At 64.0% G+C, this 114,006-nt stretch carries 106 protein-coding genes, 1 tRNA gene, 1 pseudogene and 1 riboswitch (2 of these 109 cut by a window edge); of the genes and pseudogenes, 69 read left to right on the top strand and 39 right to left on the bottom strand.

Going from position 1 to position 114,006, the window contains the following annotated elements; all coding sequences use genetic code 11:
* Positions 1–531, top strand: the 3' portion of a protein-coding gene (locus CAF92_RS17160; RefSeq protein ID WP_085601458.1) for an SDR family oxidoreductase. 156 nt of this gene lie to the left of the window's left edge; the window shows 531 of its 687 coding nt (coding positions 157–687); its start codon lies beyond the left edge, outside the window; it ends in the stop codon at positions 529–531.
* 86 nt (positions 532–617) lie between these two features.
* Complete coding sequence (locus tag CAF92_RS17155; protein ID WP_085601457.1) at positions 618–1,565, top strand: adenosine deaminase; 948 nt, start codon at positions 618–620, stop codon at positions 1,563–1,565.
* 31 nt (positions 1,566–1,596) lie between these two features.
* Here CAF92_RS17155 and CAF92_RS17150 read toward each other — a convergent pair whose 3' ends face one another.
* Positions 1,597–2,310, bottom strand: coding sequence for a helix-turn-helix transcriptional regulator (locus tag CAF92_RS17150; protein WP_085601456.1), 714 nt, complete (start codon positions 2,308–2,310; stop codon positions 1,597–1,599).
* A gap of 487 nt (positions 2,311–2,797) precedes the next feature.
* Between CAF92_RS17150 and CAF92_RS27685 the strand changes: the two genes are divergently transcribed.
* Positions 2,798–2,995, top strand: coding sequence for a hypothetical protein (locus tag CAF92_RS27685; protein WP_085601455.1), 198 nt, complete (start codon positions 2,798–2,800; stop codon positions 2,993–2,995).
* Here CAF92_RS27685 and CAF92_RS17140 read toward each other — a convergent pair.
* Together CAF92_RS17140 and CAF92_RS17135 are read right to left on the bottom strand one after the other, a co-directional pair.
* Positions 2,946–4,127, bottom strand: a complete 1,182-nt coding sequence (locus CAF92_RS17140; RefSeq protein ID WP_085601454.1) for a multidrug effflux MFS transporter — start codon at positions 4,125–4,127, stop codon at positions 2,946–2,948. The two genes, CAF92_RS27685 and CAF92_RS17140, sit on opposite strands and share 50 nt — an antisense overlap.
* 104 nt (positions 4,128–4,231) lie before the next feature.
* Positions 4,232–4,429 carry a heavy-metal-associated domain-containing protein gene (locus tag CAF92_RS17135; protein WP_046616858.1) on the bottom strand — a complete coding sequence of 66 codons (198 nt, stop codon included), beginning with the start codon at positions 4,427–4,429 and terminating at the stop codon, positions 4,232–4,234.
* A 144-nt stretch (positions 4,430–4,573) separates the two neighbouring features.
* Between CAF92_RS17135 and CAF92_RS17130 the strand changes: the two genes are divergently transcribed.
* The 5 genes and pseudogenes from CAF92_RS17130 (at position 4,574) to CAF92_RS27880 (ending at position 9,932) form a co-directional block, all read left to right on the top strand.
* Complete coding sequence (locus CAF92_RS17130; RefSeq protein WP_046616857.1) at positions 4,574–4,960, top strand: hypothetical protein; 387 nt, start codon at positions 4,574–4,576, stop codon at positions 4,958–4,960.
* A gap of 52 nt (positions 4,961–5,012) precedes the next feature.
* On the top strand, positions 5,013–7,412 hold the full coding sequence (locus CAF92_RS17125; RefSeq protein WP_085601453.1) for a heavy metal translocating P-type ATPase: 2,400 nt from the start codon (positions 5,013–5,015) through the stop codon (positions 7,410–7,412).
* A complete protein-coding gene (gene cueR / locus CAF92_RS17120) occupies positions 7,409–7,819 on the top strand; it encodes a Cu(I)-responsive transcriptional regulator (protein ID WP_046616852.1) in 411 nt (136 codons plus the stop codon). The genes CAF92_RS17125 and cueR overlap by 4 nt, the downstream gene beginning before the upstream one ends.
* 169 nt (positions 7,820–7,988) lie before the next feature.
* Positions 7,989–9,074 (top strand): annotated as a pseudogene (locus CAF92_RS27885) (cache domain-containing protein); the annotation flags it as partial.
* A 90-nt stretch (positions 9,075–9,164) separates the two neighbouring features.
* Positions 9,165–9,932 (top strand): methyl-accepting chemotaxis protein, encoded by a 768-nt coding sequence (locus tag CAF92_RS27880; RefSeq protein WP_371033815.1) that lies wholly within the window; start codon positions 9,165–9,167, stop codon positions 9,930–9,932.
* 138 nt (positions 9,933–10,070) lie between these two features.
* Here CAF92_RS27880 and CAF92_RS17110 read toward each other — a convergent pair whose 3' ends face one another.
* Both CAF92_RS17110 and CAF92_RS17105 read right to left on the bottom strand, forming a co-directional pair.
* The gene (locus CAF92_RS17110; protein WP_046616850.1) at positions 10,071–10,850 is read right to left on the bottom strand and encodes a helix-turn-helix transcriptional regulator; all 780 of its coding nucleotides are present in this window, start codon (positions 10,848–10,850) and stop codon (positions 10,071–10,073) included.
* A 39-nt stretch (positions 10,851–10,889) separates the two neighbouring features.
* Positions 10,890–12,167, bottom strand: coding sequence for an acetyl-CoA C-acetyltransferase (locus CAF92_RS17105; RefSeq protein WP_085601451.1), 1,278 nt, complete (start codon positions 12,165–12,167; stop codon positions 10,890–10,892).
* A 118-nt stretch (positions 12,168–12,285) separates the two neighbouring features.
* On the opposite strand from CAF92_RS17105, the gene CAF92_RS17100 reads away from it, so the two are divergent.
* The 8 genes from CAF92_RS17100 (at position 12,286) to CAF92_RS17060 (ending at position 18,646) form a co-directional block, all read left to right on the top strand.
* A complete protein-coding gene (locus CAF92_RS17100) occupies positions 12,286–13,638 on the top strand; it encodes a 3-oxoacyl-ACP reductase (RefSeq protein WP_085601450.1) in 1,353 nt (450 codons plus the stop codon).
* Positions 13,639–13,640: 2 nt separating this feature from the next.
* Positions 13,641–14,492, top strand: coding sequence for a MaoC/PaaZ C-terminal domain-containing protein (locus CAF92_RS17095; RefSeq protein WP_085601464.1), 852 nt, complete (start codon positions 13,641–13,643; stop codon positions 14,490–14,492).
* Between the two features lie 190 nt (positions 14,493–14,682).
* Positions 14,683–14,988 carry a MazG-like family protein gene (locus tag CAF92_RS17090; RefSeq protein ID WP_013970728.1) on the top strand — a complete coding sequence of 102 codons (306 nt, stop codon included), beginning with the start codon at positions 14,683–14,685 and terminating at the stop codon, positions 14,986–14,988.
* A complete protein-coding gene (locus tag CAF92_RS17085; RefSeq protein WP_085601449.1) occupies positions 14,985–15,734 on the top strand; it encodes a methyltransferase domain-containing protein in 750 nt (249 codons plus the stop codon). The genes CAF92_RS17090 and CAF92_RS17085 overlap by 4 nt, the downstream gene beginning before the upstream one ends.
* A 21-nt stretch (positions 15,735–15,755) precedes the next feature.
* Positions 15,756–16,394 (top strand): DUF4136 domain-containing protein, encoded by a 639-nt coding sequence (locus CAF92_RS17080; protein WP_046616846.1) that lies wholly within the window; start codon positions 15,756–15,758, stop codon positions 16,392–16,394.
* 19 nt (positions 16,395–16,413) lie between these two features.
* Positions 16,414–16,983 (top strand): DUF4136 domain-containing protein, encoded by a 570-nt coding sequence (locus CAF92_RS17075; RefSeq protein ID WP_046616845.1) that lies wholly within the window; start codon positions 16,414–16,416, stop codon positions 16,981–16,983.
* A gap of 295 nt (positions 16,984–17,278) precedes the next feature.
* Complete coding sequence (locus CAF92_RS17065; protein WP_046616844.1) at positions 17,279–17,749, top strand: prepilin peptidase; 471 nt, start codon at positions 17,279–17,281, stop codon at positions 17,747–17,749.
* A gap of 120 nt (positions 17,750–17,869) precedes the next feature.
* Positions 17,870–18,646: a response regulator transcription factor gene (locus CAF92_RS17060; RefSeq protein ID WP_085601448.1), complete on the top strand. Its 777-nt coding sequence runs from the start codon at positions 17,870–17,872 to the stop codon at positions 18,644–18,646.
* A 143-nt stretch (positions 18,647–18,789) separates the two neighbouring features.
* Here the strand turns inward: CAF92_RS17060 and CAF92_RS17055 are convergent, their stop codons facing one another.
* Positions 18,790–20,454 carry a ShlB/FhaC/HecB family hemolysin secretion/activation protein gene (locus CAF92_RS17055; protein WP_085601447.1) on the bottom strand — a complete coding sequence of 555 codons (1,665 nt, stop codon included), beginning with the start codon at positions 20,452–20,454 and terminating at the stop codon, positions 18,790–18,792.
* A gap of 92 nt (positions 20,455–20,546) precedes the next feature.
* The gene (gene pbpC / locus CAF92_RS17050) at positions 20,547–22,901 is read right to left on the bottom strand and encodes a peptidoglycan glycosyltransferase PbpC (protein WP_085601446.1); all 2,355 of its coding nucleotides are present in this window, start codon (positions 22,899–22,901) and stop codon (positions 20,547–20,549) included.
* Positions 22,902–22,978: 77 nt separating this feature from the next.
* Between pbpC and CAF92_RS17045 the strand changes: the two genes are divergently transcribed.
* A complete protein-coding gene (locus CAF92_RS17045) occupies positions 22,979–23,272 on the top strand; it encodes a hypothetical protein (protein ID WP_085601445.1) in 294 nt (97 codons plus the stop codon).
* Between the two features lie 161 nt (positions 23,273–23,433).
* Here CAF92_RS17045 and CAF92_RS17040 read toward each other — a convergent pair whose 3' ends face one another.
* The gene (locus CAF92_RS17040) at positions 23,434–28,332 is read right to left on the bottom strand and encodes an alpha-2-macroglobulin (RefSeq protein WP_085601444.1); all 4,899 of its coding nucleotides are present in this window, start codon (positions 28,330–28,332) and stop codon (positions 23,434–23,436) included.
* Between the two features lie 281 nt (positions 28,333–28,613).
* Between CAF92_RS17040 and CAF92_RS17035 the strand changes: the two genes are divergently transcribed.
* Complete coding sequence (locus CAF92_RS17035) at positions 28,614–29,951, top strand: MATE family efflux transporter (protein WP_085601443.1); 1,338 nt, start codon at positions 28,614–28,616, stop codon at positions 29,949–29,951.
* A gap of 121 nt (positions 29,952–30,072) precedes the next feature.
* Here CAF92_RS17035 and CAF92_RS17030 read toward each other — a convergent pair whose 3' ends face one another.
* From CAF92_RS17030 to CAF92_RS17010, 5 genes are all read right to left on the bottom strand, one after another.
* Positions 30,073–30,528 (bottom strand): transposase, encoded by a 456-nt coding sequence (locus CAF92_RS17030; protein WP_085601442.1) that lies wholly within the window; start codon positions 30,526–30,528, stop codon positions 30,073–30,075.
* Between the two features lie 150 nt (positions 30,529–30,678).
* Positions 30,679–32,592 (bottom strand): arginine decarboxylase, encoded by a 1,914-nt coding sequence (gene speA, locus CAF92_RS17025; protein ID WP_046616837.1) that lies wholly within the window; start codon positions 32,590–32,592, stop codon positions 30,679–30,681.
* Between the two features lie 152 nt (positions 32,593–32,744).
* A complete protein-coding gene (locus tag CAF92_RS17020) occupies positions 32,745–33,116 on the bottom strand; it encodes a translation initiation factor Sui1 (RefSeq protein ID WP_046616836.1) in 372 nt (123 codons plus the stop codon).
* A gap of 298 nt (positions 33,117–33,414) precedes the next feature.
* On the bottom strand, positions 33,415–33,951 hold the full coding sequence (locus tag CAF92_RS17015; protein ID WP_046615997.1) for an NUDIX hydrolase: 537 nt from the start codon (positions 33,949–33,951) through the stop codon (positions 33,415–33,417).
* 2 nt (positions 33,952–33,953) lie between these two features.
* On the bottom strand, positions 33,954–35,021 hold the full coding sequence (locus tag CAF92_RS17010) for a DUF2333 family protein (protein WP_046615996.1): 1,068 nt from the start codon (positions 35,019–35,021) through the stop codon (positions 33,954–33,956).
* A 248-nt stretch (positions 35,022–35,269) separates the two neighbouring features.
* Here CAF92_RS17010 and CAF92_RS17005 point away from each other — a divergent pair, with 248 nt between their 5' ends.
* The 6 genes from CAF92_RS17005 (at position 35,270) to accC (ending at position 43,341) form a co-directional block, all read left to right on the top strand.
* Positions 35,270–36,628, top strand: coding sequence for a diguanylate cyclase (locus tag CAF92_RS17005; RefSeq protein WP_085601441.1), 1,359 nt, complete (start codon positions 35,270–35,272; stop codon positions 36,626–36,628).
* Between the two features lie 246 nt (positions 36,629–36,874).
* Positions 36,875–38,836 (top strand): methyl-accepting chemotaxis protein, encoded by a 1,962-nt coding sequence (locus CAF92_RS17000; RefSeq protein WP_085601440.1) that lies wholly within the window; start codon positions 36,875–36,877, stop codon positions 38,834–38,836.
* A 162-nt stretch (positions 38,837–38,998) separates the two neighbouring features.
* Complete coding sequence (locus tag CAF92_RS16995) at positions 38,999–40,771, top strand: protein-disulfide reductase DsbD (protein WP_085601439.1); 1,773 nt, start codon at positions 38,999–39,001, stop codon at positions 40,769–40,771.
* 179 nt (positions 40,772–40,950) lie between these two features.
* A complete protein-coding gene (aroQ, locus tag CAF92_RS16990; RefSeq protein ID WP_003255330.1) occupies positions 40,951–41,406 on the top strand; it encodes a type II 3-dehydroquinate dehydratase in 456 nt (151 codons plus the stop codon).
* A 100-nt stretch (positions 41,407–41,506) separates the two neighbouring features.
* Positions 41,507–41,968, top strand: a complete 462-nt coding sequence (gene accB, locus CAF92_RS16985) for an acetyl-CoA carboxylase biotin carboxyl carrier protein (RefSeq protein ID WP_015268813.1) — start codon at positions 41,507–41,509, stop codon at positions 41,966–41,968.
* A gap of 17 nt (positions 41,969–41,985) precedes the next feature.
* Positions 41,986–43,341, top strand: coding sequence for an acetyl-CoA carboxylase biotin carboxylase subunit (accC, locus tag CAF92_RS16980; protein ID WP_046615992.1), 1,356 nt, complete (start codon positions 41,986–41,988; stop codon positions 43,339–43,341).
* 193 nt (positions 43,342–43,534) lie between these two features.
* On the opposite strand, the gene CAF92_RS16975 is transcribed toward accC, so the two are convergent.
* Positions 43,535–45,388 (bottom strand): sigma-54-dependent Fis family transcriptional regulator, encoded by a 1,854-nt coding sequence (locus CAF92_RS16975; protein ID WP_085601438.1) that lies wholly within the window; start codon positions 45,386–45,388, stop codon positions 43,535–43,537.
* A 283-nt stretch (positions 45,389–45,671) separates the two neighbouring features.
* Between CAF92_RS16975 and CAF92_RS16970 the strand changes: the two genes are divergently transcribed.
* The 7 genes from CAF92_RS16970 (at position 45,672) to CAF92_RS16935 (ending at position 53,638) form a co-directional block, all read left to right on the top strand.
* Positions 45,672–46,727, top strand: a complete 1,056-nt coding sequence (locus CAF92_RS16970) for an ATP-NAD kinase family protein (protein WP_085601437.1) — start codon at positions 45,672–45,674, stop codon at positions 46,725–46,727.
* A 22-nt stretch (positions 46,728–46,749) separates the two neighbouring features.
* Positions 46,750–47,727, top strand: a complete 978-nt coding sequence (locus tag CAF92_RS16965; protein ID WP_085601463.1) for a thiamine pyrophosphate-dependent dehydrogenase E1 component subunit alpha — start codon at positions 46,750–46,752, stop codon at positions 47,725–47,727.
* Between the two features lie 33 nt (positions 47,728–47,760).
* A complete protein-coding gene (locus CAF92_RS16960; RefSeq protein ID WP_085601436.1) occupies positions 47,761–48,783 on the top strand; it encodes an alpha-ketoacid dehydrogenase subunit beta in 1,023 nt (340 codons plus the stop codon).
* The gene (locus CAF92_RS16955; protein WP_085601435.1) at positions 48,780–49,886 is read left to right on the top strand and encodes an acetoin dehydrogenase dihydrolipoyllysine-residue acetyltransferase subunit; all 1,107 of its coding nucleotides are present in this window, start codon (positions 48,780–48,782) and stop codon (positions 49,884–49,886) included. Before CAF92_RS16960 ends, CAF92_RS16955 begins: the two co-directional genes overlap by 4 nt.
* A 52-nt stretch (positions 49,887–49,938) precedes the next feature.
* Complete coding sequence (locus CAF92_RS16950; protein ID WP_256573762.1) at positions 49,939–51,003, top strand: 2,3-butanediol dehydrogenase; 1,065 nt, start codon at positions 49,939–49,941, stop codon at positions 51,001–51,003.
* A 229-nt stretch (positions 51,004–51,232) separates the two neighbouring features.
* Positions 51,233–52,966: a C13 family peptidase gene (locus CAF92_RS16940; RefSeq protein WP_046616000.1), complete on the top strand. Its 1,734-nt coding sequence runs from the start codon at positions 51,233–51,235 to the stop codon at positions 52,964–52,966.
* Between the two features lie 27 nt (positions 52,967–52,993).
* Positions 52,994–53,638, top strand: a complete 645-nt coding sequence (locus CAF92_RS16935; RefSeq protein WP_085601432.1) for an oxidoreductase — start codon at positions 52,994–52,996, stop codon at positions 53,636–53,638.
* 108 nt (positions 53,639–53,746) lie between these two features.
* Here the strand turns inward: CAF92_RS16935 and CAF92_RS16930 are convergent, their stop codons facing one another.
* The 4 genes from CAF92_RS16930 to CAF92_RS16915 all read right to left on the bottom strand — a co-directional run bounded on the left by CAF92_RS16930 (position 53,747) and on the right by CAF92_RS16915 (position 58,061).
* Positions 53,747–54,034 carry a YceK/YidQ family lipoprotein gene (locus CAF92_RS16930; protein ID WP_085601431.1) on the bottom strand — a complete coding sequence of 96 codons (288 nt, stop codon included), beginning with the start codon at positions 54,032–54,034 and terminating at the stop codon, positions 53,747–53,749.
* Positions 54,031–54,660, bottom strand: a complete 630-nt coding sequence (gene ubiX, locus CAF92_RS16925) for a flavin prenyltransferase UbiX (RefSeq protein WP_013970698.1) — start codon at positions 54,658–54,660, stop codon at positions 54,031–54,033. Before ubiX ends, CAF92_RS16930 begins: the two co-directional genes overlap by 4 nt.
* Positions 54,657–56,006 (bottom strand): UDP-N-acetylmuramate:L-alanyl-gamma-D-glutamyl-meso-diaminopimelate ligase, encoded by a 1,350-nt coding sequence (mpl, locus tag CAF92_RS16920; RefSeq protein WP_046615985.1) that lies wholly within the window; start codon positions 56,004–56,006, stop codon positions 54,657–54,659. Before mpl ends, ubiX begins: the two co-directional genes overlap by 4 nt.
* A gap of 66 nt (positions 56,007–56,072) precedes the next feature.
* Positions 56,073–58,061 (bottom strand): sigma-54-dependent Fis family transcriptional regulator, encoded by a 1,989-nt coding sequence (locus tag CAF92_RS16915; RefSeq protein ID WP_085601430.1) that lies wholly within the window; start codon positions 58,059–58,061, stop codon positions 56,073–56,075.
* 255 nt (positions 58,062–58,316) lie between these two features.
* On the opposite strand from CAF92_RS16915, the gene CAF92_RS16910 reads away from it, so the two are divergent.
* The 17 genes from CAF92_RS16910 to CAF92_RS16830 all read left to right on the top strand — a co-directional run bounded on the left by CAF92_RS16910 (position 58,317) and on the right by CAF92_RS16830 (position 76,350).
* The gene (locus tag CAF92_RS16910) at positions 58,317–59,837 is read left to right on the top strand and encodes an aldehyde dehydrogenase family protein (protein ID WP_046615983.1); all 1,521 of its coding nucleotides are present in this window, start codon (positions 58,317–58,319) and stop codon (positions 59,835–59,837) included.
* A gap of 197 nt (positions 59,838–60,034) precedes the next feature.
* Positions 60,035–61,483, top strand: a complete 1,449-nt coding sequence (eat, locus tag CAF92_RS16905) for an ethanolamine permease (RefSeq protein ID WP_025337550.1) — start codon at positions 60,035–60,037, stop codon at positions 61,481–61,483.
* A 46-nt stretch (positions 61,484–61,529) separates the two neighbouring features.
* Positions 61,530–62,924 carry an ethanolamine ammonia-lyase subunit EutB gene (locus CAF92_RS16900; RefSeq protein WP_046615982.1) on the top strand — a complete coding sequence of 465 codons (1,395 nt, stop codon included), beginning with the start codon at positions 61,530–61,532 and terminating at the stop codon, positions 62,922–62,924.
* Between the two features lie 8 nt (positions 62,925–62,932).
* Positions 62,933–63,751 carry an ethanolamine ammonia-lyase subunit EutC gene (gene eutC / locus CAF92_RS16895; RefSeq protein ID WP_085601462.1) on the top strand — a complete coding sequence of 273 codons (819 nt, stop codon included), beginning with the start codon at positions 62,933–62,935 and terminating at the stop codon, positions 63,749–63,751.
* A gap of 108 nt (positions 63,752–63,859) precedes the next feature.
* A complete protein-coding gene (locus CAF92_RS16890) occupies positions 63,860–64,318 on the top strand; it encodes a GNAT family N-acetyltransferase (RefSeq protein ID WP_003257044.1) in 459 nt (152 codons plus the stop codon).
* Positions 64,319–64,568: 250 nt separating this feature from the next.
* Complete coding sequence (locus CAF92_RS16885; protein WP_046615981.1) at positions 64,569–65,216, top strand: DedA family protein; 648 nt, start codon at positions 64,569–64,571, stop codon at positions 65,214–65,216.
* A gap of 9 nt (positions 65,217–65,225) precedes the next feature.
* Complete coding sequence (locus CAF92_RS16880) at positions 65,226–66,041, top strand: zinc-dependent peptidase (RefSeq protein ID WP_085601429.1); 816 nt, start codon at positions 65,226–65,228, stop codon at positions 66,039–66,041.
* Positions 66,042–66,135: 94 nt separating this feature from the next.
* Positions 66,136–66,663, top strand: coding sequence for an inorganic diphosphatase (gene ppa, locus CAF92_RS16875; protein ID WP_003255365.1), 528 nt, complete (start codon positions 66,136–66,138; stop codon positions 66,661–66,663).
* Positions 66,664–67,020: 357 nt separating this feature from the next.
* Complete coding sequence (locus CAF92_RS16870) at positions 67,021–67,722, top strand: XRE family transcriptional regulator (RefSeq protein WP_085601428.1); 702 nt, start codon at positions 67,021–67,023, stop codon at positions 67,720–67,722.
* A gap of 432 nt (positions 67,723–68,154) precedes the next feature.
* Complete coding sequence (locus tag CAF92_RS16865) at positions 68,155–69,306, top strand: efflux RND transporter periplasmic adaptor subunit (RefSeq protein WP_085601427.1); 1,152 nt, start codon at positions 68,155–68,157, stop codon at positions 69,304–69,306.
* Positions 69,303–69,989, top strand: a complete 687-nt coding sequence (locus CAF92_RS16860) for an ABC transporter ATP-binding protein (protein ID WP_085601426.1) — start codon at positions 69,303–69,305, stop codon at positions 69,987–69,989. The genes CAF92_RS16865 and CAF92_RS16860 overlap by 4 nt, the downstream gene beginning before the upstream one ends.
* A complete protein-coding gene (locus tag CAF92_RS16855) occupies positions 69,989–71,200 on the top strand; it encodes an ABC transporter permease (RefSeq protein WP_085601425.1) in 1,212 nt (403 codons plus the stop codon). The genes CAF92_RS16860 and CAF92_RS16855 overlap by 1 nt, the downstream gene beginning before the upstream one ends.
* Positions 71,200–72,396 carry an ABC transporter permease gene (locus tag CAF92_RS16850; protein ID WP_046615974.1) on the top strand — a complete coding sequence of 399 codons (1,197 nt, stop codon included), beginning with the start codon at positions 71,200–71,202 and terminating at the stop codon, positions 72,394–72,396. Before CAF92_RS16855 ends, CAF92_RS16850 begins: the two co-directional genes overlap by 1 nt.
* 231 nt (positions 72,397–72,627) lie before the next feature.
* A complete protein-coding gene (locus tag CAF92_RS16845; protein ID WP_085601424.1) occupies positions 72,628–74,340 on the top strand; it encodes a copper resistance system multicopper oxidase in 1,713 nt (570 codons plus the stop codon).
* Positions 74,337–74,681 (top strand): hypothetical protein, encoded by a 345-nt coding sequence (locus CAF92_RS16840; protein WP_046615972.1) that lies wholly within the window; start codon positions 74,337–74,339, stop codon positions 74,679–74,681. Before CAF92_RS16845 ends, CAF92_RS16840 begins: the two co-directional genes overlap by 4 nt.
* Positions 74,671–75,663 carry a copper resistance protein B gene (locus CAF92_RS16835; protein WP_085601423.1) on the top strand — a complete coding sequence of 331 codons (993 nt, stop codon included), beginning with the start codon at positions 74,671–74,673 and terminating at the stop codon, positions 75,661–75,663. The genes CAF92_RS16840 and CAF92_RS16835 overlap by 11 nt, the downstream gene beginning before the upstream one ends.
* 9 nt (positions 75,664–75,672) lie before the next feature.
* On the top strand, positions 75,673–76,350 hold the full coding sequence (locus CAF92_RS16830) for a cytochrome c (RefSeq protein WP_085601422.1): 678 nt from the start codon (positions 75,673–75,675) through the stop codon (positions 76,348–76,350).
* Between the two features lie 10 nt (positions 76,351–76,360).
* On the opposite strand, the gene CAF92_RS16825 is transcribed toward CAF92_RS16830, so the two are convergent.
* Positions 76,361–76,624 carry a DUF3077 domain-containing protein gene (locus tag CAF92_RS16825; protein WP_085601421.1) on the bottom strand — a complete coding sequence of 88 codons (264 nt, stop codon included), beginning with the start codon at positions 76,622–76,624 and terminating at the stop codon, positions 76,361–76,363.
* 401 nt (positions 76,625–77,025) lie between these two features.
* The gene (locus tag CAF92_RS16820; RefSeq protein ID WP_085601420.1) at positions 77,026–79,203 is read right to left on the bottom strand and encodes a TonB-dependent siderophore receptor; all 2,178 of its coding nucleotides are present in this window, start codon (positions 79,201–79,203) and stop codon (positions 77,026–77,028) included.
* A gap of 181 nt (positions 79,204–79,384) precedes the next feature.
* Between CAF92_RS16820 and CAF92_RS16815 the strand changes: the two genes are divergently transcribed.
* The 8 genes from CAF92_RS16815 to dxs all read left to right on the top strand — a co-directional run bounded on the left by CAF92_RS16815 (position 79,385) and on the right by dxs (position 88,055).
* Entirely contained in the window at positions 79,385–80,077 is a 693-nt protein-coding gene (locus tag CAF92_RS16815; protein WP_085601419.1) for a response regulator transcription factor, read from the top strand.
* Positions 80,077–81,423: a sensor histidine kinase gene (locus CAF92_RS16810; RefSeq protein ID WP_046615965.1), complete on the top strand. Its 1,347-nt coding sequence runs from the start codon at positions 80,077–80,079 to the stop codon at positions 81,421–81,423. Before CAF92_RS16815 ends, CAF92_RS16810 begins: the two co-directional genes overlap by 1 nt.
* Positions 81,424–81,505: 82 nt before the next feature.
* Positions 81,506–82,396, top strand: a complete 891-nt coding sequence (locus tag CAF92_RS16805; protein ID WP_085601418.1) for an alpha/beta hydrolase — start codon at positions 81,506–81,508, stop codon at positions 82,394–82,396.
* Positions 82,397–82,543: 147 nt separating this feature from the next.
* The gene (locus CAF92_RS16800; RefSeq protein ID WP_085601417.1) at positions 82,544–83,605 is read left to right on the top strand and encodes a hypothetical protein; all 1,062 of its coding nucleotides are present in this window, start codon (positions 82,544–82,546) and stop codon (positions 83,603–83,605) included.
* Positions 83,606–83,745: 140 nt separating this feature from the next.
* Positions 83,746–83,887, top strand: a riboswitch (FMN riboswitch).
* Between the two features lie 80 nt (positions 83,888–83,967).
* Positions 83,968–84,618, top strand: a complete 651-nt coding sequence (gene ribB, locus CAF92_RS16795; RefSeq protein WP_046615962.1) for a 3,4-dihydroxy-2-butanone-4-phosphate synthase — start codon at positions 83,968–83,970, stop codon at positions 84,616–84,618.
* 207 nt (positions 84,619–84,825) lie between these two features.
* Positions 84,826–85,068, top strand: a complete 243-nt coding sequence (locus CAF92_RS16790) for an exodeoxyribonuclease VII small subunit (RefSeq protein WP_003255380.1) — start codon at positions 84,826–84,828, stop codon at positions 85,066–85,068.
* On the top strand, positions 85,065–85,952 hold the full coding sequence (gene ispA / locus CAF92_RS16785; RefSeq protein WP_085601416.1) for a (2E,6E)-farnesyl diphosphate synthase: 888 nt from the start codon (positions 85,065–85,067) through the stop codon (positions 85,950–85,952). Before CAF92_RS16790 ends, ispA begins: the two co-directional genes overlap by 4 nt.
* A gap of 207 nt (positions 85,953–86,159) precedes the next feature.
* Positions 86,160–88,055, top strand: a complete 1,896-nt coding sequence (gene dxs / locus CAF92_RS16780; protein WP_085601415.1) for a 1-deoxy-D-xylulose-5-phosphate synthase — start codon at positions 86,160–86,162, stop codon at positions 88,053–88,055.
* Between the two features lie 132 nt (positions 88,056–88,187).
* On the opposite strand, the gene CAF92_RS16775 is transcribed toward dxs, so the two are convergent.
* From CAF92_RS16775 to nrdR, 12 genes are all read right to left on the bottom strand, one after another.
* On the bottom strand, positions 88,188–89,000 hold the full coding sequence (locus CAF92_RS16775; protein WP_085601414.1) for a cobalamin-binding protein: 813 nt from the start codon (positions 88,998–89,000) through the stop codon (positions 88,188–88,190).
* A complete protein-coding gene (locus tag CAF92_RS16770) occupies positions 89,000–89,419 on the bottom strand; it encodes a hypothetical protein (RefSeq protein ID WP_046615958.1) in 420 nt (139 codons plus the stop codon). Before CAF92_RS16770 ends, CAF92_RS16775 begins: the two co-directional genes overlap by 1 nt.
* Positions 89,416–90,033, bottom strand: coding sequence for a GTP cyclohydrolase II (ribA, locus tag CAF92_RS16765; protein WP_046615957.1), 618 nt, complete (start codon positions 90,031–90,033; stop codon positions 89,416–89,418). Before ribA ends, CAF92_RS16770 begins: the two co-directional genes overlap by 4 nt.
* A 235-nt stretch (positions 90,034–90,268) precedes the next feature.
* The gene (locus CAF92_RS16760) at positions 90,269–91,012 is read right to left on the bottom strand and encodes an ABC transporter substrate-binding protein (RefSeq protein WP_046615956.1); all 744 of its coding nucleotides are present in this window, start codon (positions 91,010–91,012) and stop codon (positions 90,269–90,271) included.
* A gap of 16 nt (positions 91,013–91,028) precedes the next feature.
* Complete coding sequence (locus tag CAF92_RS16755; RefSeq protein ID WP_004376077.1) at positions 91,029–91,532, bottom strand: phosphatidylglycerophosphatase A; 504 nt, start codon at positions 91,530–91,532, stop codon at positions 91,029–91,031.
* Positions 91,529–92,497 carry a thiamine-phosphate kinase gene (gene thiL, locus CAF92_RS16750; protein WP_085601413.1) on the bottom strand — a complete coding sequence of 323 codons (969 nt, stop codon included), beginning with the start codon at positions 92,495–92,497 and terminating at the stop codon, positions 91,529–91,531. The genes CAF92_RS16755 and thiL overlap by 4 nt, the downstream gene beginning before the upstream one ends.
* 18 nt (positions 92,498–92,515) lie before the next feature.
* Positions 92,516–93,016, bottom strand: a complete 501-nt coding sequence (gene nusB, locus CAF92_RS16745) for a transcription antitermination factor NusB (RefSeq protein ID WP_003255393.1) — start codon at positions 93,014–93,016, stop codon at positions 92,516–92,518.
* Entirely contained in the window at positions 93,013–93,489 is a 477-nt protein-coding gene (gene ribE / locus CAF92_RS16740) for a 6,7-dimethyl-8-ribityllumazine synthase (RefSeq protein ID WP_003255395.1), read from the bottom strand. The genes nusB and ribE overlap by 4 nt, the downstream gene beginning before the upstream one ends.
* Before the next feature lie 92 nt (positions 93,490–93,581).
* Complete coding sequence (gene ribBA, locus CAF92_RS16735) at positions 93,582–94,673, bottom strand: bifunctional 3,4-dihydroxy-2-butanone-4-phosphate synthase/GTP cyclohydrolase II (RefSeq protein WP_016484697.1); 1,092 nt, start codon at positions 94,671–94,673, stop codon at positions 93,582–93,584.
* Between the two features lie 18 nt (positions 94,674–94,691).
* Entirely contained in the window at positions 94,692–95,357 is a 666-nt protein-coding gene (locus CAF92_RS16730; protein ID WP_003255399.1) for a riboflavin synthase, read from the bottom strand.
* A gap of 42 nt (positions 95,358–95,399) precedes the next feature.
* Entirely contained in the window at positions 95,400–96,530 is a 1,131-nt protein-coding gene (gene ribD, locus CAF92_RS16725) for a bifunctional diaminohydroxyphosphoribosylaminopyrimidine deaminase/5-amino-6-(5-phosphoribosylamino)uracil reductase RibD (protein WP_085601412.1), read from the bottom strand.
* A 2-nt stretch (positions 96,531–96,532) separates the two neighbouring features.
* Positions 96,533–96,997, bottom strand: coding sequence for a transcriptional regulator NrdR (gene nrdR, locus CAF92_RS16720; protein ID WP_003255402.1), 465 nt, complete (start codon positions 96,995–96,997; stop codon positions 96,533–96,535).
* A 106-nt stretch (positions 96,998–97,103) separates the two neighbouring features.
* Here nrdR and CAF92_RS16715 point away from each other — a divergent pair, with 106 nt between their 5' ends.
* Genes CAF92_RS16715 through trxA form a run of 3 tightly spaced genes read left to right on the top strand, consistent with a single transcriptional unit; the run spans position 97,104 to position 99,120 of the window.
* Positions 97,104–97,556, top strand: a complete 453-nt coding sequence (locus tag CAF92_RS16715) for a YbaY family lipoprotein (RefSeq protein ID WP_085601411.1) — start codon at positions 97,104–97,106, stop codon at positions 97,554–97,556.
* Complete coding sequence (locus tag CAF92_RS16710) at positions 97,557–98,216, top strand: methyltransferase (protein ID WP_085601410.1); 660 nt, start codon at positions 97,557–97,559, stop codon at positions 98,214–98,216.
* A 31-nt stretch (positions 98,217–98,247) separates the two neighbouring features.
* Entirely contained in the window at positions 98,248–99,120 is an 873-nt protein-coding gene (gene trxA, locus CAF92_RS16705; protein WP_085601409.1) for a thioredoxin, read from the top strand.
* A gap of 145 nt (positions 99,121–99,265) precedes the next feature.
* Here trxA and CAF92_RS16700 read toward each other — a convergent pair whose 3' ends face one another.
* A complete protein-coding gene (locus CAF92_RS16700) occupies positions 99,266–99,610 on the bottom strand; it encodes a hypothetical protein (protein ID WP_046615948.1) in 345 nt (114 codons plus the stop codon).
* Positions 99,611–99,740: 130 nt separating this feature from the next.
* Between CAF92_RS16700 and CAF92_RS16695 the strand changes: the two genes are divergently transcribed.
* The 5 genes from CAF92_RS16695 (at position 99,741) to CAF92_RS16675 (ending at position 103,745) form a co-directional block, all read left to right on the top strand.
* Complete coding sequence (locus tag CAF92_RS16695) at positions 99,741–100,316, top strand: DUF2796 domain-containing protein (protein WP_085601408.1); 576 nt, start codon at positions 99,741–99,743, stop codon at positions 100,314–100,316.
* The gene (locus CAF92_RS16690; protein ID WP_046615946.1) at positions 100,317–101,027 is read left to right on the top strand and encodes an ABC transporter ATP-binding protein; all 711 of its coding nucleotides are present in this window, start codon (positions 100,317–100,319) and stop codon (positions 101,025–101,027) included. It begins immediately after the preceding gene.
* Positions 101,027–102,292 (top strand): ABC transporter permease, encoded by a 1,266-nt coding sequence (locus CAF92_RS16685; RefSeq protein ID WP_085601407.1) that lies wholly within the window; start codon positions 101,027–101,029, stop codon positions 102,290–102,292. The genes CAF92_RS16690 and CAF92_RS16685 overlap by 1 nt, the downstream gene beginning before the upstream one ends.
* Before the next feature lie 165 nt (positions 102,293–102,457).
* A complete protein-coding gene (locus CAF92_RS16680; RefSeq protein WP_075044449.1) occupies positions 102,458–102,952 on the top strand; it encodes a DUF3299 domain-containing protein in 495 nt (164 codons plus the stop codon).
* Positions 102,953–103,061: 109 nt separating this feature from the next.
* Entirely contained in the window at positions 103,062–103,745 is a 684-nt protein-coding gene (locus tag CAF92_RS16675; protein ID WP_046615944.1) for an OmpW family protein, read from the top strand.
* Here CAF92_RS16675 and CAF92_RS16670 read toward each other — a convergent pair.
* Positions 103,733–104,938, bottom strand: a complete 1,206-nt coding sequence (locus tag CAF92_RS16670; protein ID WP_085601406.1) for an MFS transporter — start codon at positions 104,936–104,938, stop codon at positions 103,733–103,735. The two genes, CAF92_RS16675 and CAF92_RS16670, sit on opposite strands and share 13 nt — an antisense overlap.
* 102 nt (positions 104,939–105,040) lie before the next feature.
* Here CAF92_RS16670 and CAF92_RS16665 point away from each other — a divergent pair, with 102 nt between their 5' ends.
* Positions 105,041–105,484, top strand: a complete 444-nt coding sequence (locus CAF92_RS16665; RefSeq protein ID WP_085601405.1) for a helix-turn-helix domain-containing protein — start codon at positions 105,041–105,043, stop codon at positions 105,482–105,484.
* A 112-nt stretch (positions 105,485–105,596) separates the two neighbouring features.
* Here CAF92_RS16665 and CAF92_RS16660 read toward each other — a convergent pair whose 3' ends face one another.
* Both CAF92_RS16660 and CAF92_RS16655 read right to left on the bottom strand, forming a co-directional pair.
* The gene (locus tag CAF92_RS16660) at positions 105,597–106,529 is read right to left on the bottom strand and encodes an NAD-dependent epimerase/dehydratase family protein (RefSeq protein WP_046615941.1); all 933 of its coding nucleotides are present in this window, start codon (positions 106,527–106,529) and stop codon (positions 105,597–105,599) included.
* Positions 106,522–107,406: a sugar nucleotide-binding protein gene (locus tag CAF92_RS16655; protein WP_046615940.1), complete on the bottom strand. Its 885-nt coding sequence runs from the start codon at positions 107,404–107,406 to the stop codon at positions 106,522–106,524. Before CAF92_RS16655 ends, CAF92_RS16660 begins: the two co-directional genes overlap by 8 nt.
* A 264-nt stretch (positions 107,407–107,670) precedes the next feature.
* Between CAF92_RS16655 and CAF92_RS16650 the strand changes: the two genes are divergently transcribed.
* Together CAF92_RS16650 and CAF92_RS16645 are read left to right on the top strand one after the other, a co-directional pair.
* A complete protein-coding gene (locus CAF92_RS16650) occupies positions 107,671–108,711 on the top strand; it encodes a hypothetical protein (protein WP_085601404.1) in 1,041 nt (346 codons plus the stop codon).
* 17 nt (positions 108,712–108,728) lie between these two features.
* Positions 108,729–109,523 carry a TSUP family transporter gene (locus CAF92_RS16645; protein ID WP_085601403.1) on the top strand — a complete coding sequence of 265 codons (795 nt, stop codon included), beginning with the start codon at positions 108,729–108,731 and terminating at the stop codon, positions 109,521–109,523.
* An 8-nt stretch (positions 109,524–109,531) separates the two neighbouring features.
* Here the strand turns inward: CAF92_RS16645 and CAF92_RS16640 are convergent, their stop codons facing one another.
* Positions 109,532–110,341: a helix-turn-helix transcriptional regulator gene (locus CAF92_RS16640; RefSeq protein ID WP_085601402.1), complete on the bottom strand. Its 810-nt coding sequence runs from the start codon at positions 110,339–110,341 to the stop codon at positions 109,532–109,534.
* Between the two features lie 179 nt (positions 110,342–110,520).
* Between CAF92_RS16640 and CAF92_RS16635 the strand changes: the two genes are divergently transcribed.
* Both CAF92_RS16635 and CAF92_RS16630 read left to right on the top strand, forming a co-directional pair.
* The gene (locus CAF92_RS16635) at positions 110,521–111,963 is read left to right on the top strand and encodes a sodium:alanine symporter family protein (protein WP_046615936.1); all 1,443 of its coding nucleotides are present in this window, start codon (positions 110,521–110,523) and stop codon (positions 111,961–111,963) included.
* A 72-nt stretch (positions 111,964–112,035) separates the two neighbouring features.
* On the top strand, positions 112,036–113,025 hold the full coding sequence (locus tag CAF92_RS16630; protein WP_085601401.1) for an asparaginase: 990 nt from the start codon (positions 112,036–112,038) through the stop codon (positions 113,023–113,025).
* Positions 113,026–113,151: 126 nt separating this feature from the next.
* Here CAF92_RS16630 and CAF92_RS16625 read toward each other — a convergent pair.
* Positions 113,152–113,247 (bottom strand) — tRNA-Sec (locus CAF92_RS16625).
* Positions 113,248–113,253: 6 nt separating this feature from the next.
* Positions 113,254–114,006, bottom strand: the final stretch of a protein-coding gene (selB, locus tag CAF92_RS16620) for a selenocysteine-specific translation elongation factor (RefSeq protein WP_085601400.1). It continues 1,170 nt past the right edge of the window; only the last 753 of its 1,923 coding nucleotides appear in the window; its start codon lies off the right edge, out of view; it ends in the stop codon at positions 113,254–113,256.

Raw genomic sequence — 114,006 nt, 5'->3', positions numbered from 1 at the left:
GAACAGCTGGAAATGAACGACACGGCTCAGCTGGATGCCCTGAAGCAGCGCTTGCAAGGCCAAGTGTTCGACTTGGTGTTCGTCAACGCCGGGGTCATGGGCCCCTTGCCGCAAAACCTGGAGACGGTGCAGAACAAGGACATCGGCGATCTGTTCATGACCAACGCCGTGGCGCCAATTCGCGTGGCCCGTCGCTTGGTCGGCCAGATACGTGAAGGTAGCGGCGTGCTGGCCTTCATGAGCTCGATACTAGGCAGCGTGACTATTCCTGACAGCGGCGAAGTCTGCCTTTACAAGGCCAGCAAGGCGGCGCTGAACTCGATGATCAACAGCTTCGTCGTCGAGCAACAACGCCCTGATCTGTGCGTGCTGGCCATGCACCCGGGCTGGGTGAAAACCGACATGGGCGGCGAAAACGCCGATATCGACGTGCTGACCAGTACCCGCGGCATGATTGATCAGATCAATGCGCAAAGCGGCAAGGGTGGTCTGCGCTTCATCAACTACAAGGGCGAACCTTTGATCTGGTGATTCACCGGGTCGCAGCCTGGCCGGGCGCAATGCCCGGCCAGGCTCTGTAGAATGGCGGCAACCGTATTTGATCGAGATGACCCACTATGTATGACTGGTTGAACGCCCTGCCCAAGGCCGAACTGCACCTGCACCTGGAAGGCTCGCTGGAGCCCGAGCTGCTGTTCGCCCTGGCCGAGCGCAACAAGATCGCCCTGCCCTGGGCAGATGTGGAAACCTTGCGCGGTGCCTACGCCTTCAACAACCTGCAGGAGTTCCTGGACTTGTATTACCAGGGCGCCGACGTGCTGCGTACCGAGCAGGACTTCTACGACCTGACCTGGGCCTACCTGCAACGCTGCAAGGCTCAGAACGTTATCCACACCGAACCGTTCTTCGACCCGCAGACCCATACCGACCGCGGTATCCCCTTCGAAGTGGTGCTCAACGGTATCAACCAGGCGCTCAGGGACGGTCGCGAACAATTGGGCATCAGCAGCGGCCTGATCCTCAGCTTCCTGCGCCACCTCAGCGAAGATGAGGCGCAGAAAACCCTCGACCAGGCCCTGCCGTTCCGCGATGCGTTCATCGCCGTTGGCCTGGACAGCTCGGAAATGGGCCACCCGCCGAGCAAGTTCCAGCGCGTGTTCGACCGTGCCCGCAGTGAAGGCCTGGTCGCCGTTGCCCATGCTGGCGAGGAAGGCCCGCCCGAGTACATCTGGGAAGCCCTGGACCTGCTGAAGGTCAAGCGTATCGACCACGGTGTGCGCGCCATCGAGGACGAGCGCCTGATGCAGCGCATCATCGACGAGCAGATCCCGCTCACGGTGTGCCCGCTGTCGAACACCAAGCTGTGCGTGTTCGACCACATGAACCAGCACAACATCCTCGACATGCTCGAGCGCGGCGTGAAGGTAACGGTCAACTCTGACGACCCGGCCTACTTCGGTGGCTATGTCACCGAAAACTTCCACGCCCTGTACACGCACCTGGGCATGACCGAAGACCAGGCCCGTCGCCTGGCCCAGAACAGCCTGGATGCCCGGCTGGCCTGAGTGACCTGACGCCGGCATGACGGTGTCGCGGTCAACCGACCTGCAACGTCGGCACGCGGGCAATGCGATTGATTTGCTGGATACCCAGCGCAGAGATATGCAATGCCCGCGAGTCCTCGGCTTCGCGCATCCAGCCAGACTGCAGGAACAGCCGGAACAAGGCCTGCCCCAGCACGCCCCCCAGGTGCGGCCCCTGGTCGTTCCACTCGGTGCAGCGGCAGATCACACAGCCACGTTGCTGATTTGGCGCCAAGGCATCGATGTAGACCCCGACCAAAGCCAACTGCGTCCGCCCCTCCTCGCTTACCATCAGCTGTCGACCACTACCCTCCAACCAGCCGGCCACCACCAGACGGTGATACAGCTCACCGGCCAGTTCCCCGCCCAAGTGATCGCCACAGCGACGCGCCCTGCGTATCGACATGGGCAGCGGTGATACCGGCGCCTTGGCCCGCTCCCCCCTGGCGTTCTCCAGCTGGACACTGGCCAGGGCCTCCACCGCTGCCCCGACTTGTGGGGTGGCCAGCCGGAAGTAACGCTTGCGGCCCCGTGCTTCATGCCGGAGCAAACCGGCCGACGACAACAATGAAAGGTGTGCGCAGGCAGATGACGAGGTCAGGCCTGTCATTACCGCGAGCTCGTTGGCCAGCCGCGGCGTGCCGTCGATCAGTGCCCACAGCATGGCACTGCGCTTGGGGTCGGCCATCAGGCTGGCAATCTGGCTGATACTGCTGGCTGCGTTCATGTCCCTGTAACTCCCTGCAAGTTCACTGTGTGGATGCGATGGCCACCCCTGGCAGGGAAGCGCCTCTCGCTGGCACTGGCCTGGTTCGCCAGTATAAGCCGCAAAAAACGCCATTCAGGCAGCACAGCGCGGAGGCACCACCGGCAAAAAAACACTGGGTATGCCTACCCATGGCAAGCAGTGAAACAGTGCGTGAAACCTGTCCGGACCGCGCGGGCAAGCAGCCAGGCCCACATGGCGGGAACAAGGGAGCGACAGGCGGAAAAAACACCGGATGCATCTTCGGACGCGGCCGACAACCAATTTCCACAAATAATGCAAGCCAAAGCGAAGGTTCCACCTGCTTGCGGGCATTGCGCCCCAAGCAGGAAAAACAGGTAGAAAACGTTCTTGGCGACCGTCAGTCAGGACACTGATTCAGGTCATGGCAGGCCGAAGGTGCAGCGCTACACTTCATCCGCTCTCCCCCCTTTGGAGGTATGCCGCGATGAAAATTGTCGTCAGTGCGTCGAGCCGAAACCCCGCCTGCCCCTGGCAGGTCCAGCTCGATCAACACGTGGTCAGTTTCCGCAGCGAGGCCGAAGCGCGCGCCTTCGTCGCCACGCTGGAAACCCGGTTGCAGGCACCTCACCCGCTTATGCGGGAGCCTTGGCCGGCAACCGTCGGGTCAGCAGCGCGACACTGACCACCAGCGCCCCACACAGGCTGATCACCAGCGCCATCGGCACCGCACTGCCATCATGCAGCAGCCCGACCAGCGCTGCGGCACCGGCAGCGACGCTGAACTGCAGGCAGCCCATCAGCGCCGAGGCACTACCGGCCCGTGCGCCCTGCCCGCTCATGGCACAGGCAGCGGCATTGGGGATGATACAGCCGAGGCTGGAAATGCAGACGAACAGCGGAACCAACAATGGCCACAGCTGAGTTGGCCGCATTGCCGCCACACCCAGCAACGCCAGGCCCGCAGCCAGGTAAAGCCACACAGCACGCGCCAGCAGGAACGCTGGCCCGCGCTTGGCCAGCAAGCGTGCATTAACCTGTGCCACCAGGATAAAGCCGGCGGCATTGGTACCGAACAACCAGCCGTAATGCTCGGCTGGCACGCCGTAGAGCTTGATGAACACGAAAGGTGAGCCGGCGATGTAGGCAAACATGCCGGCGATGGCGATACCACCGGTCAGGGCATGGCCGACGAATACCCGGTCAGCGAAGAGGCGCAGGTACTGGCGCAAGGCGCCAGACAGCGGTTGCCGCGGTATGTGCTCGGGCAAGCTTTCCGGCAGGCCCAGGCTGACCGCCAGCAGGCAGCCGGCACTGAACAGGCTCAGGGCGAGGAAGATGGATTGCCAGCCGGCCACGTTCACCAGCACCCCGCCCAGCATTGGTGCCAGGATTGGCGCCAGGCCCATGACCAGCATCAACTGCGAGAACACCTTGGCCGAGGCCACCGGGTCGCACTTGTCACTGACGATGGCCCGCGACAACACCATCCCGGCGCAACCGCCCAATGCCTGGACGAAACGCGCCAGCACCAAGGTGTCGAGGTTGGGAGCATAGGCACAGGCCAGTGACGCAAGGGTGAACAGGGTCACCCCGAACATCAGCGGCTTGCGCCGGCCAAAGCGGTCAGCCACCGGCCCGTAGGCCAGTTGCCCGATGGACAGGCCGAGAAAGTAGGCGGCCAAGGTGGCCTGAACGTGTTTTTCATCGGTGGCGAACGCCTGTGCCATGGCCGGGAAGGCGGGCAGGTAAAAGTCGATCGCCAAGGGCCCGAACGCACTGAGTGCGCCCAGGATGAGCACCATTCGCAGGTTCATCAGGAATCCATAGCAGGCTAAGCAAGTGCTCGATTCTACCTGCTGTGGGCCCTATCGACATGAAAACATTTGCAACAACTTCAAGGGCTCCCACAGGCAAGTGTTCAGGCTACTTCGGCCTGATAACCTTCATCGCGAATGGCCGTGAGGATCTGCTCCTGAGCCAACTCGCTCTGCACCCGTACCTGCCTGGCCGCCAGGTCGACCTCCACCTTGGCCGCGGCATCCTGCTCCTGCACCGCCCGGGTCACGGCTTTCACGCAATGGCCGCAGGTCATGCCTTGTACATTGAACACTTGCATGGGGTTACCTCCTTCAGGTTTTGCACGAGTCTCAAGCTTGCCATCGGGGCAAGGTCAAGACCTGTCGACAACAGCCGGGGTGGAAATCCGCGCGCGCGTCGGCCAAGCTGCGCCTTTGATGATCACGCAAGCAGGAGATTTTTCATGTTCAGGGCAGCATTGGGCGTTGTCGGGCTATTGAGCACGCTGGCTGCAGTGCCACCGGCCAGTGCCGAGGGCAATTCGGACTACAGCGTGCTGATCATTTCCCGGGAGCGCCTGGAAGTGGCCACCAGTTGCGAAATCGGCATCTACCTCAACGACCAGCTCTCCGGGCGCGTGTTCCAGGAGCAATCCACCTCATTCAACCTGCCGCCCGGCCCGGTGGACGTGCGTCTGCGCCTGCTGCCCGGGCAAATGCCCGGCTGCGCTGCGGGCGTCGAGGACCAACGCAGCACACGACTGAACCTGCAGGCGGGCCAGATCAACAAATACCGCATCGCCATGGGGCAATATGGGCTGGAGTTGAAGCGAGCCGGCCTGGGCTATTGACCTTACCTGCGTGGCAAGGTTGATGCTGGAGGCCTGTCCAAGGAGGAGAGCCATGCCCGCATCCACCACATACGACCTGCCGATCTCCGGCATGACCTGCGCCAGCTGTGCCGGCCGGGTCGAGCGCGCCCTGCGCAAAGTCACCGGCGCTGAACAGGTCAGCGTCAACCTCGCCACCGAACAGGCCCGGGTCCAGGCCCCGGCCAATAGCTTGCCCGCCCTGGTCGACGCCGTACGCGAAGCCGGCTATGGCGTACCTACCCGCACCGTCGAACTGCAGATTGGCGGCATGACCTGCGCCAGTTGCGTCGGCCGCGTAGAGCGCGCCCTCGGCAAGCTGCCGGGTGTTGAACAGGTCAGCGTCAACCTGGCCAGCGAACGCGCGCACCTCGAAGTGCTGGCGGCCCTCGACGACAACCTGCTGATCGACGCCGTGCAAAAGGCCGGCTACAGCGCCAGCCTGCCGCAAACCGCAAGGGACGACCAGAACGCTGCACAACGCCGCCTGCGTAACGAACGCCTGGCGGTCGGCGCAGCCTTGCTGCTAGCCCTGCCGTTGGTGGTGCCCATGCTGGTGCAGCCGTTTGGCGTGCACTGGATGTTGCCAGCGTGGGTGCAGTTCCTGCTGGCCACACCGGTGCAGTTCATTCTTGGCGCGCGGTTCTACGTGGCTGCCTGGAAGGCCGTGCGCGCCGGTACCGGCAACATGGACCTGCTGGTGGCCCTGGGCACCAGCGCCGGCTATGGCCTGAGCCTGTACCAGTGGGCGCAGGCCCCCGCCGGCATGGCCCCTCACCTGTACTTCGAAGCCTCGGCCGTGGTGATTGCCCTGGTGCTGCTGGGCAAGTACCTGGAAAGCCGTGCCAAACGCCAGACCGCCAGCGCCATCCGTGCCCTCGAAGCCCTGCGCCCGGAACGGGCCGTGCGTCTGGTCGATGGCCGGGAAGAAGACGTGGCCATTGCCCTGCTGCGCCTCGGCGATCTGGTACTGGTCAAACCCGGCGAGCGCTTCCCGGTCGATGGTGTGGTGGAAGAGGGCAGCAGCCATGCCGATGAAGCCCTGATCAGCGGCGAGAGCCTGCCGGTGCCCAAGCAGCCCGGCGACAGCGTCACCGGTGGCGCCATCAACGGCGAAGGCCGGCTGCTGGTACGCACCCAGGCACTGGGTACCGAAACCGTGCTGGCACGCATCATCCGCCTGGTAGAAGACGCGCAGGCGGCCAAGGCACCGATCCAGAAGCTGGTCGACCGGGTCAGCCAGGTATTCGTCCCGGCCGTGCTGGTACTGGCGCTGATCACCCTGTTCGGCTGGTGGCTGGCCGGCGCGCCACTGGAAACCGCGTTGATCAACGCCGTCGCCGTACTGGTCATCGCCTGCCCCTGCGCCCTCGGCCTGGCCACACCTGCAGCGATCATGGCTGGCACCGGGGTCGCCGCCCGCCATGGCATCCTGATCAAGGACGCCGAAGCCCTGGAGCGCGCCCATGCGGTCAACCGCGTAGTGTTCGACAAGACCGGCACCCTCACTTCCGGCAGCCCGCGCGTTGTCCACAGCCAGGCGCAGGTGGGCAGCAACGCCGACCTGCATCGACTTGCCGGTGCCCTGCAGCGCGGCAGCGAACACCCGCTGGCCAAGGCGGTACTGGATGCCTGCGCCGAGCAGGGCTTGGACGTGCCTGGCGTTGTCGACAGCCAGTCGCTGACCGGGCGTGGTATCGCCGGGCGCGTGGAAGGCCGCGAGCTGGCCTTGGGCAACCGCCGCCTGCTCGACGAAAGCGCCCTGCCACCCGGCGACCTGGCCACCAAGGCCCAGGCCTGGGAAGCCGAGGGGCGCACCCTGTCATGGCTGATCGAACGTGGCGCACAGCCGCGGGTGCTGGGCCTGTTCGCCTTTGGTGACAGCCTCAAGCCCGGCGCCGCGCAGGCGATCGATACCCTGCACGCGCAACACATCAGCAGCCACCTGCTGACCGGCGACAACCGCGGCAGCGCCAAAGTGGTGGCCGATGCCCTGGGCATCGACGACGTGCATGCCGAAGTGCTGCCGGCCGACAAGGCCGCGACCGTGGCAGCACTCAAGCAGGATGGCGTGGTCGCCATGGTCGGTGATGGCATCAATGATGCGCCGGCGCTGGCGGCCGCCGATATCGGCATTGCCATGGGTGGCGGTACCGATGTGGCCATGCAGGCCGCCGGCATCACCCTTATGCGCGGCGACCCACGCCTGGTACCGGCCGCCCTGGAGATCAGCCGCAAGACCTATGCGAAAATCCGCCAAAACCTGTTCTGGGCGTTCATCTATAACCTGATCGGCATCCCGCTGGCCGCATTGGGTTATCTCAACCCGGTGCTGGCCGGCGCTGCCATGGCCCTGTCCAGCGTCAGCGTGGTGAGCAACGCGCTTTGGCTCAAGGCGTGGAAACCCACCAGCAACACCCAGGAGGCTCCATGAACATCGGCCAGGCCGCCCGCCGCAGCGGGCTCAGCACCAAGATGATCCGTTACTACGAGTCCATCGGCTTGCTCAAGCCCGCCACGCGTAGCGACAGCGGCTACCGCCTGTACCAGGCGGAAGACTTGCACAGCCTGGCCTTCATCAAGCGCTCACGCGACCTTGGCTTTTCCCTCGAGGAGGTCGGCAAGTTGCTGACCCTTTGGCAGGACCGCCAGCGTGCCAGCGCCGATGTGAAAGCGCTGGCCATGCAACACATCGATGAGCTGAACCGACGCATCGAAGAGTTGGTCAGCCTTCGTGACACCCTCGGTGAGCTGGTTTCCCACTGTCAGGGAGACGACCGCCCGGACTGCCCGATTCTCAAGGACCTGGCCAACGGCGCTGCGGATGGCTGCTGCCACTGAACTGCCCGCAGCCCTTTGGTATGCCATATACGTCCAAACACGACCGAATAGTCACCAAAGACGACTTTACCTAGTAATTACGGGCTTTTTTCCTACATAAAACCCGGATCATGCCGATGCAATAGCTACCTGCCTCGTGTGTCGATAATTAAAAAATCCGGGAGCGTCGATGAACATCAAACAGAAACTGACCTGGGCATTCGCGGTCATCGCCGGCTTGCCAATCGTCCTCGTGGCCACGCTGGTGGTCCTCAACCTGCGCGGCGAAGCCCGCGACGGATTCCTCGAAGGCAGCAGCCGGGAAATCCGCCAGGTCAGCAACGCGATGAACATCTTCTTCCAGGGCATCAACCAGAACGTCGAGTACATGGCTGCGCAACCGCTGGTCGCCGCCACGGGCAGCGAGCTGAACAAATACATGAGCGCTACCCCGTCCTACGAACTGGGTGACCAGGCCAGCAAGCTGCTCGACTTCATGACCCGCCTGGCCAATGCGCATCCCAGCTATGCGTACATGTCCTATGGGGTGAGTGACGGCGGTTACGTTGGCTGGCCGGCCGGGCAAAAATTCGTCAATTACGACCCACGCACCCGCCCCTGGTACCAGCTGGCCATGGCCAACCCTGGCAAGACCTTGCGTACCGGCGCCTACTACTGGGCTGCCGACGACGCCGTGCTGGTCAGCACCGTGCGCACCGTCGCCAACCAATTGGGCAACCCCGGCGGCGTAGTCAACGTCGACGTCTCGCTCAAAGGCCTCACCGAAATCGTCCAGCAGATCAAGCTGGGCGAAAGCGGTTACGTGCTACTGGTGGAAAACAACGGCAACGTACTGGTCGACCCTCGTGACGCCAAGCATAACTTCAAGCAACTGGCGAGCTTTGGCGAGGGGTACGCCGAGCTGGCCAAGCACGGCAAGGGGCTGGCCGAAGTGGAGCTGAATGGCGTGCGCTACATGGCCAACATCTACCCGGACGAACAGCTGGGCTGGACCCTGATCGGCCTGATCGAACAAAGCGAAGTGATGCAGACCACCACCCGCCTGACCTGGTTGATCGGCGTGGTGGCCCTGGTACTGGCTGCGTTGTTCGCTGTGGTCGGTGCCACCTTCGCCAAGCTGATCGTGCGCCCGATCAATAGCGTAACCAGCGGCCTGGAAGATATCGCCCAGGGCGAGGGCGACCTGACCCGCAACCTGGAAATCCGTGGCCGCGACGAAACCGCGCAACTGGCCAGTTGGTTCAACCAGTTCCTCGGTGCCATTCGCAGCCTGATCCAGCACATCAGTGCTGCCGCCAGCAAGATCCTCAGCACTTCCAGCAGCTCGACCCGCGTTTCCAGCGATATGGCCGAAGCCGCAGGCCGCCAGCGCGAAGCGGTAGACATGGTCTCCACCGCCTTCCACGAAATGGTCGCCACCGCCAACGAAGTGGCACGTTCCTGCAGCCAGGCGGCGCAGTCGGCCGACAGCGGCCAGCAACAGGCCCGCGAAGGCCAGCAGCAGATCGATGCCGCGGTACATAGCGTCGACCGCCTGAGCCAGGAGATCGAGCAATCGGCGCAGTCGATCCAGCAGCTGGAGCGTGACAGCAACGCCATCCAGTCGATCCTCGGCACCATTCGGTCGATTGCCGAACAGACCAACCTGCTGGCGCTCAACGCCGCCATCGAAGCGGCCCGTGCCGGCGAGCAGGGGCGTGGCTTTGCCGTGGTCGCCGACGAGGTGCGGGCGCTGGCCAAACGTACTGCCGACTCCACGGCCGAGATCGACGGCCTGCTTGGCAACCTGGCCAGCCGCACTGCCGAAGTAGCCGCACAGATGCACGCCAGCCTGGAGGTTTCGCAGCAGTCGGTGAGCCGCATCGGCCTGGCCCGTGACAGCTTCGGGCAGATCCGCGAGTCGGTGGATGTGATCCGTGACATGAACACCCAGATCGCCACGGCGGCCGAAGAGCAGCACCAGGTGGCCGAGGACATCAACCGTCATATCAGCCAGATTCATGGCGATGCGCAGTTGGTGGCGGAACTGGCCCAGGCGGCGCGGATGGATTCGGAGAGCCTGGCCGGGTTGTCCAATGAGCTGGATGCGCTGGTGCGCAGGTTCCGTACCTGATTGATACATTGCCTGTACCGGCCCTATCGCCGGCAAGCCGGCTCCCACAGGTACTGCACAGGCCCTGAGTGCAGTGGGATCCTGTGGGAGCTGGCTTGCCGGCGATAGGGCCGGTGCAGGCAAACAATGCCTGATTGCCTAAAGCTTCAATTCCCCTGGCGTCGCGCCGAACAATTGCTTGAACGCCGCAATGTAAGCCGAGGTGGAGTCATACCCACACCCCAACGCCGCCTCGGTCACACTCTCCCCCGACTCCAGCAACGCCAGCGACGACAACAGCCGCATACGCTGCCGCCAGTTGCGAAAACTCAAGCCCGTCTCCCGCTGGAACAGCCGCATCAGCGTCTTTTCCGAGCACCCCAACTCTCGCGCCCACTGCTGCAAGGTCTGCGACTGATCCGGGGCAGCGATCAGACCATTGCACAGCGCCAGCAACCCCGGGTGCCGTGGTAGTGGCAACGAAAAACCGACTTCGGGCAGCATGCGCAACTGGTCGAGCAGCACCGCCACCAGCCGCGACTCGGCACTGTCCCCCTCCGGGTAGTCTGCCGGGAACAGGCAGAACTGCTTGATCAGTTCGCGCGCCAGCGGAGTCACTTCCAGTACCCGGCATTGCTCCGGTGCCCACGGGCAGGCATCCCGGCGCACGTAAAGGCTGCGCATTTCGGCCTGCATGGAGGTGACCACTTCGTGTTCGGCATCGGCTGGGATCCACACGCCCCACTGGGGCGGGGCGAAGTAGCTGCCTTCGTGGGTATATACCCCGAGGACGCCGCTGATGGCGTAGGAAAACTGCACCCAGTCGTGCTGGTGGCGGGTGGTCCAGGAGCCGGCGCCAAGGCTTTCGGCTCGTGCATAGAGCGGTCTGGGCAGATGATCCAGCGCCGGAATGGGGCGGGGGTGTCCGATGATGGGCATGGCGGTTTCTTGTAGTTCTGACCAGACAAGCCTAACAGCTCAGCGCTCGACGATGACGGTCACCCCCTGCCCACCCGCTGCACAGATCGAAATCAACCCCCGCCCCTTCCCCGCCCTCGCCAGCAACTTGGCCAGGTTGGCCAATATCCGCCCCCCGGTCGCGGCAAACGGGTGCCCGGCCGCCAGCGAACTGCCCTTGACGTTGAGCTTGCTGCGGTCGATCGCCCCGAGCGGCGCATCCAGCCCCAACCGCTCACGGCAATAATCGGCATCTTCCCAAGCCTTGAGCGTGCACAGCACCTGGGCAGCAAAGGCTTCGTGAATCTCGTAATAGTCAAAGTCCTGCAGCGTCAGGCCATTGCGCGCCAGCAGCCGCGGCACCGCATACACCGGCGCCATCAACAGCCCTTCGCGACCAGTAACGAAATCCACCGCAGCGGTTTCACCATCGACCAGATAGGCCAGCACCGGCAGCCCCTGCTGCTCGGCCCATTCCTCGCTGCCCAGCAACACCAGCGAAGCACCATCGGTCAGCGGTGTGGAGTTGCCGGCCGTCAGCGTGCCCTGCCCGCTGCGGTCGAAGGCTGGCTTGAGCTTGGACAATTGTTCCAGGGTCAGGTCGGGGCGCAGGTTGTTGTCACGGGTCAAAGACAGAAACGGCGTCAGCAGGTCATCCTCCCACCCTTCGGCGTACGCGGCAGCCAGCGCCTGGTGGCTGAGCAATGCCAGCTCGTCCTGTTCGGCACGGCCAATGCGCCAGGCCTGGGCCATGCGTTCGCAATGTTCGCCCATCGACAACCCTGTGCGCGGCTCGCCGTTGCGCGGCAATTCAGGTTTCAGGTGGTGAGGACGCAGCTTGAGGAATGGCTTGAGCCGCTCGCCCAGGTTTTTGCCACGGTTGGCCTGCAGCAGGATATGGCGCAGGCCTTCGTTGACTGCAATCGGCGCATCGGAGGTTGTGTCCACGCCGCCGGCAATGCCGCAGTCGATCTGCCCCAAGGCAATCTTGTTGGCCACCAGCAACGCCGCCTCCAGCCCGGTGCCGCAGGCTTGCTGGATATCGTAGGCCGGCGTCTGCGGCGACAGCCGCGAGCCCAGCACGCACTCACGGGTCAGGTTCATGTCACGCGAGTGCTTGAGCACCGCACCGGCAACCACTTCCCCAATGCACAACCCATGCAGGCGGTAGCGTTCGATCAGCCCTTCGAGGGCGACGGTTAGCATCGCCTGGTTGCTGACCGTGGCGTAGGCGCCATTGGAGCGGGCGAAGGGAATTCGGTTGCCGCCCAGGATCGCGACCCGGCGAAATGAACGCATGCGCTTGTTCCTCCTGAAACAATTTGATCCGTACAGCCTAGGTGTTTTTACCGCATTCGAACGACCTTGCCACAAAGTTGGTCCACACTTTCAAGCTTGCCTTCCGGGAGACCCACTCATGAGCGATCGCTACCTCGGCTTTGCCAACTCCAACCTCGGCCGCCGTCTTGTGGATGCCCTTGGCCTGCCACGCCCTGCGCCGCTGGAGCGCTGGCAGGCCGGCCGCCTGCGCCCGGTCGAAGGTGCCCTGGTACTGGGTGGCGGGCCACTGGCTAGCCAGGTCGAACCCATTGCCCCGCGGCTGACCGACACGCTTTACAGCTTCAATACCGACAACCTCCGGGCCGAGGCGTGGGTGGCAGGCCTGGGGCCGAAGATCAAGGCCGTGGTATTCGATGCCAGCAACCTGTCCGACAGCGATGCGTTGAAGCAGTTGCGCGAATTTTTTCAGCCTCTGCTGCGCAGCCTGGCACCGTGCGCCCATGTAGTGTTGCTGGGCCGCGCACCAGAAGGCCTCGACGACCCGTTGGCCAGCATTGCCCAACGGGCCCTGGAAGGCTTCAGCCGCTCGCTGGCCAAGGAATTGCGCAACGGTGCGACCGCGCAGTTGCTGTATGTCGGCCCCGGCGCGGAAAACCAGTTGGAAGGCGCCCTGCGCTTCTTCCTCTCGCCCAAAAGCGCCTTCATCTCCGGCCAGGTGCTGCGCCTGCATGCCTGCACCAGCCAGGTCGAGGACTGGACTCGGCCGCTGGCTGGGCGCCGCGCCCTGGTGACCGGTGCCGCGCGCGGCATCGGCGCCGCCATTGCCGAAACCCTGGCCCGGGACGGTGCCGACGTACTGCTGCTGGATGTGCCGCAAGCCAGCCAGGACCTCGACGCCCTGGCCGCGCGCCTGGGTGGCAAGGCGCTGCCCCTGGACATCTGCGCCGGCGACGCGGCAACGCAACTGCTTGCGGCCCTGCCCGACGGCATCGACATCGTGGTGCACAACGCCGGTATCACCCGCGACAAGACCCTGGCCAACATGACCCCGGAATACTGGGACGCGGTGCTGGCGGTCAATCTCAAGGCACCGCAGGTGCTGACCCAGGCGCTGTACGACAACGGCGCCCTGGGTGAAAACGCGCGTATCACCCTGCTGGCCTCGGTCAGCGGCATCGCCGGCAACCGTGGGCAGGCCAACTATGCCGCAAGCAAGGCTGGGTTGATCGGCCTGGCACAGGCATGGGCGCCCCGGCTCGCCGAGCGCGGCGGCAGCATCAATGCCGTGGCCCCCGGTTTCATCGAAACCCACATGACCGCCGCCATGCCGATGGGCCTGCGCGAAGCAGGGCGACGCTTGAGTTCGCTTGGCCAGGGCGGCCGCCCGCAGGATGTCGCCGAAGCCATCGCCTGGCTCAGCCAGCCGGGCTCCGGTGCAGTCAACGGCCAGGTGCTGCGGGTATGCGGCCAGGCCTTGATGGGGGCCTGAACATGAGCCGACACTGGCACGATCTGCACAGCCCTGCTTCGCGCGCCAGCCTTTACCTGCGCGCGGCCAGCAAGCGCACCATCAGCGGCGACCAGTTGCCGGATGACGGCCTGCGCTGTTTCATCCGCGTCCAGCCGGGCAACCTGGCCGCCTATCGACGGCTGTGCCACTTCACCGACGATGGCCGCCTGCCGGGTACTTATCCACATGTCATGGCGTTCGCGCTGCAGTTGCAGTTGATGACCGCGCCCAACTTCCCCTTCCCGCTGCTCGGCCTGGTGCACCTGCACAACCGCATCGAAGTGCTTCGCCCTCTGGGCGGTGTCGAAGGGCTGCGCTTTGCGGTGCATGCAGGCAATCTGCAAGCGCATGCCAAGGGCGGCACCTTCGATCTGGTCACCGAAGCCGAAGACGGCATCGGCCTGCTCTGGCGCGAGACCAGCCGCATGCTGGTGCGCGGGCTGAAGCTTGAAAGCGAGGCAGGTGAGCCTGCCAAGGACGAACCGCAAGCGCTGCCGGAGGCGACCCGCTGGTACGCCGACAGCGATATTGGCCGGCGTTATGCCAAGGTCTGCGGGGACTACAACCCGATCCACCTCAGCGCAGCCAGTGCGCGGCTGTTCGGCTTCCCCACGGCCATTGCCCATGGCATGTGGAGCAAGGCCATGGCCCTGGCGGCACTGCGCGGGCACCTGCCGCACAGTGGCTATGCCTTCGAGGTGGATTTCCGCAAACCGGTGCGATTGCCATCGGAGGTGGTGCTGGGTGCCAGTGAGGCGGGGACCATGGGAGAGCTGCGGCTGGATGGGCATGGAGGGGTGCTGCATATGGTCGGGCGCTGGGCCCCTCTGTAGGAGCGACCTTGTGTCGCGATGGGCCGCAAAGCAGCCCCGGCGATGCCAGCGGCGCAGCTGATAATTTGGGGCCGCTTAGCGCCCCATCGCGACACAAGGCCGCTCCTACAGGAACCATGCCTCTCCTGGCGGTATACGCTTGCTTTGCATCGGGCCTGCGCAGAAGCTATGCAGCATTAGGAGATCCCCGATGAACCTGCAAGAACTCACCCAACGCCTGCACCAGATCCGCGACAACAACGACTGGCGTGGCTTCCACAGCCCGAAGAACCTGGCCATGGCCGCCAGCGTCGAAATGGCCGAACTGGTGGAAATCTTCCAGTGGCTGAGCGAAGACCAATCACGCCAGCTGCCCGCCGACAAGCTAGCCCACGCAGGCCAGGAAATCGGCGATGTGGTGCTCTACCTGTTGCTGCTGTGCAGCGAACTGGGCCTGGACATGGACCAGGTGGTGCGCGCCAAGCTGGCCGACAGCGAGAGGCGCTTCGCCCGATGAACGACCGTCACTTCGATGAGCTGGCCACCCGCTTTGCCGAAAAAATCTACGGCGGCGCCAAAGGCGCCATCCGCCTGGCCGTGCTGCAAGCCGACCTGGCCGAAGTATTGCCCGACCGCCCGCTGCGCATCCTCGACATCGGAGCCGGGTTGGGTCACATGGCCTTGTGGCTGGCCCAGCGCGGCCATCAGCTGACCCTGGCCGAACCCGCCGCGCCCATGCTAGACGGCGCACGGGCGCGCTTTGCCGAAGCCGGCCAACCGGCCACCTTCATCCAGGCCCCCTGGCAAGACCTGCTCGGCCAGCTGACCGAACCCTATGACCTGGTGTTATGCCACGCAGTACTCGAATGGCTGGCCGAGCCCGAAAGCATCCTGCCGGTGCTGCATCAGCTCACAGCCCCCTCCGGGTGGCTGTCGCTGGCGTTCTACAACCGCGACGCCCTGGTCTACCGCAACCTGCTCAAAGGCCATTTCCGAAAGTTGCGCAGCAACCGGCTGGAAGGTGAAAAGCAGAGCCTGACCCCGCAAAAACCGCTTGATCCACGCGAGCTCAGGGCGCAACTTGAACCTATGTGGCAGGTTGAAAGCGAAAGTGGCGTGCGGGTGTTCCACGACTACATGCCCAAGGAATTCCAAGGCAAGGCCGAGCTGCTGGACTTGCTGGAAATGGAACTGGCCTACCGTCGACACCCCAGCTTCGCCGGGCTCGGCCGCTACCTGCACTGGGTCTGCCGCCCCCGCTGACCTGCCCACCGGGAGGAATACATGCCGTACCGTCTGTTGTGCCTGGCCGTGCTGCCGCTTGCCCTGGCTGGCTGCCAGGGCAGCAACCCCTATGTGGCCAGCAGCCGCCCGTTACCACCGGCGCCTGCCCAGGCGGCCAGCACCTTCGATGCCAGTGCCTACCCGACACCAGCCCGTGATTACGGGCACTACCGTAGCTGGAGTTGGCGCAACGGCCAGTTGCCCAGTGGCTCGGTCGATACCGACCCGGGGCAACTGGCAGATGCCGTCAGCGGCGCGCTGGACCAGCATGGCCTGCGTCCCGCCCGGGGCGGCGGCCCCGGCGACTTGCTGGTCAGCGCCGACATACGCCTGGAAAAGCGCTTGCGTCAGGTACGTGACTACGATGCCTACGACCCTTACTACGGCCCGTACCCCTACGGTGGAGTCGGTTATGGCGGCTACCGCCATGGTTATGGTGGCTATGCCAGCGTGCCCATCGTGCGCACCTACGAGGTGCAGGTGATGGTGGTGCGTATCGACCTGTACGACGCCCGCAGCGGCCAGCCGGTATGGAGTGCCAGCGCCGAAAGCGGCAGCGACAAGGACTCGCCGCGTGAACGCGAAAGCGCCCTGCGCGATTCTGTGCACAAGGCGCTCAACGGCTATCCTCCCAGTTGATATCCAACGGAGAACCATCATGTTGCGCCGTCTCGTTCTACTGTCATTCGCGTTATTGCTCGCCGCCTGCTCCAGCAATAACGTCCAGCAGGATTTCGATGCCAGCCGTGACTTTGCCGCCTACCGCAGCTGGGCCTGGCAGGAACCGGGCCTGCAGTACCGCCCGGACGACCCACGAATCAAGAGTGACCTGACCGAGCAGCGCATTCGCCAGGCGGTCGCCGACCAGCTCGACCAGCGAGGCCTGCGCCCGGTACAAGGTGGCGCACGGCCCGACCTGACAGTGCGCGCTTACCTGATCGTCGAGCAGCGCCAGCAACAGATCACCACCAACTACGGCGGTGGCTGGGGGGGCTATTGGGGCGGCTACTGGGGTGGCCCGATGTACAACGAAACCCGCAGCGTCGATTACAAGGTCGCCACCATCCAGATCGACCTGTTCGATGGGCGTGACAGCAAGCTTGTGTGGCGCGGCAGTGCCGAGCAGATCATGAACAACTACCCGCCAAGCCCCGAGGAACGCAACAGCGCGATCCAGAACACCGTGACCAAGGTGCTGGCCAACTACCCGCCGGGGAGCAAGAAGTAACGCTCAAACACAAACTCCATGGGCGCCCCGGACCTGTGGGAGCGGGCATGCCCGCGAAGCAGGCACCGCGGTGGATGGCACGGGCTTCGCCCGTGTTCGCGGGCTCGCCCGCTCCCACAGGGGTCGCGCAAGATTTTCAACGGCAAGTACCTGTGCCAGCTACGACAAAATCCATCCCGGCCACGCCTTTTTCCCTTGCCCGCCCCACTCCCACGCAGGTTCCCGTCTATCTTCACTTAAGGAAACCTGACTGACCGGGTAGATGTGTTCAACATTTGGGAAGGGCGACCTGCCAATGCAAAGCATTGTTCTCCTGCTGTGGCTTGCCTTGTGCTCCGAACAGGATGTGCGTCAACGCCAGATATCCAACATGCTCACCCTTGGCGTGGCTGCCTGCGCCCTGGCCTGGCTTTTCGCCACCGGTCGCAGCTGGATCGGCGCCGATGCCAGCGATGCCGGCTGGGCACTGGCCATCGTCATGCTGCTGACCCTGCCCGGCTACATGCTTGGCCGTTTCGGTGCCGATGACGTCAAGCTGATGGGCGCACTGGCCCTGGCCACCAGCCCGCAATACGTACTTGGCACCTTCATAGGCGCCGGTGTCAGCGTGCTGCTTTGGCTGCTCACCCGCCGGCGCCTATGGACTTTGCTCAACCCAAAGGTGAAAAAGCGACTGCAGGCCCTGACCGAGGAAATGGGTGACAAGCAGGCGTTCGTCCCCTATGTGCTGGCCGGCTTTCTTCTGACAGCGGTATGGGTCCAATGAGACAGCCTGTGCTCCGTCGCCTTGTACAAAACTTGTACATATTCACTGGGTGCGACTATTTTTAAACTGCCAGAGCGTTTGGCCCCGGGAGCAGGGCCGTATACGAACAGGGAGTGGATCGTGTCCAGACAAGTGAGTGCATTGAAGGTTTTAGTGGTGGATGACCAACCGGTCATTGTCGAACAACTCTGTGAATTCCTCGAAACCAAGGGCTATGTCTGCGTACCGGCCCATTCTGCTGACGAAGCCATCGAGCGTTATATGGCAGACCCAGCCATCAGTCTGCTCATCTGTGATCTGCACATGCCGGAAAGGGATGGCATCGAACTGATGCGCACCTTGAAGCAGGTCAACGGCAGCCATCGCATGTTCGAAGCCATCATGTTGACCGGACGTGCCGAGAAACAGGATGTGATCCGCGCGCTACGCGAAGGCTTTGCCGACTACTACCAGAAGCCGGTGGAGCTCGATGAACTGCTCGAAGGCGTACGTCGACAGGAAGAGGCGTTGCTGGAACGCCAGCGCAACGTCCACGACCTCGGCGGATTGAATCAGCGACTGCAGGATCTGGCCGAATCGATTGACGAGCTCTACCAGGATTTGGAAAAAGCCCGGGGCCAAGGTACTCATCGACGTGCCACGGATGTGGAAGAAAGTGAAAGCGAGCTGCCAGCGGCGTTCGAGAAGCTGTCGCCACGCCAGCTGGAGGTGGCCCGCCTGGTGAGCAAGGGCAAGACCAACTACCAGATCGCCTGCGAACTGGGCATTACCGAGAACACCGTGAAGCTGTATGTGTCGCAGGTGCTGCGCCTGACCCACATGCACAACCGCACCCAGCTGGCACTGGCACTGACACCCAGTTCGTCGCCGGTGCATCAGCGGTTTACTACCCACTAAACAGGTAGCTTCAAGATTTTGGCGGCTGCGTTGCAGCCCATCGCGACACCTGTGGGAGCGGGCGCGCCCGCGAACACCGGCGCAGCCGGTGCCATGCACCGCGTTGGATTCTTCGCGAGCGCGCCCACTCCCACAGCGCCCCCTTACATTTGAACGCCAAGCGTCAAAGTCAGCCGAGGCCCGCGGCCCAGGCTGTCCAATGCCACATCCGCCAAAGGCTTGGCCAGCTCCAGCGCCACATTGAACAAGCGCCCATCGCCCAACCGTACACCAAGCGCCGCCGAAGCCAGGTGGGCATCCTCCACAGGCCCCCGGTTATGCCAGGCCTGCGCCGTATCCAACACCACATATGGCTGCACCAACGCCAGCCAGTTGGCGTGCATGCTGTAGTTCAACTCGTAAGCCACACCCCAGCCCTTGTCCCCGTCTGCCTGGTCGCGCGGGTAGCCACGGCCGAAACTCTGCCCGCCAAACCCCGCACGCTCGCTGTCGGGCAAGCGGTCATCACTCCAGTACAACACCCCGGACACCACACCCTGCCAGCTACCGAGCAACGTGTCGCTCTGCAAACCGGAAAGCCGCAACCGCAGAAAATCCAGATCGTAGTCGACATCGCTGCGCGCCCCGAGGTAATCCAGGCCCTGATAGACCCCGGCGCTGACGATACGCAAACGGCCCTCTTCCACCTTGCGCCAGTCGCCCTCGAATGACACAGCACGCACGTAGGTGTCGTAGTTCCGTGCCGATGGCAACCCATCCAATCGGTCCTCGAGGTGCTCACTGACCGAATACACCTGCCCCTGAACCACCATCCATTCATCCGGCCTGACGATCACTGGCTGGCGCAGGCCGATCGCATAGCGATCGCTGTCGATCTTGCGGGTGATGTCACGGCCATCGTCCAGACGAATCCGCGTGCCGGGCTCACTTCGGTAGCGCGAAGCTGACAGCAGCAGCTGGCTGCCGCCCGCGTCCAGGTACTGGCTGTAGGCCAGGCGCTGGTAATGCACCTGGTCATTCCCCGGCGGCAGCGCCAGGCTGGCCTCGATCTGTTCGGCAAAGCGGGTCTGGGCGTGGCTGGTTGCCGTCAGCAGCGCCTGCGCATCGTCGCGGTTGCCATCAGCCACGGCAACAGCAGCGCCGAATGGCTTGCGCCGCGCACGCACGGTCAACCGAGCGGCACCAGCAGTGGTTTGCGCCACGGCCAGTTGCGGCTCTATCGTTACCCCCGGCAGGCGCTCGGCCAGGCCCATGTAGCGCTCCAGCGTTTCTCGGGTCAGCGGGCGCTCGGTGGCAAGCCGCCCCAGCAGCTGGTGCAGATAGGCGCCGGCCGGGCCGATATCGCCGTCTACGCGGTAATCACGGATATAACCTTCGACCAACACCACGTTGACCCGGCCATCGGCCAACTCCTGCGGCGGCAGGTAAGCGTACGACAACAGGTAGCCTTCCTGCCGATAGCGCTGGGTCAGGCGCGCGGTGTACTGCTGCAGCTCGCCCAACGTGGTCTGGTGCCCGATCAGCGGTTGGTAGTGTTCGCGCAGGTCGCTCAAGGGGAACACAGTGCCGCCTTCGAAGCGCACTTTATGCAGCACCAGCGGGGTATTCGCGGGCGCCCACGCGAGGCTGTCGCCATCCGCCGCGGCCAGCTGCACGTGAGCGCTGACCGGGCGGTAGGCGTCTATCGGCAGGTGGGCGCCGGGCAGGCGACGTTCGTACTCATGGCTGTCGAGAAAACCCGGCAAAGGCTCGGCATGGGCCGCAAGCGCCCAAGGCAGCAACAACAGGGGCACGGCCATAGGACGCATAGGGCGCTCCATGTTCCCTTGGGTTGCGGGGCGCCAGCCGGTCACACCCGTTACCTGCAAGCGTAGGTGCTGCCTCGGCCCTCGTCGAACAGCTACTCGCTGACCTGGAACGCCACGCGCGCCGTCTCGCCGCTTTCATCCAGCGCGCTGATTTCAGCCTGGCCTACCTGCTGGAAACGCACCAGCAGGCTGTCCTGACCTTGGGTTTCGCCCAATGGCTGGCCGTTGAGGAACCACCAGCGCCGCCCGCCACCGCCCAGGGCCGACACATACAACTGCAACGGTTCGCTGCTGGTGGCCGGGCGGCGCAGGTTGTCGCCCGCGCGAACGCCCACGATCGAAAGCGGTGGCGCGCTGGCCGGCACCTGCGGCGGGCAGGCCGGGTCGATGGCCGGCAGGCGCGCCGCACGCCGCTCCACGCGTGGCAGCCAAGGCTCCAGCGGGGCGGGCCATAAGGCGATGTCGCGTGTCCTGGCGCCCGGGCAACTGCCATCAACTCGCAGCCCCTGGTCGTTGACCCATACGCTTTCGCGCAGGCCCAGGCCTAGTGGCTGGTCGGCGGCCTGCAGGGTTGGCGGCGTAGTACCGTCCAGGGTCCAGGCGAAACGCTGACGCCGGCAGTTTGGGTCCTTTCTGTTCATCGGCTGGCCCAGCGGCCAACAGATCGCCGCAACGCCGACATTGGCCGGCACCCGCTCCACCGGCACGCTGATGCCACGCTGGCTGTCACGGTTGCTCAGCAGGTCGTGCACCTGCAGCATCAGCGGTGCTGCCGAAGCCAGCCCGAATTGCCCGGGTACCGGCGTGCCATCGGGGCGGCCGATCCATACGCCGATCAGGTAGCGGGGGCCCACGCCGATCGACCAGGCATCGCGAAAGCCATAGCTGGTGCCGGTTTTCCAGGCCAGTTGCGGGCGTTGCACCAGCTCGGCATGCGGGTCGCGGTCGGGGCGTGCCTGGCCGCTGAGGATGCGCCGAATGATCCACGCAGCCCCAGGTGACAGCAGGCGCCGTTCCAGCAAGGGATCCTGCGGTTGCAGGCGCACCCGCGCACTGTTGCCACCCCGCGCCAACGCAGCGTAGCCAGCCACCAGGTCCTCCAGGCGGCTTCCCGCGCCACCCAGGATCAACGACAGGTTGGGCTCGGCCAGGGGTGGCAGTACCAGCGGCATGCCCGCCATGCGCAGCTGCGCGGCAAAGCGTTTCGGACCATAGGCCTCCAGTAGCTGTACCGCCGGCAGGTTGAGCGAAAGCGCCAGCGCCGAACTGGCCGACACCGGCCCGCTGAAACCCATCGAGAAGTTGCCGGGGCGATAGTCGCCATAGCGTCGCGGCACATCCTGCAGCAACGACTCGGAATGGATCAGGCCGTCATCCAGTGCCATGCCGTAGAGGAACGGCTTGAGCGTGGAACCCGGCGAACGCAACGAACGCACCATATCGACATGCCCGAAGCGGCGCTCGTCGGCCAGGTCTATCGAGCCCAGGTAGGCACGCACCGCCATGGTCTGAGCCTCGACCACCAGGATGGCGGCGGAGGTGCGCTCCGGTAGCCGTGCGCGCCAGCCCAGCAGCAGGTCCTCTAGGCGCCGCTGCAGCGCGGCGTCGAGCGTGGTGCGGATCAGCGGAGGGCTGTTGGCGCTGTTCAGGCGCCTGGCCAGCAGCGGCGCCAGGGCCGGCTCCTGACGTGGCGCCAGTACCAGCGGCTCTTCGCCTGCCTCACGGATTTGCTGGGCCGGCCACACCTGATATTCGGCCAGGCGTTGCAGCACCTTGTCCCGGGCGCGCTGGGCACGTTCGGGGTGGCGGTCCGGGCGCAGGCGGCTGGGCGCCTGGGGCAGCACGGCAAGCAGCGCCGCTTCGGCCGGGGTCAGGTGCATGGGCGACTTGCCCAGGTATGCCCAACTGGCGGCCGCCACGCCCTGCAGGGTGCCGCCGAAGGGCGCACGGTCCAGGTAGATCTGCAGGATTTCGCGCTTGGACAAATGCCATTCCAGCTGCGCCGTACGCCACAGCTGGCGCAGTTTGCCGGCCAGGGTGCGCTCGTGCGGGTCGAGCAGGCGCGCCACCTGCATCGACAGCGTGCTGCCGCCCGACACCACTCGCCCGCCGCGCAGGTTCAGCCAGGCAGCACGGGCCAGGGCCAATGGGTTGACCCCGGGGTGGCTGTAGAACCAGCGGTCTTCGTAGGTCAGCAACGCCTGCAGATACAGCGGCGAAACCTCGTCGGGGCTGACCGGGTAGCGCCACACGCCGTCGGCATCGGCAAAGCGCCACAGCGGCGTGCCGTCCTCGGCCAGCACCACCCGGGCCAGGTCGTCGCCGGGCAGGGGCAGCGGCCAGAGGCGGTCGGCCAGCCACAACAGGCCGAACAGCACCAGCAGGCCGATCACCGTGGCGCGCAACAGCCTGCCCGCACGGGTACGCGGCCGCGTTAAGCTTGGCATCGGGAACCGACCTGGCCAGGTAATGGCCAAAGGCTTGGGAACGGCAACATCGCCGATTCGTTCATCAGGAAGCAACTATGCATGTAGAAGGTTTTTTCGAGTGGCTGGGCCAGGCGCTGGGGTCGTTGATCCGCTTCATCGTCGATGCATTGAGCGGGCTGTTCAACCTGCTGGCCAGTGCCGGTGGCAATTTCATCGATGGCCTGGCGCGCACCTTGGGCATGGAGGCCTCGCTGCTCAGCATCCTCGCCCTGATCATCGGGCTGGTGCTGCTGTACTCGGCAATCCGCGCGTTCATGCGCGCCTCGATCATCCTCGGGATCATCTGGCTGCTGCTGGGGTTGTGGGTGATGAGCTGGGTGATTCACTGACATTGAACTGCCCGGCGCAGACCTGTGGGAGCGGCCTCGTGTCGCGAAAGGGCTGCGCAGCAGCCCCAGGATCTCAGCTCCGCCGCTTGAAATGCCGGGGCCGCTTTGCGGCCCTTTCGCGACACAAGGCCGCTCCCACATAGTGCGCGCAAGGCAGGTGCCTAGCGGGCTTTGACGGTCATCTCCCCTTGCCCATCCCCCACGGCCTGCAGGTTTGGCCGGTACATCGATTCGACCTGCGGCGGCGGTACTCGGTAGGTACCCGGGGTCACTGCCCGTGCCAGGTACAGCAGGTGGGTGGTGCCGTAGCTGTCCAGCTTGAGCGCCGCGACGTAGCGGTCATCGCGATACTCCTGGTGCACCACGCTGGCATTCTGCATCGACTCGCGCCATTCCTTCACCGCACTGCTGGCGTTGTCCAGGCTGGCGGCACTCTGCGCCAGGTTCTGGTTTTCCAGCTCCAGGCCTGCCGGCAACAAGTCCACCACCAGCGCATCCGGCACCCGGTCTTCAGCCTTGAGCGCCAGGTGCACCAGCACCAGGTCGCCGCTGCGCAGGTTGTGCAGGTCCAACGGCTGGCCATTCATGCCAAGGTACTCACGGCGGATCTGCATGCCGTTGCCACCGGCCGCAGGCGCCTGGCGTGGGTAGCCCGACAAGGTCAGTTGCTGGTACAGCGTTTCGCTGCCTTGGTTCTGCACACTAAATGGCGAAGCCAGCAACGGGCCTTCGAGCTTCATGCCCGACTCGGCATTGTTGAACTCGCGCACTTCGCCCGCGCTGTCCAGGCGCGCCTGCCACTGGCCTTCCGGTTTGCCCAGCAGGCCACGGCCGGCCAGGAACAGCGCATTGCGCTCCTGGGTCGACAGCCAGCGGTTGGCCGCCAGCTCATCCGACAGGGCGAACAGGCGCTGGTCGACCTGGCGGCTGGCCAGGTTGCTTTCCTGCAGCAGCGCCAGGATCAGTGCCTGGTCGCGCAGGGCGCTACCATAGTCGGCCATCCAGCCTTTACCGCGGCTGATGCCCAGCCCTGCCTGCAGCGCCTGCTCGGCACGCGGCTTGTCGCCCATCTTGTCCAGCGCCACCGCCAGTTGCACCAGCGGCAGGCCAGAACGGGCGTCGGCGCGGCGTTCGAACAGGCCACGCAGGGCACCCAGCGGCGCCTGCTGGCTGCGCGACAGCACCAATGCCGCATAGGCCTGCACGGCGAATCGGGTGTGTTCGGCGTTCTCGCTGTAGTCGACTTCGATCAGGTTGCGCTCCTGCAGGTAACGCAGCAGGCGCTCGCTGGCCTTCTTCAGCGCTTCGGCCGGCACACCATAGCCTTGGTCACGGGCGCGCAGCAGGAAGTCGGTGACATAGGCGGTCAGCCAGTATTCTTCTTCGCTGTCCGAGCTCCACAGGCCGAAGCTGCCGTTGTAGCGCTGCATGCCCAGCAGGTGCTCGATACCCATCTCGATCTTGCGCTTGCGCACATCGGCTGGCTCGCCCTTGATACCCAGGCGCTTGAGGCTGTCGGCATCGGCGTACAGCGACGGGTACAGGCCGCTGGTGGTCTGCTCCAGGCAACCGTAGGGGTAGGCTTCGAGGGCACGGATCTGCTCGGCCAGGTTCAGCGGTGGCCGGCTCGACAAGGCCAGGCTGGCTTCAAGCCCGGCGGGTTCGAAGGCGGCCAGGTCTGCTTCAGGCAGGGTCCATGGCTGGTCCTTCAAAGCCACGCGGTAGTGCTTGAGCATCGCCGGGTAGGCCGGGCGCACGCCCAGCGTCCACTCGCGCTCGAACGCACCGGTCGGCTCGTTCGGCAGCTGCAGGCCTGTAACCCGCACATGCACCTTGCCCTGCCCCAGGCCACCTTGGGCCTGTACCGGCACCATCAGCGTCGAGCGCTGGCCTTCAGCCAGGGCTACGTTCTGCACGGCGTTGGCCGCCAGGCTCAGCTGCCCTTCGGTGCTGATTTCAACGTTCAGTTGCTGGGCACGGCCCGACAGGTTGGCCAGGTCCAGCGCAAGGCTGGTGCGGTCGCCACCGGCAAGGAAGCGCGGCGCGGAGAGCTCGGCAATCAGCGGCGCGGCGACCACGGTCTTGCCTTCGGCCATGCCGAAGTGTTCCTCGGTCCAGGCCTGGGCCATCAGCCGCAGTTCGCCATTGAAGTCGGGGATATCGACCGTGGCCTGGCCCTCGCCCTTGTCGTCCAGGGTCACCGGCAGGCTCTGTTGGGCGACGATGGTCACCGTGGTGTTGGGGCGCTTGCCACCCTTGGCCATCGCCGCGTCACCACCGAACGCCAGGCTGGCCAGGCGGCCCTGGCCCGCTTCGATCAACTGGCCGTAGATATCCAGCTGGTCAGCCCCGTAGGCCTTGCGCCCGAACAGGCTGGCGAAGGGGTCGGGGGTCTTGAAGTCGGTGATGTTGAGAATGCCCACGTCCACCGCCGACAACAGCACATGCACCTGCCTGGGCACGCTGCCATCGGCATTTGCAGCCTTGACCTTAACGGTCAGCGGCTGTTTCGGGCGCATTTTCTCCGGCGCCTGCAGGCTCACCGCCAGCTTGCGATCGGCCCGGTTCAGCGGCAGGTGCAGCACACCTACCGCGCGTTTCGGCGTAGCGTTGGCCTTGCGTTCACCCGGGCGGATGACCAGCGCGCTGATGTACAGGTCATGGCGAGCCCACTGTTTGTCCAGCTGCACATCGAACGTCTTGCCCTCGGCGGGCACGTCGATCTCCTGCCACCACAGCGGGCCATCACTGGACTCGATCATCAGGTAGCCACTGCCGGCTGCGGGCGGGGTTACGGTGACCTTGGCGGTAGCGCCGTCGGCGTAGGCCGGTTTGTCCAGCGCCAGCTTGACCTGGTCCGGCCGCACCGCGCCGCCTTCGGCGTTGTCCTGGGCGCGGTAGCCGGCCCAGAAGCGCGCGCTGGACACCAGCCCGGTCTGCGGGTCTTCCACCTCGACACGGTACGGGCCCCATTCCACCTGGAAGCTCAGCTTGGCGGTGGAGCCGGCCTTGACGCTGACGGTCTCTTCGCTCTGGGTGAGGAATTTCTCGTTGTAGGCGTAGCTCCAGCCATCACTCTGCGAGTAGTTCCAGTAGTAGTCGCGGCGCTCTCGTACCAGCCGCACCTTGAGGTCGTTGGCCGCCAGCTTCTTGCCGTTGCGGTCGGCCACCAGGAACTCGAACTCCACCGGCCCGTCACTGTCGGTTTCCTCGCCGTCGAACAGGCCACGCAGGCCTGGCAGGCGCTCGGCCGGCCAGATAGGTTGTTCCAGGCGCCGGGTGATCGGCCGGCCACCGGACTCCTGCAAGCTGGCCTGCACGGTCAGTTGCAGCGGCGAGCGGGCTTCGGCCCAGCGGCTTTCGATGTCGACCACGGCCTTGCCGGCCTGGTCGAGGGTGACTTCGTCCAGCTCCAGGTCCTGGTTCAGCTCGGTTTCGGTGACCGAGCCGAACTGGTAGCCAGGCAGCGCCGGTACCGCCTCGCGCAGCGGGCGAACATAGGCCTGGCCGCTCAGGCGGTTGCCGGCAGCCGGGGCGCCGTAGAGGTAGCGGCCATTGACCTGGATACGTGCATCCTGATCCGGAGACAACGGTTTGCTGCTGCCTTTGAGTTCCAGCGCCAGGCGCTCGGGCAGGAAGTCTTCGACGAGGAATTCGTACACCTGCTTGCGCCCGCCGCCCAGGTCGAGCAGCAGTTGCCAGCGGCCGGTCGGGGCCTCGCTGGCCAGCTGCAGCTGGTACTGGTACAGGCCGTTGCTGTCGGCTTCCCAGACGAACTTGCGGCTGACCTGTTCATCCGGACGGCGCACTTCCACGCTCACCGGCTGAGCCTTGACCGGCTTGCCGTCCTGGTCGCGCAGCAGGCCGTTGAGCAACACCGTTTCGCCAGGGCGATACAGGTCACGCGGGCCGAAGATGAAGAACTGCAGAGGGTTGGCCTGCGGGCCGGTGATGTCGAACTCGGCCAGATCCAGTGCCGCGCTACTCAGGCGCAGCAAGGTGGTGTGCACACCCTGGGTGGCGATCAGGGTGTCGGCCTTGGGCGTGATCGGCAGCTGGGCGTGGCCATCGCTATCGGTGGTGGCCTGGGCCAGCAGCTTGCCCTTGTCGTCATGGATTTCCAGGTTTACGCCGTTCATCGCCTTGCCACCTTCCAGGGCCTGGGCGAACACATCGAGGCGGTCGCGGTAACGGTGCGCAGACACGCCGATGTCGCTGAGGGTGAACAGCGTCGCGGGTTGCGAGTAGTCGTAGGTGCCCGAGGCACGCATCACCGCCAGGTACACGCCTGGCTCCTGCAGCGGCTTGATGCCAGCGATCGGCAGCAGCACGGTCTCGCGGGTGTTGCGTGCGGGGTTGAGGTCGAAGCGGCCGCTGTAAACCAGATCGGCCATGTCCAGGGTTTCCTTGGACTGGTAGTAGTACAGGCTGCTGTTGCGCCCCCAGTTGACCAGGAAGGTCGAGAGCATGTCCGGCTTCACGCGGAAGAACTCGACATCGACCTTGTCGACGTTGAGCGCGATCACCGGCAGGCCCTCGGCCAGGCGCGTGGGCAGCAGCGAACCGCGGCTGGCGAAGCCGATGGTCGGCTGCATGTCGCGGGTTTCCAGGCGGGTGATCGATTCCTCTTCCAGCTGCTTGCCGTTGACGGCCAGTAGGCCCTTGTCGACGGTCAGTACCAGTTTGCGCTGCGGCTCCAGGTGGCGCAGGCGCAGCTCCATCTGGTTGTCGGAGAGTTCCCAGGCGCCATCGAGCTTGCCTTTGACGGTGTCGACCAGGTGCACTTTGCTGGCGAACTCCTGCTTGGCATCCAGCGGCGCGGAAAAACTGATCGACAGCGTTGCAGCGCCATCGAGCTGCACTTCGGAAACATCCAGCACCGTCAGCTCGCGGCCCTCGTAGCGTTTGGCGAGTACAGCCGGGTCTTCGCGCTGGGGGGCAGGGGCGGCGGGCGCTGTGGCCGCCGGCTTTTCGGATGGCGCCGGCTTGTCCGGCGTCGAAGAGTCACAGGCACTGAGCAGAGCCAGCGCGCAGGCCAGCAACAATCCTTTGTTGAACATGGAGTAGAACTCTTAGGCAGCGTGTACGTGAGGGCAGCAACTATAGCGCAATGGCGAGTGCAGTACCCGGGGTTACGCGTCAGGTGTGACTGTGGTCGCGCGAATTGCTGGCCCGGCCGTTACACTGTGGCCATTCGTTGAATGGGGCCGCTTTGCGCCCAATCGCCGGCAAGCCAGCTCCCAGAGGTACTGCACTCGACTTGAATTCGATGCGATCGGTGTGGGAGCTGGCTTGCCGGCGATTGGGCCGCAAAGCGGCCCCTGATAGATCAAGGATTCCAATGTCGCAACTGACTACCGACTGGCAGCACCGCCCAACCCACCACAAGGTCTGGGCCCTGGCCGCGCCGATGATCCTGTCCAACATCTCCGTGCCGCTGGTAGCTCTGGTCGACAGCACGGTCATCGGCCACCTTCCCCACGCCCACCAGCTGGGTGCCGTAGCCGTGGGCGCCACGCTGTTCACCTTCATGGTCGGCCTGATGGGCTTCCTGCGCATGGGCTCCACCGGCTTCGCCGCACAGGCTGCCGGCCGTGGCGACGGTGCAGCGCTGCGCCAGGTGCTGGTACAAGGGCTGCTGCTGGCGGTCGGCTTCGCCCTGATGATCGGCCTGCTGGCCCTGCCCTTCAGCCAGCTGGCGCTGCATGCGATGCAACCCAGCGCGGCCCTGCAGCAAGCCACCGAAGACTTCTTCCATACCCGCCTGCTCGGCCTGCCCGCGGCACTGGCCAGCTACGCCCTGGTCGGCTGGTTCCTCGGCACCCAGAACGCCCGGGCACCGCTGGCCATCCTGCTGACCACGAACCTGCTCAACATCGCCTTGAACCTGTGGTTCGTGCTTGGCCTGGGTTGGGGCGTACTGGGTTCGGCGCGGGCGTCGGTGATTGCAGAATGGAGCGCCGCCCTGCTCGGCCTGGCCCTGACCCGCCCGGCCCTGCGCGCCTACCCGGGGCAGATCGTGTGGGCGGCGCTCAAGCACTGGCAGGCCTGGCGGCCGCTGCTGGCGATGAACCGCGACATCTTCCTGCGCAGCCTGGCGTTGCAACTGGTGTTCCTGCTGATAACCGTGCAAGGCGCACGCCTGGGCGAGGCCACCGTGGCGGCCAATGCCCTGCTGCTCAACGGCCTGCTGTTGACTGCCTATGCGCTCGACGGGTTGGCGCATGCGGTGGAGGCCCTGTGCGGCCATGCCATTGGTGCTCGCGACCGCGACACCCTGCGCCGCTCGCTGGTGGTGGCCGGTGGCTGGTCGCTGACCACCAGCCTGGGTTTTGCCGGGTTGTTCCTGCTGGGCGGGCACCTGTTCATCGATTTGCAGACCGACATCGAGAGTGTGCGGGCAGCGGCCTATCCGTACCTGCCGTACCTGGCATTGCTGCCGTTGATTGCGGTGTGGAGCTATTTGCTGGATGGCTTGTTCATTGGCGCGACACGGGCGCGGGAGATGCGTAATGCAATGCTGGTGTCGGTGGTGATTGCGCTGCCCTTGGGAGTGCTCATGGGTGGGTTTGGCAACCATGGGTTGTGGTTGGCGTTTCTCGGGTTCATGGCGTTGCGGGCGGTGACGTTGGGGTGGGTGGGGTGGCGGTTGCAGGAAAAAGGTGGGTGGATTCAGTAATGCCGGGGCCGCTTTGCAGCCCATCGCGACGCAAGGCCGCTCCAACATTGATCGGCGTACGCAGGACTTTGTGGGAGCGGCCTTGTGTCGCGAAATGAGGGCGAAGCCCTCACCTGCGGACTCACAGCCACACATAATCCCAATGTGGATAATCACCAGCCCGCCGCACCAGACCAGCCCGAATGGGATTGGCGATGATGTAGCGCGCCACTGCCCTCACATCCTCCTCGCGGCGCAACGCCCGGTCATGAAAGCTGGTCTGCCATATATGCCGCCTGTCAGCCCCCACCTTGTACAGCGCACAACTGCTTCTGGACTTGAACTCGCACATCAGCCTACCCAGGCTCAACGGCCCAAGTTCAATAAGCCAATGAAGATGATCCGGCATCAAGACCCACGCCAGAGATCGACACGCCTTGCGCTCTTCGCTGAGCCGCAATTGCTGGATAACTGTTCTGGCGAACAAGAAGTTCTTGAACAACGGTGTTCGGTTGCGAGTGGTTGTGGTGAGCAGGTAGAGACGCCCTGGTTCGGACACTCGGCCACTACGTAAACGATGGGAGCCGGGACTTTCCATGTCATCCTCCTTTGAACATTGCATTCAAAGGTAGCGGCGCTGATGCGATAGCCGAGGACTGGACCATTACCAGGTATGACGCGGTGAGGGCTTCGCCCTCATATCGCGACGCTAGGCCGCTCCCACAAAAAAGCGGGAGCGGCCTGGCGGTTAAGACGACAGGTACGAAGACCGCGTCAACCCAAGGCGCAAGGCATCCAGGAACTGGGTCCGCTCCCGCGCAGTGATCTTGGCGCTGGCGACCTTGTCACGGTAGTGGGTCATCAACTCCTCCGGCGACAGGTGCACATAGCGCAGCATGTCTTCGATGGTGTCGTGGGTCTCGATACCGGCGTGGTACACGCTACCGTCGGCGTTCTGATAGATGTTCACCGAGTCGGTGTCACCGAACAGGTTGTGCATGTCACCGAGGATTTCCTGATAGGCACCGACCAGGAACACACCCAGCAGATAGTCCTCGCCCTCCTTCACCGCATGCACCGGCATGCTGGTCTCGATGCTCTGCTCGTCAACGTACTGGTTGATCTTGCCGTCGGAGTCGCAGGTAAGGTCCTGCAGCACGGCACGACGCATCGGCTCTTCGTCCAGGCGGTGAAGCGGGATGATCGGCAGTACCTGGCCGATGGCCCAGGTGTCCGGCAGGCTCTGGAACACCGAGAAGTTGCAGATGTACTTGTCGGCCAGCTTGTCGTTCAGCTCGTCCAGCACCTGGCGGTGCGAGCGCTGGCGGGCTTTCAGCGAGTTGTGCAGGCGGCGGCACACGGCAAAGTAGCACTGCTCGGCCAAGGCCTTTTCGGCCAGGCTGATCTTGCCATCGGCATACTGCGCGGCCACGTCACCCATGTAGTGGGTGGCGCGCCAGTAGGTCTCGGTCACCATTTCGATATCGGTCGGGCCGAGCAGGTCGACCAGCCACTGCACGGTCTCGGGCAGGGCTTCCTTGTTCTCGATGGTCGGCACCTCGTCGTTGTGCTTCTCGACGTCGGTCACCTGGATCACCAGCATGGCGTGGTGCGCGGTCAGCGAACGGCCGCTTTCGGAGAAGATGTGCGGGTGCGGCAGGCCCTGCGCGTCGCAGAACTCCTTGAGCATGCCCACCACCACGCCGGCGTAGTCGTCCATGTCGTAGTTGATCGAGCTGGCATTGCGCGAGTGGGTGCCGTCGTAGTCCACACCCAAACCACCGCCAACGTCGATATGGTCGACCGGCAGGCCCAGCGCACGCAGCTCACCGTAGTACCGGATGGCTTCCTTGAAGCCGTGCTGGTAGTCGGCCAGGTTGGCGATCTGCGAACCCATGTGGAAGTGCAGCAGGCGGATGCCCTGGTCCAGGCCGGCATCGCGGAAGCGCTGTACCACCGAGATCAGCTGAGCGGCGGACAAACCGAACTTGGACTTCTCGCCACCGGTGTCGGCCCACTTGCTCGAAGCCAGCGACGAAAGGCGCACGCGCAGGCCGACCTGCGGCTTGACCTTGAGCTCGGCGGCCTCGTCGATCACCAGGGCCACTTCCGACTCTTTCTCGATGACGATGAACACGTTGTGGCCAAGCTTCTGGCCCATCAGCGCCAGGCGAATGAACTCGCGGTCCTTGTAGCCGTTGCAGACGATGGTGCCGCCCTTCGGCGCCAGCGCCAGCACGGCCAGCAGCTCAGGCTTGGAGCCGGCTTCCAGGCCGATGGAGACGTTCTGCGTGGCGATAATGTTTTCCACCACCGCTTCCTGCTGGTTGACCTTGATCGGGTACAGCGCGGTGTACTTGCTCTGGTACTCCAGGCGCGCGATGTTGGCGTCGAAGGCGCCGGTCAGCTGGCGCACGCGGTCCTGCAGAATGTCGGGGAAGCGCACCAGCAATGGCAGCGACAGGCCGCTCTGGCGCAGTTCGTCGACCTGTTCGAACAGGTCGATCGGCGCGCTTTTCGGGCCGTTGGGGCGTACTTCGACGCGCCCGGCTTCATTGATGGCGAAATAACCAGCGCCCCAATGACGGATGCCATAAACACTGCGGCTGTCGGCCACGGTCCATTGGCTACCATCGTCTTTGCGTGTGCGTCGTACGGACATTCAAGTCCCCTATAGATAAGTCGAAGACACTGCCCCGCAAGGAGGCGGGCGCAGTGTAGAAGCCAAAAATGACGATTCGTCCGCGCCCTGGGGTAGACCCTGGTCACGGCAACGAGTTTAGAAAGCACTGGGCAAAAAATCGCGTGGCCGTATCAGCCGCCGGACTTTTTCGCCTTGAAGCCCTGCCTGGTCAGCTCACCGATCAGCAGTTCGACATGGTCGCCCTGGATTTCGATGACCCCGTCCTTCAGGGCGCCACCAGTACCGCAGCGGCGCTTGAGGGCAGAGGCCAGCTCCTTGAGCTGATCGAGCGGCAACGGCACACCAGTGACGGTGGTCACGGTCTTGCCGCCGCGGCCCTTGCTTTCGCGGCGCACACGGGCAATGCCATCGCCTTCGGGGATGACCTGCTGCTTGCAGGTACAGGCATCTACCGGCTGGCCACAGTCGGGGCAGTGCCGACCGGCGTCGGTGGAGTAAACGAGACCGCCAAGGGCGGCGAAGGAAGAAGCTTTCTTGGCCACTTTTGTTCCTCTGTGCTGAGGACAAAAACTGGTCGGCCCCAGGGGGTTGAGCCCGACCGCGAAGCCCCACTCTGGCAGGGGCGGCGCTACCACCGCAAGACCTGCGGCAGCCCGAAAAGGGCGCGCAGTTTAACGATAAATCCGGCTGTTGCTAAGTACTGGATTGCGGCATTTTGCGAATGTTTTGCGACCCCTTCGCGGGTGAACCCGCTCCCACAGGTACCGCGCAGGTTTCACGACCTGTGAAATCCCTGTGGGAGCGGGTTTACCCGCGAAGGGGCCGGCATGGGCCACGCATCTATTTGAGGCTTGCTTTATAGCGCTGCAAGGCCGCCAACGAGTCCGGGCAATACGGCTTGGTCAGGCTTTCTTGCTCAGCCTGCTCCAGGCCAATGAAGCGCGCCTCGATCACCTCTTCCGGCTGTAACCGCAACGGAGCATCCGACACCGCCGAATACACCGCACACCACAAGTGGTTATCCGGCTGGTCAAAGTAGAACCGCTCATGAAAACGCAGCTCCACACCGTCGATCCCCAGCTCCTCGGCCAACTCCCGCGCCGCCGACTCGGCATACGCCTCCCCGGCCGTCACCATGCCGCCTGCCGCCACATCCCAGTACCCCGGGTACAGCGCCTTGCTCAGGGTCCGCCGGTGCACGCACAGCTCACCGGCACTGTTGAACAGCAGAATGAACGTGCAACGCCCTATCAGGCCGCGCTCGCGCAGCTCGGCGCGGGGCAAGGCCCCCAGCACCTGGTCGGCTTCGTCCACCCAGGTGACCAATTCTCGGTCGGAGGCCGCCCGATGTGCGGCCTCGGTCGGGCTGATAGCCATCATCAACCTTGCGACAGCAGCTGACGCAGGTCGATGACCGCCGCGTTGGCCCGGGAAATGTAGTTGGCCATGACCAGCGAGTGGTTGGCCCACATGCCGAAGCCGCTGCCGTTGAGCACCATCGGGCTCCACAGGGCTTCCTGCGAGGCTTCCAGCTCACGGATTATCTGGCGCACGCTGACCGTGGCGTTCTTCTTCGCCAGCACGTCGGCAAAGTCCACCTCGATGGCGCGCAGCAGGTGCGACAACGCCCAGGCCTGGCCACGGGCTTCGTAGAACACGTTGTCGATCTGCAGCCATGGGGTTTCCACCAACTCCTCGTCCACCTGCGGCGCCTGGCCGGCGACCACCGACTCGGTCTTGAGCGTGGTGTTGAGCTTGACTCGGCCAACGCTGGCCGAAAGACGCTGCGACAGCGAACCCAGGCGGGTGGCCACGTCACCCAGCCAGTTGTTCAGGTTGTCGGCACGGGTGTAGAAGATCGCGCCCTTGTCGCCGGCAGCCAGACGGGTCTGGTAGCGGGTCAGCGACTTGATGCCCTCTTCGAACTCCGACTCGCTCGACGGCAGGATCCAGCTCTTGTTGTCGAAGTTGAAACGCGGTTCGGCCTTGGCCAGGTCGGCGTCTTCGGTCGACTGCGACTGCGAACGGGCGAAGTCCTTGCGCAGGGCACGGGATAGGTCGCGCACCTGGACCAGCACGCCATATTCCCAGCTCGGCATGTTGTCCATCCACAGCCCTGGCGGGAAGCGGTCGTTGGAAATGTAGCCGCCGGGCTTGTTCAGCAAGGTGCCGGCCACGGTCTTGAGGGTTTCGATGGTGGTGTAGCCCACCACCATCTGCTGGCCGGTACGCTCGGCGGCGGCCTGGGCGTTCTGCTGCACCGGGAACAGCTCCGGCTCCTGGCTCCAGTACCAGCCCAGGCCGATACACACCAGCAGGTACAACCCGATCAGAGTCCCCAGGGCACGGCTCCAGAGGCCGCCAAGGTAGCTACGGGCCGCGGCGCCACGGCCGTCGACACGCTCGCGGGGCTCGGCTTTGGCCTCGCGGTTTTTCCAGTCCAGCATGGCTTTGTCCTTAATCAGTCACGACGGTTCAGGGGCTTTGACCACAGGCCTGCGCCAGGGTGCCACGGCAAGCCCGCGTGGCAGCACTATAAAGCAGACACCGCCTTACGCATAAGCGACCAATCGGTCAGCAACTGAATATTCGTTCCGGCAGCTTTGTTGATGCAGGGCACTCACGCACCTGAAAAGAACTGCTAGCATAGAGCCATCATTGCCCCTGCACACCCCAACCTACAAGTAGCCAGGACATGAGCCAAGCAGCCGAGCCGAGCCCGCTGTGCCCCGCCCAACAGCTGTCGCGTAGCGGCCTGCGCAAGGACGACCCGCTCGATCAGGTGCTGCTGCCGCCCCTGCGAAAGCCGGTGTACATCCTGCTGCAGGACCACGAGCGTGCGCAGCGGCTGGCCCAGCAACTGGAATTCTTTGGCCTGGTGGTTCAGGCGCTGGCCAATGCCGCGGCGTTTCAGGCCTCGATCGGCGAATACCCGCCCTCGGCCATCATCATGGATGTCGATTTCAACGGTGCCGGCCAAGGCCTGCTGCTGGCTGCCCAGGTGCAGCAGGGGCTGGCCCGGCATATACCGCTGCTGTTCTTCAGCCACCACGAAACCGACACCCCGACCCGCCTGGCCGCAGTGCGCGCCGGTGGCCAGGACTTCCTCACTGGCACCCTGGAAGCCTCCAGCCTGCTGGAGAAGATCGAACTGCTGACCAATGCCACCCAGCATGACCCGTTGCGCGTGCTGATCATCGACGACTCGCGCACCCAGGCCTTGTATACCGAGCGCGTGCTGGCCAGCGCCGGCATGATTACCCGCAGCCTGACCGACCCGATCCGCACCATGGCCGAGCTGGCCGACTTCCAGCCCGACCTGATCATCCTCGACCTGTACATGCCAGCCTGCACCGGCCCTGAGCTGGCCAAGGTGATCCGCCACAGCGACCGTTATGTGAGCGTGCCGATCATCTACCTGTCTGCCGAGGACGACCTGGACAAACAGCTGGATGCCATGAGCGAAGGCGGTGATGACTTCCTGACCAAACCGTTTCGCTCACGCCACCTGATCACCACCGTACGCAACCGCGCCGCACGCGCCCGGCACCTGAAGGCGCGCATGGTGCGCGACAGCCTGACGGGGTTGTATAACCACACCCACATTCTGCAACTGCTGGAAGACTGCAGCTTCCGCGCCCGTCGCGAGCAGCAGCCGTTGAGCTTTGCCATGCTCGACATCGACCACTTCAAGAAGATCAACGACCGCCACGGCCACCCCATGGGCGACCGGGTGATCAAGAGCCTGGCGCTGTTTCTCAAGCAGCGCTTGCGCAAGACCGATTTTATTGGCCGTTACGGTGGTGAAGAGTTCGCCATTGTCATGCCCAATACCGCGCTGGACGCAGCGCACAAGGTGCTGGACGAAATCCGCCGGCGCTTTGCCGAGATTCTCTACCCGGCGCAGCCGCGGGACTTGCAGTGCACCTTCAGTGCAGGGGTGGTGCAAATGGATGAGGGGCTGGATGCGCTGACCATGGCCAGTGCGGCGGACGAGGCGCTGTACCGGGCCAAGCATGCCGGGCGTAATTGCGTGGTGCGTGTGGAGCCCTGAGTTCTTCATCGCCTGTACCGGCCTCTTCGCGGGCTTGCCCGCTCCCACAGGGATTACGCTGCATTCAGGTCTGGTAGATATCTGTGGGAGCGGGCGAGCCCGCGAAGAGGCCAGTACAGACAATACCGATACAGGCACTGTGCCACTTTTTTTATGGTGCCAACCCCCTGCCGTCATCACCCCGTCACAAGATCGCAATAACTTCAGCCACCGACCTCCCCTCCTCCCCGCAGGAAGCTCGCGGCTATGCGCCTGAAGTGGCTGACCAATTTCAACACCTTGTTGCTGGTAACCGTGTGTATCGCCCTGGGCGCCACCCTTTGGTGGTCGCAGCGGGCCCTTGAGCGCCCCTACCAGTTGATGGAGCGTTACCTGGGCCTGTCACAGCAGTTTCAGAACCAGGCGGCGCGCAATATCCAGGCGTACCTGGGCAGCGGTGATGCCCTGCGCCACGCCGCAGCGATGGAGGCCAACCAGCACCTGCAGGCCGCGCTGGCCGAATGGCCCAGCGAACTGGCCGACAAACTGCGCCCCAGCCTGGGCAGCCTGCAGACCTTTACCGCCGAGGAGCTGCTGGCCGCCGGCAAACTGGCCGGCGACCCGCAAGCCCTGCTGCTGCAGGCCGAGCGGGAACTGGGCGCCAACTTCGAACAACTGGCCGGCTACGCCCGCGACAGCGGCAGCGCCGACGCCAACCGCTACCTGGTGCCACTGCTCGACGCCACCGTGCACCTCGGTCGCCTGTCGCTGGCCCGGGACAAGCTGGTCAGCAGCGGCCGCCCGGAGCTGGCCGACGAAGTGGAGCGCGAGCTGCAACTGATCCGTGCCCAGGCCCAGGCGATCGACGCCTTGCCCTTGCTGGGCGTAACCCGTAGCGCCGAATCCGGTGCCGACGACTTCGCCGCGATGATGGGCCTGGAAACCCAGGCCAGCGCCCAGCAGGAAGACATTGCCGTCGGCCTCAAGCGAGAACTGCAGAGCCTGCTCGGCCGTTACCCGGCCGAACTGCAGCGCACCCGCGAACAGATCGAGCGCCGCGTCGCCCTGGCTGCCAGCACCGGCCAGCGCCTGGAGGCCGTGCAGCAGGCCATTGCGGCGCTGGAACCCGAGGTACGCGGCCAGCATGCGAAAATTGCCGCCGAAGTGCGCATCATCCAGGGCCTGATGATCGGCCTGATCCTGCTTATCGCCTTGCTCATCGACACTTTGCAACGCCGCTTGGCGCGCACCTTGACCGGCCTGGCCCCGGCCCTGTCGCGCTGGGCCGAGGGTGACTTCGCCGAGGCCATCGCCCTGGGCAGGACCAACCGTGAACTGCGCGACATCCAGGAATCGCTCAACCGCCTGCGCCAGTATCTGGTGGAACTGGTCGGCACCATCCGGCACAACGCCGAGCAGGTGGCAGGTAGCAGCCACGCCCTGGCCGGCATGAGCGCCGCCCTGCATGACGGCGCCGAACGCCAGGCCGGCGACACCGGGCAGATCCGCGATGCCCTGGGTGAACTGGAAGCGACCATCCAGCAAGTGGCCGGCGATGCCAGCGCCGCAGCCGACGCCAGTCGCGATGCCGGGCGTGCAGTGGAGCAGGGTCAGGCGGTGATCGGCCAGAGCCTGACGGGCCTGCGTGAGTTGGTCGACGAGGTGCAGGGCAACGCTCGCATGATCGAACAACTGGCGGAGGAGTCGGCCACCATCGGCGGCGTGCTGACGGTGATCCGCTCTATTGCCGAGCAGACCAACCTGCTGGCGCTCAATGCCGCGATCGAAGCGGCCCGCGCCGGTGAGATGGGCCGTGGTTTTGCCGTGGTGGCCGATGAGGTGCGTTCGCTGGCACAACGCACTACCGGGGCGACTGGTGAGATTCAGGCACTGATCGACCGCTTGCAGCAGGCAGCCAGAAGTTCGGTGACCGGCATGCGTGCGCAGCTTGAGCATGCCGAGGCCACGGCCAACCAGGCCCAGGCGGCGGATGGGGCGCTGGACGAGATTGTCTGTGCCATTCGCACCATTTCGGATACAGCGGTGCGGATTGCCGATGTCACGGCGCAACAGAGTGGTGCCGTGAGTGAGATTCGCGACCACAGCGAGCGGATTCACGAGCTGGGTGAGGACAACCTGCAGCGCATTGGCGAGGGGCGCGAGCAAGGCGAGCAGTTGCTGAGCCTGGGCGGTGAACTGAACCGGGCGGTGCGGGCCTTCAGAGTCTGAAAAGGCATACGCTGTACCTTTGTGGGAGCGGGTTTACCCGCGAAGAGGCCGGCACAGGCAGCACATCAGCCAGCGGCCATGTGTCGCCCCCGCCACCAGCATGGCCCCAACCTGCACCAACTCCGCTATCATGCCCAGCACGTTCCACCTCGCGAGTCCGCCATGCGCCGCCTGTTTTTCCTGCTGTTCCTGCTGCTGGCCAGCCCTGCCTTCGCCACAGGCCTGCTCGACAACCGCCCCAGCGCCACCCTCGGCGCAGCTTCGCTGACCAATAATGCCGACTTCCTGCCGGTACACGAGGCCTTCAAGCTCAGCCTGGTCCAGGCCGATGCGCAAACCATCAAGCTGCGCTTCGTCGCTACCGACGGCTACTACCTCTACCGCCACCGCTTCCAGTTCCGCACCGAACCGGCCGACATTGCCCTGGGCACACCAAGCATCCCCAAGGGCGAGGCCAAGCACGATGAGTTCTTCGGTGATGTCGAGGTGTACCACGACGTGCTCGATATCGAGCTGCCGCGCAACGACCCGCGTGCCTTCACCCTGTTGGTGGGCTACCAGGGCTGCGCCGACAAAGGCCTGTGCTACCCGCCGGAAACCGCACGCCTGAGCATCGATGGCGAAGGCGGCGCAAGCACCCCGGCCAGCGGTGAACACGCCTGGACCTGGAAGTCGCTGGCGCTGTTCTTCCTCGCCGGAGTAGGCCTGACGTTCACCCCCTGCGTGCTGCCGATGCTGCCGATCCTTTCCGGCGTGGTGCTGCGTGGCCAGGCCGGCGGCCTGCGCGGGCTGGCGCTGTCGCTGGCCTACGTGCTGCCGATGGCAGCCAGCTTCGCTGTACTCGGTGCCCTGATGGGGCTGTTCGGCGCCGGCCTGAACCTGCAGGCGAGCCTGCAATCGGCCTGGGTGCTGGTGCCCTTCGCGCTGTTCTTCGTGGTGTTCGCCCTGGCCATGTTCGGCCTGTTCGAACTGAAACTGCCGCAAGCCCTGAGCAACCGCCTGAACAATGTCGCCAACCACACCCGGGGCGGCTCGCTGCTGGGCGCGGCAATACTGGGCGTACTCTCCAGCCTGCTGGTTTCGCCCTGTGTGTCGGCGCCGCTGGCCGGTGCGTTGCTGTACATCAGCGCCAGCGGCGATGCCCTGGGCGGTGCACTCAAGCTGTTCGCCCTTGGCCTGGGCATGGGCGCACCATTGCTGCTGGTGGCCACCGGTGGCGCGGCCTGGCTACCGAAAAGCGGCCCTTGGCTGAACACGGTGAAGAACGCCATCGGCGTTCTGCTGCTGGGCTTGGCCATCGGTTTGCTCAGCCGTGTGCTGCCAGGCCCGCTGACCTTGCTGCTGGTCGGTTTCCTTGCCGCTGGCGTGGCGCTGTTCCTCGGTGCTCTCGAATTTGTCGTCAAGACCGCACGCCAGCGCCTGGCCCAACTGCTCGGCCTGGCCTTGCTGGTGTATGCCCTGGCCTGCTGGTATGGCGCCCTCAGCGGCCAAGGCGACCCGCTACGCCCGCTACCGCCGGCAACCCTTGTCGCCACCGGCAACGGGCCGGCGGTGCAGGCGCAGAGCTGGCAGACCATCACTACACCCGCCGCACTGGACGCAGCACTGGACCAGGCCAAGGAGGCCGGCCAGCCGGTACTGCTGGACTGGTACGCCGACTGGTGCATCAGCTGCAAGGTGATCGAGCGCGAGGTGCTCACCGCCCCGCAGGTGCAAGCACAACTGGCTGGCTTCAAGCTGCTGCGTTTCGACATCACCGAAAGCAATGCCGAACAACGCAGCCTGCTGGACCGCTACCAGCTGTTCGGCCCTCCCGCCTTGTTGTTCTTTGCCGCGAACGGTAGCGAAATAACCGCTGATCGGGTCATTGGCGAGATAAATGCCGGTGAATTTGCACAAATTCTGACACGCGTGCGCGGCAAAGTCGGTCTATAACTTCCCGCGAGCTGTGAAAAATCCTGAAATCAGTGACCGAATTTAATTATCCGGTCACATACTTCGCGCGAACCTCGGACATCGTGCTGGCTATTGCCGGGAACTGGACACTTGCAGTCGCTTTACGGCACACTCGCCGCGCTGTGTCGAATTGCCCTACAAATCCAAGGAATCCGCAGATGGCAACGCTACTGGTGCTCCACGGCCCCAACCTCAACCTGCTCGGTACCCGCGAGCCTGGCCATTACGGCGCCGTGACCCTGGCCCAGATCAACCAGGACCTGGAGCAACGTGCCCGCGCCGCAGGCCACCATCTGCAGTACCTGCAGAGCAACGCCGAATACGAACTGATCGACCGCATTCACGCCGCACGCAACGAGGGTGTGGACTTCATCCTGATCAATCCGGCTGCTTTCACCCACACAAGCGTCGCATTACGTGACGCATTGCTTGCGGTGAGCATCCCATTCATCGAAGTGCACCTGTCCAACGTGCACAAACGCGAACCGTTCCGCCACCACTCCTACTTTTCCGATGTTGCCGTAGGGGTGATTTGCGGCCTGGGCGCCAGCGGTTATCGCCTGGCCCTGGAGTCTGCGCTGGAACAACTGGCTGCCAACGCACAGCCCAAATGATGAAAACCCTGGCCTCGGTGGGCCAGGGTTCGAGAGAAACGTTTCAGATACGTTTTTTTGTATTTCGCCCCCTGACCGAACCTTTGGGAGTTGATGATTAATGGATATCCGTAAAGTCAAGAAACTGATCGAGCTGCTGGAAGAGTCTGGCATCGACGAACTGGAGATCAAGGAAGGCGAAGAGTCGGTCCGTATCAGCCGTCACAGCAAGACCCCAGCTGCCCAGCAGTACTTCGCACCGGCTCCGGTAGCCGCTGCCCCTGTTGCTGCCCCAGTCGCCGCTGCCGCTCCGGCCGCCGAAGCCGCTGCCGCTGCCCCGGCCCTGAAAGGCACCGTGATCCGCTCGCCGATGGTAGGCACCTTCTACCGCAAGCCTTCGCCGACCTCGCCGAACTTCGCTGAAGTTGGCCAGACCGTGAAGAAAGGCGACACCCTGTGCATCGTCGAAGCCATGAAGATGATGAACCACATCGAAGCCGATGTTGGCGGTGTCATCGATGCCATCCTGGTAGAAGACGGCCAGCCGGTTGAGTTCGACCAGCCGCTGTTCACCGTCGTTTGAATCGCGGAGAGCCAACGATGTCTGGGAAGCTCGAAAAAGTCCTGATCGCCAACCGCGGGGAAATTGCCCTGCGGATCCTGCGTGCCTGCAAAGAGCTGGGCATCAAGACCGTCGCAGTGCACTCCACTGCCGACCGTGAACTGATGCACCTGGGCCTGGCAGACGAGTCGGTCTGCATCGGCCCTGCATCGTCCAAGGATTCCTACCTGCATATCCCGGCGATCATCGCTGCCGCCGAAGTGACCGGCGCCACCGCGATCCACCCGGGCTACGGCTTCCTGGCGGAAAACGCCGATTTCGCCGAGCAGGTGGAAAAATCCGGTTTCGCCTTCATCGGCCCGAAAGCCGACACCATTCGCCTGATGGGCGACAAGGTTTCGGCCAAGGACGCGATGATCAAGTCGGGCGTACCGACCGTGCCGGGCTCCGATGGCCCGCTGCCGGAAGATGAAGAAGTCGCCCTGGCGATTGCTCGTGACGTCGGCTACCCAGTGATCATCAAGGCCGCCGGTGGCGGTGGTGGTCGCGGCATGCGCGTGGTGCACAAGGAAGAGGACCTTATCGCCTCGGCCAAGCTCACCCGTACCGAAGCCGGTGCAGCCTTCGGCAACCCGATGGTCTACCTGGAGAAGTTCCTGACCAACCCACGCCACGTGGAAGTACAGGTACTGTCCGACGGCCAAGGCAACGCCATCCACCTGGGTGACCGTGACTGCTCGCTGCAGCGCCGTCACCAGAAGGTCCTGGAAGAAGCGCCAGCCCCGGGCATCGATGAAAAAGCCCGTCAGGAAGTGTTCAAGCGCTGCGTCGATGCGTGCATCGAGATCGGCTACCGTGGTGCGGGTACTTTCGAGTTCCTGTACGAGAACGGCCGCTTCTACTTCATCGAGATGAACACCCGCGTGCAGGTTGAGCACCCGGTGTCGGAGATGGTGACCGGTATCGACATCGTCAAGGAGATGCTGAGCATCGCCGCTGGCAACAAGCTGTCGTTCCGCCAGGAAGACGTGGTCATTCGTGGCCATGCGCTGGAATGCCGTATCAACGCCGAAGACCCGAAGAAGTTCATCCCGAGCCCAGGCAAGGTGAAGCACTTCCACGCCCCGGGCGGCAACGGCGTGCGTGTGGATTCGCACCTGTACAGCGGTTACTCGGTTCCGCCGAACTACGACTCTCTGATTGGCAAGCTGATCACCTACGGCAAGGACCGCGACGAAGCCATGGCGCGCATGCGCAATGCCCTGGACGAGATCGTCGTCGACGGCATCAAGACCAACATCCCGCTGCACCGCGACCTGGTGCGTGATGAAGGTTTCTGCAAAGGCGGCGTCAACATTCACTACCTCGAGCACAAACTGGCCAGCCAGGAGTGATCGTGTAGTGTGATGTACCGAAAACCCCGGACTTGTTCCGGGGTTTTTTATTGCCTGGGGGATCCTGGGGCCGCTTTGCGGCCCATCGCGACACAAGGCCGCTCCCACAGGGTTTTGCAAGGCCTCGAGGTTGACGCTGTACCTGTGGGAGCGGCCTTGTGTCGCGAAAGGGGCGCAACGCGCCCCCTGGGCCCTACCCCTTCATCCGCGGCATCTCGATGTGATGCTCATGCACCCGCCGGTACAAGGTCGCCCGCGATATCCCCAGAGCCCGCGCCGCATCGGCCGGCTTCCAGCGATGGCGGATCAGCGCATCCAGCAGCAACTGCCGGGCAGGACAAGACATGCTGCTTTCAGCCGACGCGACTACCTCGCCGCGCACTTCCTGCGGCAGGTCCTGCACCTGCACCCGCCCGCCCTCGCTCACCGCACAGGCATAGCGCAGCACCTGCCGCAGCTGGCGCAAGTTCCCAGGCCAGCGGTAAACCAGCAGCGCCTGCAGCGCATCATCCGCCAACACCACCTCGACCCCGCAGGCCTCGGCCTCCTCGGCCAGCAACTGGTGAATCAACCCCAAGCGGTCCTCACGCTCGCGCAGTGGCGGCAACTCGAAGCGGGCATTGGCCAGGCGGAAGTACAGGTCCTCACGAAAACGCCCATCCTCCACCATCGCTGCCAAATCGCGGTGGGTCGCGCAAATCACCTGGATATCCACCCGCTCCCGCCGCGCCGCGCCCAGCGGCGCCACTTCACCTTCGGCCAGCACGCGCAGCAACCGGGTTTGCAGGTTCAGCGGCATGTCACCGATTTCGTCGAGGAACAGCGTGCCGCCATCGGCCTGCTGCAACAGCCCCTGCATGCCTTTGCTGGAAGCCCCGGTGAAGGCCCCGGCCACATAACCGAACAGCTCGCTCTCGATCAGGCTCTCCGGAATGGCCGCGCAGTTCAGGGTGACGAACGGGCCATCGCGACGCTGGCTTTGCTGATGCAGCTGGCGGGCGAACACCTCTTTGCCAGCCCCCGTCTCGCCTTGCACAAGCACCGCCAGGTTGCAGTCCTTGACCCGCGTGGCCAGGCGCAGATGCTGCTCGATGCGGGCGTCCTGGGCCTGGCGCAACGGCTGCGCACGCTGGCGCTGGCGGGGTGCGCTGACCCGGCCGTACAGCCCACCCAGGCCCGGCAGCCGTTGAGCGGACGATGCATTCACGCGGCGCAGCTGGTCCATGTCGAACAGCTCGCCAATGTGCTCGGGCAAACGCCCCAGTTGCTCCACCAGCCGCTGGCGCGCCAGGCTGTTGATCGCCTGCAGGCGGCCATCGCCATCCCAGGCCAGCAGGTAGTCGGGCTGGCTTTCCACATAGCCCGGCGTGCCATGGGCACGCATCACCCAATGGCCCTGGGCACTGTGCATGAAGAAGGCGTTCTCGATCTCGCGGGCGGTCTGCTCGACCAATTGGCGGATCAGGTGCTGGCTGCGGCGGTCATCCGGCGACTGCAAGGCCGAGACATCCACCACGCCCAGCAACTCGCCCAACGGGTCGAACACCGGAGCCGCCGTACAGGTCAGGCCAATGAACGCAGCGCGGAAGTGGTCGCGCTTGTGCACCGTGACCGGGGCCTTGCTGGTCAACACTGCCGCCACGCCGCAGGTGCCCTCCTCGCCCTCCGACCAGCAGGTGCCCAGATACAGCCCGGCCTTGCGGCAGTCGTTGCGGATGGCCGACTCGACCCGGTAATCGATGGTGCGCCCCAAGGCATCGGTGAGCAGCACGCAGTAGTCGGCACCGCGCACCCGCTCATGCAGGCGGGCCACTGCATCGCTGGCGATACGCAGGAACAGTTCGGCGCGCTCGCGGCATTCGTTGAGCAGGCTTTGGGACAGGATGCGCGGCCCCTGCTGGGACCCGGGGTCGAGGCGGTACAGCTCCATGGAGCGGCGCCATGAATCGAGGATCAGCGTTGGCACCGGCGCCTGCGGCAGGCGGTCGGCATTCTTCAGCACCCTGCTGACGCAGTCGACATGGGCTCGGGAGTTCGCGGCAAGCATTCAGGCCCTCCGGTTCTCGTTGCTGTTTTTATCGTTGTCCGGCCATTAAGCGCTTCCGGGCAGGCCCCGACAAGCACTGCGTGATTACCGGCCGGCTTGAGACGCAGCGTCTCAGCGTCTCGCCAGCGTCGACCCCAGGCTGGCACCGGGCGTCTCGTCAGCCCAACCATCAGCCTCCGCCGAAGCGCAAGAAAACCTCTCTATTGCGGGTACTTCAGCCAATTCAGAAGAAGCTGGCACCGCGCTTGCTCCTGCCTTGGCAAACAAGAATACGAGGTGCGCCATGCCGCTACCCGCCCCGACCGTCGGGATCATTGCCAACCCTGCCTCTGGCCGCGACCTCCGCCGCCTGACTGCCAACGCCGGGCTCTATTCGAGCACCGACAAGGCCTCGGCGATCCAGCGCTTGCTCGCTGCCTTTGGTGCCACCGGCATCGGCCAGGTGCTGCTGCCCAGTGACATGACCGGCATTGCCGCCGCCGTGCTCAAGGCCAGCCAGGGCCCAGTAGCCCGTGACCAGCACTGGCCGGCCATCGAAATAATCGACCTGCCGCTGACCCAGACCGTTGCCGATACCCGCCTGGCCACATGCCGCATGGTCGAACGCGGTGTGGCGATGATCGCCGTGCTCGGCGGCGACGGCACCCACAAGGCAGTTGCCGCCGAGGCCGGTGACGTACCGCTGCTGACGTTGTCCACCGGCACCAACAATGCCTTCCCCGAACTGCGCGAGGCCACCAGCGCCGGCCTGGCCGGCGGCCTGCTTTCCAGCGGCCGGGTACCGGCCAGCATCGGCCTGCGCCGCAACAAGCGCCTGCTTGTGAAGGTGCCCGAACAACAGCTTGCCGAATGGGCCCTGGTGGAGGTGGCGGTGTCGCCCCAGCGTTTCATCGGCGCTCGGGCACTGAGCCGCAGCGAGGACCTTTGTGAAGTCTTCGCCTGTTTCGCCGAACCCCATGCCATTGGCCTGTCGGCCCTGTGCGGCCTGTGGTGCCCGGTCTCGCGCCAGGACCCGCACGGCGCCTGGGTACGCCTGAACCCCGGGGCCGAACAAGCCCTGCTCGCACCACTGGCACCCGGCCTGCTACAAGGCTGCGGCATCACCGCCAGTGGCCCGCTGACGCCCGGCGTAGCCCATCGCCTGAGCCTGGCCAGCGGCACCCTGGCGCTGGACGGCGAGCGCGAAATCGAATTCGCCGAACACGACACCCCCACCATCACCCTCGATCACCAAGGCCCGTTGAGCGTGGATGTCGAGGCCGTGCTGGCGCATGCCGCCCGCCATCACCTGCTGGCCGTACCGCGCGGCCACCGGTTGCACCCTGCAAACCCGTGTTGAGACAACCCTGGAGAACAACAAGATGTCCAATCAACTCAGTAACGAACAATTGCTGCATGCCTATGAAGTGATGCGCACCATCCGCGCCTTCGAAGAACGCCTGCACGTGGAGTTCGCCACCGGCGAGATCCCCGGTTTCGTCCACCTGTATGCCGGCGAAGAAGCGTCCGCCGCCGGGGTCATGGCCCACCTGCGCGACAGCGACTGCATCGCCTCGACCCACCGTGGTCATGGCCACTGCATCGCCAAGGGCGTGGATGTGTACGGCATGATGGCCGAAATCTATGGCAAGAAGACCGGCGTGTGCGGCGGCAAAGGCGGCTCGATGCATATCGCCGACCTGGAAAAAGGCATGCTCGGCGCCAACGGCATCGTCGGTGCCGGTGCACCGCTGGTGGCCGGGGCCGGGCTGGCGGCCAAGATCAAGGGCAGCGACGATGTGTCGGTGGCCTTCTTCGGCGATGGCGCTTCCAACGAAGGCGCCGTGTTCGAAGCCATGAACATGGCCTCGATCATGAACCTGCCATGCATCTTCGTGGCCGAAAACAACGGCTACGCCGAAGCTACCGCCTCGACCTGGTCGGTTGCCTGCGACCATATCGCCGACCGCGCGGCCGGGTTCGGCATGCCCGGTGTCACCATCGACGGTTTCGACTTCTTTGCCGTGTACGAGGCCGCCGGTGCTGCCATCGAGCGCGCACGTTCCGGGCAAGGCCCGTCGCTGATCGAGGTCAAGCTCAGCCGCTATTACGGCCATTTCGAAGGCGATGCACAAACCTACCGCGCCCCCGATGAAGTGAAGAACCTGCGCGAGTCCCGCGACTGCCTCATGCAGTTCCGCAACAAGACCACCCGCGCCGGCCTGCTCACGGCTGCGCAACTGGATGCCATCGACGCCCGCGTCGAAGACCTGATCGAAGACGCCGTGCGCCGCGCCAAGTCCGATCCCAAGCCACAGCCCGCCGACCTGCTCACCGACGTCTACGTCGCCTACCCCTGAGCCGCGGATTACAAGAACAACAGGAGAATCACCATGGCAAGAAAGATCAGCTACCAGCAGGCCATCAACGAAGCCCTGGCCCAGGAAATGCGCCGCGACAACACGGTGTTCATCATTGGCGAAGACGTTGCCGGCGGCGCCGGTGCCCCCGGCGAGGATGACGCCTGGGGTGGCGTGCTGGGCGTAACCAAGGGCCTTTATCACCAGTTCCCGGGGCGCGTGCTCGACGCTCCGCTGTCGGAAATCGGCTACGTCGGCGCCGCCGTTGGTGCTGCCACCCAGGGCCTGCGCCCGGTGTGCGAGCTGATGTTCGTCGACTTCGCCGGCTGCTGTCTGGACCAGATCCTCAACCAGGCCGCCAAGTTCCGCTACATGTTCGGCGGCAAGGCGGTCACCCCGTTGGTGATGCGCACCATGTACGGCGCTGGCCTGCGTGCGGCGGCCCAGCACTCGCAGATGCTCACCTCGCTGTGGACACACATTCCTGGCCTGAAGGTGGTCTGCCCGTCCTCGCCGTACGATGCCAAGGGCCTGTTGATACAGGCGATTCGCGACAACGACCCGGTGATCTTCTGCGAGCACAAGCTGCTGTACAGCATGCAAGGCGAGGTGCCGGAAGAGGTCTACACCGTGCCGTTCGGCGAAGCCAACTTCCTGCGTGATGGTGACGACGTGACTCTGGTCACCTATGGCCGCATGGTGCATGTGGCGCTGGAAGCAGCCAACAACCTGGCCCGCCAGGGTATCGACTGCGAGGTGCTGGACCTGCGCACCACCAGCCCGCTGGACGAGGACAGCATCCTGGAAAGCGTGGAAAAGACCGGCCGCCTGGTGGTTATCGACGAAGCCAACCCGCGTTGCTCCATCGCCACCGACATCAGCGCGCTGGTGGCACAGAAGGCCTTCGGCGCGCTCAAGGGCCCGATAGAAATGGTCACCGCCCCGCATACTCCTGTGCCGTTCTCCGATGCCTTGGAAGACCTGTACATCCCTGACGCGGCGAAGATCGAGGCTGCGGTACGCAAAGTGATCGAAGCCGCAAGGAGTGCCGCATGAGCCAGATCCATACCCTGACCATGCCCAAGTGGGGCCTGTCGATGACCGAGGGCCGGGTGGATACCTGGCTGAAACAGGAAGGTGACGAAATCAACAAGGGTGACGAGGTGCTGGATGTCGAGACCGACAAGATCAGCAGCAGTGTCGAAGCCCCGTTCAGCGGTGTGTTGCGCCGCCAGGTGGCCAGGCCTGATGAAACCCTGCCGGTCGGTGCCCTGCTGGCAGTAGTGGTGGAAGGCGAAGCCGAAGAGGCAGAAATCGATGCCGTGGTGCAGCGCTTCCAGGCCGAGTTCGTCGCCGAGGGTGGCGCCGACCAGGCTCAGGGGCCGGCCCCTCAGAAGGCGCAAGTGGGGGGCCGTCTGCTGCGCTGGTTCGAGCTGGGCGAAGGTGGTACGCCACTGGTTTTGGTGCACGGCTTTGGTGGCGATCTCAACAACTGGCTGTTCAACCACCCGGCGCTGGCTGCCGAGCGACGTGTGATCGCCCTCGACCTGCCTGGCCATGGCGAGTCGGCCAAGACCCTGCAACAGGGCGACCTGGACGAGTTGAGCGAAACAGTGCTGGCCCTGCTCGACCACCTGGACATCGCCAAGGCCCACCTGGCCGGCCACTCCATGGGCGGCGCGGTCAGCCTGAACGTGGCGCGCCTGGCGCCGCAGCGGGTTGCCAGCCTGAGCCTGGTGGCCAGTGCCGGGCTGGGCGAGGCAATCAACGGGCAGTACCTGCAAGGCTTCGTCGCTGCCGCCAATCGCAATGCCCTCAAGCCGCAGATGGTCCAGCTGTTTGCCGACCCGGCACTTGTCACCCGGCAGATGCTGGAGGACATGCTCAAGTTCAAGCGCCTGGAAGGTGTGGACGAGGCGCTGCGCCTGTTGGCATCGGCCATCGCCGACGGCGACCGACAGCGCCATGACCTGCGCGGGGTGCTGGGGCAGCACCCGGCACTGGTGGTGTGGGGTGGCAAGGACGCGATCATTCCGGCCAGCCATGCCGAAGGGCTGGAGGCTGAAGTGCTGGTGCTGCCTGAGGCCGGCCACATGGTGCAGATGGAGGCGGCCGAACAGGTCAACCAGCAACTGCTCGCGTTCCTGCGCAAGCACTAAGCCCTTTCCGTGAGCCTGGAGAAAAGCAATGAACGACCTGAGCCACACCCACATGCGTGCTGCCGTCTGGCATGGCCGCAATGATATTCGCGTCGAACAGGTGCCCCTGCCGGCCGACCCTGCGCCAGGATGGGTGCAGATCAAGGTGGACTGGTGCGGTATCTGCGGCTCCGACCTGCACGAATACGTCGCCGGTCCGGTATTCATCCCCGTGGAAGCACCACACCCGCTGACCGGCATACAGGGTCAGTGCATCCTCGGCCACGAATTCTGCGGCCAGATCGCCAAGCTGGGTGAAGGCGTGGAAGGTTTTGCCGTCGGTGACCCGGTGGCTGCGGACGCCTGCCAGCATTGCGGCACCTGCTACTACTGCACCCACGGTCTGTACAACATCTGCGAGCGCCTGGCCTTCACCGGCCTGATGAACAACGGCGCCTTTGCCGAACTGGTCAACGTGCCCGCCAACCTGCTGTACCGGCTGCCGCAGGGTTTCCCGGCAGAGGCCGGGGCACTGATCGAGCCGCTGGCGGTGGGCATGCATGCGGTAAAGAAGGCCGCTAGCCTGCTTGGCCAGACAGTGGTGGTGGTCGGCGCCGGCACAATCGGCTTGTGCACCATCATGTGTGCCAAGGCGGCTGGCGCGGCGCAAGTGATCGCACTGGAGATGTCCTCGGCACGCAAGGCCAAGGCCAAGGAAGTTGGCGCCAGCGTGGTGCTGGACCCCAGCCAGTGCGACCCCCTGGCGGAAATCCGCAAGCTGACTGCTGGGCTGGGGGCGGACGTGAGCTTTGAATGCATCGGCAACAAGCACACGGCCAAGCTGGCCATCGACACCATCCGCAAGGCGGGCAAGTGCGTACTGGTGGGCATTTTCGAAGAACCCAGCGAGTTCAACTTCTTCGAACTGGTGTCCACCGAAAAGCAGGTGCTGGGGGCGTTGGCCTACAACGGCGAGTTTGCCGATGTCATTGCTTTCATCGCTGACGGCAGGCTGGATATTCGCCCGCTGGTGACCGGGCGGATCGGGCTGGAGCAGATTGTCGAGCTGGGCTTCGAGGAGCTGGTCAACAACAAGGAGGAGAACGTGAAGATCATCGTTTCGCCGGGCGTGCGCTGATTGCACCTCAAAGGCGACACTGAACCTGTGGGAGCGGGCGTGCCCGCGAATCAGGCGACGCGGTGCCTGGCACCGGCTTCGCCGGTGTTCGCGGGCACGCCCGCTCCCACAGGTTCCGTGCCAGCTTTTGGATGCAGTGCAGGCTCGCGAGCTGCGCCAGCACCTGCGTTCGCTGTTTCAGGATCCCATTCTGCGTCATACTCGGCAGACCTATTGCCCGGTTCTCGCCATGCGTTCACTGCTCCCCATCACCCTGGTCCTGCTGCTCGCCGCCTGCGGCGATGGCGAATCGCTGCTCCCGCCGGACGCGCGCCTGCCTGACGGTGGGCGGTACCGGGGGCAGGTGGTCGATGGCCTGCTGCAAGGCGAGGGCCGGATCGACTATCCCAACGGCAGCTGGTACGCCGGTACCTTCAAGGACGGTCAATGGCACGGCCAGGGCGAATGGCACGGCCGCAACGGCGAGGTGTATCGCGGCCAGTTCGCCGCAGGGCTGTTCCAGGGGCTGGGTGAGCTGACCACCCCGGGCAGCCACTATGCCGGCACCTTCAGCCACGGCCGCCGCGACGGCGAAGGCACCCTCAAGCAAGCCGACCAGACTTACCGCGGCCAATTCAAGGACGACCTGTACGAAGGCGCCGGCGAGCTGGAACTGGCCGACGGCAGCCGTTACCAGGGCCTGTTCGCCAAGGGCAAGCCCAACGGTGCCGGGGTGCGCAGCGATGCCAGCGGCAACCAGTTCAGCGGCCACTTCATCAACGGCCAACTGGAAGGCAGCGGCACCTATGACAGCGTCGACGGCGAGCAGTACATCGGCGAGTTCAAGGACAACCGCCTGGAAGGCCGTGGCCGCTACGAAAATGCCGATGGTGATGTGTGGATCGGCGAATTCAAGGACGGCTCACTGGTCGGCGAAGGCGAACTGCTGGGCAGCGATGGCAGCCACTACAAGGGTACCTTCGCCGACTGGCGCCTGTCGGGCCAGGGCAGCCTGCAACTGGCCGACGGCAGCAAGTACATCGGCGGCTTCCTCAACGATGCCTACCACGGCCAGGGCCGGCTGATCCTGGCCAACGGCAAGGTCGAAAGCGGTACCTGGAGCAACGGCGTGCGCGTACGCGACCAGAACGGCAAACTGTTGCCCGACCCGCTGGACCTGGCTTTGCTCAACCAGGGCCGTTTGCTGGACGAAGCGCTGGCCCGGGTACCGCGTTCGGCGCCATCAGTCCAGTTGTACAGCCTGGTGGTGGGCGGCGATGGCCAGCAGAGCGTGTTCATGCGCGAAGCCGACTACGTCAGCAACATGCTCAAGGTGCGCTTTGGTGCCCGTGGCCAGGTGACCTTGGTCAACCACCGCGACCACATGACCACCCGCCCCATGGCCACGCGTGAAAACCTGACCCGCGCCGCCCGCACCCTGGCCGAGCGCAGCGGCCCCGAAGACCTGGTGTTCATCTACCTCACCAGCCATGGCAGCCACGACCACCAGCTGGTGTTCGACCAGCCGCGCCTGCAGCTGGCCGACCTGTCCGCCGACGAACTGGCCAGCGCCCTGGCACCGCTGAAGAACCGCGACAAGGTCATTGTCATATCCGCGTGCTATTCAGGGGGCTACATAGCCCCGCTCAAGGATGAGCGCACGCTGATCATGACCGCTGCCCGGGCCGACCGCGTGTCCTTCGGTTGCTCGGAAGAAGCCGATTTCACCTACTTCGGCGATGCCCTGTTCGCCGAAGCGCTGAACCAGACCGACGACCTGAAACAGGCGTTTGAACTGGCGCGCGCCAGCGTTGCCGAAAGAGAACAAAGGGAAGGTTTCGAGGCCTCCGAACCGCAGCTGTGGGCGCCGCCGAGCGTGCTTGAGCACTGGCAGCACCTGCGCCGGCAACAGGCCGAAGAAGCATTGCGTAACGCCGCACAGGCCAATGTGGGGGAACAGGCGCAAACGCCCCGCAGCCACTAAGCTTGTGTGTAACAAGGGAGAGACATCATGTATTTGACGCCTCAGCATGTCCTGCTTGCCGGTGCCACGGGTCTGACAGGTGAACACCTGCTCGACCGCCTGCTCAACGAGCCCACCATCACCCGCGTACTGGCGCCTACCCGTCGGCCACTGGCCGAGCACCCGCACCTGGAAAACCCGGTGGGCGACCCGGCGGTGTTCCTCCCACAGCTGGCAGGGCGTGTCGATATCGCCTACTGCTGCCTGGGTACCACGCTGAAGCAGGCCGGTTCCGAATCGGCCTTCCGTGCGGTGGACCTGGACATGGTGGTGGCATTCAGCAAGCGTGCCCGGGAGTTGGGCGCGCGTCATTTGCTGGTAGTCAGTGCATTGGGCGCCGACCCGAAATCGTCGATCTTCTACAACCGGGTCAAGGGCGAAATGGAGGAGGCACTAAAGGCCCAGGATTGGCCGCAGCTGACCATCGTGCGGCCGTCGTTGCTGCTGGGCGAGCGGGTCGAGCCGCGGTTCGGCGAACAGTTGGCTTCGCCGTTTGCCAAGCTGATACCCGGGAAGTATCGGGGGATCGAGGCTTGTACATTGGCCCGGGCGCTGTGGCGGCTGGCGCTGGAGGAGGAAGACGGGGTGCGGATTGTGGAATCGGATGAATTGCGCAGGTTGGGCAAGAAATAGGCTTCACTTGTGATGGCCTCTTCGCGGGCACGCCCGCTCCCACAGGTACAGTGATCACATGAAGATTACACAGATCCTGTAGGAGCGGGCGTGCCCGCGAAAGGGCCCTTACAGGCCGCCGGTGGCCTGAAAACCAATACCGGCCGCAGTAAGCAACGACAACGGCAGCAACAGGGTATCGAGCAACATGCTCCCGGGCAGGTCCAGCCCCGGATACGCCGGCGCATCAGCCCCGTAACGATCCAGCGGGCAGCACCCGCCATTGATCACATACAAGTCCAACCGGGTACCGGCGTACACCACCGGTGCCCCGGGCTTGTTGGCATCCAGCGTGCGCACCGTGGCACAGCCACCGAGCAGCACCAGCGCCAGCAAACCTGCCAGCGCTCGCTTCAATCATCCACCCCGAAATGGTGCTCACCCCAGCGCGGCAACATGTCCTGGGGAATGTTCAGCAGGTTGAGAATACGCGCCACCACGAAGTCGACCAGGTCGTCGATGGTCTGCGGCTGGTGATAAAAGCCCGGCGCCGCCGGCAGGATCACCGCGCCCATCTGGGACAGCTTGAGCATGTTCTCCAGGTGTATGGTGGAGAACGGCGCCTCGCGCGGCACCAGGATCAGCTGGCGACGCTCCTTGAGGGTAACGTCGGCAGCGCGTTCGATCAGGTTGTTGCAGGCACCGGTGGCAATCGCCGACAAGGTGCCGGTGGAACAGGGCACCACGACCATTGCCGCCGGGGCACCGGAGCCGGAGGCCACCGGCGACATCCAGTCTTCCTTGCCATACACGCGGATCTGACCGTCGGCAGCGCCGGTATATTCGGTGAGGAAGGCCTGCATCGCCTGTGGCTTGGCCGGCAGCACCACGTCTGTCTCGGTGGCCATCACCAGTTGCGCGGCCTTGGAGATCAGGAAGTGCACCTCGCGGTCCTCCCGCACCAGGCAATCAAGCAGGCGCAGGCCGTACTGGGCGCCAGAGGCCCCCGTCATGGCCAGGGTGATGCGTTCCGGCCCGCTCACTTCAGTGCCTCGGCCAGCTTGCCGTGCAGGCCGCCGAAGCCGCCGTTGCTCATGATCACTACATGGGTACCTGGGCGGGCCTGGCCCTTGACCCGCTCGATGATCGCTTCGAGGCTGTCGGCCACCACGCTGGGCACTTTGCATTGCGCGGCGGTTGCAGCCAGGTCCCAGCCAAGGTTGGCCGGAGCGTACCAGATCACCTGGTCGGCGTCGTTGACGCTTTCCGGCAGGCCATCACGGTGGGCACCAAGCTTCATCGAGTTGGAGCGTGGCTCGATCACGGCGATCACCGGGGCCTCGCCAACGCGCTTGCGCAGGCCGTCGAGTGTGGTGGCGATGGCGGTCGGGTGGTGAGCGAAGTCATCGTAGATGGTAACGCCCTGCACTTCGGCAACCTTTTCCATGCGCCGCTTGACGCTCTTGAAGGCGCTCAGGCCTTCGATACCCATGGCTGGCACCACCCCTACATGGCGCGCCGCTGCCAGGGTGGCCAGGGCGTTGGCGACGTTGTGCTGGCCAGTCAGCGCCCAGTCCACCACGCCCTGCGCTTCGCCGTCGAACAGCACTTCGAAGCGCGAGCCGTCGGGGCTGAGCAGGCGGGCTTGCCACTGGCCACCTTCGCCGGTGGTCTGCACCGGGGTCCAGCAACCCATGCCGATCACCCGCTCCAGCGCCTGCTCTGTGGTGGGGTGGATGACCAGGCCTTCGCTGGGGATGGTGCGCACCAGGTGGTGGAACTGTCGCTCGATCGAGGCCAGGTCGGGGAAGATGTCCGCATGGTCGAACTCGAGGTTGTTGAGGATTGCCGTGCGCGGGTGGTAGTGGACGAACTTCGAGCGCTTGTCGAAGAAGGCGCTGTCGTATTCGTCGGCTTCGACCACGAAGAACGGCGTAGCGCCCAGGCGCGCCGACACCGAGAAGTTCTGCGGCACACCGCCGATCAAAAAGCCCGGGCTCATGCCGGCGTGCTCCAGCACCCAGGCCAGCATGCTGCTGGTCGTGGTCTTGCCGTGGGTACCGGCAACGGCCAGCACCCAGCGGCCCTGCAACACGTGGTCGGCCAGCCACTGCGGGCCGGAGACATAGGGCAGGCCCTTGTTCAGCACGTACTCCACCGCCGGGTTGCCACGCGACATGGCGTTGCCGATGACCACCAGGTCTGGCGCCGGGTCCAGCTGGGCCGGGTCATAGCCTTGGGTCAGTTCGATGCCCTGGGCTTCGAGCTGGGTGCTCATCGGGGGATAGACGTTGGCGTCCGAGCCGGTGACGCGGTGGCCAAGTTCCTTGGCCAGCACCGCCAGCGAGCCCATGAAAGTGCCGCAAATACCGAGAATGTGAATATGCATGGTCGACCTCGCAAAACATCGAGGCAGGGTAGCCCAGGGCGCGACAAATCGCACCAGATGTTTCGCTCAGCCGGCCCGGGTGATGCCGTGTTTGCGCAGTTTTCGATACAAGGTATTGCGGCTGATGCCCAAGTGCTCGGCGACACGGGTGAGGTGCCAGTGTTTTGCCTCTAGCGTCTCCAACAATGCTTGCCGCTCCGCATCCTGTAGGAGCGGCCTTGTGTCGCGATCGGGCTGCGACGCAGCCCCTGCAGATTGGTCGGCGCTGCTGAGACCCTGGGGCCGCTCTGCGACCCTTTCGCGACACAAGGCCGCTCCTACAGGGACGGTGCTGTTGCGGAGAATGGCGGGGAGATCCGGGAACACGATGCGGGAGTCTTCGCAAAGCGCCACCAAGGTACGCAGCACATTGCGCATCTGCCGCACGTTGCCCGGCCAGGCAAAGTCGAGCAGTGCCTGTCGCGCCCTGGGCTCGATATCGATCGGTTCTCCACGTGCCTCCTGACGCAGCAGAAAGTCCAGCAACTGCGCCTTGTCACTGCGCTCGCGCACCGCAGGCAATGCCACTTCCAGGCCATTGAGCCGGTAATACAGGTCCTCGCGGAAACTGCCCTGCTCCACCCGCTCCAGCAGGTCACGGTGGGTAGCGCTGACGATGCGCACGTCGACCGCCTGCGGTTCGCCACCGATCGGCACCACCTGGCGCTCCTCCAGCACACGCAGCAGGCGGGTTTGCAGTGCCAGCGGCATGTCGCCAATCTCGTCCAGCAGCAAGGTGCCGCCGTCGGCCTGCAGCAGCTTGCCGCGCATGCCTTCCTTGCGCGCACCGGTAAAGCTGCCGCCACGGTAGCCGAACAGTTCGCTCTCGATCAGGCTCTCCGGAATAGAGGCACAGTTGATGGCAACGAACGGCTTGCCGCGCCGCTCGCTGGCCTGGTGCACGGCCTGGGCGAAGGCCTCCTTGCCGCAGCCGGTCTCGCCGCGCAGCAACAGCGGCACATCGCGCTCGAACACCCGCACACTGCGGCGGAAGTCGTTCTGCAAGGCCGGGTCGAGCAGGCAGATAAGCGGCTCCGCTTCCCGCGTGGGTCGCGGCTGGGCGGCTGGCACCGACCACACCGGTGCACGCGCCTGGCCACGCAGGCTGGCGAACACCTGGCGCCCGTCCAGGGTATGCAGCGGCCAAGCCGTGCTGCCGCCGGGCGTGGCGCGGCTGAACAGTTCGTCGTGGCTGCAAGCGAAAAAGCGTTCCAGCGGCTTGCCCAGCACACCACCACGCACCGTGCCCAGCAGGTTCAACGCGCTCTGGTTGGCGGCGCAGATCCGCCCGTCACCGTCGAACGCCAGCAGGCCTTCGCTGAACAGGCCGACCGACTCGGCCTGCAGGTGAAAACGCAGCAGCCATTGCTGTTCGAAATGACGCAGGAAGTAGCAGCTTTCGATCATCTTCGCCGACAGGTTGACCAGGGCCATGGTGTGGAACTGGCTCTGCCGGGAAACGTCGGGCCGCGCCGAAGATACATCCAGCACTGCCAGCAACTCGCCATGCGGGTCGAACACCGGGCTGGCCGAGCATGTCAGCCCCGTGTGGCGACCACGGAAGTGCTCGTTCTGGTGAATGGTCAGCGCCTGGCGCTCGACCAGGCAGGTGCCGATGCCGTTGGTGCCCTCGCGCGCCTCGCTCCAGTCAGCGCCCAGCCACAAGCCGGCGCGCTCGAAGCTGCGCCGCTCGGTCGGCGCGCTGACGCAATTGAGGATCACCCCACGGGCATCGGTCAGCAGCACCGCATGGCCGGCCCCGGAAAGCTGCTGGTGCAGGCTGTTCATTTCATGGTCGGCAATCTGCAGCACCTGGCGCAGGCGCTCGCGGCTTTCCAGCAGGCGCCCGTGCTCGAGCACCACCGGGGCCTCGATCACCGACGGGTCGAGGTGGTAGTCCTCCAGGCAGCGCAGCCAGGAGCGGGCGATGGACGGGTCACTGCCGCCCTCCCCGGCCCCACCATGGGCGACGGTATGGACTTGCTGGGCATGGCGACTGAAATGATTGCTCTGCATTGTTGTAGTTCTCCGCAGATAGAGAGTCCCGCCAGCATCCTCCACCCGGGAAGGCTTTGCAATGCACCCTCCGGTTACGTGTCGCAAATGGCACAAAGTGTCACCCCCGCGCGTACCGGCGGTGGTACAGCTACCGTGAATCAGGCCCAAAGAACCGAGCCAAGTCATTGATTTGCCTGGTGCTCGAAACGCTGGCCCAACCTTTGCTCTACGCTTTCCAACTCCCTAACAAACACAATAGCCAGGAGACACACCATGCGTTACGCACATCCCGGTACCGAAGGCGCGAAGGTTTCCTTCAAGAGCCGCTACGGCAACTACATCGGTGGTGAGTTCGTTCCTCCGGTAAAGGGGCAGTACTTCGAAAATACCTCCCCGGTGAATGGCAAGCTGATCGCTGAATTCCCCCGGTCCACTGCCGAAGACATCGAGAAAGCCCTGGATGCCGCCCACGCTGCGGCCGACGCCTGGGGTCGCACCTCAGTTCAGGACCGCTCCAATGTCCTGCTCAAGATCGCCGACCGTATCGAGCAGAACCTCGAACTGCTGGCCATTACCGAAACCTGGGATAACGGCAAGCCGATCCGCGAAACCCTCAATGCCGACATTCCGCTGGCGGTCGACCACTTCCGCTATTTCGCTGGCTGCATCCGCGCCCAGGAAGGCGGCGCCGCGGAAATCAACGAAGGCACAGTGGCCTATCACATCCACGAGCCGCTGGGCGTGGTCGGGCAGATCATCCCGTGGAACTTCCCGATCCTGATGGCGGCCTGGAAGCTCGCCCCAGCCCTGGCCGCCGGCAACTGCGTGGTGCTCAAGCCGGCCGAGCAGACCCCGCTGGGCATCACCGTGCTGCTGGAAGTGATCGGTGACCTGCTGCCAAAAGGCGTGCTCAACGTGGTGCAAGGCTATGGCCGCGAAGCCGGTGAAGCATTGGCCACCAGCAAGCGCATCGCCAAGATCGCCTTCACCGGCTCGACTCCGGTGGGCTCGCACATCATGAAGTGCGCGGCCGAGAACATCATCCCGTCCACCGTCGAACTGGGCGGCAAATCGCCGAACGTGTATTTCGAAGACATCATGCAAGCCGAGCCAAGCTTCATCGAGAAGGCGGCCGAAGGCATGGTGCTGGCGTTCTTCAACCAGGGCGAGGTATGCACCTGCCCGTCACGGGCACTGGTACAGGAATCGATCTACCCGCAGTTCATGGAAGTGGTGATGAAGAAGGTGCTGCAGATCAAGCGCGGCGACCCGCTGGACACCGACACCATGGTCGGCGCCCAGGCCTCGCAACAGCAGTTCGAGAAGATCCTGTCGTACCTCGACATCGCCCAGAAGGAAGGCGCCGAGTTGCTGACCGGCGGCAAGGTCGAGAAACTGGAAGGCTCGCTGGCCACCGGTTACTACATCCAGCCGACCCTGCTCAAGGGCAACAACAAGATGCGCGTGTTCCAGGAGGAGATCTTCGGCCCGGTGGTCAGCGTCACCACCTTCAAGGACGAAGCCGAAGCGCTGGCAATCGCCAACGACACCGAGTTCGGCCTGGGTGCCGGCGTGTGGACCCGCGATATCAACCGTGCCTACCGCATGGGCCGTGGGATCAAGGCCGGGCGCGTGTGGACCAACTGCTACCACCTTTACCCGGCGCATGCCGCGTTCGGTGGCTACAAGAAGTCGGGTGTCGGGCGTGAGACCCACAAGATGATGCTCGACCACTATCAGCAGACCAAGAACCTGCTGGTGAGCTACGACATCAATCCGTTGGGCTTCTTCTAAACCGGCGCATTTGGGGCTGCTGCGCAGCCCATCGCGACACAAGGCCGCTCCTACAGGAACCGCGTCCCCTTGTAGGAGCGGCCTTGTGTCGCGCTGGGCCGCAAAGCGGCCCCAAAGCCACTGGCTCGCTTCCTGCAGTACCCATCACCATCGGCCCGGAACCCGTCCGGCCACCAAGAAAAACAACAGGTGAATCTATGCCAAGCGATCATTCCGCCGGCTCGCCGGCAGGCTCTTCCGTAGACTTCGAAAAAGTCGGCTCGGACTATTTCCAGCAACGTGAACTGAAAAAAGGTGCCGCCGGCTGGGTCCTGCTGGTCGGTCTGGGCGTGGCCTACGTCATCTCCGGCGACTATGCCGGCTGGAACTTCGGCCTGGCCCAGGGCGGCTGGGGCGGCATGTTCCTCGCCACCCTGCTGATGGCCACCATGTACCTGTGCATGTGCTTCTCGCTGGCCGAGTTGTCGTCGATGATCCCCACCGCAGGCGGCGGCTACGGCTTTGCCCGCAGCGCCTTCGGCCCCTGGGGCGGTTTCCTCACCGGGACGGCGATCCTCATCGAGTACGCCATCGCCCCCGCCGCCATCGCGGTATTCATCGGCGCCTACTGCCAGTCACTGTTCGGCATCGGCGGCTGGATGATCTACCTGGCGTTCTACATCGTGTTCATCGGCATCCACATCTTTGGCGTGGGTGAGGCGTTGAAGCTGATGTTCATCATCACCGCCATCGCCGCCATCGCCCTGGCCGTGTTCCTGGTGAGCATGGTGCCCCATTTTGATGCAGCCAACCTGTTCGACATCGCCAAAACGGACGCCGTGGGCGCCAGCAGTTTCCTGCCGTTCGGCTATGTCGGCGTGTGGGCGGCCATTCCCTATGCCATCTGGTTCTTCCTCGCCGTGGAGGGCGTGCCGCTGGCTGCCGAAGAAACCAAGAACCCCAAGCGTGACCTGCCACGCGGCCTCATCGGCGCCATGCTGGTGCTGCTGGCCTTCGCCCTGCTGATCCTGGTGGTCGGCCCCGGCGGCGCAGGCTCCGAAGCACTGAAAGCGTCCGGCAACCCACTGGTGGAAGCCTTGTCCAAAGCCTACGGCGGTAGCACCTGGATGGGCGGCTTCGTCAACCTGGTCGGCCTGGCCGGGCTGATCGCCAGCTTCTTCTCGATCATCTACGCCTACTCCCGGCAGATCTTCGCCCTGTCCCGCGCCGGCTACCTGCCGCGCAAGCTGTCGGAAACCAACAAGAGCAAAGCCCCGGTATTGGCCTTGGTCATTCCCGGGATCATCGGCTTTGCCCTGTCGCTGACCGGCCAGGGTGACCTGCTGATCCTGGTGGCGGTGTTCGGCGCTACCCTGTCGTACGTGCTGATGATGGCCGCGCACATCACCCTGCGCATCCGCCGGCCGAAGATGGAGCGCCCATACCGCACCCCCGGTGGCATCTTCACCTCGGGCCTGGCACTGGTACTGGCCTGCATCGCCGTGGTCGCCGGTTTCCTGGTCGACCCACGGGTGGTGATTGGCGCCGCAGTGATCTATGCGGTATTAATTGCCTACTTTGCTTTCTACAGCCGCCACCACCTGGTAGCGGGTACACCGGAAGAGGAATTCGCCGCGATCCAGAAGGCCGAAGAGGCCTTGCACTGATCGCCGCCACCCGCCGCGGGGCAACCCGCGGCTCTGGAGAGTCTGTATGGCAAGTTTCGTACACACGGTCGGCCACCTGGTCTACCGCTTCGACAGCCTCAAGGAAGTGATGGCCAAGGCCAGCCCCGCCCGCTCGGGGGACTACCTGGCGGGCGTGGCAGCCGGCAACGACGGCGAACGGGTCGCCGCGCAGATGGCCCTGGCCAATATCCCGCTGACGCATTTCCTCAACGAAGCGCTGATCCCTTACGAAGATGATGAAGTCACGCGCCTGATCATCGACACCCATGATGCACAGGCCTTCGCCCCGGTCAGCCACCTGACCGTGGGTGGCCTGCGCGACTGGCTGCTGAGCGAAGAGGCAACCGAGGACAGCCTGCGCAGCCTGGCACCCGGGCTGACGCCGGAAATGGCCGCCGCGGTGTCGAAGATCATGCGCGTGCAGGACCTGGTGCTGGTGGCACAGAAGATCCGCGTGGTCACCCGCTTCCGCGGCACCATGGGCCTGCGCGGGCGCCTGTCGACCCGCCTGCAGCCCAACCACCCGACCGACGAGCCGGCCGGCATCGCCGCCAGCATCCTCGACGGCCTGCTGTACGGCAACGGCGACGCCATGATCGGCATCAACCCGGCCACCGACAGCATCGCCTCGATCTGCGCCCTGCTGGAAATGCTCGACGCCATCATCCAGCGCTACGACATCCCCACCCAGGCCTGCGTGCTCACCCATGTCACCACCTCGATCGAGGCGATCAACCGTGGCGTACCACTGGACCTGGTGTTCCAGTCCATCGCCGGCACCGAGGCGGCCAACGCCGGGTTCGGCATCAACCTGAACGTACTGCAGGAAGGCTACGAAGCAGGCCTTTCGCTAAAACGCGGCACCCTCGGGCAGAACCTGATGTACTTCGAAACCGGCCAGGGCAGCGCGCTGTCGGCCAATGCCCACCACGGTGTCGACCAGCAGACCTGTGAAACCCGCGCCTATGCCGTGGCCCGCCACTTCAAGCCGTTCCTGGTCAACACCGTGGTCGGTTTCATCGGCCCGGAATACCTGTACAACGGCAAGCAGATCATCCGCGCCGGCCTCGAAGACCACTTCTGCGGCAAGCTGCTGGGCGTGCCGATGGGTTGCGATATCTGCTACACCAACCACGCCGAAGCCGACCAGGACGACATGGACACCCTGCTGACCCTGCTGGGCGTGGCCGGGATCAACTTCATCATGGGCATCCCCGGCTCTGACGACATCATGCTCAACTACCAGACCACCTCGTTCCACGACGCGCTGTACGCGCGCCAGACCCTGGGCCTTAAGCCCGGGCCGGAATTCGAGGCATGGCTGGCCCGCACCGGCATCTTCACCCAGGCCGATGGCCGGGTGCGCTTTGGTGACAACCTGCCGCCGGCCTTCCGCCAGGCCTTGGCACAGCTTGCATAGGGATGACCATGGACCACCGCACGCCTACCCCCGACAACCCTTGGCTGGCCCTGCGCAACCTGACCCCTGCACGCATCGCCCTGGGCCGCACCGGCACCAGCCTGCCGACCGGGGCGCAGCTGGACTTCCAGTTCGCCCACGCCCAGGCTCGCGATGCCGTGCACCTGGCCTTCGACCATGCCGGCCTGGCTACCCAGCTGAGTGACCGCGGGCGCGAAAGCCTGGTGCTGCACAGCGCCGCCAGCGACCGCAACCAGTACCTGCAACGCCCGGACCTGGGGCGACGGCTGAACGAAGATTCGGTTGCCGCGCTGCGCCAGCACGCCCAGGCCAACCCCGGCGGGGTCGACCTGGCCATCGTCGTCGCTGACGGCCTCTCGGCACTGGCCGTGCACCGCCACACCTTGCCGTTCCTTGCGCGCTTCGAGGAACAGGCCGCCGCCGACGGCTGGACCAGCGCCCCGGTGGTGCTGGTGCAGCAGGGCCGCGTGGCAGTGGCCGACGAGGTAGGTGAACTGCTGGGCGCACGAATGACGGTGATGCTGATCGGCGAACGCCCGGGGCTCAGTTCACCCGACAGCCTTGGCCTGTACTTCACCTATGCACCGAAGGTCGGCCTGACCGATGCCTACCGCAACTGCATTTCCAACATCCGCCTGGAGGGCCTGAGTTATGGCATGGCGGCGCACCGCTTGCTGTACCTGATGCGCGAAGCGTGCCGGCGCCAGCTTTCCGGGGTGAATCTGAAGGACGAAGCCGAGGTCCATAGCCTGGAGAGCGAACACAGCACCAGCCAGAAAGGTAACTTCCTGCTCGGAAAAGGGTAAAAAACACGTCATGGAAGGCGGATTGCACTTGCACCGCGCATTGGGCAGCATGCCCTTGAAGACTGATGGCAATCCGCTGTTTCCCCTAACGGACTCTGAGGGCCGCACATGCGCATCATCAAGGCAACCCTGGAACACCTCGATCTGCTTACGCCGATGTTCGTCAAATACCGTGAGTTCTATGGGCAGCTACCCTACCCCGACAGCTCGCGCAGCTTCCTGGAAAAACGCCTGAAGCGGGATGAATCGGTGATCTACCTGGCGCTACCCGATGATGATGACGGCAAACTGCTGGGTTTCTGCCAGCTGTACCCAAGCTATTCGTCGCTGTCGTTGAAGCGGGTATGGATTCTCAACGATATCTATGTGGCCGAGGATTCACGGCGCATGCTGGTGGCCGACCACCTGATGCGCGAGGCCAAGAAAATGGCCAAGGAAACCAACGCCGTGCGCATGCGGGTGTCGACCAGCGCGGACAATGAGGTAGCGCACAAGACTTACGAATCCATCGGGTTTCGTGAGGATAACGAGTTCAAGAGCTATATCCTGCCGATCAGCCAGGATTGACCTGCACCGGCCTCTTCGCGGGCTCGCCCGCTCCCACAGGTACAGCACAGCCTTAGCAAGCAGTGATATCCCTGTGGGAGCGGGCATGCCCGCGAAAGGGCCGGTACAGGAATACCCCCTGCCGTAACCCCCCGCTACAAACTCCCCGGGCATGATCCTGACTTAGCCGTATAATGGCCCACCTGTCATGTGTGAAAATTTACCCATTCCCAGGTAACCGAGCCTACGCCCAAGAACACAGGTGCTGTACATGGATTTCAACCCGCTGGACCTTATCCTGCATCTCGATGCCTACCTCGATCTGCTGGTCACCAACTACGGTCCCTGGATCTACGCCATCCTCTTCACCGTGATCTTCTGTGAAACCGGGCTGGTGGTCATGCCCTTCCTGCCCGGCGATTCGCTGCTGTTCATTGCCGGTGCCGTGGCCGCCGGTGGCGGCATGGACCCGTTGCTGCTGGCCGGCCTGCTGATGGCAGCCGCGATCCTCGGCGACAGCACCAACTACGTGATCGGCCGCACGGCCGGCGAACGGTTGTTCAACAACCCAAACTCGAAGATCTTCCGCCGCGACTACCTGCAGCGTACCCACGACTTCTATGAACGCCACGGCGGCAAGACCGTGACCATGGCGCGCTTCCTGCCCATTCTGCGTACCTTTGCGCCCTTCGTCGCCGGCATCGCCCACATGCACTACCCGCGCTTCCTCGGCTTCAGCATCGCCGGTTCGCTGCTGTGGGTCGGCGGCCTGGTGACCCTGGGTTACTTCTTCGGCAACGTGCCATTCATCAAGCAGCACCTGTCGCTGATGGTGGTGGGCATCATCATCCTGTCGCTGGTGCCGATGATCCTCGGCCTGCTGCGTGGCCGCCTGGGCCGCGCGGCCAAGGCGCACTGAAACCTGCCAATGTGGTCGTTCAGCGCCTGGCGGCGCAAGCGCACCTTGGCGCGCTACCCCATCACCCCCCAGCAATGGCAAGCCGTGCGCGAGCGCCTGCCGATGCTGGACGGCATCACGGACGAAGAAGATCGCTGGCTGCGTGAAGCCTGCATCCTGTTCCTGCTCGACAAGCATCTCACCTGCCTGCCCGGCGTCGAGCCGGACGACGAGCAACGCTTGTTACTGGCCGCTCAGGCACAGCTGCCGCTGCTGCACCTGGGCGAGCTGAACTGGTACCAGGGTTTCCACGAAATCATCCTCTACCCCGACGACTTCAAGAGCCCTCAGCGCCACCGCGATGCCAGTGGCGTGGAGCACGAATGGGACGGCGAGCACAGCGGCGAGGCGTGGCAGCAGGGCCCGATCATCCTCGCCTGGAACGGCGTGCTGGCCAGCGGTGGCTGGGAGGCCTACAACCTGGTCATCCATGAACTGGCGCACAAGCTCGACATGCTCAATGGCGATGCCAACGGCCTGCCGCCGCTGCACAGCGGCATGCCCGTAGATGAATGGGCATCCGCCATGCAACAGGCCTATGACGACCTCAACCGCCAACTGGACGCCAACCCCGACGCCGAAACCGCCATCGACCCGTATGCCGCAGAGAACCCCGCAGAGTTCTTTGCCGTCACCAGCGAGTACTTCTTTAGTGCCCCCGACCTGCTGCAACAGGCTTATCCACAGGTCTACCGCCAGTTGTCGCTGTTCTACCGGCAGGACCCGCTGGCGCGCCTGCGCCAGCTAAAGGCCGAACACCCGGAATACCGCGAAAGCCACGCCTGACCGGGGCCGCACATCAGGCCAGGCGTGGCATGCCCATGCAGAATGTGCCTATAATCGCCGCCACTTTTTTGGTCAAACACGGGGGCACTGCCCAATGAGCTACAGCAAGATTCCGGCGGGCAAAGACCTGCCGAACGACATCTACGTCGCCATCGAGATCCCGGCCAACCACGCGCCGATCAAATACGAGATCGACAAGGACAGCGATACCCTGTTCGTCGACCGTTTCATGGCTACCCCGATGTTCTACCCAGCCAACTACGGCTTCATCCCGAACACCCTGGCCGATGACGGTGATCCGTTGGACGTGCTGGTCGTTACCCCTTACCCGGTAGCCCCAGGTTCGGTTATCCGCGCCCGTCCGGTCGGCGTGCTGAACATGACCGACGACGGCGGCGGCGACGCCAAGGTCATCGCTGTTCCTCACGACAAGCTGTCGCAGCTGTACGTCGACGTGAAGGAATACACCGACCTGCCAGCCCTGCTGATCCAGCAGATCGAGCACTTCTTTGCCAACTACAAAGATCTCGAGAAGGGCAAGTGGGTCAAGATCGAAGGCTGGGAAGGCGCTGACGCCGCCCGTGCGGCGATCACCAAATCGGTTGCTGCCTACAAGGGCTGATGCCGGTTGCATGAAGAACCCCGCCTCGGCGGGGTTTTTTATGCCTGATGGGTGGCTGGTCGCCCTGGCACTGGATGACCTGCCTGCGCAGAAGCAACTGCCTTGCTCAAATTATAATTGCTGGCGCGATCCCTGTGGGAGCGGGCGTGCCCGCGAACACCGGCGCAGCCGGTGCCAGCCACCGCGTTGGCCTCTTCGCGGGCACGCCCGCTCCCACAGGAACCGTGCACTTGCTTGGGACAGTAAAAAATCCTACGCAGTCCTACTCCAACGCCCTACAAACAGGCGCCTTTCACACAAGCCTCATCAACATCCGGTTCATATCCTTGCTGGCACCCCGCCGCTACACTCGCCGCCATGAACACTTCTGGCGACCGACTCAAAGCCCTCCTCCACGAATGTGGCCTGACCCCTTCCGATTTCGCCGCCCAGCGCAGCGTCACCCCCCAGCACGTCAACAACTGGCTCAAGCGCGGCGTGCCCCTGGCCCGGCTGGACGAAATGGCCGACCTGTTCTGCGTGCATCGTCGCTGGTTGCGCACGGGCGAAGGCCCCAAACACCACAACCCGATCCTGCGCAGCTGCCCGCCAGGGCCGGCGCCCGCCAACCCGCACACGCCGCTGTCGGCGCAAGGCGGCCGGGCGCTGAAGGTGCCTTTTTACGAACTGAACAACGGCCTGCTGTCGCCCGTGGCGGGCAAGCACCTGTACCTGCCCGCAAAAGCCGTGAAAGAATTGGGAGTGCATGCCGACAACGCCATCTGCCTGGCCATGCCCGCCAGCAACATGACCCCGCTGATTCCGCTGCAGGCTACCCTGGCCATCGACCTGGGCATGACTCGGGTGGTCGAAGGCGAAACCTATGCCCTGTTGCACAACGGCGTGCTCAGGGTTAACAACCTCAGCCTCGGCCAGCACGGCACGCTGTACCTGCACAGCCATGATCGACGCAACTATGCGGTCGAACGCTACACTACCGTTCAGCGCCAGACTCAAGGGCTGGAGATTTTGGGCTGGGTGTTCCACTGGTCGCATTTCCGCCAGCAACGGCCCGACTGAAACAACATGTGCCATTTTTTGCTGGGCATCCTGCGCGCGCCCTTGTATGCTACGCCGCACATTCAGCCCCGACCGGCGCGAGCCGCGGTCCAGAGGGCTCGGCGATATCCCACACGGGCATCTGCCATCTCTTTCAGGCCCTTGATGGCCACACAGTTAAGGCGATTGCGGCTTACCATAAATTAGTCGGAAGCGTCCCCGAGAAGCCGGCCACAAGCCGGCTTTTTAATGCCCGCCATTCTCATCCTCTGAAACTTTCTGCAGCCTTCCCATGGCCGGGAAATCGGCGCTACGAGAGCGAAAAAAATCTCATTCGCCATTTATCTGACACATCGATAACGCTCATCCGAAAATCGTCGGATAAATGGCGTTTTGCATGGAGCTTTCACCCTCCTGTTCTAGGCTCAAGCCATATGGGAGGAGGTGTAGTCCATGCGCAAATTATTGATTGGCTCGTCGATCCTGGCTTGTCTCGTGGTGTTGGGCGGCTGGTTGAGTCGACCGCAGCCAGTGCAGGTCAGGCTGCTGGAAGTTGAGCGGGGGCCGGTTGAGACGGTGGTGGCCAACACGCGCGCGGGTACGCTGAAGTCCTGTCGACGCTCGCACCTGTCTTTCAATGTCGGCGGCCAGGTTGCCGAGCTGCTGGTCAGTGAGGGCCAGCGGGTCCAGCCGGGTCAGGTGCTCATGCGCCTTCGGCAGGACGAGCAACAGGCCAGGCTGCAGGAGGCCGAGGCGCGGCTGGAAGCCCAGCGCAATAACCGCGAACAGCGCTGCCAGCAAGCTCTGCTGGACCGACGCGACCTTGATCGCCTGGGCCAATTGGCCGACCGCAAGTTGATTGCCGCCGATCGCCTCGATCAGGCCGCGACCAAGGCCAACCTGGCGAAGCTGATGTGCAGCGCCAGTTCCGTGCTGATCCGCGAGGCCGACGCCAGCCTGCAGCTGCAGCGTTCACTGCTCGAACAGACAACCCTGCGCGCACCATTTGCCGGCATCGTTGCAGAAATCAACGGCGAACTCGGCGAGTTCGTCACCCCTTCGCCGCCAGGTATTCCCACGCCGCCGGCAGTCGACCTGATCGACGACAGCTGCCTTTATGTCGAGGCACCGATCGATGAGGTGGACGCTGCCCGGGTTCACCCAGGAACCGCCGTACGGATCAGCCTGGATGCTTTCCGTGGTCAGCATTTCACCGGCCGCGTCAGCCGCATCGCGCCCTACGTGCGCGAACTGGAGAAGCAGGCGCGCACCGTCGATGTCGAGGTGCACTTCGACCAGCCGCCGGCAGACCTGGCCCTGCTCACCGGCTATAGCGCCGATGTCGAGATACTCCTGGAGCAGCATGCGGGTGCCTTGCGCATCCCTACCGAGACACTGCTGGAGGGGCAGCGTGTGCTGCGATATGACCCGAGCGCCCGGGTGTTGCGCGAGGTGCAGGTACAAACCGGGTTGAGCAACTGGCGCTGGACGGAGGTGCTTGCAGGGCTGGACGAAGACGCACGCATAGTCGCCAGCCACGAGCAGGAAGGCCTCAAGGATACTGTGGCTGTGATCCCGGTGGATGCCGCGGAGACCGAGAAATGATCCGCTTGCGCGGCGGCAGCCGCAGCTTCCAGCTGGGCGAGCAGCAGGTGATGGGGCTGGATGGCCTGGACCTGGACATCGCCGCCGGTGACTACATGGCGGTGATGGGCCCGTCGGGCTCGGGCAAGTCGACCTTGCTGAACATCCTCGGCCTGCTCGATGCGCCCAGCGCAGGCGAATACTGGCTGCAGGGCGAGGCCACGGCGGCGCTGAGCGAGGCGCGCCGCGCCCAGTTGCGCAGCCGACTGATAGGCTTCGTTTTCCAGTCCTACCACCTGATCGCACGGCTGACGGTGCTGGAAAACATCGAGCTGCCGATGGTCCTCGCCGGCATCGGTGCGGCGCAACGGCACAAGCGCAGCAGCCAATTGGTGGCCCGCCTGGGGCTGGGCGAGCGCATCGCCCACCGCCCGGCCGAACTGTCCGGTGGCCAACGCCAGCGCGTGGCGATCGCCCGGGCGATGGTCATGCAACCGGCGCTGCTGTTGGCCGACGAGCCCACCGGCAATCTCGATAGCCAGGCTGGCGCCGAGGTCTTCAGCCTGCTGGAGGAGCTCAACGGCGAGGGCCTGACCCTGATAGTGGTGACCCATGATGCCAACCTGGGCGCCCGCGCACAGCGCCAGCTGCATATGCGTGACGGGCGGATCCACAGTACTGCGCCGCAGCGGGCGTTGGCCTGATGCGCGCTGCCGATGCCCTGGGCTTCTGGCTAGGAGCCTTGCGCGGGCATCGCTCGCGCAGCTTGATGCTGCTGCTGGCCATCGCTATCGGGGTGGTTGCGGTCAATCTTCTCACCGGTCTTGGTGCGGGAGCGCGGGCCTTCATCCTGAATGAGTTCTCGCTGCTCGGGCGCGACATCCTCATCGTTTTCCCGGGGCGCAAGGAGACCACCGGGCGAATGCCGCCACTCACCGGCCTGACGCCACACGAGTTGACCTTGCAGGATGTCCAGGCCATCACCCGGTTGCCGGGCATCCGCCGGGTCGCGCCGCAGCAGGCCGGGCAGATGGAGGTGATAGTCGGCAACCGCAATCGTGAAGTGCTGACGCTGGGCACCACCCGGGACTTCTTCGCCATTCGCCAACTGACGGTCGTACAAGGCCAGCCCCTGCCAACGCTGGACCCTGAGCAGGCCGAGGCCGTCTGCGTGATCGGCGGCAAACTCCGGCGCGAGCTGTTCGGGGCTCGCCCGGCCTTGGGTGAATGGTTGCGCGCTGGCGACCGGCGCTTCCGGGTGGTCGGCATTCTCGGTGAGCGGGGCGAATCGCTGGGGATGGATTTCGCCGAGATGTTGATCATCCCGGTAGCCAGTGCCCAGGCCTTGTTCAATAGCGAGGGGTTGTCGCGGGTGTTTGTCGAGGTCCATGGTCCGAGCTTTCTCGAACGTGGCAAGCAGCTGATATTCGCCGCGCTAAAGGAGCGCCACGAGGGTGAGGAAGACGTCACCCTGGTCAGCCAGGACAGCCTGCTCAGCGCCTTCGACCAGATACTCGCGGTGCTGACCCTGGCGGTGGCCGGGATTGCCGCGATCAGCCTATTGGTGGCAGGCATCTTGATCATGAACGTGACCTGGATTGCGGTCAGCCAGCGCAGCGCCGAGATCGGCCTGCTCAAAGCCATAGGCGTGACGGCGGCGCAGCTGCGCCTGCTGTTACTCGGCGAAGCGGCGCTGCTGGCCCTGACGGGGGCGCTGGCGGGGCTGCTACTGGCCGAAACCTTGCTCTGGCTGGGGCGCCTGGCATTCGATCTGCCGCTGCATGCACCCTGGTGGGCACGGGCTGGCGCAGTACTGCTGGCACTCGGCACGACGCTGCTGTTCGCCTGGCTGCCGGCCGCTCGGGCCTCGGCGCTGGAGCCGGTGGCGGCGCTACGCCCGCCGGGAGCGCACTGATGCGCTGGCAAGATGGTTTCCGGCTGACCAGCTCGGCGCTGACCTGCCGCCCGCTGCGCAGCCTGCTGACCCTGCTCGGGGTAGCGATCGGCATAGCCGCCGTGGCGCTGCTCACGGCCATAGGCGAAGGCGTACGCGGCTATGTGCTGGAGAACTTCTCGCAGTTTGGTACACGGATCATCACCGTGCGCCCCGGCAAGACCCAGACCAGCGGCCTCGGCGGCCTGCTCGGCAGCGTGCGGCCACTGACCATCAGTGACACCGACGCCCTGCGGCGCTTGCCGCATGTCGAGGCGGCGGTGCCGATCATTCAGGGCAGCGGGAATATCCAGTTCGGCCAACTGAGCCGGCGCAGCGACATTCTCGGTGGCGGCCATCAGATGGCGCGGGCCTGGCGCATGCAACTGAGCCTGGGCGAGTTCCTGCCGCCGGCGCGTCACGGCCGTTCGCCGCCCTATGTGGTGCTCGGCCATCAGCTGCGTACTGAACTGTTCGGGGCTCGCAACCCGCTGGGTGAGCTGATCCGTGTCGGCGGCGTGCGTTTCCGGGTGATCGGCGTGATGGCGGAGAAAGGCCAGTTGCTCGGCTTCAACCTCGACGATATCGCCTACATCCCGGTGGATTGGGCGGAAAGCCTGTTCAACCGCACCGGTGTGGTCAAAGCCCATGTGGTGTTTGGCGCAGGTACCACTTCACGGGCATTGAGCCGGCAGATTCGCGAGGTGCTCGGCGAACGACACGGTGCGGAGGACTTCAGCCTGACCACCCAGGACGACATGCTGCGCAGCTTCAACCGCGTTCTTGGCACACTGAGCCTGGCCATTGGTGCCTTGGGGGGCATTTCGCTGCTGGTAGGCGCCGTCGGCATTCTCACCATCATGACGACCACTGTGGGCGAGCGCACGGCAGAAATCGGCCTGTTGCGGGCGATTGGCGCCAGTCCGCGGCAGGTACTTGGGTTGTTTCTCGCTGAAGCGACGCTGCTGTCCCTGGCCGGTGGCGTGCTTGGCCTGCTGTTGATGGGCCTGCTGCTGGGGCTATTGCACCTGGCCATGCCGAGCCTGCCTTTGGCGCTGCAACCGCTGTTTCTGCTGCTGGCGCTGCTGCTGGCGGCGGTGCTCGGCATTCTCGCCGGCCTGGCCCCGGCCGTGCGGGCGGCCCGCTTGCATCCGGTGGCGGCGCTGCGCATCGAGTAGCGGCCAGGCCAAAGAACCCCCTGATGGGGCTGCAAGGCGGCCACAGATTCTGCATGCCATGCGCTTCATCATCATACCCACCACAAGCTGACAGAAAAGTAATCTGAAGCTCAGCCAGCTGACAGCGCAGGTCCGCTAGCGTTAAGGAAGATTGTGGGGCTTCTCGACCCACGGCTGGGGCGTTCAACCGCCTGAATACCAGCAACTTTTCGACTGACTGGACGCAACGGCATGCAAAGCAAAACCACCAGACGCTCCTTCGTCAAAGGCCTGGCCGCTACCGGACTGCTTGGCGGGCTGGGCATGTGGCGCGCGCCGGTCTGGGCCGTGACCAGCCCCGGCCAACCGAATGTGCTGAGCGGCACCGACTTCGACCTCTACATCGGTGAGCTGCCGGTCAACATTACCGGCACTGCGCGTACAGCGATGGCCATCAACGGCTCCATCCCAGGGCCGATCCTGCGCTGGCGCGAAGGCGATACCGTCACGCTACGTGTGCGCAACCGCTTGCAGCAGGACACCTCCATCCACTGGCACGGCATCATCCTGCCGGCGAACATGGACGGCGTGCCGGGCCTGAGCTTCCATGGCATCGCCCCCGACGGCATGTATGAGTACAAGTTCAAGGTCCAGCAAAACGGCACCTACTGGTACCACAGCCACTCCGGTTTCCAGGAGCAGGTCGGGGTTTATGGCGCCTTGGTCATCGATGCGAAGGAGCCTGAGCCATTCACCTATGACCGAGACTACGTGGTCATGCTCAGCGACTGGACGGACGAAGACCCTGCACGGGTGCTGTCCAAGCTCAAGAAGCAGTCCGACTATTACAACTACCACAAGCGCACGGTGGGTGATTTCGTAAACGATGTGAGCGAGATGGGCTGGTCCGCCGCGGTAGCCGACCGCAAGATGTGGGCCGAGATGAAAATGAGCCCCACCGATCTCGCTGATGTCAGCGGCTACACCTACACCTACCTGATGAACGGCCAGGCCCCGGACGGTAACTGGACGGGCGTGTTCAAGCCGGGCGAGAAAATCCGCCTGCGCTTCATCAACGGCTCGGCCATGACGTATTTCGATGTACGAATTCCCGGCCTGAAGATGACCGTTGTCGCGGCGGATGGGCAACATGTCAAACCCGTTGCGGTCGACGAGTTCCGCATCGCCGTTGCCGAAACCTACGATGTCATCGTCGAGCCCGAAAGCGAGCAGGCTTACACCATCTTCGCCCAAGCCATGGACCGTACCGGGTATTCCAGGGGCACCCTCGCTGTTCGCGAAGGCTTGCACGCCCCTGTCCCAGCTGTCGATCCACGGCCGATCATTTCCATGAGCGATATGGGCATGGACCATGGCGGCATGAACCACGACAGCATGGCCGGCATGGACCATGGCGACATGGCTGACACCAGCGCGCCCATGCAGAGCCACCCAGAGTCCGAGACCAACAACCCCCTGGTCGACATGCAAACGATGACCCCGACGCCAAAACTGGGCGATCCGGGCATCGGCCTGCGTGACAACGGCCGCCGTGTGCTGACCTATGCCGACCTGCGCAGCACTTTCCCGGACCCGGACGGCCGCGCGCCTGGTCGCACAATCGAGCTGCACCTCACCGGCCACATGGAAAAGTTCGCCTGGTCCTTCGACGGCATCAAGTTCTCCGATGCCGAGCCACTACGCCTCAAGTATGGCGAGCGCCTGCGCATCACCCTGGTCAACGACACCATGATGACCCATCCCATCCACCTGCATGGCATGTGGAGCGATCTGGAGGATGAGAACGGCAACTTCATGGTGCGCAAACATACGATCGACATGCCGCCTGGCTCAAAACGAAGCTATCGCGTCACGGCAGATGCCCTGGGGCGTTGGGCCTATCACTGTCACCTGCTGTTCCACATGGAAATGGGCATGTTCCGCGAAGTCCGTGTGGACGAATGAACTGGAGAATCGAGATGAGCAAACCAACCAAACGAAGCGCGTTTTTCCTTTCTGCCGTGATGGCCGGCCTGTTTGCCGTGTATGCCCCGCCGTCGTGGTCCGGCGACAACCAGCAACCTGCAGATGGCGCAAAAGCCAAGGGTGCTCAAGGCATGGACCATGGTTCGATGAAGGGCATGGATCATGGCGCCATGAAGGGCATGGACCACGGCTCGATGAAGGGTATGGACCATGACGCCATGAAAGGAATGGACCATGGTTCGATGCAAGGCATGGACCACGGCAAGATGATGGAATCGCATGGTGGCGATAAAGCTGAGGCAGGGAAAGATGCTCAATAGCCTGGCACGACCATCGCTGCTGGCATTGACCGTTTCGCTCGGTGTGCTGGGTGCTGCGCCCAGCTTCGCCGCTGAAGAAATGGACCATTCGACGATGGACCACGGCAAGATGGATCATGGCAGCATGCAGGGCATGGACCATGGCGCCATGGATCATGGAGCTATGAACCATGGAGCTATGAACCATGGAGCTATGAACCATGGAGCTATGAACCATGGAGCGATGGACCATTCGAAAATGAACCACGGCTCGGCGGATACGCCAACAACCAGCCGAACCCCGATCCCGGTGCTGACAGATGCCGACCGCCAGGCAGCCTTCCCCCCATTGGGTGGGCATCAGGTGCACGACAGTGCGATCAACAGCTTTTTCCTGCTGGACCAGCTCGAGTATCAGGATGCCGATGAAGGTAGCACGCTGGCCTGGGATGCTTCTGGCTGGGTAGGCGGCGATATCAACCGGCTGTGGATCCGCTCCGAAGGTGAACGCACCAACGGTGTCACCGAGGATGCCGAATTGCAGCTGCTGTACGGCCGCTCGATCAGCCCATGGTGGGATGTGGTTGCCGGGGTGCGCCAGGATTTCAAGCCTGAATCCCCCCAGACCTGGGCGGCGTTCGGTATCCAGGGCATGGCGCTTTACGACTTCGAAGCCGAAGCCACCGCGTTCATTGGCGAGAACGGCCAGACTGCCGCGCGCCTGGAAGGCGACTACGACATTCTGCTGACAAACCGCCTGATCCTGCAGCCGACCGCTGAAGCCAATTTCTATGGCAAGAACGACCCTGGGCGCGGTGTGGGTTCGGGCCTGGCAAATACCGAAGTCGGGCTGCGCCTGCGCTATGAAATCGTCCGCCAGTTCGCCCCCTACATCGGCATTACCTGGAACCGTTCCTACGGCAAAACCGCCGATTTCATCCGCGACGAGGGTGGTGATGTGGATGAAGCGCGTTTCGTGGCCGGTATCCGCATGTGGTTTTGAGAACCAGACATGAAAAGAACAATAACAACGCTTGTTGCAGCAGGCGCGGTGGCCAGCGTGGCCGTGCTGGGTGCTGCGTACTCCGGTCTGGTCAACGTCGGAGCCGATGATCCCCATTTCCCCGCCGTGCATGCCTTTCTGGCCATGGCACGGGAGCGCTCGATCGCAGTGCGGGCCAGGGACATCGAGGTGCCAGACCTCAAAGATGAAGCGCTGATCCGTACCGGCGCCGGTAACTACAATGCTATGTGCATCGGTTGCCACCTCGCCCCTGGCGTCGAGAAGACCGAGCTCAGCCAGGCGCTGTATCCATCGCCCCCCAACCTGGCCAAAAGCGGGATTGGTGGCGACCCCGCTGCGGCGTTCTGGATCATCAAGCACGGCATCAAGGCCTCCGGCATGCCGGCCTGGGGCAAGAGCATGGGCGATGAATACATCTGGGGCATCGTCGCCTTCCTGGACCAGCTACCCCAGTTGAACGCCCAGCAGTACAAAACGATGGTCGCGGCCAGTGGCGGCCACCAGCATGGTGGCGACGAGAGTGAAATGCACAACCATGAAGGCCAGCACCGCGGCAACGTGCCTGGCCACCATGGTGAGCAGGCCTCGGGCGCAGCCCATCATGATGAGGGGCATTCAAAGGCGCATACTCATCGCGATGGCAAGGCGCACATCCACAAGAACTGAAGGCAAGCACTCACTGCTTCATGCCCAACTCAGCATCATCCATCAGCGCCTTGGCCATCGCACTCAGGTAGTGCGCAGCCCAGATCATCATCGGCTTCTCATCCATCAGGCCGGTGATGGTCAGTTCGCGGACATAGCCCATCAACTCTGAGGACTGTTCGCGGGCGTCTCTGCACGGGATGCCGGGCTCGATGCGGAACAGTGGGTGGGTGCTGTTTTCGCCCTGGTAGAAGGTGGTTTTGCCGACGGTGAATTGGGTGTCTTCTGTGGTCATTGTTGAATCCCCTGAAAATGGGTGTTTTCAAGGGAATGAATATCGTGGGGTGGATCGGGGACAATCTTAAGCATGGTGAGGTTCTCAATTGATTGGCCAGAACCGCCACTCATTACTTGCAGTGTGATGGGTGGCGGCCACGTACAGGTCTGCAAGACCGGCAGAGAACGAAACCGGCAGGTTCGAAAACCTCCCGTACGCAGCCACCATCAAGCGCGCGCAATGGCATGCCATTGGCTATTGGTGATCGGTAATCGTTCTCTGAGCGGGCTTGCAGGCCCGGTCGCTGATTTGGCAACGACTGGGCCACACTAGGCCGCCAGGAGCACCACCGCAATGGCTCAAGGGCGCTAGGAAGCTATTTCAGAAATGGCCTACACGCAACGGGAAAAATCTGATTATCAGAAGTCATACCGCGCCCCAACCATCATGCTCCGCGACGGCCCGTAGAAGTTGAACGTCGAGGTTGACCCCACCCGCGACAGGTAGTCTCGGTCGAACAGGTTGTTGATATTGAAGGTGGCCGTCAGCTTCGAAGTAACCGGATACGACAGCATTGCATCCACAGTCGCATAGCCTGGCGCGTCGATGCGCACACCGCCGTTCTCGGAATAGAAGTTGCTCATCGCCGAAATACCGCCACCAATGGCCAGGCCGTTCAGCGGCCCTTGGCTGATGGTGTACTTGCTCCACAGCGATGCCTGGTTGCGCGGCATGATGAAGAAGGTGGTCTCGGCATCGCCCTTGAGGGTTTCGGTTTCCATCCATGTGTAGCCGGCCAGCACTTCCCAGTTTGGCGTCAGCTTGCCGCTCACTTCCACTTCGGCGCCTTTCACACGGGTCTTGCCGGATGCAACAGAGTCAGTGGTAGCCACGCCGTCGGCGTCATACACGGTGGTCGCGCGGTTCTTGTCGGTAAGGCGGAACACCGAGAAGCGAGTATTCAGGTCGCCGCCGAAGTAGCTGCTCTTGAGACCGAACTCGTACTGCTCGCCCTCACGCGGCTTGAGCACCCGGCCATTGCTGTCGGTGTCGGACTGCGGCTTGAACACCTGCGAATAGCTGGCGTACAGCGCGTGGTTCTCGTTCAGGTCGTAGACCAGGCCGCCATAAGGGGTGAAGTGGCCATCCACGCGTTTGCTGTCGTTGGTGGTGGCGCCGCTGCTGAGGGTGGTGGTGTAGAAGTCACCGCGATACCAGCTGAAGCGGCCGCCGGCGATCAGCGCCAGCCGCTCGACCGGGCGGAAGGTGACCTTGGAGTACAGGCCGTATTCCTCTTCCTGCATACCGGTCTCGGTGCTGTAGTTGGGCGATGGCTTGGCGAACTGCTTCGGCGAGTATGTGTTGACGTTGATGGCGCCCAGGTTGGTTGTGCCGTTGAGGTACTCGGTGTCGTAGTTCTTGTAGTCGCTGCCGACCACGAATTCGCTGACCTGGCCGAAGGTTTCGAACGGCTGGCTGTAGCTGGCGTCGAGCGAGTAGGTGTCCTGGGTGAAATCGCGGGCGCTGGCGCGCTCGGAGTTGGCGCCAGTGGTGGCGTTGGTCGCGGTGAAGGCGTACAGGTAATTGGTGTCCCGGTGCGAGCCACGGGCAGCGACACGGCCATAGCCGCCGTTATCGAAGCGGTGGGTCAGCTCGGCGACCAGGTCGGTGGTCTTGCCGTCGAAGTAATTCCAGTCAGCACCCAGGAACTTCGAATGGCTGAAGTCGGGTACTTCGCCGGACAGCGTTGCCGGATAGCCGTTGTGCGGTGTGATGTTCTTCACTTCATGAATCAGGCCGAACGACAGGGTGGTGGCGTCGTCCAGGTCGACGTCCAGCGCACCGTAGTAGCTGTTGCTGGTGTTGGCGTTGTAGTCGACTTCGCCATTGGTGTCGTCACGCGAGGCGATGAAGCGCCCGCGCACGCGGCCGGTATCATCCAGCGGCCCGCTCAGGTCGATTTCTTCGTGATTGGTGTCCCAGGTGCCATAGCTGCCTTCGACGTGCCCCTGGAACTCGGCGGTCGGGCGCTTGCGCACCATGTTGACGATGCCACCCAGTTCGCTGGTACTGCTGAACAACCCGGCCGGGCCACGCATGATCTCGATACGGTCGAATGCCGCCAGCGACGGTACTGTACCGAAGATGCTGGCCATGGGTGCCGGCAGGCCGTCGATATTGAACTCGCTGTACTCGTAGCCACGGGCATAGATCGACGATCGGCCACTATCGTTGGTCAGGGTTCGCAGCCCGGCGGTGTACTTGGCCAGGTCATCGAGGTGCACGAACTGGCGGTCCTTGACGTAGTCCTGGGTGTAGACGGTGATCGATTGCGGGATGTCCTTGAGCGCTGCGGGGGTCTTGGTACCCACGGTGGCGGCGTCCACGCTGTAGCCGCCGGTTTCTTCCGACGGCAGCATGTCGTACAGGCGGTTGCCTTCGATGGTCAACGCCGGCAGGTCAAGCGCGCTGTCATCGGCAGACGCCTGGGTCGCTACCGATTCGGCCAGTGCCGACAACGAAAACGGCGCAAGCAACCCCAGCACCAGCCAGCCCCGAACCCGTCGCGAGTCCCCCAAACTTTTGAAACTGCTCATGACACACCTTTCCCCAAATGGTAGTGATTCGCAAACGAAACAAGTTGCTTTTTGCGAACGATACCGAAGGGAAATCGGGGGTGCAGCAGGATTAACCTTCTTAACACATCCAGCCGTTGCCCTCGCCCTGCCGGCAATGGGATGATTCGTAACTGATACGAATTCTCATTCAAGGCTCGCCGTGCCCACCTCACTCCTCCTAGCCGAAGACGACGCACGCCTGCGTCAGGACCTGGAACGCCATTTCCTCAACCGGGGTTTCCGGGTGCACGCATGCGCCACCGGCGGCCAGGCCCTGGCTGCCATACAGCAATCACGGTTCGAGCTGGTGCTGCTGGACATCATGCTGCCGGGCGTCGATGGCCTCAGCCTGCTCGACGAGTTGCGCCGGCAGCAGGCGGTGCCGGTCATGCTGATGTCGGCGCTGGGGGCCGAGCAGGATCGCATCAGTGGCTTTACCCGGGGTGCGGACGATTACCTGCCCAAGCCCTTCAGCCTGGCCGAGCTGGACGCCCGAGTCGATGCATTGCTGCGGCGTGTGGCGTTCGATCGCGGTATGGTGTTGCGTGCCGACGTCGGCGAGGTGATGCTCGATCACGACCGCCAGGACGTTATCCACAACGGCAAGGCTGCCGGCCTGACCGCGTCCGAATTCCGCTTGCTGGCCACCCTGCGGGCCCACCCCGGCGAGGCCTTGAGCAAACCGTTTCTCTACCAGACCGTGCTGCACCGGGCCTACACCCGCCTGGACCGCGGCCTGGATGTGCATGTATGCAACCTGCGCCGCAAGTTGTCCGACATCGCTGCCCAGCACCTGCAGATCCAGGCCATACGCGGCCAAGGGTACATCCTGGTCGACACGGAACAAGCCTGATGCGCCGTCATCCCTTGCTATGGAAACTGGCCGTACTGCAGGTCGGCTTCTGCCTGTTGCTGACCTGGCTGATCTGGACCTGGGGCCTGTCGGTGGAGCGCAGTACCTACTTCCTGTCCCAAGCCGACCAGGACTACCTGGCGCGCTTTGCACAGCAAGCCGAACAGGCCTGGGAGCAAGGCGGCGCGGCGGGTGCCGAAGCCTGGCGCAGGCAACTGGAAAAGGCCGAGGGCACTTGGGTGGCGCTGGTCGGGCCGCATCTGCAGAGCCTTGGCAGCACCCCACTGAGCGCTGAGGAAGCCAGCCACCTGACCTTCATGCGCAAGCTCGACTGGCCTATGAGCCGACGCCTGCAGGATGAACTGCCCTACGTCAGCATCGAGTTCCCGCAGCATCCCGAGCACGGTCGCCTGGTAATCCAACTGCCCGAGCACCTGTTGCCTACCGGCCTGACCCCATGGACCCATGTGATCACCCATGGCGTTGCCCCCACACTGCTCGCCCTGCTGCTGGTTCTGGCACTGTACCGCCACCTTGTGGTGCCACTGAACCGCCTGCGCGACCGCGCCGACGCCCTGCGTGCCGACGACCTCGACAGCCCGGCCCTTCCCCTGCAGGAGCGGCGCGATGAGCTTGGTGAACTGGCGCAGGCCTTCGAGCACATGGCCGGGCGCCTGCGCCAGAGCCTGGAACAGCAGCGCCTGCTGCTACGCACGCTGTCTCACGAACTGCGCACCCCGCTGGCGCGGTTGCGCATCGCCCATGACAGCAGCTTGCCGCCGGCCCAGTTGCGCGAGCGCCTGGACCGCGAGGTCACCGACATGCAAAAGCTTCTGGAGGACACGCTGGACCTGGCCTGGATGGACACCGAACAGCCCAGCTTGCCGACCGAACCGGTGTTGATGGTTTCGGTGTGGGAGGCCTTGTGCCAGGACATCTGTTTCGAAAGCGGCTGGGACCGCGCCCGCCTGCCCTGCTCGCTAGGCACCGACTGCGTGGTGCAAGCCCACCTGGATAGCCTGGCCCAAGCCCTGGAAAACCTGATGCGCAATGCCATCCGCCACTCGCCGGCCGAGGGCCGGGTCAGCCTGGATGGCTGGCTGGAGGGCGACTGCTGGCACCTGCGCCTGAGTGACCAAGGCCCCGGGGTGCCGCACGCCGAGCTCGAACGCATCTTCAAACCCTACCAGCGGCTGGCCGACAGCGGCGCGGGCTTCGGCCTGGGCCTGGCCATCGCCCGCCGCGCCATCGAACTGCAAGGCGGCCGCTTGTGGGCCAGCAACGGTCACCCGGGCCTATGCCTGCACATGACTTTGCCGATGGCCCAGGACTGTTTAGAAAGTTAATGCGCTTTACGCTCAATCAAGGCTGATTATCATCTGGGTATTCCTGCCTTGCGCTCCTTGCAAAGCCCTGATGAGAAACCTGATGAGCAAGATGACCCTGACGCTGGCTTTGGTGCTGGCCCTTGCGGCCCCTGCTGCTCTGGCGCAGCCCGAGCATCAACAGAGGATGGATACCTCGCTGCTGCAGCGCCAGGACCTGGCGTACCGCTTCAGCCAGCTCGACCTGGACTCGGCCGATGGCCAGCGTCATTACCGCTTGTGGGTCGGCAAACCAGACCGCCCGGCGCCAGCAGCAGGTTACCCGGTGCTGTGGATGCTCGATGGCAACGCCGCGCTGGGGGCGCTGGACAGCCCGCTGTTGAGCAAGCTTGCCGCTGGCCAGGCGCCATTGCTGGTAGCCGTGGGGTACCAGACCGATCAGCGGATCGATCGGGTCGGGCGTACCTATGACTACACTCCGGCGTTGCCTGGGCAGGCTGAGCAGTTGGACGCGTTGACCGGGCAACCGAGCGGTGGCGTGGACGAGTTCCTCGATCTGCTGAGCGAGCGCATGCGGCCGCTGGTGGCGGGTGTGGCACCGATCGACCTGCAGCGGCAGACGTTGTGGGGGCATTCCTATGGTGGGCTGGCCGTGCTGCATGCGCTGTTCACACGGCCTGGGGCTTTCAGTGCCTATGTGGCGGCCAGCCCTTCGCTGTGGTGGCATGACGGTGCGATCGTGCGTGAGGCGCAGGGGCTTGGCCAGCGCTTGGGTAGCAGCCAGCCTAGGTTGTCGCTGATGCGTGGGAGTGAGGAGCCGGCTAACCCGCGCATGCCGGTGCAAGGGGATGAAGAACGGCCGGCGCGGGAGCTGGTGGCAGACCTGGCCAAGGTGCCGGGGTTGCAGGTACGGTTCGAGCGGATTGACGGGCTGGGGCATGGGCCGATGTTACCGGCCTCGCTGAAGCGGGTGATTGAAGGGATGTCACAGTAGAGCCGATAACGACCTGAAAACATTGAAATAAAGGTGCACCATGATGTCTGGGCGAAGGACTGCCTTACCGCCAGAAATGGCCTATAGCCATCACTCATGATTTACTGATACGGTTCATTCATGTGCTCTATGAATCACGGATGAACGATGCGTCAAAGATACCATTACCTTATTGAGATAGACCTGAATAATAGCGAAAAGCCAGAAACACTTTTTTCTGGATTTATCGATTACAGCGGCGGCGGTTCGTATCAAGACCAACTGGTAATCACAAACCGAAAAATTTCGATAAACTGCACCCGAGCCTCAAAAATCGATTTGAATGGCGTATTCAACAACTACCAAAGCGCACTGTATGGGCAGATCACTAAAGCTATATTCTTCTACATCTGCAGAAAAACGACAATCCCAGAACTAACCTCCATTACCATATCAACCCAATATCGCAACCGCCCAGCCGGTGTAAAGAAGATCGAAGATACCGACTTCAAAAGCCACGCCAAGCTCACATCCGGATTCCTTTCTGGCTTCAAGATTGACCGACTTGAAGCCATCCTCGCAGAATCAGAGAAAGGTGCAGGTCTTCTGAAGGCTGTATCTCACCTGACTCGCTCGAAAACCAAACATGACATTTATGACCGGTTTGACTCTCTGTGGAAGTCATTCAATGCTCTTTATCGGACTATCGCCAAGAAAAGCACTGAGCTCGAATGCCAACAGACGACCAGATCACTTCTCCTAGACCATGCCCGAGCGTCGGAAAGCTCGAGAACCTTGCTGGGAGACATAACGGCAGATGAGCTACGCAAGAAACTCCGCTGGAGGCAGTTGATCCTCAACGATTACGAACATGACGGCAAGGCAGGCGCATTCAAAGATTTCGTACTGAGGTACACAGACGCCAGACTCATGCAAGTATTCAAAGAGACTTTGTCTTACCGTAAGGATTCGCTCACCAAAGCCCAGCACATCGGCACCGTAGAGGCACATATAGAGAAACACCTCAAGGCAGGCTTATCGAAAAGCCAGGAAGTCATTGCCATCCTGTGCATCAAGTATGCTTACTTCGTTAGAAACAAATCCGCTCACGGAGAGCGCCTTGACAGGATCATTGGCCTGAGCAACAAAGAAGTCATCGAGGTGAAATGGCTCAGTGACCTACTCGAGTGCTTGATAATTGATCTTATAAATGCCAATGATCTCTATTAAACTCAGGACCGGCTGAGGAAGAAAACGCGATACTGACCTAGGCTGCCCTGTTAAGCGAAAGCACCAAACTGAGCAAGCGATACCGCCAAAGGTCGTAGGGCCGTGGGTTGCCAGCGAGGTGGCAATGTGCTGTATGCTTGGCGGGTCTTCAGGGCGGGGTGAAAGTCCCCACCGGCGGTAAATCGAAAGATGAGCCCGCGAGCGCCCCGGCCATGCCGGGGGTCAGCAGATCTGGTGAGACTCCAGAGCCGACGGTCATAGTCCGGATGAAAGAAGGCGTCAGGCAGGGGCCATCCAGGCGCCCCTGCGCGCGCATTTTGTTCGCCCCGAGACGTTCATCGATCATTCACGAGGAGCGTTTCATGTTCACCAGGCACCACCCGCAATTCCCCAATGTCAGCGCCGCCATCGCCGCCTTCCAGGCCGGTCGCCCGGTGCTGCTGCTCGACGACGACGACCGCGAGGACGAAGCGGACATCATCGCCGCCGCCGAGAACATCTCGCTGCAGACCATGGCCATGATGATTCGCGATTGCAGCGGCATCGTCTGCCTGTGCCTGGACGAGGCCACCGTCGACGAACTGCAACTGGCACCCATGGTGCAGAACAACCAGGCCCGCCACGGCACCGGCTTCACCGTCACCATCGAGGCGGCGGAAGGCATTACCACAGGGGTGTCCGCCCAGGACCGCATCACCACCATTGGCGCGGCACTGCGCTCCACCGCCGACCAGCGCCATATCGTCAGCCCGGGGCATGTGTTCCCGCTGCGCGCCCGCAATGGCGGGGTGCTGACCCGCCGTGGCCACACCGAAGGCTCGGTAGACCTGGCACGCCTGGCCGGGTTGCGACCGGCGGCAGTGCTGTGCGAACTGATGAATCCCGATGGCACGATGGCCCGTGGCGAGCAGGTGGCGGTGTATGCGCGGCAGTACAATCTGCCGGTGCTGACCATCGAGGAACTGGCGCGGTACCGTGAGGCCATGCTGGAGCTGGAGGCAGAGCCAGCCTGATCCACCGCACGGGGCCGCTTTGCGGCCCATTCGCGGGTAACCCCGCTCCCACAGGGACCGCGCAGTCTCGGAACCGGTGCAGTACCTGTGGGAGCGGGTTTACCCGCGAAGAGGCCGGCAAGTCCAACCTCAGGCTGCCGGAAGTTTGCTCCCCCCGCCCCGCTCTGCTAGTGTCGCGCCGTTCTGAATGCCACCGAGACAGTCGCCATGGCCCGCAAAAAAGCCTCCCTCGATTTCGAGCAATCCCTCGCAGACCTGCAAGCACTGGTCGAGCGCCTGGAGAACGGCGAGTTGTCGCTGGAAGAGTCGCTGGCCGCCTTCGAGCAAGGCATTGCCCTGACCCGCGATTGCCAGGGCGCCCTGGCCCAGGCCGAACAGAAGGTGCAGATCCTGCTGGAACGCGATGGCGAGCTGGCTGCCCAGCCCTTCGACGCGGAGCCCGAAGCATGATCGGCACCTACCAGGCCAGCTGCCAGGCGCGGGTCGACGCGGCCCTCGAACCGTTGTTCATCGCCCCGACCAAGGAACTCGAACGCCTTTACGCCGCCATGCGCTACAGCGTGATGAACGGTGGCAAACGCGTTCGTCCGCTGCTGGCCTACGCGGCCTGCGAAGCCTTGGGCGCCCCGGCCGAACAGGCCAACGGCGCAGCCTGTGCGGTGGAACTGATCCACGCCTACTCGCTGGTGCATGACGACCTGCCGGCCATGGATGACGACGACCTGCGCCGCGGCCAGCCGACCACCCACAAAGCCTTCGATGAAGCCTGCGCGATCCTCGCCGGCGACGGTTTGCAGAGCCTGGCCTTCAGTGCCCTGCTCGACCCGCGCCTGAGCCCGCAGGCTGACAGCATTCGCCTGGCCATGGTCCAGGCCCTGGCCAAGGCGGCCGGCCCGGCAGGCATGGTCGGTGGCCAGGCCATCGACCTGGGCTCGGTTGGCCTGAAGCTGGACCAGCAGGCGCTGGAATTCATGCACCGGCACAAGACCGGTGCGCTGATCGAAGCCAGCGTGCGCCTCGGCGCCCTGGCCAGCGCCCGCGCCGAACAGGCGCAACTGGATGCCCTGCAGAGCTATGCACAGGCCATCGGCCTGGCATTCCAGGTGCAGGACGACATCCTGGATGTGGAAAGCGACACCGCCACACTGGGCAAACGCCAAGGGGCTGATATCGCCCGCGACAAACCGACCTACCCGGCGCTGCTGGGCCTGGAAGCGGCCAAGGCCTATGCGATCGAATTGCGTGACCAGGCGCTGGTCGCACTGCAAGGGTTCGGCGAAAAGGCCGAACCGCTGCGGGCGTTGGCCCGTTACATCGTCGAACGCCGCAACTGATTTGATTGGGGCCGCTGTGCGGCCCATCGCCGGCAAGCCTGCTCGCACAGAGCCCCCACTGGCCTTGAGCACTGTGCACAACCTGTGGGAGCGGGCTTGCCCGCGAAGGGCTGCAAAGCTGCCCCATGCGACACCCGTCTGAATGGGCAGTATTTCCTACAATGGGGTAAACTGCCGCCTCTTCACACACCTATAACGACTCGCCTGATGCCCACGACGTTTCAAGAGATCCCCCGCGAACGCCCGGTCACGCCGTTGCTCGACCGCGCTGACACGCCTGCCGGCCTGCGCCGGCTGGCCGAAGCCGACCTGGAGACCCTGGCCGACGAATTGCGCCAGGAACTGCTCTACACCGTGGGTCAGACCGGTGGGCATTTTGGTGCCGGCCTGGGTGTCATCGAGCTGACCATCGCCCTGCACTACGTCTTCGACACGCCCGACGACAGGCTGGTGTGGGACGTGGGCCACCAGGCCTACCCGCACAAGATCCTCACCGGGCGCCGTGACCGCATGCTCAGCCTGCGCCAGAAAGACGGCATTGCCGCCTTCCCGCGCCGCAGCGAGAGCGAGTACGACACCTTCGGCGTCGGCCACTCCAGCACCTCGATCAGCGCCGCACTGGGCATGGCCATTGCCGCTCGCCTGCAGAACAGCGACCGCAAGTCGATCGCGGTGATCGGTGACGGTGCGCTGACCGCCGGCATGGCCTTCGAGGCGTTGAACCACGCCCAGGAAGTCAACGCCGACATGCTGGTGATCCTCAACGACAACGACATGTCGATTTCGCGCAACGTCGGCGGCCTGTCCAACTACCTGGCCAAGATCCTCTCCAGCCGCACCTACGCGAGCATGCGCGAAGGCAGCAAGAAAGTGCTGTCGCGCCTGCCGGGAGCCTGGGAAATTGCCCGCCGCACCGAGGAGTACGCCAAAGGCATGCTGGTGCCGGGCACGCTGTTCGAAGAACTGGGCTGGAACTACATCGGCCCGATCGACGGCCACGACCTGCCGACCATGATCGCCACCCTGCGCAACATGCGTGACCTCAAGGGCCCGCAGTTCCTGCACGTGGTGACCAAGAAGGGCAAGGGCTTCGCCCCGGCCGAGATCGACCCGATCGGCTACCACGCCATCACCAAGCTGGAGCCGGCCGACAAACCCGCCGCACCGAAGAAAGCCAGCGGCCCGAAATACTCCGCGGTGTTCGGCCAGTGGCTGTGCGACATGGCTGCCGCCGACAACCGCCTGGTGGGCATTACCCCGGCGATGAAGGAAGGCTCCGACCTGGTCGACTTCAGCGAGCGCTACCCGGAGCGTTACTTCGACGTGGCGATCGCCGAACAGCATGCCGTAACCCTTGCGGCCGGCATGGCCTGCGAGGGCAGCAAGCCGGTGGTGGCGATCTACTCCACCTTCCTGCAGCGCGCCTACGACCAGCTGATCCACGACGTGGCGGTACAGAACCTCGACGTACTGTTCGCCATTGACCGCGCTGGCCTGGTCGGCGAAGACGGCCCGACCCACGCGGGCAGCTACGACCTGTCGTACCTGCGCTGCATCCCGGGCATGCTGGTGATGACCCCAAGCGACGAGAACGAGCTGCGCAAGATGCTCAGCACCGGCCACCTGTACAACGGCCCGGCGGCTGTGCGCTACCCGCGTGGCACCGGCCCGAACGCGCCGATCAGTGGTGACCTGGAGCCGCTGGAAATCGGCAAGGGCGTGGTCCGTCGCCAAGGCGAGAAAGCCGCCTTGCTGGTGTTTGGGGTGCAACTGGCCGAAGCCATGCAGGTGGCTGAGCAAATCAACGCTACCGTGGTCGACATGCGCTTCGTCAAACCGCTGGACGAGGCGCTGGTGCTGGAACTTGCCGCCAGCCATGAGCTGCTGGTGACCATCGAAGAAAACGCCATCATGGGCGGTGCTGGTGGGGCTGTGGGTGAGTTCCTGGCTAGCCAGGCGATCGTGAAACCGCTGCTGCACCTGGGGTTGCCGGACATCTATGTCGAGCACGCCAAGCCTGCGCAGATGCTGGCTGAGTGTGGGCTGGATGCGGCCGGGATCGAGGCTTCGGTGAAGGCTCGGATGACCAGGCTCGGGTTGTAGTCCCTGGGGCCGCTTTGCGGCCCTTTCGCGACACAAGGCCGCTCCCACAAAGGTCGTGCAAGCACCAAGCCTTGCGCAGTCCCTGTGGGAGCGGCCTTGCGTCGCGATCGAGGGCGCAGCCCTCGCAAAAGCTTACTTTGACGCCGGCGCTTTAGCCTCGAGCAGCGCACACAAGCGCGCCGTAGCTTCGATCACCTGCCCACTAGGCCGCTCCAGGCCTTTGTCTGGCACCACCAGTAAACGATCATCGGCAACCGCACGCAGTTGCGGCCAGGCCTTCCAACTCTCCAGCTGCGCCTCATCACCCGCCAGAATGACCTGCGGGTTGCGCAGCAGCACAGATTCCACATTTACCTGCGGCGCCGGCTGGGTGAGATCGGCGAAAACATTATGCGCGCCGCAAACGGCCAGGGCATCGCTGACCACCTGCCGGCCACCGAGTGTATACAGAGGTCGATCCCAGACCTGGTAGAACACCTGCAAGGGCTCATCCCGTCGATACTGCTGGCGCAGCTGCCGCAGCCGGTCACGCAAGGCCTGGGCATACCGATGGCCCTGTTCGGCACGGCCGATACGTTCCGCGATGGCTTCGATCTGTTCGATCATCTGGTCGATATCATGGGGTTCTGCGCTGAAGGTGGCGATACCCAGGCGCTTGAGCTGGTCACGTTGGGCCGGAGGTACGCTGCCCGGCCACAGCAGCAACAGGTCGGGGCGCAGGCTGAGCAGGCGTTCGAGGTCCAGCTGCCCCTGGCGCCCCACCGAGGGCAACTCGCGCAGCGCCGCCGGCCGTTCGCCACCGTCGAGCACACCTACCAGCAGGTCATCGGCCTGCAGTTCGAGCATGATTTCGCTCATCGACGGCGCCAGGCTGACCACTCGCAGGGGTTCGGCGGCCAGTGCAGAACAGGCGAACAGCGCCAGCAGGCCGGGCAGCAGGCGCATCAGCCGAGCTGGCGTGGAATGCGATAGAGGTACAGCATCACTGCGGTGGACAACGCCAGCAAGATCTGTGGCACTGCCTCGAGGCCGACCAGCACCGACAAGGCGGCAACCCAGGCCGGGAAACAGGCAAACAGCATGGCCAGGCGCCGCACCCGCGCCAGCTCGATCCAGGCCGCGGGCTCTTCGCCTGTGCCGAGCACCTTGGACGTGGCGATGAGCGCGCGTTTGTAGGCACCGAAGCGCGGCAGGCTGAGGAACATGGTCGCCGCGCCGGCAATGAACAGTGGCATGGCCAACACCGAGGCCAGCGCATCACCGCCACCGAAGGCCCAGGCCATCACTGGCAGTGGCACCAGGCCCACCGCCAGGTACTGCCACCAGGCCAGCGCCAGGCGCCGCTTGACCTCGGCGCGGGTCACGCCTGAGGCACCTCGCCCTGGTGCTCGTTACCCAGCATGTGGCCCAGCTTGCCGGCCTTCGTCGCCAGGTAGTAGCGGTTGTGCGGGTTGTGCCCGGTGTGCAGCGGTACGCGCTCGGCGACGAGGATGTTCATGTCGGTCAGGGCTTTGACCTTGCGCGGGTTGTTGGTCATCAGCCGCAGCGACTTCACGCCCAGGTGCTCCAGCATCGGCAGGCATATGGCGTAGTCGCGCTGGTCGGCGGCAAAGCCAAGGCGCTCGTTGGCCTCGACGGTATCGGCGCCACCATCCTGCAGCTCGTAGGCGCGAATCTTGTTGAGCAGCCCGATGCCACGGCCTTCCTGGCGCAGGTACAGCAGCACGCCACGGCCTTCACGGGCGATGGCCTGCAGCGCGGCTTCCAGCTGCGAGCCGCAGTCGCAGCGCTGGCTGAACAGGGCATCGCCGGTCAGGCACTCGGAATGCAGGCGCCCCAGCACCGGCTGGCCGTCCGCGATGTCACCCAGGCTGAGCACCACGTGCTCACGGCCCGTGGCTTCGTCGAGGAAGCCATGCATGGTGAAGGTCGCGAAGGGAGTCGGGAGTTTAGAGGCGGCAACAAAGACGACGGGCACGTTGTGCTCCTGGCATAAGTAGGAAATTTCTCGTGGGCCGATTGTATCAGCAGGCTGGGGAATGTGGGCTGGCTGAATACGGTGGGTTAAGATCGAAAAGTTCGATGCTTAGGTTAACCAGGCCCGACCCCATCGCCGGCAAGCCGGCCCCCACAGTTATTGCACAGGCCTCTGAACCTGCGCTGAACCTGTGGGAGCCGGCTTGCCGGCGATTGGGGCGCAAGGCGCCCCGGTTTCAATGTGGTTTGCTATTCGGACTGAACGGATACGGCTGCTGCCAGCGCTGGAAAATCGGCTTCAGCTCGCCACTGCGCACCAGCTCGGCCATGCGCTTGTCGAACAGGTCGCGCAGGGCCTTGGCCTGGTCATTGCGGGCAAAGGCCAGGTACAGCGGTAGTTCGGCCACATGGGTACGGCGGAAACGCTCGGGCTGGGAGGTCTGGCCGAGCACGTAGTCGACCTCGGTCTGCGCATCGATGTAGAAGTCCACACGATCATGCTCGAGCATCGGCAGTATGCCTTCGCGGCGCTGGACCTCGCGAAAGTCATGCACATCGGGCAGGTAGCTGCCGAAGTCGTAGCCACGCACCCAGGCCAGGCGGTACTGGCCTATGGTCTGCTGGGTAGGCACAGGCTTGCTGACCAGCCCCAGCGCGTAGATGTGGTCCATGTCGAAGTGCCAGCGCGGGTACAGGTTGTCGTCGTTCTCGTCCTTGTACGAGCCTACCCAGGCGTCAGCCTCGCCACGCTTCACCAGCCCGATCGCACGGCTGTAAGGCGCGCTCTGGGTCACCACCTTGACCCCGGCCGGCTCGAACACCTTGCGCAGCACGTCCCAGGCCACCCCGGTACCGTCGGCGTTGGTGTAGTCAAGCCACTCTTCGCTGACCAGGTGGATCTGTTTCGGCACACCCTCGGCAGCAGCCGCCCACGGGGCAAGGCTCAGCAGCATTGCCAGCAGCACCGTCCTCATGGCCATTCACACGCTCCCTGTATCAGGCAACCGCCCAAACCAGAACCTGCATCCCCAGCCAGGCAAACACCCCGGCCAGGATATCGTCGAGCATGATCCCGACGCCCCCATGCACATGGCGGTCGACCCAGCGGATCGGCCACGGCTTGAGAATGTCGAAGAAGCGGAACATCAGGAACCCCGCCAGCAGCCACTGCCAGCCTTCCGGCACCAGCCAGAGGGTTATCCACATGCCGACGATCTCGTCCCAGACAATGCCTTCATGGTCATGCACGCGCAAGTCATTGGCGACCTTGCCGCAAAGCCAGAAGCCGAACAGCATGCTCACGCCCAGCAACAGCCAATAGCCCCAGTCGGGCAGCATCTGCCACAGCGGGATGAACGGAATGGCCACCAGCGAGCCCCAGGTGCCCGGTGCCTTGGGCAAGGTGCCGGAACCGAAACCAAAGGCGATGAAGTGCCACGGGTTGCGCCAGACCGAAGGCGGAACGAACTCCGCAGGCACCTGGTTGGGGTGATCGGTCACGGTGTCTCCCTAAAATGTTGATAACCGCGTTGCCGCGGGGTGATGTCCTGGCCCTGCCGGTCGCGCAGGCTGACACCCTGCCCTTCGAGCACCCGCCCGATGACATGGAACGCCGCCAGGCCTTGTGCCTGCAGGGATGAAAGCTCGGATGGCGGCAAGGTGAACGCCAGCACGTAGTCGTCGCCACCGGTCAGCGCCGCCTGCACGGCAGCCTCGGCACCGAGTAACCCCTGCAGAGCGGCTGACACCGGTACCTGCTCCAGGTTCACCTCGAGCGCCACACGGGAGGCCTTGGCGATATGCCCGCAGTCGGCCAGCAGGCCGTCGGAAACATCCAGCGCCGAAGTGGCACGCCCGCGCAGCAGCTGGCCCAGGGCGAACTGCGGCGACGGCGACCAGTAATGGTCGAGCAACGGTTGCGCCAGCGCAGCATCAGCCTGGCGCTGGCCCAGCACCAGCGGCAAGGCACCCGCCGCATTGCCCAGCTCACCGCCCACACACAACAAGTCGCCCGGGCGAGCGCCGCCACGGCGTAACGCCTGCCCCGCCGGAACCCGGCCGAATACGGTCATGGTGATGCTCAGAGGGCCACGGGTGGTATCGCCACCAATCAGGCTCAGCTGACAGTGACCGGCCATGCGGTCGAGGCCGCTGGCATAGGCTTGCAGCCAGTCAGTGCTGACCTCGGGCAAGGTCAGGGCAAGGGTGAAACCGATGGGGGTGGCGCCCATGGCCGCCAGGTCGCTGGCCGCCACGGCCAACGAGCGCTGGCCGAGCAACCAGGGGTCGCACACCGCCGGGAAATGCACCCCGGCGACCAGGGTGTCGGTAGACACCGCCAGTTGCTCACCAGCGGGTAAGCTCAGCAGGGCGCAGTCGTCGCCGATGCCCAGGGCCACACCTTCACCGCCTTGCGCACAGGGCGCGGCGGCGAAGTAGTGGCTGATCAGCTCGAACTCACCCATGGTTCGCAAGCGCCAGGATCAGCGCTTGTTCGCCTTGACTTCTGCTTCGCGCAGGGCCGGGGCGAGCTTGTCCAGCACGCCGTTGACGAACTTGTGGCCGTCGGTGGCGCCGAAGACCTTGGCCAGTTCCACGCCTTCGTTGATCACTACGCGGTACGGCACGTCAACGCGCTTGATCAGTTCCCAGGTGGACAGGCGCAGCACGGCCAGCTCGACCGGGTCGAGCTCTTCCAGTGCAATGGTCATGCACGGCACCAACGCTTTGTCGATTTCGCCCTTGATTGCCGGGACCCCATGCAGGATCTCGCGGAAATAGGCACCGTCGACATCGGTGAAATCGTTATCGACCCGGAACTGCGCTTCGATCTCGTTCAGCGAATGCTGCGCCATGTGCCACTGGTACAGTGCCTGGGTCGCGAGCTTGCGGGCTTCGCGGCGCTTGGCGCTCTTCGATGGCTTGCCGGCATCCGCAGGTTTTGGATCGCGCGGGTTGAAACGATCGCTTTCGTCGCTAATCACTTGGCCTCCAACTGCGCCAGCAGGCTGACCATTTCCAGAGCGGACAGGGCAGCTTCAGCACCTTTGTTGCCGGCCTTGGTGCCGGAACGCTCGATGGCCTGTTCGATGGAGTCGACGGTCAGTACGCCGAAGGCCACCGGAACACCGAACTCCATGGACACCTGGGCCAGGCCCTTGGTGCATTCGCCCGCCACGTATTCGAAGTGCGGGGTACCACCACGGATCACGGCGCCCAGGGCGATGATCGCGTCGTAGGCGCCTTGCTGGGCGACCTTCTGTGCCACCAGCGGGATTTCGAACGCACCCGGGGCACGGATGATGGTGATGTCGCTTTCGCTGACACCGTGGCGTACCAGGGCATCAACGGCACCGCTTACCAGGCTTTCGACGACGAAGCTGTTGAAGCGGCCAACCACCAAAGCATAGCGACCTTTGGGGGCGATGAAGGTACCTTCGATGGTCTTCAGGGTCATTCCGATATTCTCATCTTCAAGAGCGAGGCCGCATGCTGGCGGCCTCGACAGGGGTATGGACTCGAGCTGGAGGGCGTCACTGCCGCCTCAAGTCACTCGGAGGGCACGTATTCTACAACTTCCAGATCGAATCCGGATATCGCGTTGAACTTCATCGGCGAACTCATCAGACGCATCTTGCGCACACCAAGGTCTCGCAGTATCTGCGAACCGGCACCCACGGTGCTGTAGGTGGTCGGTGCCTTGGCAGGTGCATCGCCGGCGCTTTCGCGGATGTGCGCAAGCAGCACGTCGCCGTCCAGCGGGTGACCCAGCAGCAATACCACGCCGCTGCCGGCCTCGGCCACGGCGGCCATGGCGGCGCGCAGGCTCCAGCGGCCCGGTTGCTTGACCAGCAGCAGGTCGCGCAGTGGGTCCATGTTATGCACGCGCACCAGGGTCGGCTCTTCGGCGCAGATCTTGCCCAGGGTCAGGGCCATGTGCACGTCGCCTTCCACCGCGTCGCGGTAGGTGACCAGGTTGAACTCGCCCAGCTCGCTCTCCACCGGTTGCTCGGAGACGCGCTGCACGGTGCGCTCGTGGATCATGCGGTAGTGGATCAGGTCGGCGATGGTGCCGATCTTCAGGCCGTGCTCGGCGGCGAACACTTCCAGCTCGGCGCGGCGCGACATGGTGCCGTCGTCGTTCATCACTTCGCAGATCACGCCGCTCGGCTCGAAACCGGCCATGCGCGCCAGGTCGCACGCGGCCTCGGTGTGGCCGGCACGGGCCAGGGTACCGCCTGGCTGGGCCATCAGCGGGAAGATGTGGCCAGGGCTGACAATGTCTTCGGCCTTGGCGTCCTTGGCAGCGGCCGCCTGCACGGTGCGTGCGCGGTCAGCGGCGGAGATGCCGGTGGTGACACCTTCGGCGGCTTCGATCGACACGGTGAACTTGGTGCCGAAGCCCGAGCCGTTGCGCGGCGCCATCAGCGGCAGCTTCAGCGTTTCGCAACGCTCCCGGGTCATCGGCATGCAGATCAGGCCACGGGCGTGCTTGGCCATGAAGTTGATGTGCTCGGGCAGGCAGCACTCGGCTGCCATGATGATGTCGCCTTCGTTTTCGCGGTCTTCGTCATCCATGAGGATGACCATTTTGCCCTGGCGGATGTCTTCGACCAGTTCTTCGATGCTGTTGAGCGCCACGCGGCACCCCCTTCTCAATCAGGATTTCAAGAAGCCGTTGGCGGCCAGGAAGCTTTCGGTAATGCCACTGCCCTTGCTCGGTTCGGCGGCCTTGTCACCCAGCAGCAGACGCTCCAGGTAACGGGCCAGCAGGTCGACCTCAAGGTTTACCCGACGCCCTGCACGGTAGTCGGCCATGATGGTTTCGGACAGGGTGTGCGGGACAATGGTCAGCTCGAACTCGGCGCCATTGACCTCGTTGACCGTCAGGCTGGTGCCATCGACGGTGATCGAACCCTTGTGGGCGATGTACTTGGCCAGTTCCTTCGGTGCACGCACGCGGAACTGGATGGCGCGGGCGTTATCGCTGCGCGAGATGATTTCGCCGACCCCGTCGACGTGGCCGCTGACCAGGTGCCCGCCCAGCCGGGTGGTGGGGGTCAGGGCTTTTTCCAGATTGACCTTGCTACCGCTCTTGAGGTCGATGAAGGCGGTGCGCTTGAGGGTTTCGACACTGACGTCGGCCCAGAAGCCGTCGCCCGGCAGTTCGACGGCGGTCAGGCACACGCCGTTGACGGCGATGCTGTCGCCGAGCTTGACGTCACCCAGGTCGAGCTTGCCGGTTTCGACGTAGACGCGCACGTCGCCACCCTTGGGGGTCAGGCTGCGGATGGTGCCGATGGATTCGATGATGCCGGTGAACATGGGGTCTTCCTCAAAAACGGTTTGCGCGGGGCAAGCCGGGCATTATACGCCGGGTACCGGCAGGGGGATGGCCGTGACCCGCCAGTCATCGCCCACTGCGCGCATTTCGGTAATTTTCAGCCGCGGCGCTTCGCTCATCCTCTCCAGTGGCCAGTCCAGCAGCGGGCGGGCCTGGGAACCGAGAAAAGTGCCGGCGACGAACAGCTGGTACTCGTCGATCAGGCCTTGCCGGGCGAAGGCGCCGACCAGGCCGGCACCGGCTTCCAGCAGGATTTCGTTGACGCTGCGGGCTGCCAGGGCCTGCAGCAACGACGGTAGGTCTACCTGGCCATTGTCACCCGGCAGGCTGAGCAGTTCGTGGCCGGCAGCGGCATAGCGCGGGTCATCTGCGACAGCGGTCACCACCAGTGCCGGGCCAGCCTGGAAGAACGGCGCATCCAGCGGCAGGCGCAGGCGGCCATCGACCAGCACGCGCAGCGGCGTGCGGCTGAGTGCCAGGGCGGTGGTTTCGGCATCCAGGCCCAGCTCTGCGCCGCGCACGGTCATCCGCGCGTTATCAGCCAACACGCTGGCGGCGCTGGTCAGCACCACGCTGGAACGGGCGCGCAGACGCTGCACCGCCGAGCGGGCGGCCGGCCCGGTGATCCACTGGCTTTCGCCACTGGCCATGGCGGTGCGGCCATCCAGGCTCATGGCCAGCTTGGCGCGAACGAATGGCAGGCCATGCTCCATGCGTTTGAGGAAACCGGGATTGAGTGCACGGGCCTCGGCCTCGAGTACGCCGCTGGCCACTTCGATACCAGCCTCAGCCAGGCGCCGCAGGCCCTGCCCCGCCACTTGCGGGTTGGGGTCCTGCATGGCGGCCACCACCCGTGCCACGCCGGCCTTGACCAGTGCTTCGGCGCACGGCGGCGTGCGGCCATGGTGGCTGCACGGCTCGAGGGTGACATAGGCACAGGCGCCACGAGCACGCTCACCGGCCTGGCGCAGGGCATGCACTTCGGCATGCGGCTCGCCGGCGCGCACATGCCAGCCTTCGCCGACCACCTCGCCATCGCGCACGATCACGCAGCCTACGCGCGGGTTCGGGTGGGTGGTGTACAGGCCCTTGCGCGCCAGCTCCAGCGCGCGGGCCATGTAGTGGGCGTCGAGGGTGGCAGCTTGGCTGGGCATGGTCACTCTTTAGCCGGCTCTCGAGCCAGGCGGTCGATTTCTTCGCGGAACTCGTCGAGGTCCTGGAAGCGGCGGTAAACCGAGGCAAAGCGGATATAGGCCACTTCGTCGAGCTTGCGCAGTTCGGCCATGACCATTTCACCCACCACCAGTGATTTGACTTCACGCTCGCCGGTGGCCCGCAGGCGGCTCTTGATATGCGCCAACGCAGCTTCCAGGCGCTCGACGCTGACCGGGCGCTTTTCCAGTGCCCGCTGCATGCCGGCGCGAAGTTTTTCTTCGTCGAAGGGTTGGCGCGTGCCATCCTGCTTGATCAGCCGGGGCAGCACCAGCTCGGCGGTTTCGAAGGTGGTGAAGCGCTCGCCGCAGGCGACGCATTCGCGGCGACGGCGCACCTGCTCGCCTTCGGCGACGAGGCGAGAGTCGATGACCTTGGTGTCGTTGGCACCGCAAAAGGGACAGTGCATGGTGGCAGGCAACAAAAAAAGGGAGGGCCATGGTAGCGCATCCCACTGGCAAGACAAGCCAAAGGGGTTAACATCCATGGCAAATCTGCCCGTGAAGGACTACCCCATGCATTACCGAGCGCTCGTCGTGCTGTGCTGCGCCGCCCTGCTCGCCGCCTGCGGCAGCGACAGGCCGAAGCCCGACACCCCTCCGGCGCCCACGCCAGCCCGCACGGCCAAGCCGGCCGCAGTACTTGGCCCGCTGCCGGCCTACCAGCGCGAGCTGAGCGGCACCTTGCTGGAAATCCCCGCCGGAGCCGATGTGGAGCTGGCCTTGCTGGTCATCGACGAACGCGACCGCCCACAACGCCTGCTGGCCAGCAGCAACCTGACCGGCACAGGCCAGGCCCTGCCCTACCAATTGCGCTTCAACCCAGAGGCTTTCCCCGCCGGTGCTCGGGTCGAGCTGCGCGGTCGCGCCAGCCGCTCTGGCCAGCTGATCATGCACCTGCCGCCGGTGCGCATTACCCAGGCCCAGACCCAGGCCACCGGCCCGCTGCGTTTCGAGAAGGCGCCATAAGTGGCGCCAGTCTCCCTGCAACAAGCACTCAGCGGCCTGATCGGCGAAGCGCGTCTTGTCATCAGCGAGCTGCCCGGCTGCGACCTCAAGCTGTGGCTGATCGACGACCAGAACATGGACCGCGCCTTCAGCAGCGAAGAGACCCGGCGCATTCTTGAAGAGCCTCCCTACTGGAGCTTCTGTTGGGCCAGCGGACTGGCCATGGCCCGTTACCTGGCCGAGCACCCGGAATGGGTAGCCGGCAAGCGCGTGCTGGACTTTGGCGCCGGCTCCGGTATCGCCGGCATTGCCGCCGCCCGCGCCGGTGCGCTGGAAGTGGTGGCCTGCGACCTCGACCCGCTGGCACTTGATGCCTGCCGCGCGAATGCCGCGCTGAATGGGGTTGAACTGGGTTACAGCAGCGATTTCTTCGCCGAGGACGATCGCTTCGACCTTATCCTGGTTGCCGACGTGCTGTACGACCGCGCCAACCTGCCGCTGCTGGATGCCTTCCTCGGCCGCGGGCGTCAAGCGCTGGTGGCCGACTCGCGGGTACGCGACTTCAGCCACCCGCTGTACCAACAGTTGGGCGTGCTGGAAGCGCTGACCCTGCCGGACCTGGCCGAGCCGCACGAATTCCGCCGGGTCAGCCTGTACCATGCCAGCCGCGACACCTTATAGTGGTGTCATTCACGAGTTTGCGAGAGTCGCGATGACCCAAGACACGCCTTACATTTTCGACGCTACCGATGCCACCTTCCAGCAGTTGGTTATCGAGAACTCATTCCACAAACCGGTGCTGGTGGACTTCTGGGCCGAGTGGTGCGCGCCGTGCAAGGCACTGATGCCGCTGCTGGCGAAGATCGCCGAGGGTTACCAGGGCGAGCTGCTGCTGGCCAAGATCAACTGTGACGTGGAGCAACAGGTGGTTGCCCAGTTCGGCATCCGCAGCCTGCCGACCGTGGTGCTGTTCAAGGACGGCCAGCCGGTGGACGGTTTTGCCGGTGCACAGCCGGAATCGGCGATCCGTGCCATGCTCGAGCCACACGTGCAACTGCCCGCTGCACCCAGCGCATCGCCGCTGGAGCAGGCCAAGGGGCTGTTTGCCGAAAGCCGTTTTGCCGAGGCCGAAGCACTGTTGCAAGCACTGCTGGGTGAGGATAACAGCAATGCCGAGGCGCTGATCCTGTATGCCCGTTGCCTGGCCGAGCGCGGGGAGCTGGGTGAATCCCAGGTGGTGCTTGATGCGGTCAAGACTGACGAGCACAAGGCTGCGCTGGCCGGCGCCAGGGCCCAGCTGACCTTCCTGCGCCAGGCCGCCAGCCTGCCGGAAGTGGCCGACCTGAAAAGCCGCCTGGCGCAGAACCCGCAGGATGACGAGGCGGCCTATCAGCTGAGCATTCAGCAGCTGGCGCGCCAGCAGTATGAAGCGGCGCTGGAAGGGTTGCTGAAGCTGTTCCAGCGTAACCGTGGCTATGAGAACGGGCTGCCGCAGAAAGCGTTGCTGCAAGTGTTCGAGCTGCTGGGCGGTGATCACCCGCTGGTCGGCGTGTATCGTCGCAAGTTGTCGGCGGCGATGTTCTGAGAATGCCGGGGCCGCTTTGCGGCCCATTCACAGCACAAGGCTGCTCCCACAGAGATCACGTGGCCGCCACGTGTTGCGCGGTCCCTGTAGGAGCAGCCTTGTGCTGCGAACGAGCTGCAAAACAGCCCCAAAATCCTGAGGGCCTTCACCCAACCCAGTGATACACCGGCGCGTCCACGCCACTTTCCACTTTCACCTCGCTGCAATGCCGCAAGCGCACCAGCAGCCGCTTGCCCGCCGCCGTACTCCCCGCCAGCCCTTCCAGTCGATCCAGCAACTCCGGCCCGCTCATCTGCCCTGCCAGACGCAACACCTCACGTGCTGCAATCCATTGCCCGTCATCCTGACGAGTTGTCGCAACGGTTTCCGTTGCTGCATTCTGCGCCACCGCAGGCAATTCAATCTGCCGCCCCAATTGCGCCCACTCTTCCGGCGCCAGCTCGATGGTCAGATCCACAGGCCAGTCACCAATCTGTCCACGAATTCTCATGCTGCATTCTCTGAACCAAAGTCAATGCCACCATCCTACCCCAACATGAAACCTGCGCCACGCAGGCTGGCAGCATGCGGAAAAGTTGTTATAACATAACCCAATCTTCCCGCCCGCTCCGGAGTCGTCCATGCGTCGCCTGTTGCTCGCCCTGCCCTTCGCCCTGCTGCCCCTGGCCGTGGCCCATGCCCACGATGATGACCATGATCACGACCACGCCCATGGCACCCTCGGCGCCCACGAGCATGGCGTGGCCAGGCTCAACGCCGTGCTCGATGGCAACACGCTTGAGCTGGAGCTGGACAGCCCGGCAATGAACCTGGTCGGCTTCGAACACGCCGCCAACAGCGACGCCGACAAGGCCAAGGTCGCGGCGGTGCGCCAGCAACTGGAGCAACCGTTGAAGCTGTTCGGCCTGCCTGCTGCCGCTGGCTGCAAGGAAGACCAGCAGGAACTGGAAAGCCCGCTGTTCGGTGATGCCCCGAAAGCCGACGATGGTGACGAGCACGAGCACGAGCACCAGCACAGCGACATCGGCGCCCATTACCAGCTGACCTGCGCCAACCCCGACAAATTGACACAGGTGGACCTCGCTCCGCTGTTCAAGGCCTTCCCGGCCACCCAGAAGATCAACGTTCAACTGATTGGCCCCAATGGCCAGAAAGGCGTGGAAACCACGCCGGCCAAGGCCGCGGTCGCGTTCTGAATGCGCCAGCCGTTGATCGAACTGCATGATTTGGTGTTTGCCTGGCCTGGCCAGCCGGCGCTGCTGGATATTCCGGCATTCCGCCTGGAGGCTGGCGAAGCCCTGTTTCTCAAGGGCCCCAGCGGCAGTGGCAAGACCACATTGCTGGGCCTGCTGGGCGGGGTGAACGTGCCGGGCCAGGGCCGCATCCAGTTGCTGGGCCAGGACCTCGGCCGCCTGGGCCAAGGCGCCCGAGACCGCTTCCGGGTCGACCACACCGGTTACATCTTCCAGCAATTCAACCTGCTACCGTTCCTCTCGGTGCGCGAAAACGTCGAGCTGCCTTGCCGCTTCTCGCGCAGCCGCAAGGCCCGCGCCGAGCAGCGCCATGGCAGTGTCGACCAGGCAGCCATCACGCTGCTGGCCCACCTGGGCCTGGACGACCCCGCCCTGCTCGCCCGCCGCGCCGACAGCCTGTCGATCGGCCAGCAGCAACGGGTTGCCGCCGCCCGCGCACTGATCGGCCAACCCGAACTGGTGATCGCCGACGAACCGACCTCGGCGCTGGATGCCGACACCCGCGAAGCGTTCATCCACCTGCTGTTCGGTGAATGCCGCGCCGCCGGTGCCAGCCTGCTGTTCGTCAGCCACGACCAGAGCCTGGCACCGCTGTTCGACCGCCATCTGTCGCTGGCCGAACTCAACCGTGCCGCCAAGCCCCGGGAGGCCTGATGTACCTGCTCCGCCTTGCCCTGGCCAGCCTGGCCAACCGCCGCTTCACCGCATTCCTCACCGCCTTTGCCATTGCCCTGTCGGTGTGCCTGCTGCTGGCCGTTGAACGTGTCCGTACCGAGGCCCGAGCCAGCTTCGCCAGCACCATCAGCGGTACCGACCTGATCGTCGGCGCCCGCTCCGGCTCGGTAAACCTGCTGCTGTACTCGGTGTTCCGCATCGGCAACGCCACCAACAACATCCGTTGGGACAGCTATGAGCATTACGCGAAGGACCCGCGGGTGAAATGGGCCATTCCCATCTCGCTGGGCGACTCGCACCGCGGTTATCGGGTGATGGGTACTACAGGCGACTACTTCAACCATTACCAGTACGGCCGCCGCCAGCACCTGGAATTGAACCAGGGCCGCGCGTTTGCCGATGATCCGTTCGAGGTGGTGCTGGGTGCCGAAGTGGCCGAGGCGTTGCACTACAAGCTAGGCGACAAGCTGGTGCTGGCACATGGAGTCGCCGCGATCAGCCTGGTCAAGCATGACGACAAGCCATTTACCGTGGTCGGTGTGCTCAAGCGCACCGGCACACCGGTCGACCGCACACTGCATATCAGCCTGGGCGGCATGGAGGCCATCCACATCGACTGGCACAACGGTGTACCGGCCCGTGGCGCCGGGCGCATCAGCGCCGAGCAGGCACGGACCATGGATCTGCAGCCTGCCGCAATCACTGCGTTCATGCTCGGCCTGAACAGCAAGATCGCGACATTCAGCCTTCAGCGGGAGATCAATGAATACCGCAGCGAGCCATTGCTGGCGATCCTGCCCGGGGTAGCCCTGCAGGAACTGTGGAGCCTGATGGGCACTGCGGAGCAGGCGTTGTTCGTGGTGTCGCTGTTCGTGGTGCTGACCGGCCTGATCGGCATGCTTACGGCGATTCTCACCAGCCTCAATGAACGCCGCAGGGAGATGGCGATATTGCGCTCGGTTGGCGCCAGGCCGTGGCATATCGCAGGGCTGCTGGTGCTGGAGGCACTGTCGCTGGCGGCGGTCGGGATCGCAGCCGGGCTTGGCTTGCTGTATGCGGGAATCGCCCTGGCACAGGGGTATGTGCAAGCCAACTATGGTTTGTACTTGCCGCTGGCCATGCCGAGTGTTCATGAATGGACGTTGCTGGCTATCATCCTGGGAGCTGCGCTGCTGATGGGCAGCGTGCCGGCGTGGCGGGCCTATCGCCAGTCGTTGGCCGATGGCCTGTCCATTCACCTCTGAGTGCGTGCAATGATCCAGTACCTCACGGCCTTCTTCGCGGGTGAACCCGCTCCCACGAGGACTACCACAAGCTTCAAAGCCTGCGCAGGACCTGTGGGAGCGGGTTCTGTGGGAGCGGGTTCACCCGCGAAGAGGTCAGTACAGGCAATACGGCTACTCCTGGTCATGCTGCTTTCGCTGGCATCGCCCACCTGGGCCTCGGAACCACGCGAACTGGACTGGCCCGCTCTCATCCCCGAAGGCGCCCCGGTCATCCCGCCCCAACTTGCGCCGCTGCACGACATGTCGCAGCTCAGCAACGCCCTGTCCGCCGAGTCCGCACCACCGGCGCGCCAGCAGGCACCCGACGCCCCGGTGGTAAAAAGCCTCGACGGCCAGCAGATCAAGCTGCCCGGCTACATCGTGCCGCTGGAAGTGAGCGAAGAAGGGCGCACCACGGAGTTTCTGCTGGTCCCCTATTACGGCGCGTGCATCCACGTGCCACCACCACCCTCGAACCAGATCGTGCACATTTTCAGTGAAATGGGCGTGCGCGTAGAAGACCTCTACCAACCTTACTGGATAGAGGGAAAGCTGCAGGTTAGAGCCTCCAGCAGCGAACTGGCCGATGCCGGTTACCAGATGGAAGCCGAGAAAATCTATGCTTATGAGCTGAGATGAGAACTGTTTCGAATTCGTGACGACGCTTCTTTGAGCTGGGTCAAACTTTCTGTTTAACGGCATCCGTACCATTGGACTACTCGATTACTCACGTCCTCTGGGAGCTTCCATGAACAAGTCCTTGCTCAGCGCCGCCCTCGCGGCCCTGGCGCTCGCTGCCCCTGTCGCCCACGCCCACCAGGCAGGCGATATCATCGTCCGCGCAGGTGCCATTACCACCGCTCCCAACGAAAGCAGCGGCGACCTGAAATTCGACGGCAACAAAGTCTCGGGCACCAAGGCGACTCTGGACAGCGACACCCAACTGGGCCTGACCTTCGCCTATATGCTCACCGACCATATCGGCCTGGAGCTGCTGGCAGCCACCCCGTTCAAGCACACCGTCGGCGTCAAAGGTCTGGGCGGCGGCCTGGACGGCAAGCTGGCCGACATCAAGCAATTGCCACCGACCCTGTCGTTGCAGTACTACCCGATGGAACCGACTTCCAAGTTCCAGCCGTATGCCGGCGTCGGCATCAACTACACCCTGTTCTTCGATGAAGACCTCAGTAGTGCACGCAAACAGCAGGGCTTCAGCAACCTGAAGCTGCAAGACTCGGTCGGCATCGCCGGCCAGCTGGGCATGGACTACATGATCACCGACAACTTGCTGGTCAACGCATCGGTCTGGTACGTCGACATCGACACCAAGGCCAGCGTCAACGGCCCGAGCGCACTGGGCTACAGCAAGACCAAGGTCGATGTCGATGTCGACCCGTGGGTGTACATGGTCGGCCTTGGCTACAAGTTCTGACCTGAACACTGCAGGGCGGCTTCGGCCGCCCTTGCGCGCTGCAGCCCTAGCCAATACCCCAGCGCCACCGCGCTGATGCCCATCCCAAGCCCACACACCGCTGCCCAACCCCAATGGGCATACACCCAGCTCGCCAGCACTGCCCCCACTCCACTGCCAAGCGAATAGCTGCACATGTAGGCGCCGATCAACCGGCTGGCCATTGCGCCACGCCCGGCCAGCAGCAGGCTCTGGTTGGTGACATGCACTGCCTGCACGGCAAAGTCCAACATCAGCACACCCACCCCGAAGGCCATCAGTGAATGCCCGACGAAGGCCGTGGGCAGCCATGACAGCACCAGCAGAACCAGCGCTACCCCGGTGGTGCGCTCCGCTAGCCCCTGGTCGGCCAGGCGACCGGCGCGCGCTGCCGCCAACGTGCCGGCAACACCCGCCAGGCCGAACAGACCGATCTCGGTATGGCTCAGCGCCAGTGGCTCGGCACTCAGGGGCATGACCATGGCACTCCAGAGCACGCTGAACGCAGCGAAGATCAACACGCCGAACAACCCGCGCTGACGCAGCAGCCGGTCGTGCCGGTACAGCCTGAACTGAGCAACGATCAGCGCCCGATAACCAGACCGCAGCGACCCCGGTTGCCCCGTGGGCAGGTTGCGCCACAGCACCAGGGCCAGCAGCATCAGCAGCCCCGCGGCAACCAGGTACACACTGCGCCAGCCAGCCAGGTCGGCAAGCCCGCCCGAGACCAGCCGCGCCAGCAGAATGCCCAGCACCACGCCGCTGGTGACGGTGCCCACGGCCTGCCCTTGCTGGCCGGGGGCGGCAAGGCTCGCGGCATGCGCCACCATCACCTGCACCATGACCGCCATCAACCCGGTGATGACAAGGGCCAACAGCATTAGCGCCCAGTTGGGCGCCATGCCTACACCAATCAGCGCCAGGGCCGAGAACAGCAGCTGCCCGAGTAACAGCCGCTTACGGTCGATCAGGTCCCCCAGCGGCACGATCAGCAACAACCCCAGGACATAGCCCGCCTGGGTCGCGCCAACTACCCAACCAATCCGCTGCTGCGCCACGCCCAGGTCAGCGGCCATCGACTCCAGCAGGGGCTGGGCGAAATACACTGTCGCCACGGCCATGGCGCTGGTGATGGCCAGCAGCAGGGTTATCCAGCGTGTCAGTGCAGGGTTCATCGGGCCGGCCTCGTCAATCTGGTTTCGAATTGAAACCACATGCTGGCTATTTAGCAAATGTGGTTTTAATCTGCAACCAGATGAACGCGAAAGGCCCCATCCATGCTCGATGAAAACAATACGCAATGCCCCGTCGCCCGTGCCCTGGAGGTGCTGGGAGACCGTTGGGCGCTGATGATCCTGCGCGACGCCTTCGATGGCCTGCGGCGCTTCAGTGAGTTTCAGAAAAACCTGGGGCTGGCGAAGAACATCCTCGCCTCACGTTTGAAGTGGCTGGTGGAAAGCGGGCTGCTGACGCTGCAGCCGGCTTCGGATGGCAGTGCCTACAAGGAGTATGTGCTGACCGAAAAAGGACGATCGGTGTTCCCGGTGGTGGTTGGCTTGAGGCAGTGGGGGGAGCGGTTTCTGTTCGAGGCGGGCGAGCTGCGTTCGGAGTTGGTGGATGGCGATACGGGGCAGGCGCTGGAAACACTGCAGGTGCGGGCCCGGGATGGGCGGGTGCTGGCGGTAGGGGATTGCCTGCGAAAAGTGGTGCGGCATCGATGATGGGGGTTGCTGCGCAGCCTATCGCCAGCAAGCCAACTGCCACAGGATCGCGTACTCGCCCTTTTGGGAGCTGGCTTGCCGGCGATAGGGGCGCAAAGCGCCCCCAAGAATTTCAGCCCTTGCCCAAAAGCCGCGCCAGCCCCTCGACCATTGGCGTCGCCTGCGGAAACTCGAACCGCGCCAACAAGCGCTGGTTATCCGCCCGCGAATGGCGAATGTCACCCGAACGTGCCGCCACATAACTGACCGCCGGCAAGCTACCCACCACCTTCTCAAGCGCTGCCAGCAACTGGTTGAGCGACGTTGCCTGGTTGAGGCCGATATTCACCGCCCCCTCCTCGACCTGCGGCTGCTCCAGCGCCTGCACCATCACTTGCACCAGATCGCCCACGTAGAGGAAGTCCCGGGTCTGCTCACCGTCACCGAACACCGTAATCGGCAAACCCTTCACAGCGCGCTCGGAGAAGATGCTGATCACCCCGGAATACGGCGATGATGGGTCCTGGCGCGGCCCGAATATATTGAAGAAGCGGAACACCACCGGCTCCAGGCCATGCTGGCGACGGTAGAAGTCCAGGTACTGCTCACTGGCCAGCTTGTCCACTGCATACGGGGTCAGCGGCGCCTTGGGGGTGTCTTCGGCAATCGACTCGCCTTCACCATTGTTGCCGTACACCGCCGCACTGGAGGCGAACAGCACCCGGCGCAACCCATGCACGCGCATGGCTTCGCACACGTTGAGAGTGCCGATGAAATTGCTCTGGTGGGTCCGCACCGGGTCCTCCACCGAGGCCTGCACCGAGGCCACCGCTGCCAGGTGCACCACGGCACTGCAGCCAGCCGCAACCTGCGTGACCAGCCCGGCATCGGCAACATCGCCTTCAACCAGTTCCAGGCGTGGGTGGTCGACCTGCAGGTTGCCCCGCTGGCCAGTGGAAAAATCGTCGAGAATGCGTACGGCGTAGCCTTTGTCCAATAACGCATCGCACAGGTGGGAGCCAATGAAGCCGGCACCGCCGGTGATCAGGATGGGGGCGTCAGCCATGGCGGTAGAACCGGTCCAGTAGAGGCGGCAGGCCGGCACGCCAGGCGCGCGGCTTGATGCCGAAGGTATGAAGGATTTTCTTGCAGGCCAGTACTGCGTGCTGCGGCTCTTCGCTGGCATCCGGCCGAGCGGCATGGGCCTGCGGCGTCGGTGCCTGCACGGCCAACTGGCGGTACTGGCCTGCTTCGGTAAGGATCGCCTGGCCCAGCGCCAGCGGCGTGGTCGCCTCGTTGCCGGCGTAATGGTAAGTGCCCCACAGCGGCGCACTGCAATCAAGTTGCTTGAGCACCGAGAGGATCACTCGGGCGGCGTCGTCGACCGGCGTCGGGTTGCCACGCCGGTCATCCGCCAGCAGCAGCTCCTGGGGTTGCTCGGCACGGGTCAGGAAGCGACCCAGCGCCCCGTCGATGCTTTCGTCGAGCAGCCAACCAAAGCGCAACAGCACGTGCTGCGGGCAAGCCGCGCGCACGCTCTGCTCGATGCGCCACAGGGCCTGGCCACGAAGGCCCAGCGGCATCGGCTCGTCCTTTTCGCTGTAGGCCGTGGCCCGCGAGCCATCGAACACGCGGTAGCTGGAAGGCTGCACCAAGGTGATCTGGTGGTGCTGGCACAGCTCTGCCAGGCGCTCCACAGCCCGTTCCTGCTGGGCAAGGCGCTGCTCACTGACCGACTCGGCCTGGAACCAGTCGAAGTAATAGGCCAGGTTGACCAAGGCATCGGGACGATGATCGTCGAGCAACTGAGTGAGGCTGGCCGGCGTCCAGCCGTTCTCGGGCGGGCGCGGCGCCAGGAATGCGATGTCCTCCTCGGCCCCAAGACGAATCAGCGCTTGCCCGAGGGCATTGCCACCACCCAACAGCATTAGGCGCATACGCATAGAGTCAGCAGATCCGGAGAGGTTGATTGAAGGAAAGGGGTCATTTTGCGGTTTCCGGGCGGGGAAGTCCAACACCGGCCCCTTTCGATGCCACAGGCGGTAGTGATTCCAAAGTTCCACATTTCAACACCACCACAGGCAGAAATCTCCTACGACATACCAGGAACGAGCTGACTTTCATGCAGCAGCACAACCGCATTGAATAGTTGACTCCCCCACTTGCCAGCCGGGGAGCTTCACAAAAACAAGTACAGGGAACGTTCAATGCCTCATTCGGAAGTTGCATACCTGGATTTCAGCCCGGAGCAAAGCAAGGCCATAACCTTTGCAAGCCAGACCATTGCTGACTTGGGTGGCCCGGAGGCCAAAGGTGTAGCACTTCAGGCTCGTATATTCGCCGATCAACTCGAGCGAGCCTTGAGTGAGGAACAGCGCGCGCTGTTACAACGCTTCAGTGAAGGCCAGCTATCTGCCTTGATGTACAGGCAGATGCCTTGTGCCAACGAGCCAATACCAGAGTACCTGCCAGATATTTCCGCCCTGGCGCAAAACCCTCGATGCCAATACCTTGCCTCCCGCAATCAACTGCTGCTGGAGCTCGTGCGCTACCGCAATTTCGCCTTCGATATAGACAACGATGGTAAACAGGTTCGCCTGGTCGGCAACTTCAAGGGCGGTGGCCGCGTCCCGCGGCTTGACGAAGACCCCTGCCTGGAAGTTGAAACCAGCTCGCATGCGGGCTTGCGCTTGGGGCCGCATACTGAAGCGCCCTACAACTGCTCGACAATTTCCACCAATGCCAACTCCCCTGCTCCCTCTGCACTTATTCTGACTGCGCGCTGGAACCCCGCCAATGAACCTACGTATGTCTTCCCGCTCCGGGAAATCATCGAACGCTTGGGTAGCCTGGACACACTTGCGCTGTCTTCAACGTCTTTCGACTTCACCCGCAGTGACTGCTTCGCTCCCGGACAGGGCAATGCAGGCAAAGCAGTTTCAATTCTGCAATTCGAGCCCAATGGTGGTTTCTCTGTTCGTTACAACAGCTATCGCTTCAGCCTGAATGAACGCGCCTGCAGCGCAGCGGCGCGCGCCTTCGACTCCTTTCAGAAAGCACTGGATAACGCACGACCACTGGCGTTTGTCCTGCAGCCTGACAGCGCTCTGTTGATCAACAACAGCCGGGCCTTGCACGGCCGCGACATGGTCCAGGACAACCGGCGGCTGCTCATCCGTCAATTCGGATACTCCCCCTTCGCGGTACCGTTGGTGCTCGCTGAAGACCCACTACTGGTGCGTGGCTGATCCCAGGAAAACACCCAATGATCGAATTCGACGTAACGCTTGTTCTGACGCTCGCACTGGTGGCACTGATGGCCGGCTTTTTCGATGCTATCGCCGGTGGTGGGGGCCTGATCACGCTCCCGGTGTTGTTCATTGCCGGTATCGAACCCTTGGCGGCAATTGCCACCAACAAGTTCCAGGCGGCTTCGGCTACGGTTTCGGCTACGTGCGCCTTCGCCCGCAAAGGCATGATCGACTGGCGGCGGGGCAGCCCAATGGCTGTCATGTCGTTTATCGGAGGGGCGTTGGGTGCCTTGTCGATAACTTACGTGCCCAAAAGCATTCTGCAGGCGTGCGTCCCACCACTGCTGATTCTGATAGCCGCCTACTTTGCCTTCAGCCCAAAGCCGAATGAACAAGCGCGCAAGGCAAAGATATCGACCAGCCTGTTCTGCGTGACGGTTGCACCGATCATTGGCTTTTATGACGGTATCTTCGGCCCTGGTGTCGGCTCGTTCTTCATGCTGGCCTGCGTGATCCTCCTGGGCCAGCACTTGATACAAGCTGTGTGTACCAGCAAGCTTTTGAACGCAGCCTGTAACCTGGGCGCATTGTCAGTCTTTTCAATCAGCGGGGCGATCATCTGGCCACTGGCCCTGGCAATGGCGTTCGCGGCTTTTGCGGGGGCTCAATTGGGCGCACGCTGCGCAGTGCACTTTGGCCCACGGCTGATCAAGCCATTGCTGGTCAGTGTTTGCTGCATCATGGCGATCAAGTTGCTGCTCGACCCAGGCAACCCGATTGGCGAGTGGTTACATCAACTTTTTCTCTGAAAAATACATCACTCGATCTCGAACAGGCTGTTACGCAACGGGCCCACGCTCAGCCGCTCACGCACATCGTCATCTATGCGTGGATCATCCGGCCGGTACAGTTTTACCTGCCGGTAGGCATTGATGCGATTGATCTCCTCACCCAGGTATTCCCACACCACCCGGGTGCAGGCCGGGTTGCGCCGGTCGCCGCTGGAGACGCCGGCCTTCAAGCCGTTCAGGCGGGTGATGCGGCTTTTGAAGCTGGGGATGAGGATGGTCTGGCTCATTTCGTTGAAGGTGAGCGACTCGTAGTCGATCAGGAACACCCGGTCCTGCAACTGGAACGCCGCGCCCAGGTAGCGGCAACGCACCTCGGCATGCTGGTCGGTGGCGCTGGAGCGCTCCTGGCGTTCCTGGCGCTCGAACAGGAAGCGGCCCCGCTCTTCCCACAAGTGCACCAGCGATACCAGGATCGTGCCCGGCACCGACATGCAGTTGGAATACTCGAAGTAGTAACCGCAATAGCGCGACAGGTTGCCGGCGTGTTCATGCAATGGGCGGAACAATTCACTGATAGGGTCGCCGGGCTGCTCGGCCAGCGGCGATACACGGGCGCCAATCAGGCGGGCGAACTGGTCGGCCGGCAGGCTCAGTTCGTAGTCCTCGACCCCGAAGAAATCGCCGATGCGCTTGAGGTTGTAAGCCGTCGGACGGCTCTGCCCGCTCAGGTACTTGTTGAACTGCGCGCGATTGATCGACAGCTGGCGGCAAACTTCGGAGATAGAGCGGTAGTGGCTGCAGGCCAATTTCAGATTGGTAGCGAAATGATCGCTCATGGCAGGGAACTCAGGTGACGCGAATGATGCCAGTGTAGCATCAAGTCGCATCAAATCAGAGCAACCCGCGAAATTGTAACCACTCTTGTCATAGCCAACCATGCGCCCCAACGAATAGCGGTGCGCCTGCCGTCCGCTGGTCTTTCCACACGAACAATAAGAATCGAGGTCATTTTCCAATGCTCGAAGTACTCAACGATTTCCTCTCGGGGAAACTTCTCATTGTGCTGATCGTAGGGCTGGGTAGCTACTTCACCATCCGTTCCCGGTTCGTCCAGTTCCGTCATTTTGGCCACATGTTCGGTGTGTTCAAGGAATCGCTGCGTGGCCAGGCAGGCCAGCTGAGCTCCTTCCAGGCCCTGATGCTGAGCCTGGCCGGCCGCGTGGGCGCCGGTAACATCGCCGGTGTCGGCATTGCCGTGACACTGGGTGGACCAGGCGCTGTGTTCTGGATGTGGGTCACCGCACTGGTGGGCATGTCCAGCAGCTTCTTCGAATGCACCCTGGCCCAGGTCTACAAGCGCGCCGATGGCGATGGGCTGTACCGTGGTGGCCCGGCCTACTACATCCAGCACGGCCTGAAGCTGAAAAGCATGGCCATCGTGTTCTCGATCCTGCTGCTGGTCACCTACGGCTTCGCCTTCATCGGCCTGCAGTCGTACACCGTGACCCACTCGCTGCAGAACGCCTTTGCCTTCGACCCCAAGCACACCGGCATCGTACTCGCCGTGCTGCTGGCCATCACCTTCATCGGCGGCATCAAGCGCATCGCCGCGGTGTCCGACCTGCTGGTACCGGTCAAGACCCTGGCCTACATCGGCGTGACCCTGTACGTGATCGGCACCCAGATCGAACACGTGCCGGCCATGCTGGAAACCATCTTCAAGAGCGCCTTCGGCCTCGACCCGGCATTCGGCGGCCTGCTCGGCAGCGCCATCGTCATGGGCGTGAAGCGTGGTGTGTTCGCCAACGAGGCGGGCCTGGGCAGTGCGCCGAACGTCGCCGCCGTGGCCGCCGTGAAACACCCTGGTGCCCAGGGCGTTGTCCAGGCCTTCAGCGTGTTCCTCGACACCTTCGTGATCTGCACCTGCACCGCGTTGCTGATCCTGCTGTCGGGCTTCTACACCCCAGGCTTCGAAGGTGACGGCATCGTCCTGACCCAGAACTCGCTGGCCGCCGTGGTCGGTGACTGGGGCCGCGTGTTCGTCAGCGTGGCGCTGTCGCTGTTCGTCTTCACCTGCATCCTCTACAACTACTACCTGGGCGAGAACAGCCTGCAGTTCCTCAGCCGCAACCGCGTGGTACTGATGGTGTTCCGTGGCCTGGTACTGGCGCTGGTGGTATGGGGTTCGATGCAGGACCTGTCGACCGTGTTCGCCTTCGCTGACATCACCATGACCTGCCTGGCCTTCGTCAACCTGGTGGCCTTGGCCCTGCTGTTCAAGGTCGGCCTGCGCGTGATGCGCGACTACGACGAGCAGCGCAAGGCGGGCGTCGACCAGCCAGTGTTCGACTCGGCCAAGTTCACCGACCTGGACCTGGACCGCAATGCCTGGCCTGCCAATCCGCAGGCGGAAACAGCCACTGACAAAGCGGTTGGCCAAGCCCAGACGCAGCGCTGATATCCTGCCCTGCCCAGCCGCCCCGTTCGCGGGCGGCTTTTCTTTCTCCGCTCATCGCTCCGGATGCTTTCCATGCGTGTAGTAAAGAATCTTCTCGTTCTCTATACCGGTGGCACCATCGGCATGCTCGAAACACCGGAAGGCCTGGCGCCGGCCGGTGGTTTCGAAGCGCGGATGCGTGAACACTTCTCCTGGTTGGCCGATGCGCCCCAGGTGCAATGGACCCTGCAGGAACTGAACCCCCTGCTCGACAGCGCCAACATGCAACAGCACAACTGGCTGGCGATGCGCGATGCCATCGTCGCAGCGGTAGAAGTGGCTGGCCATGACGGCGTGCTGGTGCTGCATGGCACAGACAGCCTGGCCTACAGCGCTGCGGCATTGTCGTTCCTGCTGCTGGGCCTGCCGGTGCCGGTGCTGCTGACCGGCTCGATGCTGCCGGCGGGTGCCGCGGACAGCGACGCCTGGGGCAACCTGTGTGGCGCACTGCGCCAGTTCGAACAAGGGCTGGAAGATGGCGTGCAACTGTACTTCCATGGGCAGCTGCTGCATGGCTGCCGGGCGTCGAAGCTGCGCAGCGAGGCGTTCGATGCCTTTGCCGCGCTACCGCGTCATCGTGACAGTGAGCGCGCCACGGCGATCCCAGCCGAACTTGGCTACAAGCACCCGCGCCAACCGGTCAACCTGGCGGTAGTGCCGGTGTTCCCGGGCCTGCAGGCCGGGCACTTGCAGGCACTGCTGGGCAGCGGCGTGCAGGGGTTGCTGCTGGAGTGCTACGGCAGCGGTACCGGGCCATCGGATGACCAGGCGTTGCTGGATGTGCTGAGCGCGGCACGCCAGCGGGGCGTGATGCTGGCGGCTATCAGCCAGTGCCCTGAGGGGTCGGTGGTGTTCGACACCTATGCGGCGGGTAACCGCTTGCGCGGGGCCGGGCTAATCAGTGGCGGGGGCATGACCCGGGAGGCGGCGCTGGCCAAGATGGTTGCGCTGCTGGGGGCTGGGCTGGATGTCGACACGGCAGAACGGTGGTTTGCCCTGGATCTGTGTGGGGAACGGGCCTGAGTGTTGCCTGGTCTGGCCCTATCGCCGGCAAGCCAGCTCCCACAGGGATAACACAAGGCCTGAGGCCTGTGGAGTACCTGTGGGAGCTGGCTTGCCGGCGATAGGGCCCTGACAGGCAAAAGAAAATGGCGGAAGGCAGCGGGAGTCGAACCTGCCCGGGAACGGCTGCCGTCCCCAACCGGGTTTGAAGCCCGGCCGCGCCACCGGGCGCGATTGCCTTCCTTGAACTCAGTGCCTGGCCTGCTGCTGGGCCAGGGCGCTGTCGGCGCGAATGTGACGCTGATCGGCCACCCTCCGGGTCAGGCCGATGCGGTCGAAGTACTCCAGAATCTGCACACTGCGCTTGCGACCGATGCCCAACATATCGCGAAACGCGGCAACCTGCACTATCGGCGTTTCACTGGCCTGCCCCAGCAGCAGCTCTGCCATGCGCTTTAGCGTCGCCTCGGGGTAGAACAGGTCGCGCACCACCTGGTGCACCAGGCCCAGCCGGGCCAGCTTGCGCAGCAACAGGCGCACATCGGCTTCGGCACAGTTTTCCTCGCTTGCAAGCGTCCTGACCCAGGGCGGATCGTATTGCCCCGCCAGCAACTTCGGTTGCAGACTCGCCCATAACACACTGTCGGCTTCACTCAGCTGGACCTTGTGATCAGGCAGATGCAACCAAGGCCCGCTGCTGGCAACGGCGCCGTCCTCGAGCAACTCATCCAGCAGGCTGACAAAAGCGGGCCGCTCCAGCGGCAAGGCAGCAAAACGGCGCAGGCGGTCGCGGTCCGGGCCGAGCTGGTCGGGCTCCTGTTCATGGAACAGTGCCAACTGCTCCAGCACCTGGCGCTTGAGCGCCTGCCACCGGGCACTGGCAAACAGCAGTTGACCCTGCCGCGTGGCAATCACCTGCACGTCTTCCGGCAACTGCCAGGTTTCGCGCAAGCGATTGAACTGCCGCTCCAGACGCTGCGGGTCGATCCCCCCTGGTGCGCT

Origin of the sequence: Pseudomonas sp. B10(2017) (assembly GCF_002113295.1) — a bacterium.
GTDB classification, from domain to species: Bacteria; Pseudomonadota; Gammaproteobacteria; order Pseudomonadales; family Pseudomonadaceae; genus Aquipseudomonas; species Aquipseudomonas pudica.
This window is presented reverse-complemented; position numbering and strand designations above follow the sequence as displayed.

Coding starts and splice junctions, on each gene's coding strand:
- CAF92_RS16955 (WP_085601435.1), top strand. CDS start 48,780: ATGAGCCAGATCCATACCCTGACCATGCCCAAGTGGGGCCTGTCGATG.
- CAF92_RS16950 (WP_256573762.1), top strand. CDS start 49,939: ATGCGTGCTGCCGTCTGGCATGGCCGCAATGATATTCGCGTCGAACAG.
- CAF92_RS16960 (WP_085601436.1), top strand. CDS start 47,761: ATGGCAAGAAAGATCAGCTACCAGCAGGCCATCAACGAAGCCCTGGCC.
- CAF92_RS17000 (WP_085601440.1), top strand. CDS start 36,875: ATGCGCCTGAAGTGGCTGACCAATTTCAACACCTTGTTGCTGGTAACC.
- CAF92_RS16775 (WP_085601414.1), bottom strand. CDS start 89,000: ATGCGCCTGCTGCCCGGCCTGCTGGCGCTGTTCGCCTGTTCTGCACTG.
- eutC (WP_085601462.1), top strand. CDS start 62,933: ATGGACCACCGCACGCCTACCCCCGACAACCCTTGGCTGGCCCTGCGC.
- CAF92_RS16805 (WP_085601418.1), top strand. CDS start 81,506: ATGAGCAAGATGACCCTGACGCTGGCTTTGGTGCTGGCCCTTGCGGCC.
- trxA (WP_085601409.1), top strand. CDS start 98,248: ATGACCCAAGACACGCCTTACATTTTCGACGCTACCGATGCCACCTTC.
- cueR (WP_046616852.1), top strand. CDS start 7,409: ATGAACATCGGCCAGGCCGCCCGCCGCAGCGGGCTCAGCACCAAGATG.
- CAF92_RS16790 (WP_003255380.1), top strand. CDS start 84,826: ATGGCCCGCAAAAAAGCCTCCCTCGATTTCGAGCAATCCCTCGCAGAC.
- ispA (WP_085601416.1), top strand. CDS start 85,065: ATGATCGGCACCTACCAGGCCAGCTGCCAGGCGCGGGTCGACGCGGCC.
- CAF92_RS16680 (WP_075044449.1), top strand. CDS start 102,458: ATGCTGCTTTCGCTGGCATCGCCCACCTGGGCCTCGGAACCACGCGAA.
- CAF92_RS16850 (WP_046615974.1), top strand. CDS start 71,200: ATGCGCTGGCAAGATGGTTTCCGGCTGACCAGCTCGGCGCTGACCTGC.
- CAF92_RS16730 (WP_003255399.1), bottom strand. CDS start 95,357: ATGTTCACCGGCATCATCGAATCCATCGGCACCATCCGCAGCCTGACC.
- CAF92_RS16825 (WP_085601421.1), bottom strand. CDS start 76,624: ATGACCACAGAAGACACCCAATTCACCGTCGGCAAAACCACCTTCTAC.
- nrdR (WP_003255402.1), bottom strand. CDS start 96,997: ATGCACTGTCCCTTTTGCGGTGCCAACGACACCAAGGTCATCGACTCT.
- CAF92_RS17095 (WP_085601464.1), top strand. CDS start 13,641: ATGAGCCGACACTGGCACGATCTGCACAGCCCTGCTTCGCGCGCCAGC.
- CAF92_RS17110 (WP_046616850.1), bottom strand. CDS start 10,850: ATGCCCATCATCGGACACCCCCGCCCCATTCCGGCGCTGGATCATCTG.
- CAF92_RS16840 (WP_046615972.1), top strand. CDS start 74,337: ATGAACTGGAGAATCGAGATGAGCAAACCAACCAAACGAAGCGCGTTT.
- CAF92_RS17030 (WP_085601442.1), bottom strand. CDS start 30,528: ATGGAAAGTCCCGGCTCCCATCGTTTACGTAGTGGCCGAGTGTCCGAA.
- CAF92_RS16810 (WP_046615965.1), top strand. CDS start 80,077: ATGCGCCGTCATCCCTTGCTATGGAAACTGGCCGTACTGCAGGTCGGC.
- CAF92_RS17105 (WP_085601451.1), bottom strand. CDS start 12,167: ATGCGTTCATTTCGCCGGGTCGCGATCCTGGGCGGCAACCGAATTCCC.
- CAF92_RS27685 (WP_085601455.1), top strand. CDS start 2,798: ATGAAAATTGTCGTCAGTGCGTCGAGCCGAAACCCCGCCTGCCCCTGG.
- CAF92_RS17045 (WP_085601445.1), top strand. CDS start 22,979: ATGCATGTAGAAGGTTTTTTCGAGTGGCTGGGCCAGGCGCTGGGGTCG.
- CAF92_RS16675 (WP_046615944.1), top strand. CDS start 103,062: ATGAACAAGTCCTTGCTCAGCGCCGCCCTCGCGGCCCTGGCGCTCGCT.
- CAF92_RS16910 (WP_046615983.1), top strand. CDS start 58,317: ATGCGTTACGCACATCCCGGTACCGAAGGCGCGAAGGTTTCCTTCAAG.
- CAF92_RS16965 (WP_085601463.1), top strand. CDS start 46,750: ATGTCCAATCAACTCAGTAACGAACAATTGCTGCATGCCTATGAAGTG.
- CAF92_RS17040 (WP_085601444.1), bottom strand. CDS start 28,332: ATGTTCAACAAAGGATTGTTGCTGGCCTGCGCGCTGGCTCTGCTCAGT.
- CAF92_RS16640 (WP_085601402.1), bottom strand. CDS start 110,341: ATGAGCGATCATTTCGCTACCAATCTGAAATTGGCCTGCAGCCACTAC.
- CAF92_RS16900 (WP_046615982.1), top strand. CDS start 61,530: ATGGCAAGTTTCGTACACACGGTCGGCCACCTGGTCTACCGCTTCGAC.
- pbpC (WP_085601446.1), bottom strand. CDS start 22,901: ATGCCAAGCTTAACGCGGCCGCGTACCCGTGCGGGCAGGCTGTTGCGC.
- CAF92_RS16935 (WP_085601432.1), top strand. CDS start 52,994: ATGTATTTGACGCCTCAGCATGTCCTGCTTGCCGGTGCCACGGGTCTG.
- CAF92_RS17150 (WP_085601456.1), bottom strand. CDS start 2,310: ATGAACGCAGCCAGCAGTATCAGCCAGATTGCCAGCCTGATGGCCGAC.
- CAF92_RS16660 (WP_046615941.1), bottom strand. CDS start 106,529: ATGGCTGACGCCCCCATCCTGATCACCGGCGGTGCCGGCTTCATTGGC.
- CAF92_RS16885 (WP_046615981.1), top strand. CDS start 64,569: ATGGATTTCAACCCGCTGGACCTTATCCTGCATCTCGATGCCTACCTC.
- CAF92_RS17130 (WP_046616857.1), top strand. CDS start 4,574: ATGTTCAGGGCAGCATTGGGCGTTGTCGGGCTATTGAGCACGCTGGCT.
- CAF92_RS27880 (WP_371033815.1), top strand. CDS start 9,165: ATGGCCGAAGCCGCAGGCCGCCAGCGCGAAGCGGTAGACATGGTCTCC.
- CAF92_RS16860 (WP_085601426.1), top strand. CDS start 69,303: ATGATCCGCTTGCGCGGCGGCAGCCGCAGCTTCCAGCTGGGCGAGCAG.
- CAF92_RS16845 (WP_085601424.1), top strand. CDS start 72,628: ATGCAAAGCAAAACCACCAGACGCTCCTTCGTCAAAGGCCTGGCCGCT.
- thiL (WP_085601413.1), bottom strand. CDS start 92,497: ATGGGTGAGTTCGAGCTGATCAGCCACTACTTCGCCGCCGCGCCCTGT.
- CAF92_RS16940 (WP_046616000.1), top strand. CDS start 51,233: ATGCGTTCACTGCTCCCCATCACCCTGGTCCTGCTGCTCGCCGCCTGC.
- CAF92_RS16655 (WP_046615940.1), bottom strand. CDS start 107,406: ATGCGTATGCGCCTAATGCTGTTGGGTGGTGGCAATGCCCTCGGGCAA.
- CAF92_RS16635 (WP_046615936.1), top strand. CDS start 110,521: ATGCTCGAAGTACTCAACGATTTCCTCTCGGGGAAACTTCTCATTGTG.
- dxs (WP_085601415.1), top strand. CDS start 86,160: ATGCCCACGACGTTTCAAGAGATCCCCCGCGAACGCCCGGTCACGCCG.
- CAF92_RS17135 (WP_046616858.1), bottom strand. CDS start 4,429: ATGCAAGTGTTCAATGTACAAGGCATGACCTGCGGCCATTGCGTGAAA.
- ribE (WP_003255395.1), bottom strand. CDS start 93,489: ATGACCCTGAAGACCATCGAAGGTACCTTCATCGCCCCCAAAGGTCGC.
- ribB (WP_046615962.1), top strand. CDS start 83,968: ATGTTCACCAGGCACCACCCGCAATTCCCCAATGTCAGCGCCGCCATC.
- accB (WP_015268813.1), top strand. CDS start 41,507: ATGGATATCCGTAAAGTCAAGAAACTGATCGAGCTGCTGGAAGAGTCT.
- CAF92_RS17010 (WP_046615996.1), bottom strand. CDS start 35,021: ATGCTGGACTGGAAAAACCGCGAGGCCAAAGCCGAGCCCCGCGAGCGT.
- CAF92_RS17090 (WP_013970728.1), top strand. CDS start 14,683: ATGAACCTGCAAGAACTCACCCAACGCCTGCACCAGATCCGCGACAAC.
- CAF92_RS17080 (WP_046616846.1), top strand. CDS start 15,756: ATGCCGTACCGTCTGTTGTGCCTGGCCGTGCTGCCGCTTGCCCTGGCT.
- CAF92_RS16820 (WP_085601420.1), bottom strand. CDS start 79,203: ATGAGCAGTTTCAAAAGTTTGGGGGACTCGCGACGGGTTCGGGGCTGG.
- CAF92_RS16670 (WP_085601406.1), bottom strand. CDS start 104,938: ATGAACCCTGCACTGACACGCTGGATAACCCTGCTGCTGGCCATCACC.
- CAF92_RS17085 (WP_085601449.1), top strand. CDS start 14,985: ATGAACGACCGTCACTTCGATGAGCTGGCCACCCGCTTTGCCGAAAAA.
- accC (WP_046615992.1), top strand. CDS start 41,986: ATGTCTGGGAAGCTCGAAAAAGTCCTGATCGCCAACCGCGGGGAAATT.
- CAF92_RS16865 (WP_085601427.1), top strand. CDS start 68,155: ATGCGCAAATTATTGATTGGCTCGTCGATCCTGGCTTGTCTCGTGGTG.
- CAF92_RS16695 (WP_085601408.1), top strand. CDS start 99,741: ATGCGTCGCCTGTTGCTCGCCCTGCCCTTCGCCCTGCTGCCCCTGGCC.
- CAF92_RS17005 (WP_085601441.1), top strand. CDS start 35,270: ATGAGCCAAGCAGCCGAGCCGAGCCCGCTGTGCCCCGCCCAACAGCTG.
- CAF92_RS17015 (WP_046615997.1), bottom strand. CDS start 33,951: ATGGCTATCAGCCCGACCGAGGCCGCACATCGGGCGGCCTCCGACCGA.
- CAF92_RS16880 (WP_085601429.1), top strand. CDS start 65,226: ATGTGGTCGTTCAGCGCCTGGCGGCGCAAGCGCACCTTGGCGCGCTAC.
- CAF92_RS17100 (WP_085601450.1), top strand. CDS start 12,286: ATGAGCGATCGCTACCTCGGCTTTGCCAACTCCAACCTCGGCCGCCGT.
- eat (WP_025337550.1), top strand. CDS start 60,035: ATGCCAAGCGATCATTCCGCCGGCTCGCCGGCAGGCTCTTCCGTAGAC.
- CAF92_RS17065 (WP_046616844.1), top strand. CDS start 17,279: ATGCAAAGCATTGTTCTCCTGCTGTGGCTTGCCTTGTGCTCCGAACAG.
- CAF92_RS16715 (WP_085601411.1), top strand. CDS start 97,104: ATGCATTACCGAGCGCTCGTCGTGCTGTGCTGCGCCGCCCTGCTCGCC.
- ribD (WP_085601412.1), bottom strand. CDS start 96,530: ATGCCCAGCCAAGCTGCCACCCTCGACGCCCACTACATGGCCCGCGCG.
- mpl (WP_046615985.1), bottom strand. CDS start 56,006: ATGCATATTCACATTCTCGGTATTTGCGGCACTTTCATGGGCTCGCTG.
- speA (WP_046616837.1), bottom strand. CDS start 32,592: ATGTCCGTACGACGCACACGCAAAGACGATGGTAGCCAATGGACCGTG.
- CAF92_RS17125 (WP_085601453.1), top strand. CDS start 5,013: ATGCCCGCATCCACCACATACGACCTGCCGATCTCCGGCATGACCTGC.
- CAF92_RS16800 (WP_085601417.1), top strand. CDS start 82,544: ATGCGTCAAAGATACCATTACCTTATTGAGATAGACCTGAATAATAGC.
- CAF92_RS17140 (WP_085601454.1), bottom strand. CDS start 4,127: ATGAACCTGCGAATGGTGCTCATCCTGGGCGCACTCAGTGCGTTCGGG.
- CAF92_RS16685 (WP_085601407.1), top strand. CDS start 101,027: ATGTACCTGCTCCGCCTTGCCCTGGCCAGCCTGGCCAACCGCCGCTTC.
- CAF92_RS16995 (WP_085601439.1), top strand. CDS start 38,999: ATGCGCCGCCTGTTTTTCCTGCTGTTCCTGCTGCTGGCCAGCCCTGCC.
- CAF92_RS16760 (WP_046615956.1), bottom strand. CDS start 91,012: ATGGCCATGAGGACGGTGCTGCTGGCAATGCTGCTGAGCCTTGCCCCG.
- CAF92_RS16700 (WP_046615948.1), bottom strand. CDS start 99,610: ATGAGAATTCGTGGACAGATTGGTGACTGGCCTGTGGATCTGACCATC.
- CAF92_RS16830 (WP_085601422.1), top strand. CDS start 75,673: ATGAAAAGAACAATAACAACGCTTGTTGCAGCAGGCGCGGTGGCCAGC.
- CAF92_RS17075 (WP_046616845.1), top strand. CDS start 16,414: ATGTTGCGCCGTCTCGTTCTACTGTCATTCGCGTTATTGCTCGCCGCC.
- aroQ (WP_003255330.1), top strand. CDS start 40,951: ATGGCAACGCTACTGGTGCTCCACGGCCCCAACCTCAACCTGCTCGGT.
- CAF92_RS16975 (WP_085601438.1), bottom strand. CDS start 45,388: ATGCTTGCCGCGAACTCCCGAGCCCATGTCGACTGCGTCAGCAGGGTG.
- CAF92_RS16690 (WP_046615946.1), top strand. CDS start 100,317: ATGCGCCAGCCGTTGATCGAACTGCATGATTTGGTGTTTGCCTGGCCT.
- CAF92_RS17155 (WP_085601457.1), top strand. CDS start 618: ATGTATGACTGGTTGAACGCCCTGCCCAAGGCCGAACTGCACCTGCAC.
- CAF92_RS17035 (WP_085601443.1), top strand. CDS start 28,614: ATGTCGCAACTGACTACCGACTGGCAGCACCGCCCAACCCACCACAAG.
- CAF92_RS16890 (WP_003257044.1), top strand. CDS start 63,860: ATGCGCATCATCAAGGCAACCCTGGAACACCTCGATCTGCTTACGCCG.
- ppa (WP_003255365.1), top strand. CDS start 66,136: ATGAGCTACAGCAAGATTCCGGCGGGCAAAGACCTGCCGAACGACATC.
- CAF92_RS17055 (WP_085601447.1), bottom strand. CDS start 20,454: ATGCGTCCTATGGCCGTGCCCCTGTTGTTGCTGCCTTGGGCGCTTGCG.
- CAF92_RS16870 (WP_085601428.1), top strand. CDS start 67,021: ATGAACACTTCTGGCGACCGACTCAAAGCCCTCCTCCACGAATGTGGC.
- CAF92_RS16970 (WP_085601437.1), top strand. CDS start 45,672: ATGCCGCTACCCGCCCCGACCGTCGGGATCATTGCCAACCCTGCCTCT.
- CAF92_RS16665 (WP_085601405.1), top strand. CDS start 105,041: ATGCTCGATGAAAACAATACGCAATGCCCCGTCGCCCGTGCCCTGGAG.
- CAF92_RS16915 (WP_085601430.1), bottom strand. CDS start 58,061: ATGCAGAGCAATCATTTCAGTCGCCATGCCCAGCAAGTCCATACCGTC.
- CAF92_RS16650 (WP_085601404.1), top strand. CDS start 107,671: ATGCCTCATTCGGAAGTTGCATACCTGGATTTCAGCCCGGAGCAAAGC.
- CAF92_RS16630 (WP_085601401.1), top strand. CDS start 112,036: ATGCGTGTAGTAAAGAATCTTCTCGTTCTCTATACCGGTGGCACCATC.
- CAF92_RS16645 (WP_085601403.1), top strand. CDS start 108,729: ATGATCGAATTCGACGTAACGCTTGTTCTGACGCTCGCACTGGTGGCA.
- CAF92_RS16855 (WP_085601425.1), top strand. CDS start 69,989: ATGCGCGCTGCCGATGCCCTGGGCTTCTGGCTAGGAGCCTTGCGCGGG.
- CAF92_RS16835 (WP_085601423.1), top strand. CDS start 74,671: ATGCTCAATAGCCTGGCACGACCATCGCTGCTGGCATTGACCGTTTCG.